This is a genomic window from Armatimonadota bacterium (genome assembly GCA_031459855.1).
Taxonomy (GTDB): domain Bacteria; phylum Sysuimicrobiota; class Sysuimicrobiia; order Sysuimicrobiales; family Humicultoraceae; genus Fervidifonticultor; species Fervidifonticultor primus.
Window position 1 is genome coordinate 403,073 of record JAVKHP010000001.1, and the last position, 115,343, is coordinate 518,415.

The 115,343-nt window shown below is 72.5% G+C and carries 105 protein-coding genes, 2 tRNA genes, 1 pseudogene and 1 riboswitch; of the genes and pseudogenes, 22 read left to right on the top strand and 86 right to left on the bottom strand.

Features of this window, described 5'->3' with window-relative positions; genetic code table 11:
- Positions 1-96: 96 nt before the first annotated feature.
- From QN157_01790 to QN157_01865, 16 genes are all read right to left on the bottom strand, one after another.
- Positions 97-951: an ATP-dependent Clp protease proteolytic subunit gene (locus QN157_01790; GenBank protein ID MDR7554318.1), complete on the bottom strand. Its 855-nt coding sequence runs from the start codon at positions 949-951 to the stop codon at positions 97-99.
- A 27-nt stretch (positions 952-978) separates the two neighbouring features.
- Positions 979-2,184 carry an aminotransferase class I/II-fold pyridoxal phosphate-dependent enzyme gene (locus QN157_01795; protein MDR7554319.1) on the bottom strand — a complete coding sequence of 402 codons (1,206 nt, stop codon included), beginning with the start codon at positions 2,182-2,184 and terminating at the stop codon, positions 979-981.
- Positions 2,185-2,260: 76 nt separating this feature from the next.
- The gene (locus QN157_01800) at positions 2,261-3,544 is read right to left on the bottom strand and encodes an extracellular solute-binding protein (GenBank protein ID MDR7554320.1); all 1,284 of its coding nucleotides are present in this window, start codon (positions 3,542-3,544) and stop codon (positions 2,261-2,263) included.
- A 149-nt stretch (positions 3,545-3,693) separates the two neighbouring features.
- The gene (locus QN157_01805; GenBank protein ID MDR7554321.1) at positions 3,694-5,160 is read right to left on the bottom strand and encodes a dihydroorotase family protein; all 1,467 of its coding nucleotides are present in this window, start codon (positions 5,158-5,160) and stop codon (positions 3,694-3,696) included.
- 146 nt (positions 5,161-5,306) lie between these two features.
- Positions 5,307-6,698, bottom strand: coding sequence for an MmgE/PrpD family protein (locus QN157_01810; GenBank protein MDR7554322.1), 1,392 nt, complete (start codon positions 6,696-6,698; stop codon positions 5,307-5,309).
- Positions 6,685-8,052, bottom strand: a complete 1,368-nt coding sequence (locus QN157_01815) for an MmgE/PrpD family protein (protein MDR7554323.1) — start codon at positions 8,050-8,052, stop codon at positions 6,685-6,687. The genes QN157_01810 and QN157_01815 overlap by 14 nt, the downstream gene beginning before the upstream one ends.
- The gene (locus QN157_01820) at positions 8,049-9,419 is read right to left on the bottom strand and encodes an FAD-dependent oxidoreductase (protein ID MDR7554324.1); all 1,371 of its coding nucleotides are present in this window, start codon (positions 9,417-9,419) and stop codon (positions 8,049-8,051) included. Before QN157_01820 ends, QN157_01815 begins: the two co-directional genes overlap by 4 nt.
- An 8-nt stretch (positions 9,420-9,427) precedes the next feature.
- The gene (locus QN157_01825; GenBank protein MDR7554325.1) at positions 9,428-10,132 is read right to left on the bottom strand and encodes an ABC transporter ATP-binding protein; all 705 of its coding nucleotides are present in this window, start codon (positions 10,130-10,132) and stop codon (positions 9,428-9,430) included.
- Entirely contained in the window at positions 10,125-10,850 is a 726-nt protein-coding gene (locus tag QN157_01830) for an ABC transporter ATP-binding protein (GenBank protein ID MDR7554326.1), read from the bottom strand. Before QN157_01830 ends, QN157_01825 begins: the two co-directional genes overlap by 8 nt.
- A gap of 172 nt (positions 10,851-11,022) precedes the next feature.
- Positions 11,023-12,012 carry a branched-chain amino acid ABC transporter permease gene (locus QN157_01835; GenBank protein MDR7554327.1) on the bottom strand — a complete coding sequence of 330 codons (990 nt, stop codon included), beginning with the start codon at positions 12,010-12,012 and terminating at the stop codon, positions 11,023-11,025.
- On the bottom strand, positions 12,005-12,877 hold the full coding sequence (locus QN157_01840; GenBank protein MDR7554328.1) for a branched-chain amino acid ABC transporter permease: 873 nt from the start codon (positions 12,875-12,877) through the stop codon (positions 12,005-12,007). The genes QN157_01835 and QN157_01840 overlap by 8 nt, the downstream gene beginning before the upstream one ends.
- A 7-nt stretch (positions 12,878-12,884) precedes the next feature.
- Positions 12,885-14,120 (bottom strand): ABC transporter substrate-binding protein, encoded by a 1,236-nt coding sequence (locus QN157_01845; protein MDR7554329.1) that lies wholly within the window; start codon positions 14,118-14,120, stop codon positions 12,885-12,887.
- Complete coding sequence (locus QN157_01850) at positions 14,117-14,962, bottom strand: IclR family transcriptional regulator (protein MDR7554330.1); 846 nt, start codon at positions 14,960-14,962, stop codon at positions 14,117-14,119. Before QN157_01850 ends, QN157_01845 begins: the two co-directional genes overlap by 4 nt.
- Positions 14,959-15,828 carry an oxaloacetate decarboxylase gene (locus tag QN157_01855; GenBank protein ID MDR7554331.1) on the bottom strand — a complete coding sequence of 290 codons (870 nt, stop codon included), beginning with the start codon at positions 15,826-15,828 and terminating at the stop codon, positions 14,959-14,961. Before QN157_01855 ends, QN157_01850 begins: the two co-directional genes overlap by 4 nt.
- Positions 15,825-16,331 carry a 3-isopropylmalate dehydratase gene (locus QN157_01860; protein MDR7554332.1) on the bottom strand — a complete coding sequence of 169 codons (507 nt, stop codon included), beginning with the start codon at positions 16,329-16,331 and terminating at the stop codon, positions 15,825-15,827. The genes QN157_01855 and QN157_01860 overlap by 4 nt, the downstream gene beginning before the upstream one ends.
- Before the next feature lie 70 nt (positions 16,332-16,401).
- On the bottom strand, positions 16,402-17,676 hold the full coding sequence (locus QN157_01865) for an aconitase/3-isopropylmalate dehydratase large subunit family protein (protein ID MDR7554333.1): 1,275 nt from the start codon (positions 17,674-17,676) through the stop codon (positions 16,402-16,404).
- Positions 17,677-18,193: 517 nt separating this feature from the next.
- Here QN157_01865 and QN157_01870 point away from each other — a divergent pair.
- A complete protein-coding gene (locus QN157_01870) occupies positions 18,194-18,682 on the top strand; it encodes a CHRD domain-containing protein (GenBank protein MDR7554334.1) in 489 nt (162 codons plus the stop codon).
- A 254-nt stretch (positions 18,683-18,936) separates the two neighbouring features.
- Here QN157_01870 and QN157_01875 read toward each other — a convergent pair whose 3' ends face one another.
- Positions 18,937-20,523, bottom strand: coding sequence for an ATP-dependent DNA ligase (locus QN157_01875; GenBank protein ID MDR7554335.1), 1,587 nt, complete (start codon positions 20,521-20,523; stop codon positions 18,937-18,939).
- A 195-nt stretch (positions 20,524-20,718) separates the two neighbouring features.
- Between QN157_01875 and QN157_01880 the strand changes: the two genes are divergently transcribed.
- Complete coding sequence (locus QN157_01880) at positions 20,719-21,279, top strand: metallophosphoesterase (protein ID MDR7554336.1); 561 nt, start codon at positions 20,719-20,721, stop codon at positions 21,277-21,279.
- Between the two features lie 20 nt (positions 21,280-21,299).
- Here the strand turns inward: QN157_01880 and QN157_01885 are convergent, their stop codons facing one another.
- From QN157_01885 to pcaC, 6 genes are all read right to left on the bottom strand, one after another.
- Positions 21,300-22,640 (bottom strand): adenylosuccinate lyase family protein, encoded by a 1,341-nt coding sequence (locus QN157_01885; GenBank protein MDR7554337.1) that lies wholly within the window; start codon positions 22,638-22,640, stop codon positions 21,300-21,302.
- Entirely contained in the window at positions 22,637-23,383 is a 747-nt protein-coding gene (locus QN157_01890; protein ID MDR7554338.1) for a CoA-transferase subunit beta, read from the bottom strand. Before QN157_01890 ends, QN157_01885 begins: the two co-directional genes overlap by 4 nt.
- A gap of 138 nt (positions 23,384-23,521) precedes the next feature.
- The gene (locus tag QN157_01895) at positions 23,522-24,388 is read right to left on the bottom strand and encodes a CoA-transferase (GenBank protein ID MDR7554339.1); all 867 of its coding nucleotides are present in this window, start codon (positions 24,386-24,388) and stop codon (positions 23,522-23,524) included.
- Between the two features lie 73 nt (positions 24,389-24,461).
- Positions 24,462-25,040: a protocatechuate 3,4-dioxygenase subunit alpha gene (pcaG, locus tag QN157_01900; GenBank protein ID MDR7554340.1), complete on the bottom strand. Its 579-nt coding sequence runs from the start codon at positions 25,038-25,040 to the stop codon at positions 24,462-24,464.
- 88 nt (positions 25,041-25,128) lie between these two features.
- Entirely contained in the window at positions 25,129-25,851 is a 723-nt protein-coding gene (gene pcaH / locus QN157_01905; protein ID MDR7554341.1) for a protocatechuate 3,4-dioxygenase subunit beta, read from the bottom strand.
- Positions 25,848-26,363, bottom strand: a complete 516-nt coding sequence (gene pcaC / locus QN157_01910; GenBank protein MDR7554342.1) for a 4-carboxymuconolactone decarboxylase — start codon at positions 26,361-26,363, stop codon at positions 25,848-25,850. Before pcaC ends, pcaH begins: the two co-directional genes overlap by 4 nt.
- A gap of 351 nt (positions 26,364-26,714) precedes the next feature.
- Here pcaC and QN157_01915 point away from each other — a divergent pair, with 351 nt between their 5' ends.
- The gene (locus QN157_01915) at positions 26,715-27,266 is read left to right on the top strand and encodes a Spy/CpxP family protein refolding chaperone (GenBank protein MDR7554343.1); all 552 of its coding nucleotides are present in this window, start codon (positions 26,715-26,717) and stop codon (positions 27,264-27,266) included.
- A 30-nt stretch (positions 27,267-27,296) separates the two neighbouring features.
- On the opposite strand, the gene QN157_01920 is transcribed toward QN157_01915, so the two are convergent.
- The 9 genes from QN157_01920 to QN157_01960 form a co-directional block, all read right to left on the bottom strand.
- A complete protein-coding gene (locus tag QN157_01920) occupies positions 27,297-28,040 on the bottom strand; it encodes an SDR family oxidoreductase (protein ID MDR7554344.1) in 744 nt (247 codons plus the stop codon).
- A 21-nt stretch (positions 28,041-28,061) separates the two neighbouring features.
- Positions 28,062-28,922, bottom strand: a complete 861-nt coding sequence (locus tag QN157_01925; protein MDR7554345.1) for a fumarylacetoacetate hydrolase family protein — start codon at positions 28,920-28,922, stop codon at positions 28,062-28,064.
- Between the two features lie 6 nt (positions 28,923-28,928).
- The gene (locus QN157_01930; GenBank protein MDR7554346.1) at positions 28,929-31,181 is read right to left on the bottom strand and encodes a hydantoinase B/oxoprolinase family protein; all 2,253 of its coding nucleotides are present in this window, start codon (positions 31,179-31,181) and stop codon (positions 28,929-28,931) included.
- Positions 31,174-33,273, bottom strand: a complete 2,100-nt coding sequence (locus QN157_01935) for a hydantoinase/oxoprolinase family protein (GenBank protein ID MDR7554347.1) — start codon at positions 33,271-33,273, stop codon at positions 31,174-31,176. Before QN157_01935 ends, QN157_01930 begins: the two co-directional genes overlap by 8 nt.
- Complete coding sequence (locus QN157_01940) at positions 33,273-34,229, bottom strand: dihydrodipicolinate synthase family protein (protein MDR7554348.1); 957 nt, start codon at positions 34,227-34,229, stop codon at positions 33,273-33,275. Before QN157_01940 ends, QN157_01935 begins: the two co-directional genes overlap by 1 nt.
- A 47-nt stretch (positions 34,230-34,276) precedes the next feature.
- The gene (locus tag QN157_01945; GenBank protein MDR7554349.1) at positions 34,277-35,563 is read right to left on the bottom strand and encodes a TRAP transporter large permease; all 1,287 of its coding nucleotides are present in this window, start codon (positions 35,561-35,563) and stop codon (positions 34,277-34,279) included.
- A 25-nt stretch (positions 35,564-35,588) separates the two neighbouring features.
- Positions 35,589-36,131, bottom strand: a complete 543-nt coding sequence (locus QN157_01950; GenBank protein ID MDR7554350.1) for a TRAP transporter small permease — start codon at positions 36,129-36,131, stop codon at positions 35,589-35,591.
- Between the two features lie 136 nt (positions 36,132-36,267).
- Entirely contained in the window at positions 36,268-37,287 is a 1,020-nt protein-coding gene (locus QN157_01955; GenBank protein ID MDR7554351.1) for a TRAP transporter substrate-binding protein, read from the bottom strand.
- A gap of 4 nt (positions 37,288-37,291) precedes the next feature.
- Positions 37,292-38,044: a GntR family transcriptional regulator gene (locus QN157_01960; GenBank protein ID MDR7554352.1), complete on the bottom strand. Its 753-nt coding sequence runs from the start codon at positions 38,042-38,044 to the stop codon at positions 37,292-37,294.
- A gap of 392 nt (positions 38,045-38,436) precedes the next feature.
- Here QN157_01960 and QN157_01965 point away from each other — a divergent pair, with 392 nt between their 5' ends.
- The 5 genes from QN157_01965 to QN157_01985 are packed head-to-tail and all read left to right on the top strand — an operon-like array spanning position 38,437 to position 44,794.
- A complete protein-coding gene (locus QN157_01965) occupies positions 38,437-40,026 on the top strand; it encodes a hypothetical protein (protein ID MDR7554353.1) in 1,590 nt (529 codons plus the stop codon).
- 19 nt (positions 40,027-40,045) lie between these two features.
- Positions 40,046-41,602, top strand: coding sequence for a lipopolysaccharide biosynthesis protein (locus tag QN157_01970; protein MDR7554354.1), 1,557 nt, complete (start codon positions 40,046-40,048; stop codon positions 41,600-41,602).
- Positions 41,602-42,417 (top strand): CDP-alcohol phosphatidyltransferase family protein, encoded by an 816-nt coding sequence (locus tag QN157_01975; protein ID MDR7554355.1) that lies wholly within the window; start codon positions 41,602-41,604, stop codon positions 42,415-42,417. Before QN157_01970 ends, QN157_01975 begins: the two co-directional genes overlap by 1 nt.
- Complete coding sequence (locus tag QN157_01980; protein MDR7554356.1) at positions 42,417-43,166, top strand: phosphocholine cytidylyltransferase family protein; 750 nt, start codon at positions 42,417-42,419, stop codon at positions 43,164-43,166. The genes QN157_01975 and QN157_01980 overlap by 1 nt, the downstream gene beginning before the upstream one ends.
- A complete protein-coding gene (locus QN157_01985) occupies positions 43,163-44,794 on the top strand; it encodes a hypothetical protein (protein ID MDR7554357.1) in 1,632 nt (543 codons plus the stop codon). Before QN157_01980 ends, QN157_01985 begins: the two co-directional genes overlap by 4 nt.
- Before the next feature lie 180 nt (positions 44,795-44,974).
- Here QN157_01985 and QN157_01990 read toward each other — a convergent pair.
- The 34 genes from QN157_01990 to icd form a co-directional block, all read right to left on the bottom strand.
- Positions 44,975-45,060 (bottom strand) — tRNA-Leu (locus QN157_01990).
- A 96-nt stretch (positions 45,061-45,156) separates the two neighbouring features.
- Complete coding sequence (gene secG, locus QN157_01995) at positions 45,157-45,384, bottom strand: preprotein translocase subunit SecG (protein ID MDR7554358.1); 228 nt, start codon at positions 45,382-45,384, stop codon at positions 45,157-45,159.
- Between the two features lie 397 nt (positions 45,385-45,781).
- Entirely contained in the window at positions 45,782-46,552 is a 771-nt protein-coding gene (gene tpiA, locus QN157_02000; GenBank protein MDR7554359.1) for a triose-phosphate isomerase, read from the bottom strand.
- 167 nt (positions 46,553-46,719) lie between these two features.
- Positions 46,720-47,928, bottom strand: a complete 1,209-nt coding sequence (locus QN157_02005; protein MDR7554360.1) for a phosphoglycerate kinase — start codon at positions 47,926-47,928, stop codon at positions 46,720-46,722.
- 4 nt (positions 47,929-47,932) lie between these two features.
- Positions 47,933-48,946, bottom strand: coding sequence for a type I glyceraldehyde-3-phosphate dehydrogenase (gene gap / locus QN157_02010; GenBank protein MDR7554361.1), 1,014 nt, complete (start codon positions 48,944-48,946; stop codon positions 47,933-47,935).
- 203 nt (positions 48,947-49,149) lie between these two features.
- On the bottom strand, positions 49,150-49,515 hold the full coding sequence (locus QN157_02015) for a small basic family protein (GenBank protein ID MDR7554362.1): 366 nt from the start codon (positions 49,513-49,515) through the stop codon (positions 49,150-49,152).
- 13 nt (positions 49,516-49,528) lie between these two features.
- Positions 49,529-50,254 carry a DUF881 domain-containing protein gene (locus QN157_02020; protein MDR7554363.1) on the bottom strand — a complete coding sequence of 242 codons (726 nt, stop codon included), beginning with the start codon at positions 50,252-50,254 and terminating at the stop codon, positions 49,529-49,531.
- 90 nt (positions 50,255-50,344) lie between these two features.
- Positions 50,345-50,986: a V-type ATP synthase subunit D gene (locus QN157_02025; GenBank protein ID MDR7554364.1), complete on the bottom strand. Its 642-nt coding sequence runs from the start codon at positions 50,984-50,986 to the stop codon at positions 50,345-50,347.
- 63 nt (positions 50,987-51,049) lie between these two features.
- Positions 51,050-52,465, bottom strand: coding sequence for a V-type ATP synthase subunit B (locus QN157_02030; protein MDR7554365.1), 1,416 nt, complete (start codon positions 52,463-52,465; stop codon positions 51,050-51,052).
- A gap of 6 nt (positions 52,466-52,471) precedes the next feature.
- On the bottom strand, positions 52,472-54,229 hold the full coding sequence (locus QN157_02035; GenBank protein MDR7554366.1) for a V-type ATP synthase subunit A: 1,758 nt from the start codon (positions 54,227-54,229) through the stop codon (positions 52,472-52,474).
- A gap of 10 nt (positions 54,230-54,239) precedes the next feature.
- On the bottom strand, positions 54,240-54,557 hold the full coding sequence (locus QN157_02040; protein ID MDR7554367.1) for a V-type ATP synthase subunit F: 318 nt from the start codon (positions 54,555-54,557) through the stop codon (positions 54,240-54,242).
- Complete coding sequence (locus QN157_02045; protein MDR7554368.1) at positions 54,550-55,581, bottom strand: V-type ATPase subunit; 1,032 nt, start codon at positions 55,579-55,581, stop codon at positions 54,550-54,552. The genes QN157_02040 and QN157_02045 overlap by 8 nt, the downstream gene beginning before the upstream one ends.
- An 11-nt stretch (positions 55,582-55,592) precedes the next feature.
- The gene (locus tag QN157_02050) at positions 55,593-56,171 is read right to left on the bottom strand and encodes a V-type ATP synthase subunit E family protein (GenBank protein MDR7554369.1); all 579 of its coding nucleotides are present in this window, start codon (positions 56,169-56,171) and stop codon (positions 55,593-55,595) included.
- A gap of 17 nt (positions 56,172-56,188) precedes the next feature.
- A complete protein-coding gene (locus tag QN157_02055; protein ID MDR7554370.1) occupies positions 56,189-56,509 on the bottom strand; it encodes a V-type ATP synthase subunit K in 321 nt (106 codons plus the stop codon).
- A 1-nt stretch (position 56,510) separates the two neighbouring features.
- The gene (locus QN157_02060; GenBank protein ID MDR7554371.1) at positions 56,511-58,463 is read right to left on the bottom strand and encodes a V-type ATPase 116kDa subunit family protein; all 1,953 of its coding nucleotides are present in this window, start codon (positions 58,461-58,463) and stop codon (positions 56,511-56,513) included.
- Complete coding sequence (locus QN157_02065) at positions 58,460-58,822, bottom strand: V-type ATPase subunit subunit G family protein (GenBank protein MDR7554372.1); 363 nt, start codon at positions 58,820-58,822, stop codon at positions 58,460-58,462. The genes QN157_02060 and QN157_02065 overlap by 4 nt, the downstream gene beginning before the upstream one ends.
- Before the next feature lie 216 nt (positions 58,823-59,038).
- Positions 59,039-60,481, bottom strand: a complete 1,443-nt coding sequence (locus QN157_02070) for an NADH-quinone oxidoreductase subunit N (protein MDR7554373.1) — start codon at positions 60,479-60,481, stop codon at positions 59,039-59,041.
- A gap of 9 nt (positions 60,482-60,490) precedes the next feature.
- Positions 60,491-61,996, bottom strand: coding sequence for an NADH-quinone oxidoreductase subunit M (locus tag QN157_02075; GenBank protein ID MDR7554374.1), 1,506 nt, complete (start codon positions 61,994-61,996; stop codon positions 60,491-60,493).
- Positions 61,997-62,033: 37 nt separating this feature from the next.
- A complete protein-coding gene (gene nuoL, locus QN157_02080; GenBank protein ID MDR7554375.1) occupies positions 62,034-63,980 on the bottom strand; it encodes an NADH-quinone oxidoreductase subunit L in 1,947 nt (648 codons plus the stop codon).
- Positions 63,981-63,983: 3 nt separating this feature from the next.
- Positions 63,984-64,295 carry an NADH-quinone oxidoreductase subunit NuoK gene (gene nuoK / locus QN157_02085; protein ID MDR7554376.1) on the bottom strand — a complete coding sequence of 104 codons (312 nt, stop codon included), beginning with the start codon at positions 64,293-64,295 and terminating at the stop codon, positions 63,984-63,986.
- 15 nt (positions 64,296-64,310) lie between these two features.
- Positions 64,311-64,802, bottom strand: a complete 492-nt coding sequence (locus QN157_02090; protein ID MDR7554377.1) for an NADH-quinone oxidoreductase subunit J — start codon at positions 64,800-64,802, stop codon at positions 64,311-64,313.
- Between the two features lie 2 nt (positions 64,803-64,804).
- Positions 64,805-65,776: an NADH-quinone oxidoreductase subunit NuoH gene (nuoH, locus tag QN157_02095; GenBank protein MDR7554378.1), complete on the bottom strand. Its 972-nt coding sequence runs from the start codon at positions 65,774-65,776 to the stop codon at positions 64,805-64,807.
- Positions 65,777-65,795: 19 nt separating this feature from the next.
- The gene (locus QN157_02100) at positions 65,796-66,155 is read right to left on the bottom strand and encodes an NADH-quinone oxidoreductase subunit A (protein MDR7554379.1); all 360 of its coding nucleotides are present in this window, start codon (positions 66,153-66,155) and stop codon (positions 65,796-65,798) included.
- Positions 66,156-66,374: 219 nt separating this feature from the next.
- Entirely contained in the window at positions 66,375-67,742 is a 1,368-nt protein-coding gene (locus QN157_02105; protein ID MDR7554380.1) for a YvcK family protein, read from the bottom strand.
- Positions 67,739-68,614 (bottom strand): RNase adapter RapZ, encoded by an 876-nt coding sequence (gene rapZ, locus QN157_02110; protein MDR7554381.1) that lies wholly within the window; start codon positions 68,612-68,614, stop codon positions 67,739-67,741. The genes QN157_02105 and rapZ overlap by 4 nt, the downstream gene beginning before the upstream one ends.
- Before the next feature lie 215 nt (positions 68,615-68,829).
- Positions 68,830-71,490 (bottom strand): glutamate synthase, encoded by a 2,661-nt coding sequence (locus QN157_02115; protein MDR7554382.1) that lies wholly within the window; start codon positions 71,488-71,490, stop codon positions 68,830-68,832.
- On the bottom strand, positions 71,487-74,021 hold the full coding sequence (locus tag QN157_02120) for a glutamate synthase-related protein (GenBank protein ID MDR7554383.1): 2,535 nt from the start codon (positions 74,019-74,021) through the stop codon (positions 71,487-71,489). Before QN157_02120 ends, QN157_02115 begins: the two co-directional genes overlap by 4 nt.
- Positions 74,022-74,221: 200 nt before the next feature.
- A complete protein-coding gene (locus tag QN157_02125) occupies positions 74,222-75,427 on the bottom strand; it encodes a urate hydroxylase PuuD (protein ID MDR7554384.1) in 1,206 nt (401 codons plus the stop codon).
- Between the two features lie 12 nt (positions 75,428-75,439).
- Positions 75,440-76,312 (bottom strand): succinate--CoA ligase subunit alpha, encoded by an 873-nt coding sequence (gene sucD / locus QN157_02130; GenBank protein ID MDR7554385.1) that lies wholly within the window; start codon positions 76,310-76,312, stop codon positions 75,440-75,442.
- Positions 76,313-76,337: 25 nt separating this feature from the next.
- Positions 76,338-77,216, bottom strand: a complete 879-nt coding sequence (locus QN157_02135) for an alkaline phosphatase family protein (GenBank protein MDR7554386.1) — start codon at positions 77,214-77,216, stop codon at positions 76,338-76,340.
- 9 nt (positions 77,217-77,225) lie between these two features.
- Entirely contained in the window at positions 77,226-78,332 is a 1,107-nt protein-coding gene (gene sucC / locus QN157_02140; GenBank protein MDR7554387.1) for an ADP-forming succinate--CoA ligase subunit beta, read from the bottom strand.
- 148 nt (positions 78,333-78,480) lie between these two features.
- On the bottom strand, positions 78,481-78,702 hold the full coding sequence (locus tag QN157_02145; GenBank protein ID MDR7554388.1) for a zinc ribbon domain-containing protein: 222 nt from the start codon (positions 78,700-78,702) through the stop codon (positions 78,481-78,483).
- 106 nt (positions 78,703-78,808) lie between these two features.
- Positions 78,809-79,741 carry a malate dehydrogenase gene (gene mdh / locus QN157_02150; protein MDR7554389.1) on the bottom strand — a complete coding sequence of 311 codons (933 nt, stop codon included), beginning with the start codon at positions 79,739-79,741 and terminating at the stop codon, positions 78,809-78,811.
- A 12-nt stretch (positions 79,742-79,753) separates the two neighbouring features.
- Positions 79,754-81,001, bottom strand: a complete 1,248-nt coding sequence (gene icd / locus QN157_02155) for an isocitrate dehydrogenase (NADP(+)) (GenBank protein ID MDR7554390.1) — start codon at positions 80,999-81,001, stop codon at positions 79,754-79,756.
- Positions 81,002-81,187: 186 nt separating this feature from the next.
- Here icd and sdhC point away from each other — a divergent pair, with 186 nt between their 5' ends.
- The 11 genes and pseudogenes from sdhC to QN157_02210 all read left to right on the top strand — a co-directional run bounded on the left by sdhC (position 81,188) and on the right by QN157_02210 (position 90,057).
- Positions 81,188-81,544 carry a succinate dehydrogenase, cytochrome b556 subunit gene (gene sdhC, locus QN157_02160; GenBank protein MDR7554391.1) on the top strand — a complete coding sequence of 119 codons (357 nt, stop codon included), beginning with the start codon at positions 81,188-81,190 and terminating at the stop codon, positions 81,542-81,544.
- The gene (gene sdhD / locus QN157_02165) at positions 81,541-81,930 is read left to right on the top strand and encodes a succinate dehydrogenase, hydrophobic membrane anchor protein (GenBank protein ID MDR7554392.1); all 390 of its coding nucleotides are present in this window, start codon (positions 81,541-81,543) and stop codon (positions 81,928-81,930) included. Before sdhC ends, sdhD begins: the two co-directional genes overlap by 4 nt.
- Before the next feature lie 42 nt (positions 81,931-81,972).
- Positions 81,973-83,394 carry a class II fumarate hydratase gene (locus QN157_02170; GenBank protein MDR7554393.1) on the top strand — a complete coding sequence of 474 codons (1,422 nt, stop codon included), beginning with the start codon at positions 81,973-81,975 and terminating at the stop codon, positions 83,392-83,394.
- A 93-nt stretch (positions 83,395-83,487) separates the two neighbouring features.
- Positions 83,488-85,227 (top strand): fumarate reductase (quinol) flavoprotein subunit, encoded by a 1,740-nt coding sequence (gene frdA, locus QN157_02175; GenBank protein MDR7554394.1) that lies wholly within the window; start codon positions 83,488-83,490, stop codon positions 85,225-85,227.
- Positions 85,228-85,230: 3 nt separating this feature from the next.
- Complete coding sequence (locus tag QN157_02180) at positions 85,231-85,974, top strand: succinate dehydrogenase/fumarate reductase iron-sulfur subunit (protein MDR7554395.1); 744 nt, start codon at positions 85,231-85,233, stop codon at positions 85,972-85,974.
- A gap of 75 nt (positions 85,975-86,049) precedes the next feature.
- A complete protein-coding gene (locus QN157_02185) occupies positions 86,050-86,370 on the top strand; it encodes a fumarate reductase subunit C (GenBank protein ID MDR7554396.1) in 321 nt (106 codons plus the stop codon).
- Complete coding sequence (locus tag QN157_02190; GenBank protein MDR7554397.1) at positions 86,370-86,765, top strand: fumarate reductase subunit D; 396 nt, start codon at positions 86,370-86,372, stop codon at positions 86,763-86,765. Before QN157_02185 ends, QN157_02190 begins: the two co-directional genes overlap by 1 nt.
- 277 nt (positions 86,766-87,042) lie before the next feature.
- Positions 87,043-87,399: a hypothetical protein gene (locus QN157_02195; protein MDR7554398.1), complete on the top strand. Its 357-nt coding sequence runs from the start codon at positions 87,043-87,045 to the stop codon at positions 87,397-87,399.
- The gene (gene sdhA, locus QN157_02200) at positions 87,395-89,119 is read left to right on the top strand and encodes a succinate dehydrogenase flavoprotein subunit (protein ID MDR7554399.1); all 1,725 of its coding nucleotides are present in this window, start codon (positions 87,395-87,397) and stop codon (positions 89,117-89,119) included. Before QN157_02195 ends, sdhA begins: the two co-directional genes overlap by 5 nt.
- A gap of 2 nt (positions 89,120-89,121) precedes the next feature.
- Complete coding sequence (locus tag QN157_02205) at positions 89,122-89,820, top strand: succinate dehydrogenase iron-sulfur subunit (GenBank protein MDR7554400.1); 699 nt, start codon at positions 89,122-89,124, stop codon at positions 89,818-89,820.
- A gap of 3 nt (positions 89,821-89,823) precedes the next feature.
- Positions 89,824-90,057: pseudogene (locus QN157_02210) on the top strand (MGMT family protein).
- Positions 90,058-90,115: 58 nt separating this feature from the next.
- Here the strand turns inward: QN157_02210 and QN157_02215 are convergent.
- The 5 genes from QN157_02215 to QN157_02235 all read right to left on the bottom strand — a co-directional run bounded on the left by QN157_02215 (position 90,116) and on the right by QN157_02235 (position 93,926).
- On the bottom strand, positions 90,116-91,420 hold the full coding sequence (locus QN157_02215) for an MFS transporter (protein MDR7554401.1): 1,305 nt from the start codon (positions 91,418-91,420) through the stop codon (positions 90,116-90,118).
- A complete protein-coding gene (locus tag QN157_02220) occupies positions 91,417-91,692 on the bottom strand; it encodes a helix-turn-helix domain-containing protein (protein MDR7554402.1) in 276 nt (91 codons plus the stop codon). The genes QN157_02215 and QN157_02220 overlap by 4 nt, the downstream gene beginning before the upstream one ends.
- Entirely contained in the window at positions 91,679-92,764 is a 1,086-nt protein-coding gene (locus QN157_02225) for a metalloregulator ArsR/SmtB family transcription factor (protein MDR7554403.1), read from the bottom strand. The genes QN157_02220 and QN157_02225 overlap by 14 nt, the downstream gene beginning before the upstream one ends.
- Positions 92,765-93,089: 325 nt before the next feature.
- On the bottom strand, positions 93,090-93,398 hold the full coding sequence (locus tag QN157_02230) for a ribbon-helix-helix protein, CopG family (GenBank protein MDR7554404.1): 309 nt from the start codon (positions 93,396-93,398) through the stop codon (positions 93,090-93,092).
- An 18-nt stretch (positions 93,399-93,416) separates the two neighbouring features.
- On the bottom strand, positions 93,417-93,926 hold the full coding sequence (locus QN157_02235) for a hypothetical protein (GenBank protein ID MDR7554405.1): 510 nt from the start codon (positions 93,924-93,926) through the stop codon (positions 93,417-93,419).
- Positions 93,927-94,218: 292 nt separating this feature from the next.
- Positions 94,219-94,379: riboswitch (cyclic di-AMP (ydaO/yuaA leader) on the top strand.
- Between the two features lie 91 nt (positions 94,380-94,470).
- On the opposite strand from QN157_02235, the gene QN157_02240 reads away from it, so the two are divergent.
- A complete protein-coding gene (locus QN157_02240) occupies positions 94,471-96,873 on the top strand; it encodes a bifunctional alpha,alpha-trehalose-phosphate synthase (UDP-forming)/trehalose-phosphatase (protein MDR7554406.1) in 2,403 nt (800 codons plus the stop codon).
- 142 nt (positions 96,874-97,015) lie between these two features.
- A complete protein-coding gene (locus QN157_02245) occupies positions 97,016-98,095 on the top strand; it encodes a D-TA family PLP-dependent enzyme (protein MDR7554407.1) in 1,080 nt (359 codons plus the stop codon).
- Positions 98,096-98,173: 78 nt separating this feature from the next.
- On the opposite strand, the gene QN157_02250 is transcribed toward QN157_02245, so the two are convergent.
- From QN157_02250 to QN157_02285, 8 genes are all read right to left on the bottom strand, one after another.
- Positions 98,174-98,884, bottom strand: coding sequence for a cob(I)yrinic acid a,c-diamide adenosyltransferase (locus QN157_02250; protein ID MDR7554408.1), 711 nt, complete (start codon positions 98,882-98,884; stop codon positions 98,174-98,176).
- Positions 98,885-98,932: 48 nt separating this feature from the next.
- A complete protein-coding gene (locus QN157_02255; protein ID MDR7554409.1) occupies positions 98,933-101,116 on the bottom strand; it encodes a S9 family peptidase in 2,184 nt (727 codons plus the stop codon).
- A 132-nt stretch (positions 101,117-101,248) separates the two neighbouring features.
- Complete coding sequence (locus QN157_02260) at positions 101,249-101,989, bottom strand: metallophosphoesterase family protein (GenBank protein ID MDR7554410.1); 741 nt, start codon at positions 101,987-101,989, stop codon at positions 101,249-101,251.
- A gap of 7 nt (positions 101,990-101,996) precedes the next feature.
- A complete protein-coding gene (locus QN157_02265) occupies positions 101,997-102,581 on the bottom strand; it encodes a cytochrome c-type biogenesis protein CcmH (protein ID MDR7554411.1) in 585 nt (194 codons plus the stop codon).
- Complete coding sequence (locus QN157_02270) at positions 102,578-103,408, bottom strand: hypothetical protein (protein MDR7554412.1); 831 nt, start codon at positions 103,406-103,408, stop codon at positions 102,578-102,580. Before QN157_02270 ends, QN157_02265 begins: the two co-directional genes overlap by 4 nt.
- Before the next feature lie 9 nt (positions 103,409-103,417).
- Positions 103,418-104,110, bottom strand: coding sequence for a hypothetical protein (locus QN157_02275; protein MDR7554413.1), 693 nt, complete (start codon positions 104,108-104,110; stop codon positions 103,418-103,420).
- A gap of 4 nt (positions 104,111-104,114) precedes the next feature.
- Positions 104,115-104,501, bottom strand: coding sequence for a hypothetical protein (locus QN157_02280; protein ID MDR7554414.1), 387 nt, complete (start codon positions 104,499-104,501; stop codon positions 104,115-104,117).
- A 98-nt stretch (positions 104,502-104,599) separates the two neighbouring features.
- Complete coding sequence (locus QN157_02285; protein ID MDR7554415.1) at positions 104,600-105,001, bottom strand: hypothetical protein; 402 nt, start codon at positions 104,999-105,001, stop codon at positions 104,600-104,602.
- 216 nt (positions 105,002-105,217) lie between these two features.
- On the opposite strand from QN157_02285, the gene QN157_02290 reads away from it, so the two are divergent.
- A complete protein-coding gene (locus tag QN157_02290; protein ID MDR7554416.1) occupies positions 105,218-106,621 on the top strand; it encodes an FAD-dependent oxidoreductase in 1,404 nt (467 codons plus the stop codon).
- 10 nt (positions 106,622-106,631) lie between these two features.
- Here the strand turns inward: QN157_02290 and QN157_02295 are convergent, their stop codons facing one another.
- From QN157_02295 to QN157_02325, 7 genes are all read right to left on the bottom strand, one after another.
- Positions 106,632-107,780: an iron-containing alcohol dehydrogenase gene (locus tag QN157_02295; GenBank protein MDR7554417.1), complete on the bottom strand. Its 1,149-nt coding sequence runs from the start codon at positions 107,778-107,780 to the stop codon at positions 106,632-106,634.
- A gap of 304 nt (positions 107,781-108,084) precedes the next feature.
- Positions 108,085-108,834 (bottom strand): sigma-70 family RNA polymerase sigma factor, encoded by a 750-nt coding sequence (locus QN157_02300; protein MDR7554418.1) that lies wholly within the window; start codon positions 108,832-108,834, stop codon positions 108,085-108,087.
- A 303-nt stretch (positions 108,835-109,137) separates the two neighbouring features.
- Positions 109,138-109,485 carry an SPW repeat protein gene (locus QN157_02305; GenBank protein MDR7554419.1) on the bottom strand — a complete coding sequence of 116 codons (348 nt, stop codon included), beginning with the start codon at positions 109,483-109,485 and terminating at the stop codon, positions 109,138-109,140.
- A gap of 245 nt (positions 109,486-109,730) precedes the next feature.
- Positions 109,731-109,806: transfer RNA gene (locus QN157_02310), tRNA-Arg, on the bottom strand.
- Between the two features lie 78 nt (positions 109,807-109,884).
- Entirely contained in the window at positions 109,885-113,028 is a 3,144-nt protein-coding gene (locus QN157_02315) for an efflux RND transporter permease subunit (protein MDR7554420.1), read from the bottom strand.
- A 24-nt stretch (positions 113,029-113,052) separates the two neighbouring features.
- Entirely contained in the window at positions 113,053-114,390 is a 1,338-nt protein-coding gene (locus tag QN157_02320; protein MDR7554421.1) for an efflux RND transporter periplasmic adaptor subunit, read from the bottom strand.
- A gap of 145 nt (positions 114,391-114,535) precedes the next feature.
- Positions 114,536-115,189 carry a TetR/AcrR family transcriptional regulator gene (locus QN157_02325; protein MDR7554422.1) on the bottom strand — a complete coding sequence of 218 codons (654 nt, stop codon included), beginning with the start codon at positions 115,187-115,189 and terminating at the stop codon, positions 114,536-114,538.
- Positions 115,190-115,343 lie beyond the last annotated feature (154 nt).

Genomic DNA, 115,343 nt, shown 5'->3' on the forward strand with positions numbered 1-115,343 from the left:
GGGCGCCGGGGAGCACCACCGCCTTTCCAGGGGCGCCGCGGCAGGCGCACCGCGGCGCCGACCGCCCCCCACACCGCGGCCTCGCGCCGCGTGCGCTCAGTCGCCCTTGCCCGGGCTTGGCGCCGGCGGCCGGTAGGGCGCCGGGATGAACTCCACCCCGGGCCGGCGCTGCCGGGTCTGCGGGTAGAGTTCCATCAGCTCGTAGATCTCCCGCGGCATCTCGTCGCTCACCCGCAGCCCGAGCTGCCGGGCCTCGTCGAAGTTGATGGGGTAGTCGTGGGTCCACCGCCCGTCGCTGAGCGCCCGGGCGATCTCGTCGGCCTGCGCCGGCGCGTGGTGCTCCAGCAGGAGCTGGTAGACCGTCTGGTGCACCTGCTGAAGCGCCTTGCGGGCGATGTCGCCCAGGATCAGGGTCTGGTCGTCGCGGTTGGGGTTGGGCGTCTCCAGGGCCTTGAGCACCGAGGCCGCGGGCACGTATCCCGTCTGCGGCCCGCCCAGCTGCGGGTCGACCGGCCCCAGCACGGCATCGGGGTCCATGACGATCTGGTCCGCGGCCAGCGCCACCAGGGTGCCGCCCGACATGGCGTAGTGCGGGATGAAGACCGTCACGGTCCCCTTGTGCCGCTTCAGCGCCCACGCGATCTGCTCCGCGGCCAGCACCAGCCCACCGGGGGTGTGGATGATCAGGTCGATGGGCATCTCGGGCGGAGTCAGCCGGATGGCGCGCAGCACCTGCTCGGAGTCCTCGATGTCGATGTAGCGCGCGATCGGCAGCCCCAGCAGGCTCATGGTCTCCTGCCGGTGGATCATGGTGATGACCCGCGACCGCCGCCGGGTCTCGATGGCCCGGATCGCCATCAGGCGTCGGGCGGCCTGCATCCGCTGCTGGAGGAGTGGGATGAAGATCTGCAGCAGGACCAGGATCCAGATCAGGTTCAGCAGGTCACTCATCGGCCGTCGTCGCGATGGGCCGGTGCCCTACGGATCGGTCGTCGTCAACGCGGGGGCCACCGCGTGCCAGGCGGCGGCCACCGCGTCCGCGATGGCGTCCACCTCGGCCTCGGCGTGCGCCGCGGTCACGGTGATGCGCAGCCGGCTGGTCCGCGGCGGGACCGCCGGCGAGAGGATCGGCAGCGCGAAGATGTCGCGGTCGAAGAGGAAGCGGGCCATGCGTACGGTCCGCTCGTCGTCGCCGGCGATCACGGGGACGATCGGCGTGGGGTCGTCGCGGACCGGCAACCCCGCGGCGCGCAGCCGGGCCCGCAGGCGGCCCGCGTTGGCCTGCAGCCGCGCCACGCGCTCGGGTTCCGCCTGCATCACGTCCAGCGCCGCGATCGTCGCGGCGGCGCTGGCCGGCGGCATGGCCGCCGAGAAGACGAACGCCCGCGAGGCGTGCTTGAGGTAGAGCACCAGGTCTTCCGACCCGGCGATGACGCCGCCGGCGGAGGGCACGCTCTTGGACAGCGAGCTCATCTTGACGTCGACGACGCCGCACAGCCCGAAGTGCTCCTCGATGCCGGCGCCGGTCGGGCCCAGCACGCCCAGCGAGTGCGACTCGTCCACCATCAGCCAGGCCCCGTGCCGGCGGCAGACCTCGACGAGCGCCGGCAGATCGTAGACGTCGCCGTCCATGCTGAACACGGCGTCCACCACCACGAGGGCGCCGGCCCCCGCGGCCACCCGGCCCAGCTCCCGGTCGATGGCGGCCACGTCACGGTGCGGCACGCGCACGAAGCGCGCGCCCGACAGCAGGCACCCGTCCACGATGCTGGCGTGGTTGAGCTTGTCACAGATCACGACGTCGCCCCGGCCCACCAGCGCCGAGATCGCCGCGAAGTTGGCCAGGTAGCCGCTGGAGTAGGCTACGGCGCCCGCCGCGCCGAGGAAGGCGGCGAGCCGGTCCTCGAGGCGGTCGTGGAGGTCGGTGTTCCCCGCCAGCAGGCGCACGCCGTGGGTCCCGGTGCCGTAGCGGTCGAGCGCGGCCGCCGCCGCCGCCTGGATCGCGGGGTGCCCCAGCAGGCCCAGGTACGAGTAGGACGACGCCAGTAGCATCCGTCGCCCGCGGATCGTCACGTAGGCGCCGTCGATGGCCGCCACCGGCTCCAGGTAGAAGTAGAGCCGCCGGTCCCGGTAGGCCCGGACCCGGTCGGCGATCTCGCGGACGCGCCGCTCGATGGCGCTCACCGGTCTCCTCTCCACGTGCAACGGTTGGAGTAAGCAGTTGGCGATGGCGACGGCGGCTTCCTCCCGCCCACGCCGGTCAGGGCCGCAGGGCGCGGAAGGCCGCCGCGGCGTCGTCGAGCGCGCCGCGCAGGCTGCGGCGACCGCGCAGCCCCTCCACGAGCGCCGCGCTCACGGCCGCCTCCACGGATTCGCGCCGGGCCCCCACAAACCGACGCACCGGGTGGCGCAGCGCTTCGCCCGCCGTGGCGAGCAGTGGCCCGACCACCGCGTCCGCCCGCAGCTCGCGGTCGTCGTACAGGCGCGCGGCGGTGGGCAGGTATCCGCGGGTCTTCAGCGCGACGACCTGCACCGGGTCCGATGCGAGATGGTCCAGCAGATCCCAGGCCGCGTCGTCCACGCCCCGCCACACCGCGCGTGTGGTGAGGGCGTAGCCGTCGGCCTCGTAGACCGTGGCCGTGCGCGGCGTGCCGGGGCCAAAGCCCGGGAGCACGGCGATCCCCACCTGGCCGCCCAGCGCGCCGCCGCGGCGCGCTCCCACGGCGTCCACCCACACCGACGTCGTCGCCGCCATCATGGCCGCGCGGCCGGCCAGGAACAGCTGCCGGGCCCCGGTCGGCGACAGGGCCAGTGCGCCCGGGTCCAGGCAGCGGTGCTCGGAGAGCAGGGCGGCCATCGCCTCCAGCGCCCGTACCCCGCGCGCGTCGTTGAAGGCGGGCTCGCCCCGGGCGTCCACGATCGCACCGCCAGCACGGTAGAGCCACCGCTCGAACGCGGTGAACAGCGGCGCGCCGGGCGCCAGGCTCTCGACGTACCCCCACTGGTCGATGTACCCGTCGCCGTCGCGGTCGCGGGTCAGGCGCCGACACGCTGCCCCCAACTCGGCCACGGTGCGCGGTGGCTGCAGCGGGTCCAGGCCCGCCTCGGCAAAGAGACGCACGTTCCACAGCAGCACCCAGAGGGTGAAGCGGCGCGGGAGCCCGTACGGCTGACCGCCGGCCGTCACCGGCGCGCGCGCTGCCGGCAGCATGCGCGCGCGCGCCGCAGGCGGCCACCGGTCGGCGACGGAGGCGAACAGCGTCGGAAACTCCGCCACCCACGCACCGGTCACCCGTACCAGATCGGCGTCCAGCGCGCCGCCTGCCACGGCGGCCGCCAGGCGCGCGCGGGTGGCGGCGCGCGACGCGGGCACCCACTCCACCTGCACCTCTCCGGCGCGCGCGCGGGCATACGCCACCGCTGCCTGGTACCACGGGTTCCCTGCCGGCCCCTCATCGAGCACGCGGAGCACGACGGGCCCTGCCGCGCCGGGAAAGGCACCCGCCAGCACCAGCGCGCAGGCCGCGACGATCCCCCACCGCACGATCGTCGTCGCCCACGGACGCGCCCCGCGCGTGCCCCGCCCCGGCACCGCACTGCGCCGTCCTCGCCCGGACTCGGGGTGTCCCGCAGCCCCCATCCCTGCCGGCAGTGCGGCGCAGCGGACGGCGCGTCCTGGCGCGGCGGTCCTGCTCAGCGGCTCGAGACCGGCGCCGGCTCGTGCAGCCCCACCGGACGCCGCAGGTACCGCCCGCTCGGTGGCGCGCACACGGTGCCGTGGGCGTAGACGAGCCGCCCGCCCAGGATCGTGTGCGTCGGCCAGCCGCGCAGCCGCAGGCCCGCAAACGGGGTGAAGTCCTGCGCCGAGAGCAGCACGTCTGGCGCCACCACCTGCTCGCGCGCCGGGTCGACCACGGTGAGGTCGGCGTCGCTGCCCGGCGCCAGCGTCCCCTTGCGCGGGAACAGTCCGAACGCCCGCGCCGGGTTGGCGCTCACCAGCTCGGCCACGCGGACCACCGACAGCCCGCGGCGGTGCACGCCCTCCGAGAGCAGGTAGGGGTAGAGCAACGCCGTCCCGCCGAAGCCCGGGAGCGCCTTCCACAGGTCCTCACCCTTCTGCTCCTCGAAGCAGCAGGCGTGGTCGCTGACGACGGTGTCCATCGTGCCGTCCAGCACCGCCTGCCACAGCGCGTCCCGGTCGTCCTCGGTGCGGATCGGCGGGTTCACTTTGCCCGCGATCCCGCCGGCGGTCGCGTGGGTGAGCGCCAGGTGGTGCACCGTCGTCTCCAGGCGAATGTCCAGGTGCGGGTAGGCGCGCTTCGCTGCGGCGCCGTCGGTCACGGCATCGCGGCTGGAGAGGTGCAGCAGGTTGATCGGGCACCGGGTCACGTCCGCCAGCAGCACCGCTTCCGCCATGGAGAGCCGCTCGGTGAGCGGGGGCCGGGCCTCGTGGTAGGCCGCGAGCCCTTCGCGCCCCGCCTGCTTCACCCGCTCGATGAACACGCGGATCAGCTCGGCGTGCTCGCAGTGCAGGCTGAGCGAGACGCGGCCGAACCGCCCGTAGCGCTGGGCGGCGGCGGTCACCTGCTCCATGAGCAGGAAGAGGTGGCCGAGGTCGTAGGTCTCGGCCATGGTGTAGTCGCTGCCCCGCGTGGAGTCGGCGGTGAGGTTCAGGCCCTTGTAGAACATGTAGTACTTGAACGACCCGACACCCTGCTCGCGGACCAGCCAGTCCACCTCGTCCAGCTGGTCGGCCGTCATGATGGCGATGTGGAAGCCGTAGTCGGTGTGCGCGCGGCCGTTGGTCAGGTGCAGCACCTCGGGGAAGATCTGGCGGTAGGGCCCGCTCTTGTTCAGGTAGTGCTGGCCAGTCCGGAAGTAGCTGAGCACCGTGGTCACGCCTCCGACCAGCGCCGAGCGGGTCTCCGACGTCGTGTCGTCCGCCAGCGACCGGTAGATGCCGAGGTGGAAGTGTGAGTCCACGGCGCCGGGCAGCACCAGCCGGTCCCGGGCATCGATCACCTCGGCCGCCTGCGACGCATCCAGTCCCTCGACCAGGGCCGCGATGCGCCCGTCGCGGATCGCCACGTCGCAGCGGACGGTCCCCGTGTAGGGGAGCACCACGGTCCCGTTCACGATCGCCAGGTCCCACCGCGCCATCTCCTCGTCCTCCTTTCAGTCCGCGCAGGTGTTCGACTGCTCCGCGCAGCGGCCCGAGGCTCCGGGCCCACGCGCCACCGGCATCGACGGCGCGCCCGCCAGGGTCCTGCCGCCCCGGTCCTGCCGCCATGGTCCTGTCGTCACGATCACGGACAGCCCTCCCCACGCAGCCGCGCACCCAGCGGGCGCACCGACGCCAGCGCGTCCAGGTGGGTCAGGGCGTCGAGGATCGCCGCGGCCTCCGGCGCGGGGAGGCGCTGGCAAAGCGCCGCCAGGTGCAGCGCGCGCACGGCGTCTGCGGCCAGCGGGACGGCAGGTCCACCCACCGGATCGCAGCACTCGCCGACCAGGACGCGTCCATCGCGCAGGACGACCGACACCCGCGCGCCCCACCGCTGGGGAAAGGCGGCCTCGAGCCCATCGTCGGCGTACACGGTGATGCGCCGGGCCAGGGCGTCGATGCGCGGATCGTGCAACCGGTCGGTGAAGCTCTCGAACCCGATGCGCCCGTCGACCAGGTAGGCCGCCAGCACGAAGGGGATGCTGAACTTGGCGCTCGTCGGCGTGGGGGCGTGCTGGTGGGCGAACAGCGTCGCGATCCCGAAGGTGTGGACCTCGATGCGGTCCACGGCGTCGGCGCTGACGGCGCTTGTGGCCGGCAGCGCGGCCCGCAGCGCGTCGAGGGCCGGATGGGTGTACCGACACGACGGATAGGGCTTCAGGTAGCCCCGGGTGATCTCATAGGTCGTGCCCAGGGAGCCGAACCAGGCGTCGAAGTCCGCATCGCCCATGGCCGCGCGCAGCGGCCCGAAGATCCGCGCCACCGCGTCGGCGGACCCCTGCAGGCCGGCCTGGGCCCACCGCGCCGCGGTCACGCCCGCCTGGGCGCTGAGCCCGGCCGTCAGGTTCCGCGCCAGCGCGCCCTCGGCGTACGGGTCCCACAGGCTCAGCACGGCCAGGTTGACGGCGAGCCGCCACGTGGCGCGCAGCGTCCTGGGGTCGCGCCCCCAGACCAGCGCGGCGGCCAACGCCGGCCCCACCGTGGTCCAGGTGCTGTGCGGGTTGCGCACGACCCAGCCCGTCGCCGCGTTCACGCGCGCGCGCATCGGCATCACCGCCCGCTCGACCCTGGCGCACACCTCGTAGGCGCGCAGGACCGCATCGACCACCGCGGCGCCGGGCGCGTCGCGCTCCTCGGCCGCGGCCAGCGCCGCCATGACCGAGGCGGCGCCCACGTGTCCGGCGGTGTTGTGCCCTTCCTCGACCTCCTGCGCGATGGCCAGCACCGTGTTCGCCATCGCAGCGTGCTCGACGGGCGCGACGCGGCCGCACCCCACCACGGTACAGGGGCCGGCCGGCAGGGCGAGCGCCTCGATCGCCCCGTGCAGCTCGGGGAGCGCGCTCCCCGCCATCGCCGCGCACACCACGTCCTCGATCACCAGCCGGCTGCGGGCCACCGCGTCGGCCGGTGGCGCCACCTCCCCGGCCAGGAACGCCACCACGTGTTCTTCGTCGACGGGCGCGTCAGCCCCGGACACGGTCGACGTCCGCCTCCTCAAGCATCAGGTCTTGCACCAGGGCGCGGACCCGCTGCGCGCCGAGTTGCCGCCACCGCGCCAGCGCCGCCCCGGCCCGCGCGCCCAGGACGGGCGTCACGAGGCGGAGGAACTTCTCCTCCACCTGCTCGGCGGAATACGCCAGGTGGTCCTCACCGCGTGGCAACGCCACCTGCGCCTCCAGCCGACGGCCGTCGCGCAGGACGACCGTCACCCGCGTCGGCCGCTGGGCCGGCGCCAGCGCCGTGAACTCGGGCCGTTCGCGCACGTGCACCCGTTCCGCCAGGGCCAGCGCCCGGGCGGTGAGGGCCTCGGGTTCGAACGCCTCCACCCATGACGACCCGTGCAGCAGGCGCGTGGCGACCGCAAACGGCAGGCTGAACTTCGCGGCCAGCCGGGTGCCGGGGCGCGGGTGCGCAAAGGTGGCGGCGAGCGCGTAGGTCTCGACCTCCACACGCACCACGTCCTCGGGCAGGATCGGCTCGCGGCGGGCGAGCTCGTCGAGGCAGTCGAGGGCACCGTGCAGGTGCCGGCACGCTGCGTGCATCTTGAAGTAGCCGCGGCCGATCTCGTACTCACGTCCCAGGCCGGCCGTCAGCGCCTCGACGTCGGGCTCGGTGGCCGCCAGCGGGCGCAACGCGCGGGCCACCCCGGCGGTGCCCGTCACCCCCGCCGCTGCCAGGCGGGCGGCCACGAGCCCCAGCATGTTCGCCACACCCGCATACGTGTCGCGGACCCCTGCGCCGTCGATGGCGCTGTCGTAGTGGGTCTGCAGCATGTAGTGGGCCGCGATCCGCAACGCTTCCACGACGACGTGGGGACGGCCGTCGAGCAGGAGCGCTGCCGCCGTCGCGCCACCCAGTACGCCCCAGGTGCCGTGCGGGTGCAGCGGCGGCCGCAACGCGCCCAGGGAGCGCCCTGCGCGCGCGGCCACCTCGTAGCCGGCGATCACCGCATCCAGCAGCTGCTCGCCAGTAGCGTCGACGCCCTCCGCGGCGGCCAGGGCGGCGGGCACCACGTGGATCGCCGGATGCCCGCCGGCGAACCGGTGCCCCTCGTCGAGCTCCAGCGCCGTGCCCGCCGTGCCGTGGAGCATGGCCGCGTGGGCGGGCTCGGCGCGCAGGCGTGTTCCCAGCACCGCGGCGGGGCCTGGCGCGCTCGCCGCCAGGGCGGCGACCGACGTCCCCAGCCGGCTCATGCCGCCCACGATGGCACCGAGCGTGTCCACCAGCACCAGGCGCGCGCGCCCGACCACGTCCGCGGGCAGGTCGCGGCTCCGGAGCCCCACAGCGAAGGCGGCCAGGTGCTCCTCCGGGGTGCACGCGGCCTCGCTCATCGTCCGGTGCGCATCTCCGCTGCAGCCGTCAGCCCGGCGATGCGGCCCCACCCCAGCGCCGTGAGCAGCCCGTTGCCGGGCGAATAGCCGGCCGCGCCGTGCCCCGAGATGCCCACCGCGGTGCCGCCGCCGGCGAACAGGTTGGGCACGGGCGTCCCGTCGCCCCGCAGGACGCGCGCGCTGGTATCGATCGCCAGGCCGCCCTGGGTGTGGAAGAGTGCCCCCGTGACCCTGACCCCGCAGTAGGGCGGCGTGAGGGGCCGGCGGACTCCGGGAGCGCGTCCCAGCGGATCGCGCCCTGTGGCCAGCCCCGCATTGAGCGCTGCCACGGTGCGCTCAAGACCGGCGGCATCGACGCCCAGCCGCGCGGCCAGCGCCGACAGGGTGGCCGCGCGGCGGATGCCGCCCAGCGCGTCGAGGTCCCGGTAGTTCTGGTCGTGGGCCAGCATCTCGGCGTCGATGGTCCCGTCGTACACGACGAACGCCACCCCGCCGGGCTGCGCGACGACCCGGGCGCCAAACGGGCTGTAGCCCAGGTCCTCGCAGGCGAAGCGCTCCCCGGCGACGTTGACCACGCACCCGCCGCGCTCCACGACCGCCCAGCTCAGCAGGACGCCATGGGGCACTGCCACGCTCCCGTGCCCCTGGTAGGCGTCCATGCAGCGCGTAGCGGCACCCAGGGCCACGCCCCACTCGATTGCCTCGCCCGTGACCGTCGGGGCGCCAAAGTAGAGCGCCCCGGCGATCTCCGGACAGTGCGTGCGCACCATGGCCGGATTGCCGCCGAACCCGCAGGCCGCCAGGACGACCTTGCGAGCCTTGATCCGTTCGCGGATCCGGCCCGCCTCCACGCCCAGCACCTCGCCGCCAGCGCCGACCACCAGCCCCACGGCGGGCGTCTCGGTGGCGATCGACACGCGGCCGGTTGCAGCCACCGCAGCCAGCAACGGCTCGACCAGGTCACGCCCCTGGCGCGACGGCGGCGCGTGAAACCTTGGCACCGACTGGCCGGTGTACCGGAAGTCGACGACCAGCTCCAACGGCACGCCCGCCGCCTGCAACCACGCGACGAGGGCCGCCGAGTACTCGCACAGCACCCGCACGTGCTCGGGATCGGCGCCCGCGCCCGCCTTTGCCAGGATGTCGGCGGCCATCTGCGCGGGCGTGTCCTCGATGCCGTGGGCGCGCTGCTGGGCGGTGCCGGCGGCCGGGATCATGGCCGTGCTGATGGCCGTGGTGCCGCCGGGCCGCGGCGCCTTCTCCAGCAGCACGACCTCGAACCCCTCCTGCGCCAGGGTGAGAGCCGCGGCCAGGCCGCACCCGCCGCCGCCCACCACCACCGCGTCCGTCTCGGCATCCCAGCCCACGGCGCCCCTCACCCGCCCAGGCACGCCCGGCGCAGTTCGTCGCGCTGCAGCAACGCGCGGCCCTCGCCCTCGGCCACCACCGCACCGTGCTCCAGCACGTAGGCCCGCCGGGCCAGCTGCAGGGCGTGATGCACGTTCTGCTCGACGAGCAGCACGGCGATACCCTCGCGGTTGATGGCCGCCACGACCTCGAAGATGCGCGCCACCATCAGCGGGGCCAGGCCGATCGACGGCTCGTCCAGCAGCAGCAGACGGGGCCGGCCCATCAGCCCGCGCCCGATGGCCAGCATCTGCTGCTCGCCGCCCGACAGCGTACCCGCCAGCTGGCGCTGTCGGTCGCGCAGCACGGGGAACAGCGTGAAGACCAGCTCCAGCGTCTGGCGGCGCGCGGCCTTGGCGTGGCGCGGGTAGGCGCCCATCTCGAGGTTCTCGCGGACCGTCATCTCCGGGAACAGCCGCCGGCCTTCGGGGATGTGGCCCAGGCCGCGCCCGACGATCTCGTGGGCGGGACGACCGTCGATGCGGACGCCGTCGAACCAGACCTCGCCGCCCCACGGTCGGAGCAGGCCGGACAGCACGCGCAGCGTCGTGGTCTTCCCGGCGCCGTTGGCGCCCACCACGGCCACCAGCTCGCCGGCCTCCACGGTCAGGCTCACGTCGCGCACCGCGGCCAGCCGGCCGTACCCTGCGGTCAGGTGCACCGCCCTAAGCAAGGAGGGCCACCTCGCCCAGGTAGGCGTCCACGACGCGCGGGTCCCTGGCGACGTGTGCGGGCGGACCGTCGGCGATCTTCTCGCCGTGGTGCAGCACGATCACGCGGGTGCAGACCCGCATGACCGCCCGCATGACGTGCTCGATCCACAGCACCGTGACTCCCCGGACGGGCAGCTGACGCACCAGCTCGCTCATGACCTCCACTTCCCGCGGGGTCAATCCGGCCATGACCTCGTCGAGCAGCAGCAGGCGCGGGCGCGTGGCCAGTGCCCGGGCGAGCTCCAGCCGCCGCTGGTCGCTGATGGTGAGGTCGCGGGCCGGGACCTGCGCGCGCCCGGCCAGCCCCACGAACGCCAGGCACTCCCGGGCGATGCGCTGCGCCTCGCGCATGCTTGCCCCGCGCGCCAGCGCGCCCACCAGCACGTTGCGCTGGACCGACAGCTCGGCGAAGGGCCGGACGATCTGGAAGGTGCGGACCAGCCCCAGACGACAGATCTCGAACGGCCGCAGGCCCGCTAGATCACGACCGGCGAACACGACCCGTCCGGCATCGGGCCGGAGGAACCCCGAGATGAGGTGGAAGAGCGTGGTCTTTCCGGCGCCGTTGGGGCCGATCAGCCCCACCACCTCGCCGGCCTCCACCTGCAGGCTCACGCGGTCCACGGCCACCAGGCCGCCGAAGCGCCGCGTGACGCCCTCCACCGCCAGCAGGCTCATGGGTGCTCCCTCGCCCGCGGACCCGCGCCAGCCGGGCGCGCCCACCGGATGTCCGCGTCCGTTGCCAGCAGGCTCATCCTCCGTGACGCTGTGGCCGTGGTGGCGTGCGGCACGCCACAGACCTCCGCCAGCAGACGCCCAGGCGTCTCTTCGCTGGACCGGGGAGCTGGCCTCATCGAGGGCGCTCGCGCCAGCGCCGCACGGCCCCGACCAGGCCGTGGGGCAGGGCCATGATGGCCACCACCAGCAGCGCACCGTAGATCATCAGGTGCACGCCGCGGTAGCCGCCCAGGTAGGCGCGCATCCACTCGCCCAGCGGCACCAGGAGCACGCTCCCGGCCAGCGGGCCCAGGGCCGTGCCCGCCCCGCCGATGATGTTGGGCAGGATCGCCGCCACCGACACGTCGATGCCGAACGCCAGGTGAGGATCGATGTAGGAGAAGAACTGCACGTAGAAGGTCCCGGCCAGCGCCGTGGCGGCCGCGCTGGCGCCCATGGCCACCAGGCGGGTGCGCGTCGTGTCCACGCCCAGCGCCTCCGCGGCGTCGACGTCCTCCCGCACCGCCTCCATGAACAGGCCCAGCCGGGAGCGCTCCAGCGCGGCGGCCGCCGCCGTCAGCCCGACGGTCATCACCAGGATCACGTAGTAGTAGGCCCATGGCTCGGGAAACTGGAACGTGGCGAGCGACGGCCGCAGGGGCACCAGCACGCCCATGGCGCCGCCCAGCGCCCGCCAGTTGGTGACGGCGATGCGGCAAACCTCGGCGAAGGCCAGGGTGACCAGCCCGAAGTACGGCCCGCGCAGCCCGTAGCGGAAGCTCAGGGCACCGATGACCCCGCCGGCGGCCGCGGCCAGCACGGCCCCCACCAGCATGCCCAGCCAGGGGGTGAGGCCGCCGCGGGCGAACAGCAGCGCCGTGGTATAGGCGCCGATGCCGAAGAACGTGGCGTGCCCGAACGAGAACTGGCCCGCGTAGCCGCCCACCAGGTTCCAGCACTGGGCCAGGTAGGCGCCGTAGAGGGTCATGATCAGCACGCGCAGCACATACGGACTGGCCACCAGCGGCACCGCGACCGCCGCCGCCAGCACCGCGGCCGCCACCAGGGCGGGCACGGTGCGGGCGCGCCCAGGCGCCTCGACGACCGCCGCGGGCTCAGCCACGCTGCCGCACCCCGAACAGTCCCGTGGGCCGGAACAGGAGCGCCAGGATGAAGATGCCGTAGACGACCAGCTCCTTGAGGGATCCGGGCAGCAGGGCCGCGCCCAACGCTTCCCCGACGCCGATCAGCAGCCCCCCGGCCAGCGCGCCGGTGAAGCTGCCGAGTCCGCCCAGGACCACCACGACGAAGCCATAGAGCAGGAACACGTGCCCCACGTGGGGTGCCGTGTACAGGTAGGGCGTGATCAGGGCGCCCGCCATGCCGGCACAGGCCGCCCCCAGCCCGAAGGTGAAGGTGTTGATCCGGGCGACGTCGACGCCCACCAGCGCGGCGCCCACGGGATCCTGGGCGGTGGCCCGGATCGCGCGTCCGGGTTCGGTGAACGCCAGGAACAGGTAGAGCGCGGCCGTGAGCGTCACCGCGCCGACGCACGCGATGAGCCGCGGCTTGTTGAGCAACAGCGGGCCCAGGGGCACCGCGCCCTCCAGCCACGCGATGCGCAGCGTGCGGAAGTCGGGGCTCCACAGGAACAGCGCGAGGTTCTCCAGGATCAACATCACGCCGAGGGTGAGCAGCAGCTGGGTGTGCTGGGGCGCCCCCGCGATGGGCTGCAGCAGGCCGCGCTGGATGCCCGCGCCCAGCAGGAACAGCAGCACGAAGACCACCGGCAGCGCCAGGTACGGGGGCACGCCCCAGAGCACGAAGAGCCAGTAGGCGGTGTACATGCCCAGCATCAGCAGGGCGCCGTGGGCGAAGTTCACGACGCGCATCACCCCGAAGATCAGGGTGAGGCCCACGGCCACCAGGGCGTACACCGCCCCGGTGAGCAGGCCGGTGACGGCTGCCTGCCCGACCAGCAGCAGCATCGGCCGCTCAGGTGACGGGGAACACGGCCGTCATCTCGCTGTACCGTTCGGGCAGGACCACGCGCGGGGCCCCGCCCCGGACCTGCAGGAGCACCGGCCGGGCGTTGACGTTCTCACCCTTGCCGTCGAACTTGATCTCCGCCTGGGGCAGGATGTGGTCCCGCAGGGTGGTGGCCGCCAGCGCCGCGCGGATCCGCGTGGGGTCGGTCGAGCCCGCGCGCTCCACGGCGTCCAGCAGTACCCGCGTGGCCGCGTAGGCGTAGACCGCGTGGGTGGACATGTCCCGGTTGAAGCGCTCGCGGTAGGCGCGGAAGACGCCGCGGGTGCGCGGGTTCACCGGGTTGTAGTAGTAGTTGGAGTCCATGACGTGCTCGCTGGCCAGCGGGCCCGCCTCCGCGGCGAACCGCGGATGGCTGAACGCGCCGTTGGCCACGCCCACCACCGCCTTGGTGCGCAGGCCCACCTCACGGATGGTGCGCGCCACCAGCACGCCGTCACGGAAGTAGCCGGTGAACAGGGCCACGTCGGGGCTGGCGGCCCGCACCTTGGTGCACTCCGTGGTGACGTCGGCGGTGGCGGTGGGGTAGACGATCCGCTCCAGCACCCGCAGCCCGGCCTGACCGGCGAACCGGACCAGGCGGTCGCCGATGGAGACGCCGAAGATGCTCGACTCGTGCATGATGGTCACGGTGTTCACGGCGGTCTTTGCCTGCCGGCCCAGCGTCACGATGTACTCGATGGCGTACTGGGCCATGGCCGTGGAGTTGGGCTGGACCCGGAACGCGTACTGGAAGCCGCGCTCCAGGATCTCGTCGGCCACGGCCACCGTGATGACGTAGGGGATCCGACGCCGCTCGGCCACCTGGGTGGTGACGAACGCCACGGCGCTCTGGTAGGCGCCCAGCAACCCGACGACGCCCTCCCCGATCAGCCGCTCGGCCTCGGCGGCACCCTTGTCGGGCGAGCCCTCGGTGTTGCCGTGCAGGACCGTCACCCGGGCACCGCCCAGCGACCGGATCCCGCCGGCCCGGTTGACGTCGTCGGCGGCCAGCAGGATGGCGTCGCGCATCTCCCCGCCCTCCAGCGCCAGCCCGCCCGAGAGCGGGTGCAGGTGACCGATCTTCACGTCGGCCGGCGCGGCCCCGGCCACGTGCAGCGCCCAGGGCGGCAGGTGCGTCAACGCCGCCGCCCCACCCAACGCTCCCGCGCGCTTGATGAAGGCGCGCCGTGTGAGCCTGCTCATCGTCTCGTCCTCCTTTGCGGCGCTCGCCGCCGTGTCGTCGTCTGTCGGTCCCTTGACGGGCGGCGATGGGCGGGGGCCAGGTGGCCCATCGCCGCGGAGAGCTCGCCGGCGGCCGCACGCACCATGCGGCCAAACCGCGCGAGGTCGCCGGGCCGGAGCCGCAGCACCGGTCCGGAGATCGTCAGCCCCGCGATCACCGCGCCCGTGTGATCGCGCACCGGAGCGCTGACCGAGAAGGCCCCCTGCACCCGTTCGCTGGCGCCGGCGGCGTACCCGCGCCGCCGGATCGCCGCCAGCTGCTGGGGCAGCGCGGCCAGGTAGGCGTTGTCCACGCGGCCTTCCCGCCGGGCCTCCTGCAGCACCGCCGCAACCTCGGCCGGCGGCAGGTGCGCCAGCAGCACCTTCCCCGACGCCCCCACGTAGAGGGGCAGGGGCTTGCCCAGTTCGACGAAGTGGCGCACGTCGTGCCGGCTCTCGACCTTCTCGATGCACACCCGCGCCCGGCCCACGACGATGTTCAGGTTGACCGTCTCGCCGCAGGCCAGCTGCAGCCGTCGCATGATCGGCAGGGCCTGGGCGCGGAGCTCCATGCCGTTCTGGACCACCCGGCCCAGGCGGAACAGCTCCAGCCCCGGCTGGTAGGTGCCCGTGGCCGCATCCTGCCGCACGAAGCCCCGGCGCTCCAGGGTGGTCAGCAGGCGGTGCACCGTGCTCTTGGCCAGGTGGAGCCGCCGGGCGATCTGGCTCACGCCCAGCGTGGGCGCGTCGAAGTCGAAGCAGCGCAGCACGTCCAGCGCGCGCTCGACGCTGCGGACGGCGGCCGACGCCCGTGCGTCGCTCACAGGCGTCCCTCGACGCGCGCCTCCAGGTCGCGCCACGCCGGCAGGCCCAGCAACGCGTTGAGCTCGCCGAACGACAGCATGGCGTCCAGCACGCCTGCCGTCGTGCCGTGACGCTTGAGGGCGTCCATGACCTTCACCACGGCCGCTGCCGCTGCCCGCACGGCCGCTCCCGGGAAGATGACGAGGCGGTAGCCCATGGCCTCCAGCTCGTGGGCCGCACACAGCGGCGTGCGGCCGCCTTCCACCATGTTGGCCACGACCGGCGGCGGAAGTGATGAAGCGATGCGCGCCAGCTCGTCGCGCGAGGCTGGCGCCTCGACGAACAGCACGTCCGCCCCCGCGTCCCGGTAGCGGTGCGCCCGCTCCAGCGCCGCCTCCAGGCCGAGCGGCGCACGGGCGTCGGTGCGCGCGATGAGGAGCGTATCCGGGTCGCGGCGCGCGTCCAGCGCGGCCCGGATCTTGCCCACCATCTCCTCGACGGGCACCACGCGCTTCCCGTCCAGGTGCCCGCAGCGCTTGGGGAACACCTGGTCCTCGAGCTGGATCGCCGCGGCGCCGGCCCGCTCGAACTCCCGCACCGTGCGGCGGACGTTCAGCGCGCCGCCGTACCCGGTATCGGCGTCGGCGATCACCGGCAGCCGGGTGGCTTCCACCACGGCGGCCAGGCGCATGGTCATCTCCGTCAGGCTCACCAGCCCCAGGTCGGGCGCGCCCAGGTGCGTGTACGCCACGCCCGCGCCGGTGAAGTAGACGGCCTCGAAGCCGGCGCGCTCGACGATGCGCGCCGTCAGCGCGTCGGGCGCGCCCGGGGCGACCACGATCGGCCCGTGTGCCAGCCGCTGGCGCAGCGTGCGCGCCGTGCTCACCGCTGCGCCCTCCGCTGCAGGCGGGCCAGCGTGAAGGGCACGATGCCGCCGTGCTCCAGGATCTCCCGGGAGGTCCCGGTGAGGTTCAGCACGGGCAGCACGGCGCCGGTGCGGAGGTTGGTCACCGCCCGGGCCACAAGGTCGACGCGCAGCAGGTCGCCGGCGATGATACCGTCGACGGCGGGGACGATGACCGCCGGCAGGCCGTTGTTGATGGCGTTGCGGAAGAAGATCCGCGCGAACGAGCGGGCCACCACTGCGGCGACGCCTGCCTGCAGGAGGGCCAGCACCGCGGCCTCGCGGCTGGAGCCGCAGCCGAAGTTGACGCCGGCGACGACCACGTCGCCGGGCGCCGGAGCGCGGGCGCCCTCTGGGTCGAGGCCCGCGAACACGTACTGGCCCACTTCCTCCACCGGCCGGTCGAGGTAGCGCCCGGGCAGGATCTGGTCGGTGTTGACGTGGTCGCCGACCACCCACGCGCGGCCTTCGAGGACCGGGCGCATCACAGCGTCTCCCAGGATCCCCACGCAAGGCGCAATGCCGGCACCGGGGTCGGGTGGCGGCTCCAACGCATCACAGCAGCTCCCGGGGATCGGTCAGCCGGCCGGTGACGGCGGAGGCTGCCACGGTTAGCGGGGAGGCCAGGTAGATCTCGGCCGAGGGCGCGCCCATGCGCCCGGGGAAGTTGCGGGTGACCGAGGCGACGCACCGCTCGCCCGGGCCGAGCAACCCGCCGTGGAGGCCGGCGCACGCCCCGCAGCCGGGCGCCGCGATGACCGCGCCAGCGGCCACCAGGGCGCCCAGCGTGCCGTCCTCCAGCGTCTCCTCGACGACCCGCTGTGTCGCCGGCGTCACCTGCAACGGAATGCGGACGCGCCGGCCCCGCAGCACCCGCGCAGCCGCCCGCAGATCGTGAGCCTTGCCGCCGACGCACGAGCCGAGGTAGGCGCGGTCCAGTGGCAGCCCCCCGAGATCGGCCACCGGGTGGACGTTGTCGACGTTTGGCGGCGCCGCCACCAACGGCGGGAGCGCCGCCGCATCGAACGCGTGGACCGCCTCGTACGCGCACCCCGGATCTCCGGCCAGCGGGCGTCCGGCGGCAGCCGCCGCGGCCCCGTAGCGGGCCAGCACCGGCCCGCTGGGTGGCACGATCCCGTTCTTCGCGCCCATCTCGATCGCCTGGTTGGTCAGGACCGCCCGCTCGTCGAGCGCCATGCTCTCGACCGTCGGCCCGGCGAACTCCACGGCCCGGTAGATGGCGAAGTCGGCCCGCAGGTCGCGCAGCACCGCCATGGCTAGGTCGCGCGCGGTGAGGTACGGCGGCAGCGCGCCCTCGAACCGGACCAGCACCGTGGGCGGCACCCGCAGCCAGATCTCGCCCGTGACCAGCACGGTGGCGAGCTCCGTGGCCCCCACGCCCACGGCCAGGGCCCCGACGGCGCCCGCCGTCACGGTGTGCGAGTCGGCGCCCACGATCAACGTGCCGGGCAGCGCCAGGCCTTCCTCCAGCAGCACGTTGTGCATGATGCCGACACCGTCGAAGAAGTGGCGCAGCGCGGCCTCCCGCGCCCACCGCCGGGTGGTGGCCAGGATCTCGGCGTGGCGCACCGTCGCCGCGGGCGTGAAGTGGTCGACGGCCAGCACGACGCGATCGCGATCCCACAGCCGGCCGCCCAGGCGCTCGAGGGTGCCGGCGATGCGCCGCGGGCCCGACGAGTCGTGCATGGCCGCCAGGTCCACGGCCGCCCACACCTCGTCACCGGGGGCGACCGCGGCCTGGCCGGCGGCGCGGGCGATGATCTTCTCGGTCAGCGTCATGGGGCGGGCCGCACCTGTCTGGCTGCTCATCTGCCGCTCTCCACTGTCCGTGCCCCGTAGCCGTGACCCGTGCCGTCGCCCGTGTACCCCATTCGTTCCGCGCTGTGGAACATCGTTTCTTTCGTACCGCGATTCGGCGATTCGACGCCTGGCGGCGATCTCCTCCGGCGGAAGACGACCTCCCGCAAGGCGGTGGGGCTCTCTGCCGTTGGCTGCCGTTCTACCGTTGGCCGCCGTTCGCTGCCGTTGGCTACCGTTCGTTGCCGCTCGCTGCCGTTGGCTGCCCTCGCTGCCATTAGCCGCCGCTACCTGCCGTTCTCTGCCGTCGCGCCCCCCGGCGCGCCGCAGCCGCCGCAGATGGTGGGCGGTGACCTCACGCCCGGTAAAGCGCCTCCCGGCATCCGCCTCCGCGTGCCGCAGCACGCGGCCGGCGGTGCCCGCGCTGCCGTTACCGTCCGGTGACAGTGCCCGTGCTAGGATGGGCTGCGCACACTATGCATCCGGCGTGGGGCAGGACACGCCGGAACCACGGCACGAGGAGGTCGAGATGAAGCGAACTGCGCTGCTGGTCGTGATGCTGGTGCTGGTGGTCGTCCCCATCAGCCTGGTCAGGGCACAGGCGCCGCGGACGCACTACGGCGCCATCCTCACCGGCGACGAGCAGGTGCCCCGGGTCGCGACCCGCGCCTACGGGACGGCGGTCTTCGAGGTGCAGCCCGGGGGCAACGCCATCCGGTACTGGCTTACGGTCGTCGACATCGCCAACGTGCAGATGGCCCACATTCACATCGGCGCCCCGGGCCAGGCGGGACCGGTCGCCGTCTGGCTCTACCCCGCTGCCCCGCCGCCCCGCCCGATTCCGGGCGTGACCAGCGACCAGCTGGCCGAGGGCACGTTCACCGCAGCCAACTTCGTGGGCCCGCTGGCCCGGCAGCCCATGAGCGCGTTGCTGACAGCCATCGCCCAGGGCAACGCCTACGTGAACGTGCACACGGCCGCCAACCCCGGCGGGGAGATCCGCGGGCAGATCAGGTAGCCGCGCGCCGTCCTGGGTGCACCCGGGCGAGCACCCAGCGCACGCTGCGTGTTGGGGGGAGCGGGCGCGACCCTGTTGGGGTCGCGCCCGCTCCTGCGTCGCAGTCCAGCTTTCGACCTGAGGGTACCCGCAGGCACGCGGCCTGCGGACACCCTGGGCGACCACGCCCGCAGGCCCGCGGCCTGAGGATACCCGGGTGACGACGCCCGCACCCTGCGGGCCGACAGCCGCGCTCCAGGCGCCCCCCGCTCCATTCACCGGCTCCCGGCGCGGCGGCCTTTGGCCTGGAACTGTCGCTCGTACAGCGCGCGCACCTGGGCCAGCGACGTGGCGTCCTCGGGGCGCTTGTCGTCGCGCACACGGGTGATGCGCGCAAAGCGCAGGGCGAACCCCGACGCGTACTGCGGGCTGCGCTGGATCTCGTTGTAGGCCACCTCGACCACGACCTCGGGCCGCACGGTCACGGTGACGCCGTCGTCGGCGGTCGCCAGCGCCAGCAACCGGGCGGTCATGGCCCGGAACTCGTCGTCGGTCAGCCCCTTGAACGTCTTGCCCACGGGCGCCCAGCCGCCGTCATCGGCGCGCACCGCCAGATGGTAGTTCGACAGCCACCCGCGCCGGCGTCCCGACCCCCAGTCGGCCGCGAGCACGACACAGTCCACGGTCTCGACCGGCTTCACCTTGAACCAGCGCTTACCACGGCTGCCCGGGGTGTAGGGACTGTCCAGTGCCTTGGCCACGACCCCCTCGTGTCCCGCAGCCAGCGCCTCGGCGAGGAACGCACGGGCGTCGTCGAGGTTCGCAGGCACGATCCGACGCGCCAGGTGCGCACCGCCCGTGACTGCCGCGAGCGCCTCCCAGCGCGCCGCGTAGGGCTCGTCGATCAGCGTCCGGCCATCCAGCCACAGCAGGTCGAACAGGTGCAGGACCAGCGGGACCTCGTGGGCGGCCGCGTCGATCGCCCGCACGCGCCCGAACCGCCGCATGAGGTCCTGGAAGGGCAGCGGCCGGCCGTCGGCGTCTGTGGCGACCACCTCGCCGTCGGCAATGAGCTCGGTCGCCCGCAGATCGCGTTGCACCAGGGCCACGATGTCGGGCAGGCTCGCCGTGACCTCGCTGAGCCGCCGGCTCCAGATGCGCACCACGTCACCGCGCTTGTGGATCTGCACCCGCGCGCCATCGTACTTGTACTCGAGCGCGGTGCGCCCCCCGTGGACCGCGAAGACCTCCGCCAGCTCGGTGGCCATCTCGGCCAGCATGGGCGCCAGCGGCACGAAGAGCGTCACCCCGGTGTCCGCCAGCCCCGCAGCACCGCAGGTGAGCGCGATGCGGGCCACCTCGCCGAGGTCGGCGCGGACCAGGGCCGCCCGGCGCACCAGCGCCGGGGGCACCCCCGCCGCCTGCGCCAGCGCCTCTTGCAGGAGCCCCTCGTCGAACCCGATGCGCATCTCGCCCAGCACGATCCGCTGCAGCACGGCCCGTTCGTCCTCGGTGGCCTGCGCCAGCAGCGCACCCAGGCGTGCGATGCGCGCGCGCCGCGCACCCGGGCCCGACAGATCGGCGACCGCGGAGAAGGCTGCGGCGACGTCCAGGAGCTCCAGCACAGAGGCGGTCGGCGGGGGGCCCGCAGCGGCGCGCGCCTCGGCCAGCGCGGCCCAGCTGACGTCCAGCGCGCGGGGATCTGTGGCCGGGAGCGCCCGGCCTGCCAGGAACGCCGCAGCGGGAACGATCTCCTCCGGCGCCAGACGGCGCAGGAACGCGGCCGCCTGGGCGATCTTGACGCGCCGGCTGCGGGTGGCCTCCAGCTCACGGCACAGGCGGCAGAACTCGTCGAAGCGCATCTGTGTCCAGGGTACCCGGCCACAGACGCCGTGCGAAGGCCCGCCCGCAGGTGCGGGACGATCCCCGCTCACCGCGCCGCGCGAGACGCCGCTCCTCGAGGGCTGGAGCGCGTCCCGGGAGACGAGCAGACCGCATGCGCGCGGCTGGCGCGCCGCGCAGGGATCGGCGCCCCCCGCGCCCAACTGTGAGCGCGTATGCGTCTGCTCGCCTGCGCCGACCTCCACGGTCGCCCGGAACGCATCGCGCGGGTGCGGGCGCTCGTCGCCGAGCACGCACCCGAGGTCGTCGTGCTCCCCGGCGATCTCACGCACCTGGAAGTTGGCGAGGACGCCCTAGCCTTGCTGCAGGACCTGTCCGTGCCGGTGCTGGCCGTGCCCGGCAACATGGACGGGCCCACGGCGGTCACGGCCATCGGCCTGCACGGCCGCCTCGGTGGCGCGCAGCCCGTGGTCATCGGCGGGGTGGCCTTCGGCGGACCGCAGGTGCGCGCGCCCTGCGACGTGTTGGTGACCCACGAGCCTCCCTACGGCACCCTCGACGAGCCCGCCCCGGGCCGGCATGTGGGGTCGCGGGCCGTGCTGGACCTGCTGCGCCGCTACCGCCCCAAGGTGCTCACCTGCGGGCACATCCACGAGTCGCCCGGCATCGCCCGGGTCGAGACGACACTGGTGGTCAACTGCACCATGGGCGACGGGCGGACCGGGGGCGCGCTGATCGAACTGACCGAGCACGGCGCGACCGCGCGGCTGCTATGAGCCACACCGGGTAGGCGGTCTCACCCCAGCTCCCTGAACCCCTCCACCGCCCGGTCGATGAACAGGTCGGCGCTCCCCAGGTAGCGCTCCACCTCGAGGGCCCGTGCGAGGGCCTCTGCGGGAAGGGCGGCGCGAATCTCCGCGTCGGCGGCCGCTGCCTGCTCCAGCGACAGGCCTGCGCGCGCCGCCGCGTCGCACACGCGCTGCACGGCGCGATAGGCACCCTCCCGCCCGAGCGTCGCCGCCAGCGCCACCGCGAGCGCTTCCGCCATCACCTGCCCGCCGCCAGCGGCCAGGTTGGCACGCATCCGCGCGGCGTCGACGGCCACCCCTTCCAGGGCCCGGCGCACCCACGTGACCGCCGCTGCCGTGCGCTCGAACAGCTCGGGCAGCGCCGCCCACTCGGCCTGCCATCCGCCCGCGGCCCGTTCGTGCTCCTGCACCGGCCAGGCGGCCAGCAGCGTGCACGCCGCCCCCACAGCCAGGCGAGCGCTGGCCAGGGCGAGTGCGGCGTCCGCCGGGTTGCGCTTGTGGGGCATGGCGGACGAGCGCCCGGCCCCGGCCTGCGCGGCCGTCGAGACCTCGCCGACCTCGGTCTGGCCCAGCAGTGCCAGGTCGCCCGCGATCTTCGCCATGCCGCCTGCTGTCAGGCCCAGCAGCGCCGCGATCTCGCCCATGCGGTCGCGTTCGGCGTGCCAGGGGAGGTCGGGCACGCCCAGGCCCAGTTCGCGCGCCACCAGCTCCACCACCCGGGGCCCCGCCGGTCCCAGCGCGGCCAGCGTGCCCGCCGCCCCACCGAGCTGCACGACGAGCACGCGCGGGGCCACCTCCCGCATCCGCTGCACCAGCCGCGTCACGAGCGCCAGCCACCGCGCCGCCTTCAGCCCGAAGGTGATGGGCACGGCGTGCTGCAGCAGGGTGCGGCCCGCCATCACGGTACGCCGGTGGTCCTGCGCGAGCCGCAGGCAGGCCTCGCCCACGGCGCGCAGGTCCCGCTCGAGGAGTGCCAGCCCCTCGCGCACCTGGAGGACCATGGCGGTGTCCAGGACGTCCTGGCTGGTGGCGCCCCAGTGCACGGCCTGACGCGCCGGCGGGTCCACGAGCCCCGTAAGCGCGCGCACCAGCGGCACCACCAGGGTGCCGGCTGCGGCCGCTTCCTCGACGAGGGCCGGCACGTCGAAGAACTCGACACGACACCGCGCGGCGATGGCGTCCGCGGCGGACGGGGCGATCACGCCCGCGGCGGCCTCGGCACGGGCCAGCGCCGCCTCGACGTCGAGCGCGCGCTGGACGAGCGCGCGCGCCGAGAACACCGCCGCTACTGCCGGGACGCGGAAGTACGCCAGGTCGTGGGCGGTCATGGCGCGGGCGCCGCAGGTGCCGACCGCGCCACGAGGTCGCGCAACGCGGCCAGCTCGTGGGCCTGCGGGGGCGGCGTCTCTGCCACCTCCGCGGCGAACCGCACGGGCCACCCGGTGCGTGCCGCGATCTCCTCCCGGCGCACGCCGGGATGGATCCCCGTCACCACGAGCTCGCGGGTCTCCGGGTCCGGCCGCAACAGGCAGAGGTCGGTCACCACCAGCGTCGGGCCCCTGGTGTGCAGCCCCAGGCGGGCCCGCGCGTCGCCGCCGGTGGCGTGGCCGACCGAGGTCACGAAGTCCACCCGGGGCACGAACGCGCGCCGCGTGTGGGGGACGATCACCAGCACCTCCTGGCAGTGACTGGCGATCTCCGGCGCCCCGCCGGCGCCGGGCAGGCGTGCGTGCGGGTGTGCGTAGGGGCCGATGACGGTGGTGTTGATGTTGCCGAAACGGTCGACCTGCGCGGCACCCAGGAACCCCACGGTGATGCGGCCGCCCTGCAGCCAGTAAGCGAACAGCTCGGGCACCGAGACCGTCGTGAGCGCGGTCTCGCACAGCTCGGGATCGCCGATCGACAGCGGCAGCGCGCTGGGCCTGGCGCCGATCGTGCCCGACTCGTAGATGAGGACGATGTTGGGGGCGTGGGTCACGCGCGCCAGGTTACAGGCGGCCGACGGGAGTCCGATGCCCACGAAGCAGACGTCGTCGTCGGTCAACGCCCGGGCCGCCGCCACGGTCATCATCTCGGTGGGGGTGTAGTCCACGGACTCCTCCTGTGCCGTTGGTGCACCGCCTCCCGCCTGTGCGGGCCCTGCGTCGGGATCCGCCCCGCGCGCAGTGCTGATCGAACCGCCTCCCGCCTGCGCGGGTCGTGCGCACCGCTACGCCGTCCCCGTCTGCCCGGTTACCTGCGGCGGGCGCGCCTCCAGCACGTGCGCCCGCATCCAGGCCAGGAACGTCTCGCGGTCGCGGGCGATGGCATCCCAGGCGGCGTAGAAGGCGTTGTCCCGGCGGTAGTAGCCGTGGGCGTAGGACGGCCGCGCACCGCCCGGCACCACCGCGATCGCGTCGATCGTCCACGCGGGGAGCACGACGGCGTTGGGCCCGCCGGGCCGCAGGTCGTCGACGACTTCCTCGACGGTGACCACCGCGCGTGCGGCGGCCAGGACCACTTCCTTCTGCACGCCCACGATGCCCTCCAGCAGCACGTTGCCCGCGCGGTCGGCGCGCTGGGCGTGGACGATGGCCACGTCGGGCCGGATCGCGGGGACGGCGGCCAGCTGCTCGCCCGTAAAGGGGCAGGTGAGGAACCTGATCCGCGGGTTGACGCGCGGCAGGTCGGTGCCGGTGTAGGCGCGCAGCACCGCGCAGGGCAGGCCCGCGGCGCCGGCCGCGTAGGCCGCCGCCATGCCCGCGTGGCTGTGCTCCTCCAGCTCCAGAGGCCGCGGCCAGCCGTGCTCCACCGCGTCGCGGAACCGGTGCAGCGACCCGACGCCCGGATTCCCGCCCCAGGAGAAGACCAGCCGGCGCACGCAGCCCATCCCGATGAGCTGGTCGTAGAGCAGGTCGGGCGTCATCCGGTACAGGGTGAGGTCGCGCCGGCCCTGCCGGATCACCTCGTGCCCGGCGGCGAAGGGAATCAGGTGCGTGAACCCCTCCATGGCCACCGCGTCGCCGTCGTGCACGTGCGCAGCGATCGCGTCGGGGAGCGAAAGGAAGCGCGGCCGGCGCCGCCGGGGACGGTCCATCAGCCCCTGCGGGCGACGCGCGGGGCGGCCCGCGGCTGCTCGTGCCGTCTCCACGCCGGCCGGGCGCGCGCCATCAGAACTCGAACACGAAGAAGGCGGTCTCGCCGTCTCCCTGCAGCACGATGTCGAAGCGGTACACCGGGGGCACCGTCCCGGGCTGCCGGCGGGCGAGCAGCGTCCCCCGCCGTGCCTCGGGCACCAGGCGTAGCACCGGATCCGTCGCCGTGGCCGGGTCGTCGTCGAAGTACAGGCGCGTCCACAGGCAGTCCAGCAGGCCACGCGCCGAGACCGCCACGTTGATGTGGGGCGCCTGCATCACCCCGCCCCGGAACGGCACGGGGCCGGGCTTGATCGTCTCGAACCAGAAGAAGCCGGCATCGTCGGTCCCCGCGCGTCCGAAGCCGACGAACCCGGGGTCGAGGGGTACCGGACGCTGGTCCAGGGGGTGACGGTACCGCCCGAAGGCGTTGGCCTGCCAGATCTCCACCATGGCGTCGGCCACGGGCGCGCGGTCGCCGTCGTACACGTAGCCCTCCAGGCGGATACGCTGCCCCTCGGTGTCTTGGCGCACCAGGACGTTCATCCCCTCGCGCAGCAGGCCGCCGTGGAAGAACGGCCCGACGGTCTGCGATGGGGTCAGCCCCCGACGCATGGTCGATCGCCTCCGGCACTTGCGCTGCGACCGTCACGCGGGAGGGCCGCCGCCTGGCGAGCTGCCCCCGGCCTCAGCCGCGCAGCCCTCATGACCGTCCCTCCGCGGCCTCGAACGGCTCGAAAGGCGTCACCAGCGGCCCCCGCAGCACGATGTCGAAGCGGTAGCCCAGCGCGTACTCGGGCTCGGTGACGTCGTGGGCGTAGCGCGCGATCAGCCGCTCGCGCGCGCCGGGCGGCACCGCGTTGAAGATGGGGTCGTACTCCAGCAACGGGTCGCCGGGGAAGAACATCTGGGTGATGAGCCGCGACGTCCACGTCGGTCCCAGGAGCGAGAAGTGGATGTGGGGTGGTCGCCAGGCGTTGGGGTGGTTCTGCCACGGGTACGCGCCCGGCCGCACCGTCACGAAGCGGTAGACGCCGTCGGCGCCCGTCAGGCACCGCCCCCACCCCAGGAAGTTCGGGTCCAGCGGCGCGTGGTGCTGGTCGGCGCGGTGGCGGTAACGGCCCGCGGCGTTCGCCTGCCAGACCTCCACCAGCGTGCCCGCGATGGGCGCGCCACGCTCGTCCAGCACCCGCCCGGTCACGAGGATGCGCTCGCCGATGGCCTCCTGGCCGGTGCCCATGTTGCGGGTGAGGTCCGCGTCGTCGGCGTGGAGTGCGGCCAGCTCGGGGCCAGGGCCGGTGAGCTCGGAGAGCGTGGGCGGCAGCGGCACCAGCGGCTGGCGCGGCGAGCGCTTGATCGTCGCGCGGTAGGCCTCGTAGTAGTACGGCGGGAACACGTCGGGGTCTCGTGGCGCCACCGTCGTCATCCTCCGCTCCCTCCTCCCGCGTCGCCGCCGGCCGCCGGCATGCCGGTGGGGCCGCCGGGGTGCGCCACGTCTCCCGCGCCGGTCGGCGGCGAACTCCCCGACGGGGCTCCCGGCTGCAAGGCTGCCGGTCCGTCGTTCCCCGACGGTCCGCCCTCGACGAGCTCAGCCCTGGCCAGCCCGAAGGCCCAGTTGGCGGCCGGGACGCCCGCGTAGACCGCCACGTGCAGCAACACCTCGGCGATCTCCGCGGGGTCGACGCCGAGGTTGCGGCTGGCCCGCAGGTGCAGCGCCAGCTCCTCGCGGCCCAGGGCCGCCAGGATCGCGATGGTCACCAGGCTGCGCGTCCGCCGGTCGAGCCCGGGCCGTGCCCACACGCTACCCCAGGCCACCTCGGTGATGAAGCGCTGGAAGTCGGCGTCCAACGGCGTCTGCCGGGCCTCGGCGCGGGCCACGTGCTCGGCGCCCAGGACCTCGGCGCGGACCCTGCGCCCCACCTCGAACCGGGAGTCCATGCCGGCACCTCGCAGACGGCCTCCGGACGCGACATGCTTCGCGGTCCCCCCGCGCGCCTCCTCGCCGCGGTGAGCCCAGCACCACCCCCACCACCCGATGGCCCCCGAGCCCACAGCACCAGAGCGAGCCCACTACACGCGCCTCCCCTGCCTCCCCGCGCTGCGGCACGGACGGGGGTTGGCTTCCCAAAGACCGGTCCGCGCGTACGCATACGGCCTAGCGTCACCCAGGACCGGTTTCGGCCCCAGGGAGCGCGGGCGCGGCGCCCTGCACAGGCAGGGCACTAAACGTTGCGGCGCGCCACGGCGTCTAGGCGTACGGGGAGAGTTCTCGCACCGGAGGGGACCGCTATGCGACCACATGCACGCTGGATCATCGGCGCAGCACTGGGTGTCATCGTCACCGGTCTGCTCGTGGCGGCCGCCCCCATGCGGGCGTCCACGCTGCCCGACGACGAGCACCGCACGGACGAGGTGACCATGGCCCTGGCCGAGGTCTCTGGCGCCGCCGGGCCGGCCGACCCGGCGGTCGTGGCGCGGGGGCACGACGTCCTCGCGCAGGCGCCTGCGGCGCCAGCGGCCGACCTGCGTCGGCGGCTCAACCTGACCGAGGAGCAGGCCCAGCGGGTCGAGCAGATCCTGACGGCCTACCGCGCGCGCACTGCGCGCCTGCGCATCGATCTGGCCCGCGCGCGGCTGGACGCCCGCGAGGCGCTGTTGGAAGCCACGCCCGACCGGGCCCGGCTCGAGGCGATCGCGCGGCGCATCGGCGACCTCCAGGGCCAGCTGACCCGCGCGCGCTTCGAGATGCTGGTGGACCTCAAGGGCGTGCTCACGCCCGAGCAGTGGATGCGCCTGCAGACGCTGCGACCGGGGCGGTGGTTCCGCGCGCCCGGACGCTGAATCCGTCCGGCACCAGGAAGCAGCGCCGGCTCATCCGTAGTACTGACGACCACCGGTCAGGTGAATGCACTCCCCTGTCAAGAACCGGTTTCCTGGACGGCAGAGGAAGACGATCACCTCGGCCACGTCTTCTGCTCGCCCCAACTGAGGTGCCTGCTCGCCACCATACGGTTCGGGCACGAGGCCCAGACGCCGCGGCATGTCGGTGTCGGTGAGATCGGGCGCCACGCAGTTCACCCGGATGCCCTCGTTCCGCAGATGGAGGGCGAGGTACTTCGTGAGGGCGATCAGGCCGCCCTTGGACGCCGCGTAGTGCGGCCCGACGCGCCCGCCGATGCGTCCGGCGATGGACGCCACGTTGACCACCGCCGGATCGTGTCCCTGTCGCAAGAGCGGCAGGCAGGCGCGGACTACGAGGAAGGGCCCGGTGAGGTTGACCGCGAGGGTTTCCTGCCACTCAGCCAGCGACACCTCCGTCAGCCCGCGCTGGCTGGCGATTCCGGCGTTGTTCACCAGGGCATCGAGCCGACCGTGCTCCCGCTCCACGTGCCCCGCGATCCGCTCGACATCCACCGGCAGGCTGACGTCCGCCAGCACGGTCGTGGCCCGCACGCCGCAGGCACGCGCCTGCTCGGCTGTCGCGTGCAGCCCGTCCGCGTCACGCCGTGCGACGAGCACCAGATCCATGCCCTGCGCAGCGGCGGCCAGGGCCGTGGCCCGGCCGATGCCCCGGCTGGCACCGGTGACGAGGAGGATGCGTCGCTCCTGGGCCATCGTGTCTCGACGCCGCAGGGCTTAGTCGATCCGTTGGACGGCGTTGCGCAGCCGGCCCACGCGCTCGATGGCGATCTCCACCACGTCACCTTCCCGCAGAAACCGCCCGGCGAAGCCACCGACCCCCCGAGGCGTGCCCGTGGCAATGAGGTCTCCCGGGTAGAGCGCTGCGCGCGCGGAGGCATAGGCCACCAGGGCGGCCACCGAGTGGACCATCAGCGCCGTGCTTCCATCCTGGCGGAGCTCGCCGTTCACCCACGAGCGAATACGCAGGTCCTGCGGGTTGGGAACCTCTTCCCGCGTAACGATCCAGGGCCCGACGGGTGTAGAGGCCTCAAGACACTTGGCCGAGTACCAATCGACGATCCGGTGCTGCCCGAGCTGCGTCCACTGCAGGTCCCGGGCGGTGACATCGTTCATGATGGTGTATCCCGCCACGCAGTCCATCGCCTGCTCCGGCGCCACCCGCCGTACCGGCCGACCGATCACGACCGCCAGCTCCGCCTCGTAGTCCAGCTGCTGGGTAAGCGGGCTGATCCTGATCGGATCGTCGGGTCCGGTGAGCGCGGGCCAGAGCTTCGCGAACACCACCGGCTGGGCGGGTGCCGCGCCCAGGCCGGCTTCCTCCGCGTGTTCCCGGTAGTTGGCAGCCACGCAGAGGATCTGGGCCGTGCGCTCCACGGGCGCGAGCAACCGCACGTGGGCGCGCGGGAGGCCTTGGGCCCGCGCGGCGGCAGCTGCCACCGCTGCAGGGTCCGTGCCCAGCGCCGCCAGCAAGGCCGAGAGCGACGCATAGTGCGGTCCGAGGTCCCGAATCGTGCCATCGTCCTCCACGACGCCCGGACGAGGCCCCCGACCGTCGTCGAACAGCACCACCCGCATGTCCATTCACCTCTCCGCGTCAACGGGCAGTAGCCGGCCGGGAGGCGACGCCGCACCGACCGTCAGGAGGCGAAACGCCCGCGGCACCCCGCCGCGTAACTGCACGTGGACCTCCACCTGCGTCCAGCAGCCAGGACAGTAGAGGGCACGGAGCGCAAACCGCCCGCGGTCGTAGCTCTCACCGCGCACGGGTCCGGCCGCCGTCAACGGCAGCAGCTGTTCCGCCAGCAGGTCATAGAGGCTTGCGTCAGCCGGTCCGAGCAGGTGCCCGCAGACTCCACACTCGTACTGCCGGCGCCCGCGGTCGATGCGCAGGTACTCGCCAACACGCTGGCTGTCGTCTTCCGCGCCAACGCGGCCGACGCCTCCGCCTGCGACCGCGTGCGAACCCGCGGTCGGCAGCCGCGCGCCCCGGCGTCGGTCCGCGCGAATCGCGTGCCGGCGTTGGGCCGTGGCATCGTCGTCGACGTTGCCGTGGTCGTCGAGGACCACCCCGTAGACCGTCCGCGCCACCTCCGGCGAGACCAAGCCCCGGCGTACGTCCCATGCCACGCGATGCGGGGCACGTTCCAGTGGATCACCGTACCCCCCAGCGCCCTGCCAGTTGTGGTACCAGACGTCATCGGATCGAAAGGGAGTCCGCGGATGCTTGGGCGGGAGGATCTCTAACCTCCCCGTGCACTCCGCGAGCGTCGCCGGCAGCGGCACTGGCGTTCCCTTGCGCTGGGGGATGTCGGTTTCCCGCACCCGTATCACCCGCACAGCCGCACCCGGGAGCCCGCCCCACAGACCCATGGCGTTGGGCTGCTCGGCTCCGGTGGCTGCCATGACGCACTCGAGGTCGTCACGCGGCGCACCGTGGGGCACGTACGCCAGCTCGCCCGAGACCCCGCCGCGCCAGCGACCCGGACCGCCGGAGTCCTGAAGATGGCGGCGGAACAGGTACAGGACGGGGAAGTCGGCCTCGATGTCCTCCACGTTGGAGATGTTGGGCGTGGTATTGAAGATGATGCCACCGGTATCCACCCCGTCGGCGTAGGAGCGGGCACCGGTCCCACCCGCGAAGTGACTCATCTCCGTGGTGGCGAACGGAAACCCATGCTGGCTCGTGCCCGCGATCACGGGCCCCATCGACGTACCGGTCCATGTCCCGGTCGCCTCCACAGCGTACGCAGGGCTGCACGAGAGGATCTTGGCCAGCGCGGCGAACACGCAGTCGATGACGATAATGACTGCGGAGATGGTGGCCATGGAGCAGGGGCGCGGGTAGCTGGCGTTGACGAGGCAGCCGTCCGGGGCCGTGATCTCGACGCAGCGACGAATACCCCAGTTCCAGGGCAGGTCATAGCCCAGCTGCACGTACACCGCTGTCAGGACGCCGGCCAGGAGACCCGACGCCGTACAGTTGATCAGGCTGGCCGGCGCAGGGTCAGTTCCCGTGAAATCCACGTGCAGCCGGTCGTCGCGCTTCGTGACCGTGCAGACGACCTGGTAGACGTTGGGCGCATGGCCGTCATGGTCGATGTACTGCACCTCGCGGACCACAGCGTCGGGCAGTTCCCGCAAGCGGAGTCGTAGCCGCCGTTCCGCGTAGTCCAGCATCCCCCGCATGACGGCCTCCACCGTCTCGAGGCCGTAACGGTCGATGAGCTCCGCCAGCCGTCGGCGTCCAGCCGTGAGCGCGGCCAACTGTGCCTTGATGTCCAACCCTACCAGCGGATCGCGCACCGCGTTGAGGATCCACCGCACGATGTCCTCGCGCAGTCGCCCTTCCTCGACGAGCTTCACTGGCGGCATCCGCAGGCCTTCCTGGTGGACGTCGACGACCCCCACCGAGAAGCCGCCCGGGTCCGTTCCGCCATTGTCCAGCTGGTGCCCGGAGGCCCCAACCCACGCCACCAGGCGTCCCGCAGCGAACACCGGAGCCACGGTGGCGATGTCGGGCTGGTGGATGGCGCCGAGGTACGGGTCGTTGCAGATGAACACGTCCCCGTCGTGGATGCCCGGGTTCTCCGCGCACAGCCGTTGTGTGCTGGCGATGACCAGCGGAAATACGTTGGCTTGCGTGGTGATGTACGGGCCAGCGATGACGAGCGCGCCGTCGGGAAGCGCGATCCCCGTGGCGGCGTCGTTGCCCGTGACGAGCACATGCGACCCGGAGGTGCGCATGTAGATGATGCCCATCTCTTCGGCGATCAGGCCCAGGCGATGCGCCACGACCTCGAAGGTCACCGGGTCCACAACCGGCGGTCTACTCACGGGCTCCCTCCAGCACGGTCATCACGATGTTTCCGAAGCCGTCGACCTCGGCCCGCGCGCCATAGTCCACGACCACGGTCGTATGGGGATACTCGACCAGGGCCAGTCCGGTGATGGCGTTGCCGGCGCGCAGCTGCGGTCCGTCGTAGACCGGCGTCTCCACCCACTGGTGTCGGCGCATGCAGTACACCGGCCGATGCCCCTTGCGCGCGGCCGAGGGGTCTGGTCCCCCGGCAGGCACCGCGGGGAACGGTGGTGGGTCCACGAGCCCCCAGGCATCGAGCCCTATGGCCACGATCTCGATGCCAGCCTCCCGGTACGCGGCCGTGGCCCCGTAGAGGGCCGCGTACTGGTCCTCGAAGGCACGGGCCACCTGGTCGAGACTCACCGCCGCAAGGGCATCGGGAGACAGCTCCACGCGCACGGCGTGGAGTTGCCGTCGGTAGCGCATCTCGACCCACCGGGCGAAGACCCGTCGCTCGAGCGGTAGACCGTCGGCGTCGAGCATGGCAGCGGCTTCCGCTTCCATCCGCTGGTAGTGCCGCCGCAACCGCTCGGGGTCCGCCGGCAGCAACATCAAGTCGGAGACCGCCAACGAGTGCAGGATATCGGATCGGGCCGCGCCCACCGCGGAGAGCACCGACGCGCCACCTGGTACCAGCACACAGCCGATTCCGGCAGCGCGCGCGTAGGTGGCGCCGTGGACGGGGCCCATGCCGCCGTAGGCGAAGAGCACGAAGTCACGGGGGTCGTAGCCGCGTTCGATGACCACCTTCCGAATGAGGTCGGCCATCTGCTGGTCGACAACCTCACGAATCCCGGCGGCGGCGCGGACCACGTCGTTCTGGAACAGCCGGGTAGCGACGTGCGTCCCGATGGCCCGGGCAGCAGCATCGGCGTCCAGCCGCATGCGTCCGCCCCAGAACGTCTCGGGGTTGATGTACCCCAGCACCACGTCGGCATCGGTCACCGTAGGTTCTGTTCCCCCGCGGCCATAGCAGGCCGGCCCGGGCACAGCACCGACGCTACGCGGCCCCACCCGCAGACGCGTATCGTCCACCCAGGCCACCGAGCCACCCCCGGCACCGATCGAGACCACGTCGACCATGGGCAACCACAAACTGTACTGCGCAATGACCGTCTCGCGGGTCGTCGCCCACTTCCCCTCCGTGAGCAGGCTCACCTTGAACGTCGTCCCGCCGACGTCGGTGGCGATCACCTGCCGGCGGCCGGTGGCCTGGGCCACGGCGCGGGCCGCCGCTACGCCCACGGCCGGTCCTGACTCGATCGTCTGCACGGGCACCACGCGGGCGGCAGCGGTGACACCGCCATTGGCCTGCACCACCAGCACGGGCACCCGCAGGCCGGCTTCCCGTAGCTGCGCGGCCAGCCGCGTGAGGTAGCGTTCCAGCGTCGGCGCCACGTAGGCGTTCACGACCGTGGTGGCCGTACGCTCGTACTCGCCGCGAAAGGGCGCGATCTCATGGGACAGGCTCACGTGCGCCTCGGGGGCCATCTGACGGATCAGCGCCGCCACGGCGCGCTCGTGCGTCGGGTTTACGAACGCCCACAGCAGACAGACCGCGAACGCTTCGACGCCCTGCTGCAGGAGGTCGGCAATTTGTGCGCGCGCGTGCTCCACGTCCAGCGGCGTCACAACGTGCCCCTGGGCATCGATGCGCTCGCGCAGGCCCCGAATGCGTGTCTCGTCGACGATCAGCGGCGGCTTGCTCGTCGCCCGTGGGTGCCGGCGTTCCAGGAGGCTGAGGCCTGCGACGCGCCCAATACCGCGCATGATGAGCAGTTGATCCTCGAAGCCGCGCGTCGTCAGGAGCCCCACCCGAGCACCGGAGAACGTCAGCAACGCGTTGGACGTCTGGGTCGTCGCGTGGGCCAACCGTACGGTGCCCGCCAGCAGCTGTCCCACCGTGGTCTGCGCTTCGTGCGCCGCGAGCCCCAGCGCATCCCATACGCCCGCGGTGAGATCGTCGGGCGTGGTCAAACTCTTGGCCGTGACCGTTCGATGCGTGGCAAGGTCCAGGACGGCGACGTCCGTGAACGTGCCGCCGACGTCGATGCCGACGACGTACATCAGGACACGGGGGCAGCAGTCTCGAGCAGCCCAGCCGCGCGCAGGGCGTGGCGAATGGCGCGCCGTTCCTCCTCGCCTATGGGCACCTCCGGTGGCCGCACCGCCGCACACTCCAGCCGCCCCAGCATCACCAGCGCTTCCTTGACCTTGCTGACGAACGAGGTAGGGGTTCGGCCAAGGTCCGCCGCCAGGGCCTGCATCAGGGGCAGCAGGCGCGTGTTGGTCAGCTCCACCGCGCGGTGCAGCTCCCGGCGCTCCACCGCCTCGAACAGCGCCACGAAGAGCTCCAGCCCGACGTTGGAGATCCCCACCATGGTGCCGTCCGCCCCCAGGAGGAGCATCGGCAGCAACGTGTAGCCGTTGTGGTCGGCAAAGAGCGCCACCTTCCCGTGCACCGCCTGGTAGTCGAGCACGTAGGTCTCGAGGTCTACCGCCTCCTTCACCGCCACCACGTACTCGATCTCCGCGAGACGGGCCAGCACCTCCGGTGGGTACGTGAGCCCGCTCCATGTGGGGTACTGGAAGATCAACATCGGGATACCGACCTCGTCGTTCAGCGCCGTAAAGAACCGCACGGGCGCTTCGACCGTGCGCGGGAAGCCGCGCCGCAGCAGGTGCTCGAACGGCGAATTGACCTGGATCACGTCGGCGCCAGCCCGCTTCGCATCCCGTGCCAACGCGATGGCTTCGGCTGTGGCGCGCGCATCGATCCCGGCGATCACGGGCACCCGGCCGCCAGCCTCCGCCGCGCACACCTCGATGCATCGCAGCCGTTCCTCGGGCGTGAGTGCACCACCCTCCCCGGTGTATCCGTTGCACAGCACACCGGCGACGCCCGGAGTGGCCAGCACTGTGCGTACATACCGCCGCAGGGCGGCTTCGTCCACCTGCAGATCTTCTCGAAACGGCGTGACAATGGCAGGGATCACCCCGCGCAACCACACGGCCTTCTTCATCGTGTCCCTCCCTCCGTGCGCCTCATGCGCCTGTCCTCGAGGTACGGTCACCGTCCCAACAGTACTCGCGGCAGCCAGACGGAGAGCCCCGGTACGAAGGTCAGCACCACGGCCACCCCCAACAGCACCGCCACGAAGGGCAGTACCGCCACGCTGAGCCGCTCCAGGGAAATCTGAGACACCGCGCTCCCCACGAACAGGCTGGCGCCCACCGGCGGCGTCAGCAACCCGATGACCAGGGTGAAGACCATCACCATCCCGAAGTGGAGGAGATCGATACCATAGCTCTTGGCCGCCGGGAGGAGCACGGGCGTCAGGATGATCAGGGCCGGCACCGGATCCAGCGGCATGCCGACCACCAGCAACAAGACCAAGACGAGCAGCAGAAACAGATGGGGGTTGTCCGTCATCCGAAGCATCCACTGCGCGACCGCCGTGGGCACCTGCGCGTAGGCCAGCACCCAGTTCAACACCGCCGAGGCGGTCACGATGATCATGACGACTCCGCTGGTGATCCCGGCTTCCACGAAGATTCTCGGCAGCGCGTGAAGGCGTAGCGTGCGAAACACCAGGAGGCCGACGACCAGCGCATAGGCCACGGCAATGCCCGCCGACTCCGTGGGCGTGAACACGCCGGCCACGATGCCCCCCACGACGACCACCGGCATGACGACGGCCAGCAGCGCTTCCGCCACCACTCGCCACGCCCGGTCCTCATGAAGCCCCGCCGCGTGGCGAAGCCGGCTGCGAAAGCCCTGGCGGCGCAGCAACACGAAGTTGAGCCCCAAGAGCACCAGGCCGATCAGAACCCCCGGGATCACGCCCGCCAGGAAGAGTTTGCCGATGGAGACCTCCGCCTGAATGCCGTAGATCAGCAGGGGCACGCTCGGGGGGATGATGGGGCCCATGAGCGAGCCAGCCAGCGTCAGCGCCGTAGCGTACTCGCGGTCGTGCCCGTCTTCCTCCATCGCGGGAATCAGCACCGTACCGACCGCTGCCACCTCCGCGGCGGCCACCCCGGTAATCCCCCCAAACACCATGCATACCAGCACGTTGGCGTAGGACAGCCCGGCGTTGATGCGCCCCAGCAGCAGCACCGCAAACCGCACCAGCCGCTGCGTGATGCCCGCCTCGTTCATCAGGTACCCTGCCAGGATGAAGAGCGGGATGGCCATCAGCGTGAAGTCGTCTGCGGCGACGAACATCCGCTGTGGGGCCACGGTCAGCGGGGTGCCACTGAGCACGAGGTAGGCCAGCCCGGCACCGACCAAGACCAGCGCCACCGGAACACCCAGCAGGAGCAACGCCAGGAAGACAATGGCGAGAGTCAGCACGGGCGGCATCGCAGGCTAGCCGTGACTAGGCGTCCCCAGACGGCAGCGGGCGGACCGCCGGCCTGCCGTCTGCGGCTGTACCGTCTGCCACCAGATGCACGGCCCGCACGAGGGCGTGGAGCAGCGTCAACGCGAGACCGACTGGGACAGCCAGATACACCCATCCGATCGGAATCTGCAGCGCGGGCGACAGCTGCCCACGCTGCAGATTGTTGGAGGCCAGTACCCATCCGTACCACGCCAGAAGCGCCATCAGCACAACCTCGGTCACGGTCGCCAGCAGCTGAACCCGCCACCGCGCGCGGGCCGACAGCTGCACCAGGAAGGTGCTGATCCGCACGTGTCCCCCGGCACGGTAGGCGACGCTGGTGGAGAGGAAGATCACCCAGACCGTCAGATACCGCGCGGCTTCTTCCCCCCAGAACAGCGACGCATTGAGCACGTACCGAAAGAACACGGCCAGCAGCACCACGGACAGAATGGCCGCCATCAAAAACCCGACAAGACCCCGGACCGCTCCGTCGACGGTTGCGGTGACCTTCTCTAGCCCGTCCGCATATCGCACCACCTGCAACCTCCTCCCGTGCCCAAGGCCGGCACGCAATCACGCGTCTCCCCTCTGGCGCACCATGGCGCCGCGGTCACCCAGGCGCAGCCATCGCTCCGAGACTGCCGCTCCGGACCGCCCCGGGAGCGCACGGAGGCTAGCGGCGAAGCCTCACGATCTCCTCCAGGATGTCCTCAGCCTTGAGATCCGCCGCCCACTGCCGCCAGATGGGCCGCACACGCGTCACGAACGCCTCGGCGTCCACCTGGGTGATCTGCATCCCCTTCTCGACCAGTGTCCGTCGGATAGTCTTCATACGTTCACGAAACACGCGCCGTTCGTGGGCAGCGGCCTCCAGCATGGCGTCCTGGATCAGCTTTCGGTCCGCGTCCGGCAGGCCGTCCACGAACCTTGCGTTCATGATGACAGGACGCGGCTCGGCCAGGAAGGCGATCTGCTCCCAGTCGGTGATGTACTTGGCGATCTCGTAGATCTTCAGGGCGTCGACGGAGACCACGTCGAGATGTGCACCCTCGATGACGCCCTGCCGCAGTCCGGTGTAGATCTCGGTGTAGGGCATCGGGGTCGGGTTGGCCGCGAACGCCAGGAACGTCACGCGCAAGATGGGGTTCTCGATGATGCGGATCTTCACGCCCCGAAGGTCGTTGGGGTGTCGCACCGGCTGCTTCACAGTCTCGATGGCACTGTCCCCGGTGCTAAACCACGCCAGGACCCGAAACCGCGCCTGTTCCTCGATACGGCGGGCGATCTTGGCACCCGTCGGCCCCAGGGCGATCCGTTCCATGTGGTCTTGTCCCTGGATCAGGAACGGCACCTGCACCAGGTTGTAGATGGGTGCCAGATTGGCCATCGCGCCAGCTCCCACCCCGATGTGGATGGCGCCTTCGAGAATCGCCTCGTTGATATCCCGCTCCGCGCCGAGCTGGCCGCCGGGGAAGATCTCCACGCGGATTCGGTTCCCCGACCGCTGCTCGATCAGTTCCTTGAACTTCCTAGCACCATCCATGTAGGGAAACGTTTCGGGCGTAATGAGCGCCCATTTCAGCGTCAACGCCTGCGGCTGAGCGACTGCCGCCCCGAGGTAGACTGGCAGCCCTATCGCCGCGGCCGCCACCACCGCAATGAGCCACCTGACCACTCGCCGATCGTCCCGCATCACGTCACCTCCTCGACTTCCGGCTCTTGGTGTCTTGTCGCTCACTCCTCGGCACCCTCCGCCCGTCGAGCCGCGCCGACCGACCCCTTCCCACACCTCCCGCCTGGGGCCCGTCTCCTGGCTCCTGCAACTTCCGCTCCGGCGCAGCCAGGAACGTCGCGATCATGTCCCGCACCTGTCGCAAGTGCACGCCCGCCCGCACTGCAGCCTGGTCTGCGTCGCGTCGGCGGTAGGCATCGAGGATCTGCTCGTGCTCCCGCTGGGCGATGTCGAACCGGCTCAGCAGCGCCAGGCTCACCCGCAGGTAGCGGTCCGAGGCGACGCGCAGCTCATCGTGCAACCGCAACAGCCGCGGCCGCCGGCTGGGGCGGCAGAGCGTGCTGTGGAACTCACGGTTCAACGCCAGCCAGCGCGCGGGGTCCCGCTCGTCCGCCATCTGCCCCAGCAGCGCCTCGGCGTGCTCCAGGTCGTCGGCGGTGCAGTTGGGCACGGCGTAGCGGGTCAGAAGCTCTTCCAGGAAGATACGCACGTCGTACAGTTCATAGAGATCGTCGACGCTCAGCAGGCTGACTCGGGCGCCCCGCCGTGGCAGGATCTCCACCAGCCCCTCCGCTTCCAGCCTGCGGAGCGCCTCGCGAATGACGCCCTCGCTCACACCGTACCTGGTGGCGAGCGCACGCTGCCGGAGCGAGTCGCCCTGCGGTATCCGGCCGGCCAGGATGGCTTCGCGCAACTCCGCGGCAACCACCTCGCCCACGGTATTGAACGGCAACCCCGCTCGTGGCGCTGTGTGCGTCGTTTGCACCAAGACAACTCCGAAGGCAATCGTTAATCGATTATCGCCGTTGTACATTCGTTGCTGGTGCCCTGAGTTCCTTCTGCTGTTTGGGATGACAGCATTGGCCCCGATGCCGTCGTGTCATGGGGCCCGAAAGGGAAATCGAATCCCAGGCGGCGCCGTAGGGGGCCATAAGGAGCTACACGTAAGCGACTATAGGGGGCACTGGGCGTAACGGACGTCGCGGATAGTAGCGCCCGCAGGGGCCGTTCGCCTATGATCGTAGCAATGGACGTGCACCCTTCCGCCGCAACCGCATACCGTTCACCGCCACGCCACCCGGGGGCCCGCCGACCCTGCCGACGGCGCCCATGACGCGCACCATCCCCCGCGCGCTCCGCGCCGGTCTGCGGGACGTCCGCCGGGGGCTGCAACTGGCGGCACTGTTGCGGCGGTCTCCGGTGTCTGCCGCACGGTTCGAGGACGACGTGCGCGCGCAGCTGGCACGGCGTGTGGAGAACTTCCTCTGGTCGATCGAGCACTTGATCTTCGCCCACCGCGACAGTCCCTACCGGCCACTCCTGGACGCCGCCGGGTACGACCTGCCCCGGATCCGGGAGCTGGTGCTGCGCCTGGGCCTGGAGGCCGCCCTGGACCGCCTGTGGCAGGACGGCGTGTACGTGCGGGTCCAGGAGTTCAAGGGCCGTGAGGCGGCCGTACGCCATGGACGCACCTTCCGCTTCCGGGAGCGCGACTTCGCCAATCCCCGAGCGCCCGGCGTGCTCTGGGGGCAGAGCAGTGGATCTCGCAGCGGTGGCACGCAGACCGAGGTCTCGGTCGACGATCTCCTGTACCACACCCGTCTGCTCGCGTGGATGCTCGAGCGATACGGCCTGCAGGACCGCGACGTGGTGGTCTGGCTGACCCCCGGGGCCGGTCTCGAGCGTGTCGTCAGGTTCTCGCTGGCCGGCCGCCGCCCGCTGCGCTGGTTCTCCCCGGTAGGCTTCAGCAGCCCGTCGGTACCTCTCATGCTGGCGATCGCGCGCGCAGCGGGTGCCGGCCCCCTGCCGCGCCTGCACATCGTGCCGCCCGAGCGTGTGCTGGAGATCGCCCGGGACATCCAGCGGGTGAACACGCGGCGTGGCCTCCTGGTGGCCGCGTTCGTGAACTCCGCGCTGCGCCTCGTGCTGGCCGCCGAGGAGGCGGGCATCGCCCTGGGCGACGTAGCCTTTCTGTTGATGGGCGAGCCGGTGACGCCCGTCAAGCGCCGGCAGCTCGAGGAACGCGGGTTCCAGGTGTTCTCGCGGTTCGGGTTCTTCGAACTGGGGGAACCGGCGTGGGCGTGTCTCGCGCCTCGGACGTCCGATGACCTGCACGTGATGACGGACATGGTGGCGGTGCGGCAGTACCCCCGCGTCGTGGACGGCGACGGCACCACGGTCTTTGCCTACCTCTTCACCAGCCTGCTGCCCCATGCGCGCCACGTGCTGCTGAACATGGAAACGGGCGACTACGGCGGGCTGGAGGAGCGGTCGTGCGGCTGTTTCCTCGACCGCATCGGGTTGCGGCTGCACATGCACACGATCCGGAGCTTCGAGAAGCTCACCGCCGAGGGCATCACCTTCCTGGGCCCGACCCTGATCGAGCTCCTGGAGGACGTCCTGCCCAGGAGGTTTGGCGGCGACAGCCGGCACTACCAGCTGGTGGAGGGCGAGGACGCCCGCGGGTTCACGAAGCTCTACCTGCTGGTCAGCCCCCACCTGGGGCCGCTGGACGAGGCGGCCCTGCGCCGGACGTTGCTCGCGGAACTCGGAGTGCGCCACCTGGATCCGGTTTACGGTCGCAGCGTGGCCACCGTCTGGAGCCAGGCTGACACCATCCAGATCGTCCGCCGGGACCCCCTGCCCACCACTGCGGGGAAAGTGTTGCACCTCCATCGCGTCCGCGGGGCGCTCCTGTGAGGCGCAGGGGGCCGGTGGCGTGAGCCACGCGCACGACGCCAGCCCATCCCCTGGCGGCGTCGATGGCCTGGCGGCCCTGGCGCGGCGGGGGACGCTGTGGACGCTCCTTTCCCAGGCGTACACGTGGGCTATCGGGTTTGGTAGCCGCGTGGTGCTGGCGCGCCTGCTCACGCCCCATGACTTCGGCCTGGTGGCGGTGGTCACGCTCGTGCAGGGGGCGGTACTGCTGTTTGGCCTGCGCGGGGTCTCCACGGCCCTGATCCAGCGTGCCGACGACCTGGAGGCGCACGCCAACGCCAGCTTCTGGTTGCACCCGCTGGTCGGGAGCGCCATCGGGGTGGTGGTGCTGGCCGCGGCTCCCCAGGTGGCGCTCGCGTTTCGTGAGCCCCTCCTGGTGCCGCTGCTCCGGGTGGCGGCCCTCAGCTTCTTCGTGGTGCCCTGGGGCGCCACCCACGCCGCGCTCCTGACCAAGACGCTGGACCTCCCGCGGCTGACGGTGGCCCATGCCCTCGTGGGCACGGTCATGGCCCTCGGCACGGTGCTCATGGCGTTCCAGGGCTACGGGGTGTGGAGTGTCGTCGTCCCGGTGGTCCTCGCCGATCCGATCCGGGTCTACGTGCACTGGCGGCTGTGCCCCTGGCGTCCCCGTGTCGCGGTGGCGCTGAGCCGGTGGCGCGAGCTCTTGCGCTACGCGCGGCACGTCTGGATCGCCGACGTGCTGCGGTACTGTGTGGACAACACCGACTACGTCGTGGTGGGTCGGCTGCTGGGGGCGAGCCCGCTGGGGCTGTACTCCTTCGCCTTCCGGCAGGCCATGTTCGCGGTGCAGAACGCCACGCCCATCGCGGCCCGAGTGGCGTTCCCGACGTTCGCGTCGCTGCAAGGGCACAGGGACGCGCTGCAGCGTCACGCGGGCAAGAGCCTGCTGTTGCTGGCCAGCGTCACGCTCCCGCTGCAGGTGGGACAGCTGGCCCTGGCGCCGGAGTACATCGCCGTCGTCTACGGGCCCAGGTGGCTTCCCGCGGTCGACGCCTTCCGGATCCTGCTGCTCTACGGCATTCCTCTGGCGGTCGCACTGCTGGTGCGGCACGTGCTCGCCGCGGTAGGATCTCCCCAGACCGTCTGGAAGTTCTACGCCCTGATCTGGCCTGCGCTGGCTGCGGGCGCGCTGCTGGGCGCGCGGGCCGGCGTCCTGGGCGTCGCGCTGGCCGTGGGCCTGATCCTGGGGCTGGGGTCCTGGCTCTTCGTCGTCGTCGGCCTGCGCCTGCTGGCCTGGCCGGCGCGACGGCTGCTCGCGCCGCTTACCGCCCCGGCCATGGCGTCCGTGGCCCTGTACGTCACCGTGGTGCTGCTGCGGCAGGTCCTGCTGACCGTCGGCGCCACGCCGGCCGTGGTGCTGGCCCTGGGCGTCCCGACCGGCGCAGCGGCCTACGCCCTGGTCCTGGCGCGATGCTTCCCGCGGGCGTGGGCGGACGTGGTGGGCTTCGCCGCGCGCGCGGCCACCGAGGTGCGCAGGGACGCCGGTCAGGTCGTCCGCCACCTTCGACGCAGGCTCTCGTTTGGAGGCGCGATGTGATGTCGTCGACCGACACGCTCGCCCCCGGCGTCCGGAAGGATGCGCCGGGACCCTCGTCCCGACCGAGCAGCGGGTGGGAACTGGGCTACTGGCTCTGGGTCGCGTACCGGCTCGCGGCCTTCTGCGTGCCCGTGTGCACGCGCCTGGGCGTACGCCCCAACCTGGTGACCGTCGTGGCCAGTGTGACGATGCTGGCCGGCCTCGGGCTCCTGGCGAGTGGCACAGCCGCCGGGGCCCTGGGCGGCGCCCTGTTGATGCACGTCTACTACGTGCTGGACGCCCTCGACGGCGATCTCGCGCGGGCGACGGGCCGGTCCTCGGTGTACGGGACGTACCTCGACGACCTGAACGGCCATCTGATGCCGCCGCTGCTGTTCGCGGCACTCGGCGTCCACGTCTACCTGGCCCCGCAGCCCCCCCTGTGGGCCCTCGGGCCCGATGGCGGACGCACGGCGTGCTTGCTGCTCGGCGGCGTCGCTGCCCTGGCCACAGCGCAGCACGCGCTGGCCGAGATGCGGATGCGCGAGGCCCTACGGGCGCTCGCCCCCAAGACGTCGCCTGCCCCCGTGGCCAGCGTTCCCCCACCACCGAGCGGGGCGCTGGGGCGGCGCGAAGCCTTCCTGCGCCACCTCATCGGTCGTCACCTCGTCGGCATGGACGGCACGCTGCTCCCAGCACTGGTGGTGGCCGCCCTGTGGAGGCGGCTGGACGTGGTGCTGCTGGTCATGGCGCCGGTCTCCCTGGGAAGTCTCCTCTGGCACCTGACGCGCGCGGTGGTCCTGCTGCGGCGGGCCGACCGGGACGGGGGCCGCTGATGCGGGCCGTCGTCCTGGCGGCAGGACGCGGGACCCGGCTGCGCGCCGTCTGGCCGCACCCCAAGTGCCTGCTCCCGGTGGGCGGCCGGCCGCTGCTGGTCCGCTACATCGACGCCCTGCGCCGCCTTGGGGTCGACGAGCTGGTGGTCGTCACGGGCTTCGAACACGAGCGCGTGGACGCGCTGGCCGCCGCCACGACCTCCGTGGCGTTTCCGGTCCGCACTGTCCACAATCCCCGCGTGGGGGGCAGCGTGTGCTCACTGGACGCGGCCCGGGCCTGCATGGAGGGTGAGGTCCTGCTGATGGACGGCGACGTGTACTGCGAGGACGCCGTGCTGGCCCGGGCATGCGACGGCGGTCAGGAGGCCCTGGTGGTCGACCCATCCCGACCCTACGACCGCGAAAAGTACCGGGCCGCCATCGCGGGCGGACGCGCGACCGGGCTGGCGCGGGGATTGCGGAGTGCGCCTGGGGCAGAGTGGGTGGGGTTCGCGCGGCTCTCCCCGGACCGTGCCGCGCGCCTTGCGGCGCTGGCCCGCGCGTGTGTGCACCGCGGCGCCACCGACGTCGCCTACGAGGACCTCCTGGGGGCCACGGTCGCGGAAGCCCCCATGCCATGGGTCTCGGTCGCGGGACTGCGGTGGGCCGAGATCGACACGCCCGACGACTACGCCCGCGCCGAGGCGCTGGCGCGGCAGGGCACCGTCCCACACCGCGCAGCTTCCGACCACAACGGGGGGACGCGATGACCACAGGCCGCCGGCTGCGCCGCGCCCCTGCGACCATTGCCGCAGCCATCCGGGCCGGAGTGCAGATCGGACGCCTCCTGCGCCACCAGATAAGCGACGTCCGCGACTTCGCCGAGGAGCTGCGCGCCGCAGTGGCCCGCCGCGACGAGACGTTCCTCGCCAGCGCCGAGCGGGTCATCTTCGCGTACCCGAACAGCCCCTATCGGCCGCTGCTGGAGGCAGGGGGCTACGACTTCCAACGGCTCACTCACCTCGTGCGCACGCGAGGGCTCGATGGCGCCCTGGACCAGCTCCGGGCCGACGGCGTCTTCGTGACGATCCAGGAGTTCAAGGGCCTCGTGCCAGCGGTGCGCGGAAAGACGACCTTGCGTTTTCAGCCCAGGGACTTCGCCACCCCTGACACCACCCGGGCGTTTCAGGCGACCAGCAGCGGATCCCGGGGGGCGCCCACGCCCAGCACCGTGCCGCTCGAAGAGCTGGTCGCCCGCGCCCGCCTGCGACGCTGGCTCAACCTCCACTACGGTCTGGCGGGACGCGACGTGCTGGTGTGGCTCAGCGCCAGCACGGGCCTCGTCTGGCTGCTGGTGGGGGCCCTGACCGGAGAGCGCCCCGTGCGCTGGTGCTCGCAGGTGTTCGAGGCCGCACCCCACACGCGGCTCCTGCTGACGACCGTCCGCGCCGTCAGCGGCAGACCGTTGCCGCCCATGGAGGTCGTGCCCGCCGATCGCGCGACCGAGCTCGCTCGATACATCAGCCGGGTGAACACCGCCCGCGGCATGGTGGTCGAGACGTTCGCCAGCTCCGCCCTACGGTTGGTGCTCGCCGCCGACGACGCAGGTCTCGCCTTGGGCGACGTCGTCTTCATCGTTGCGGGCGAGCCGCTGACACCTGCGAAGCGCCGTGCCATCGAGGCGCGCGGCTTCCGCGTGCTGTCCCGCTTCTCGTTCACCGAACTGGGCAACTGCGCCTGGCAATGCCCGGTCGGGCACGAGGCCGACGACCTGCACGTCCTCACCGACCGTGTCGCCGTACGCGAGCACCTGCGGCCGATCTCACCCCACGGCGCCCAGGTACGTGCGCTGCTGTTCACCACGCTGCTGCCGCATGCCCGCAACGTGCTGCTCAACGTGGAGAGCGGTGACGAGGCACGCCTGGAAGAGCGCTCCTGTGGTTGTTTCCTCGACCGCGCCGGGCTGCGACTCCACATGCATACCATCCGCAGCTTCGAGAAACTCACAGCCGAGGGTCTGACGTACCTCGGCCCTGCGGTCGCGGAGCTCCTGGAGGAAGAGCTCCCGCGCCGGTTCGGCGGCGACGGCCGGCACTACCAGCTCGTCGAAGGGGAGGACGAGAGCGGCTTCACGCGGCTCTTCCTGCTCGTGAGCCCTGCCGTAGGCCCCGTGGACGAGGACGCTGTGCGACGGACGGTTCTGCGCGAAATGGCTCGCCGGCACCTGGTGCCAGCGTACGGACGCATCGTGCAGCGCGCCTGGGAGGCCGCGGGCACGCTCCAGGTGCTCCGCCGCGAGCCCCTGCCCACCCCTTCGGGGAAGATCCTCCACCTGCACCGCGGCGTACTGGAACAGGCGGACGCGAGGAGCGCTCCCCGCCCGCCGTCTGCGCCCTGAGCACCGGGAGGCGCAGTCCGGCAAGACGCAGCCTGCAGGCGGCCTGCGCGCGCGCCCAACGAGCCACGACACGTCGCGTGACGGCGGGCCCGCCGGACGCTAGCGCGCACGACGGCCTGCGCACCGTTGTCAGCTGGTACCTCTGCTGCGAGACACCGGCCGGTGACGTGTCCACGTGTCTGGTGCCGGGAGGGGGATTTGAACCCCCACGGGAAACCCCACACGCCCCTCAAGCGTGCGCGTCTGCCAAGTTCCGCCATCCCGGCGCGGGCTTCCCGAACGGTGCACTCAGGGGAAGCAGCGTCATTATAGAAACGCCCGCGCAGGGGTGTCAAACCGCGGTGGGGATACCAGCAGGCGTGTTAGCGCCAGAAGGCCAGCACGCTGGCCGTCAGCACGAACGCGATCGAGAACCCCGTGGTGATCCTGGTGAGCAGTGTCTCGCGTGGCCGCGGCCCGTGGAAGAGCCGCGCGCTGCCGCCGATGGCCCCCAGGCCCTCGCCCTTGGGCCCCTGCAGCAGGATGATGCCGATGAGCGCCAGCGCGATCACCAGGTGCACGATGTAGAGCGCAAGGGGAATGTCCGTCACCTGACACGTCCTCCCCAGAGCCGGTTCCGCGAGCGTACTGCCCCGCCCGGAGCGTCCTTCATGCTAGCACCCGTGGCCCCGGACCGCAAGAATGGGCACGCCCCTTGCGCCCCGCGCCAAGCAGCTCCAGAGCCGCTCGCCGTCGCGACGCCGAATACACGCCCCCGCGCCGGGCCGCAAGAACACGCGCGCCTCCTGCGCCCCAGCGCCGTCTGCACCCGGTTGCCTCGGCGCCCCTGCGCCCGCTGGCCCCACGCCTCTGCGTCCCTGCGTCTGCGCGCGCCCCGGTACCCCCGACATCCCGGCGAGCGCTGCTCGCGCCCCGCGCCGCATCTGCCCCCTTCCGGGTTCCACCCGCGTCGGCAGCCGCCGTCGTCCGCGCACGTCCGTCGCGCGCTCACGGGGCCACACGCGCGCCCAGGACGGCCCGCACGATGCCCACGAAGGCATCGGCCTGCAGGCTGGCGCCCCCGACCAGGGCGCCATCGACCTCGGGTTGCCCGGCGAACTCACCGACCGTCTGGGGGGTGACGCTGCCGCCGTAGAGCACGCGGACCGCCGCCGCGCCAGCGCTGAACCGGTCGCGCAGCCAGGCGCGTAGCAGGCCGGCGATACGGTTCGCTTCTGCGCCGGTCGCAGGCCGGCCGGTGCCGATGGCCCAGACGGGCTCGTACGCCACGACGAGCCGCGCGGCGTCCGCCGCGCCGGCATCGGCGACCCCGGCGCGCAGTTGCGCGGCCAGCACGTCCTCGGTGCGCCCCGCCTCCCGTTCCTCCAACGTCTCGCCCACGCACAGGATGGGCACCAGCCCGTGCGCCAGGGCGGTGACCACCTTGCGCGCCACCATGGCATCCGTCTCGCCCAGACCGTGGCGGCGTTCGGAGTGTCCGATGATCACGTGGGTGCACCCCACGTCGCGCAGCATCGGCGCGGCGATCTCCCCGGTGAACGGCCCCTGGGGTGCCCAGTGCACGTTCTGGGCGCCCAGGCCGATCGTCGAGCCGGCCAGGGCGCGGCCGACGTCGGCCAGCGCCGTGAACGGCGGGCAGACCACGACCTCGATCCCGGCCAGGCCGTCCAGGGCCTGCCGCAGCGCGCCGACCAGGTCCAGGGCCTCGCGGATGCGCAGGTGCATCTTCCAGTTGCCGGCCACCAGCGGTGTGCGCATGATCGCCTCCTGAAAAGGTCCGAGCAGGCGCGTTGCGTCCGGAGCCTGCGGCGCTCAGGGTCTCCGGTTCTCAACCCGTCCCCGGGCTGTGACTGCCACTGCTCGATTGTCGGGCCCGCGAGCTGCGATGTGCGCCTACCGGACCCGGTCGGGCCGACAGGGCGCCGTCAGGCCGACCGGGCACCTGGCGCCTGTGCATCCTGCAGGACCGCGACACCGGGCAGCTCGCGCCCCTCCAGGAACTCCAGCGACGCCCCACCGCCGGTAGAGACGTGCGTCATGCGGTCGGCCAGGCCGAACGCGTCGACCGCCGCCGCGGTGTCGCCGCCGCCCACGATGGTCACGGCGGACGCACGGGCCATCGCCTCGGCCACCGCGCGGGTGCCGGCGGCGAACGCCGGGATCTCGAAGACCCCCATCGGCCCGTTCCACAGCACGGTGCCGGCCTGGGCGATGACGCCCGCGAAGTGCGCCGCGGTCTCGGGCCCGATGTCCACGCCGGCCCACCCCGGTGGGATGGCCGAGGCGGGCACGACGCGCGTGGGGGCGTCGGCCCGCACGGCCTCGGCCACCACCACGTCCACCGGCAGGTGGACCGCCACCCCGCGGCGGGCGGCCTCGGCGAGGAGGTCGGCCGCCAGCGCGAGGCGGTCGGGCTCACACAGTGACGCCCCGATCTCGTACCCGCGCGCCCGCAGGAACGTGTACGCCATGCCGCCGCCCAGCAGCAGGGTGTCGGCGCGGGTCAGCAGGTGGCGGATCACGGCGATCTTGTCCGATACCTTCTTGCCGCCCAGGATGGCCACGAACGGCCGGACCGGGTCCTCGAGCGCCTGGCCCAGGTGCCGCAACTCCTTCTCCATCAGGAAGCCCGCGACGGCCGGCAGCAGCGTGGCGACACCCACCGTAGACGCGTGCGCGCGATGGGCCGTCCCGAAGGCGTCGTTGACGTACAGGTCGGCCAGCGCCGCCAGCTGCGCGGCGAACGCCGGATCGTTGGCTTCCTCGCCCGGATGGAAGCGCAGGTTCTCCAGCAGCACCACCTGGCCGGGCTGCAGGGCCGCCACCGCCGCGGCGACCTCCGGGCCGACGCAGTCGGGTAGCACCGGCACCGGCTGCCCCAGCAGCGCGCTCAGCCGCTCGCCCACCGGTGCCAGGCGAAAGCGCGGGTCGGGGACCCCGCCCGGCCGCCCCAGGTGCGAGGCGAGGATCACGCGCGCCCCCCGCTCGACCAGGTAGCGGATCGTGGGGAGGGCCTCGCGGATGCGCCGGTCGTCGGTGACGACCCCACCCTCCATGGGCACGTTGAAGTCGACGCGCACCAGGACCCGCCGGCCCGCGACGTCCACGTCGCGGACGGTCTTCTTCGCGGCCATGGGGCTACAGCCCGCGCTCGTACATGTACGCCACGAGGTCGGCCACGCGGCACGCGTAGCCCCACTCGTTGTCGTACCAGGTCATGACTTTCACGAAGGTCTCGCCGAGCACTGTCGTCAGCGGCCCGTCCACGATGCCCGAGCGCGGGTCGCCTTTGAAGTCCATGGAGACGAGCTCCTCCTCAGTGTACCCCAGGACCTTCCGCATCTCGCCCTCGGCGTACCGCTTGAAGGCGGCGTTGACCTCCTGGGCCGAGGCGGGCCGCTCGAGCTCGCACACGAGGTCGACGATGGACACGGTCGGCGTGGGGACCCGCAGGGCGATGCCGTGCATGCGGCCCTTCAGCTCGGGGAGCACCAGGAAGATGGCCTTGGCGGCTCCGGTCGTGGCCGGGATGATGTTCAGCGCCGCCGCCCGGGCCTCGCGCAGGTTTTCGCCGACCACGTCCAGGATGCGCTGCGTGTTGGTGTAGGAGTGGACGGTGGTCATGAAGCCGCGCTTGATGCCGAACTCCCGGCTGAGCACCTTGGCTGTCACGGCCAGGGCGTTGGTGGTGCACGACCCGTTGCTCACGATGGTGTGCCGGGCCGGATCGTAGAGCTCGTGGTTGACGCCCATGTTCACCGTGAGGTCCTCACCCTTCCCCGGCGCGCTGATGACGACCTTCCGGACACCGTGGGCGAGGTGGCCGCGGGCCTGCTCGGCCGCGGTGAACCGCCCCGTGGACTCCACCACGATCTGTGCGCCCACCTCGTCCCAGGGGATCTGGGCCGGCTCGCGCTGGGAGAACACGCGGATCGCCTGGCCGTCGATCACGAGCGTCCCGTCCCGGGCGGCCACGGTGCCCGGGTACGTGCCGTAGTTGGAGTCGTACTTGAACAGGTGGGCGTTGGTCTGCAGGTCGGCGATGTCGTTGATGGCGACGACCTGGATGTCGTCGGGGTACCGCTCGCGCATGGCCCGCAGGGACTGGCGGCCGATGCGCCCAAAGCCGTTGATTCCCACCCGCACTGGCATGCCTCCACCTCCTCAGCACACGTCCCCTCGCACTTCAGGCTAGCGCACGCCCACCGGGGCTGTCATCGGGCCGGGGCCCGATCCGTCGCCGGGCGCTGCACGGCTCCACACGGGTGCGGCGTGCCGTCCGGCGGCGCCGCCCGGCGCCCTCGACGCCCGCCGGGCGTGCTCACCCCGGGCCGTCGTCGGACCGTGGCCGACCCCTAGCCGCGGCGTGCCTCGGATCGGTCGACCTTCAGGTAGGCGGCCAGCACGTCGCGCCGGATGAACCCGATGTTGTCGAAGATGCGGATGCTGAAGGCGATGACGGCGCCCAGGTAGATGTCCAGGCCCAGCAGGTCGCCGATGGCGGTGAGCAGGGCGGCGAAGCCGGCGTTCACGATGAACCCCGACAGGAAGATGAGCAGGTCGAACCGGTCCTCCAGCTGCGCCCGGAGGCCACCGAGCACCGTGTCGATCGCCGCCAGGATGGCGATGGCCGTGTACTTCACGTACCCCAGGGGGATCTCCACCGAGACCAGGAACCCCAGCACGATGCCCACGATCAGGCCGAGCAGTGGCAGCCACACGGGCGGATCCCTCCTACTGCGGTGCGCGCACGTGCTCGAACCGGTAGATGCCACGGTACCCCGGCACGTGGAGCCGGGTCTGCCGCGCCAGGCGCACGGGGAAGCCGAAGGCCACCAGCATCTCCACCGCCCCGGCTGGCCGCCGCAGGGCGGCCAGCAGCGCGTCGGGGTCGCCGATGGCCGTGATGACGTACGGCGGGGCCAGCCGCTTGGCGTTGCAGAGGATGGTGGTGCCGACGCAGTTGATCCCGGTGCTGGAGACGACCCGCTCGCCGTTGACGGCCACGGCCTCTGCCCCGGCTGCCCACAGTTCGGCCACCACGGCGTAGAGGTCCGAGTAGTGCAGGATCGTCTTGTTGGGGTCCTCGCCGGGGCGTGGTGGCCGCGGGTTGTCGGCGAGCTCGACCACCACGCCCGGCCCCTCCACGGGCGTCACCCCGGCCCGGGCCCGCAGCTCCTGCAGCGTCCGGCTCAGGCGCGCCGCCGCGGTGCGCCCCTCGGCGGCGGCCTTCTCGTAGTCCTGCAGGCGCGCCCGCAGCTCGGCGACCTCGGCTTCCAGACTCGCCCGGCGCCGCTCGTGGTCGCGCAGGATCAGGGCCAGCTGCTCCAGCTCGGTCGGGGGGATCTGCAGCGTGCGGCGCACCTGCCAGACCGTGCGCACCTGGAGGACCACGACGAAGCCCACCAGCGCCAGCAGCCCGGCCAGGGGCGCCTGCCACCGCACCGCGTGTCGCGCCACGACGGGAAGGACCGTGCGACCTGACCGACGATGCGCCACCGATGCGCTCCGCGGCGACGGGCCCCCGCCCGGGGCCTGCCCGGGCCGGGGTCAGCGCCCGGCCTCCTTGGCCTCCAGCTTCTTCTTGATGCGCTTCAGGCGGAAGACGTCCTCCCGGGCCCGCTGCTCCAGCACGGAGGCGATGTACCGGGTCTCCATGCGCAGCCGCGGGATCACCACCTGCTCCAGGGCGTTGACGCGGCGGGTCGTCTTCTTGATCTCCTCGCCGATCTTGCGCAGCTTGATCTCGGTGGCGGCCACCGCCAGGATCGCGCTCACCACGTCCTCGAACTGGCTCGTGCTGGCCATGGTGCGGGCGCTGGTGGCCACGGGGTTCTGGCCCCGCTCGAGCACGGAGCGCCGCACGTCGGTGATGGCCACCTCGGGGATCTTGGTCCCCCACACGTTGCGGATGGCGATGTCCAGCAGCACGTCCCGCCGGGCCGGGATGGCGGCGGCCTCGAGCGCCTCGCGGCCCTCGAAGGCCTTGGCCAGGGTCAGCATGACGTACGCCTCGCGGCAGGCGGCGGTGAGGCGCTCGCGGGCCTGGAGCGACTCGCGCACGACCTTGAAGAAGTCGGCCACCAGCGCATCGCGCTTCCGCTTGAGCAGGTCGACGCCCTGCTGCGCCACGCGCAGCTGGTTGCGCCGCTGCAGCAGGTTCATGCGGGTGGGGCTGATGACCTCGGCCATTGCGCGCTCCCCGTCTCTGTCAGCGCCCCGGGCGCGCCGTCGGCGCGGCGCCCGCGTCCGGCGTCACAGCCGGATCTTCTCCTCCCAGAGCTGCTCCATCTGCTCGCCGAAGTAGTACTTGTCCACGTGGTCCTGCTTGATGCGCTTGAGTTCACCCTTGGGGAACATCGACAGGAGCTTCCAGCCGATGGTGAGGGTCTCCTCGATGGACCGATCGGTCTGCCCCTGGCCCAGGAACTCGCGCTCGAACGCCTCGGCGAACTTCAGGTAGAGGCGGTCGCGGTCGGTCAGCGCTTCCTCGCCGATGATGGCCACGAGGCGGCGCAGGTCCACGCCGTTGGCGTACGACGCGAACAGCTGGTCCTTGACGTTGGCGTGGTCGGCGCGGGTGCGCCCGGGCCCGATGCCGTCGTTCATCAGGCGCGACAGGCTCGGCAGGGGGTTGATGGGCGGGTAGATCCCGTTGCGGTGCAGCGCCCGGCTCAGCACGATCTGCCCTTCGGTGATGTAGCCCGTGAGGTCGGGGATCGGGTGGGTGATGTCGTCGTCGGGCATGGTCAGGATCGGCAGCTGGGTGATGGAGCCCTTGCGGCCGTGGATGCGGCCCGCGCGCTCGTAGATGGTGGCCAGGTCGGTGTACATGTAGCCGGGGTAGCCGCGCCGGCCCGGGATCTCCTCGCGCGCCGCGCCGATCTCGCGCAGCGCCTCGCAGTAGTTGGTCATGTCCGTCAGGATGACCAGCACCTGCATGTCCAGCTCGAACGCCAGGTACTCGGCGGTGGTCAGCGCCACCCGGGGGGTCATCAGCCGCTCGATGGCCGGGTCGTCGGCCAGGTTGAGGAAGACCACGCTGCGCGCCAGCGCGCCGGTGGACTCGAACTGCTCGATGAAGTACGCCGCCTCGCGCTGGGTGATGCCCATGGCGCCGAAGACCACCGAGAACGCCTCGCCCTCGCCGCGCACCCTGGCCTGGCGGGCGATCTGGGCCGCCAGCTCGTTGTGGGGCAGCCCCGCGCCCGAGAAGATCGGCAGCTTCTGGCCGCGCACCAGCGTGTTGAGGCCGTCGATGGCCGAGATGCCGGTCTGGATGAACTCCTGCGGCCGTTGCCGCGCCACCGGGTTGATGGGCGCGCCCACCACCGGCAGGCGCTTCTCGGGGATGATGGGCGGCAGCCCGTCGATGGGATCGCCCAGGCCGTTGAACCGTCGGCCGATCATCTCGCGGGAGACGCCGATGCGGGCCACGTCCTCGCGCAGGCTGACCGAGGTGTGGGCCAGGTCCAGTCCGGCGGTCTCCTCGAAGACCTGGATCACCGCCACCCGCTCGGACGCCTCGATGACCTGGCCGCCCCGGATGCTGCCGTCGGGCAGGTGGATGTTGACGATGGCGCCATACGGCAGGTCCCGGGCGCCCTCGACGAACAGCAGCGGCCCGGAGATGTACGAGATCGACTGGTACTGCTTGGTCGCCAGCTCCATGGCCTGCTACCCTCCCGCCGCGGCCTTGGCCCCGAACGCCTCGGGGAGCCGCGCGAACCACGCCGCGATGTACGCGCCGAACTGGTCGTTGGGCACTTCCTTCATGCGGGCGATCTCCTCCATCTGCTTGAGGTTCAGGATCTCGTCCATGGCCATCCCGCGCCGCAGCGCCGCGCTGGCCTCGTCGTAGAAGGTGATGATGGCCCGCAGCATCCCGTAGGCCTTCTCCAGGGAGCAGTAGGCGTCCACCTCCGAGAACGACGACTGCTGGAGGAAGTCCTCGCGCAGCATCTTGCCCGCCTCGATCACCAGCCGCTGGTCGTCCTGGAGGGCGTCGGGCCCCACGAGCTGCACGATCTCCTGCAGCTCGGCCTCGCGCTGCAGCAGCGCCGAGGCGCGGTCGCGCAGGGTCTCGAAGTCCTCGGGCATGTGCTCCCGGTACCAGTCGCGGAACAGCGGCGTGTAGAGGCTGTAGGAGCGCAGCCAGTGGATGGCCGGGAAGTGGCGCCGGTGGGCCAGGCTGGCGTCCAGCGACCAGAAGGTGCCGACGATGCGCAGGGTGGCCTGGGTAACCGGTTCGGACAGGTCGCCGCCGGGTGGCGAGACCGCCCCGACCACGGTGACCGACCCGTGGCGCTCCGGCTGCCCCAGGCAGACGGCGCGCCCGGCGCGCTCGTAGAACGCCGCCAGACGGCTGGAGAGGTAGGGCGGGTAGCCCTCCTCGGCGGGCATCTCCTCCAGCCGGGACGAGATCTCGCGCATCGCCTCGGCCCACCGGCTGGTGGAGTCGGCCATCAGCGCCACCTTGTAGCCCTGGTCACGCCAGTACTCGGCCATGGTGATGCCGGTGTAGACCGACGCCTCCCGGGCCGCCACGGGCATGTTGGACGTGTTGGCGATGATGATCGTCCGCTCCATGAGCGGCCGGCCAGTGCGCGGGTCCTCCAGCTCGGGGAACTCGTCGAGCACGTGGGTCATCTCGTTGCCGCGCTCGCCGCACCCCACGTAGATGATCACGTCGGCGTTGGACCACTTGGCCAGCGTCTGCTGCATGACGGTCTTCCCCGAGCCGAACGGCCCGGGGATGGCCGCCGCACCGCCCATCGCCACCGGGAAGAGGACGTCGATGATGCGCTGGCCCGAGATGAACGGCTCCCGCGGGTCGAGCTTGCGCGCCACGGGCCGGGGCACGCGCACCGGCCAGCGGTGCGCGAGCCGCAGCTCGGTGCCGTCGTCCAGACGGCCGATGACGTCGTCGACGGTGAACTCCCCGGAGCGCAGCTCCGCGAGCCGCCCGCCCCGCAGCCCCGGCGGCACCATGATCCGGTGCTGGAAGCCGAACTCCTGCACCCAGCCCAGCACGTCGCCGGGGCCGACCTGCTGCCCGGGGGCCGCCGTGGCGACGAACGCCCACCGCTTCGTACGGTCGAGGGCCTCGGTCACCGCGCCGCGGGCGATGAAGTCGCCCTTCTGGCGCCGCACGCTCTCCAGGGGCCGCTGAATGCCGTCGAAGATCGAGGTCAGCAGCCCCGGCCCCAGCTCCAGCGACAGGGGCGCGCCCGTGGTGTGCACGGGCTCCCCCACCTGCAACCCCGAGGTGTCCTCGTAGACCTGGATGAAGGCCGTGGCCCCGTCCAGCCGGATGATCTCGCCCAGCAGGCCCTCGCGGCCCACGCGGACCAGGTCGTACATCCGCGCGCCGGGAATCCCCCGGGCGATGACCGCTGGCCCGGCGATCTTGATGATCTCGCCCTGCGTCGCCATCGCCTGCCTCCTACCGCAGCTTCACGTAGAACCCGATGTGCTCCTTGACCAGCCGCGCCACGTACTGCTCGGCGCTCTCGGCCTGCGCCTCCGGGGCCGGGAACGGCACGAGGATCGGCAGGTCGCGGCCGCGCAGCAGCCGCGCGCGCTCCTCGGCGGCCCCCTCCAGCAGCGCCTCGTTGACGGCCACCAGGCCGTAGTCCAGCGCGACGAGCTGCCGGAGCTGCTCCAGGGCCTCCCGGGGCGTGGTGGCCTCGCGCACCTCCACGCCCGCCAGGCGAAAGCCCGTGGCGGTCTCGGGGTCGGTGATCACGGCGAACCTATACAAGGAGCATCTCCCGGCGCACCTGCTCGCGCGGCAGCCCGTACACCTTGCCGCGCGCAATGAGCCGCAGGTTCGCCACCTCCGCGGTCTTCATGGCCAGGAAGCCCACGACGATGTCGATGCCCAACGGATCGCCCAGGTAGTAGCGGACCAGGGTCCTGACCACATGATAGTCGAGCTCCCGTTCGAACGCCACGAGATCGCCGGGCAGTTCTTTCACCGGAAAGCCGTGGACGCGCAGCCGCTCCCACGCCGCCGCCTGGGCCTGGGCATCCGACAGCCCCAGGAACAGCTTGTCGGTGACGATGGCGCCGCCGGGGATGTAGAACTGCAGCCGCCGGGCCTCGGGCAGCGTCCCGGCCAGGGCCAGCTTGAGCGCGGTCTTGACGTTGGCGACGTCGATCTCGGTGCGGAAGACCTCGCGCAGCACCGCGGCGTCGTGCCCCCGACCGCTCGCCCGCGCCAGCCCCCAGCCAGCATAGGCGCGCTCCAGCCCCAACTCCAACGCCAGCAGGTCCTGGGTGCGGGCGTACGCGGCGACGCCCTCGGCCAGCGGCCCCGCCAGCGGGTGGTTCACCGCCTCCAGCGTGCCGGCCAGCGCTGCCATGTCGGGGTAGCCCGCCAGCTCCTTCAGGAGGGTCTCGCTGAGGTTGCCGGCCGGCACCAGGGCAGCGACGATCTCGTCCGCGGGGCGGCCGGCATGTTTGCCGCGCACGATGACCCGCAGGTTGTGCAGGTCCCAGCGCAGCAGCAGCGTCTCCAGCAGCGCGCGGGCCTGGCCGTCGGCGAAGCTCAGAATCGCCCGCGTGGTGCGCTGGAGGTTGCGCGCCAGCGCCTCGTCCACCGCCCGCACACCCTGCGCGCGGACCAGCGCTTCCTGGAGGTCGTCGCCGTAGGGCGTGGCCGCCAGCGCCTGCAGGAACGCCTCGAACGTCGGCGCCCCGAGCAGCTCCTCCAGCCGCCCCGGCGACAGCAGCCGGCTGCGCATGGCGCGGACCCTGGCGTTGACGTAGGGGAAGTCCGGCATGCGGCCGACGGTTACCCCCAGAGCACGCGCGCCACCTCGCCGGCCAGCATCGGACGCGCGCGCTCCAGGCGCGAGGCCAGCGTGTTGGTGACGACGAACCGCCCATCGGCCGAGGTCACGCGCGCGCCGCCGGTCACGGCCGGGTCGGTGTGCACCTGCACCTGCCAGCCCTGGCGGCGGACCACCTCGCGTGCCAGCGGCGCGTCGTCGGGGTGCACCGTGACCACGGCGGCATCGCCGAGGCTGCGCACCGCCTCCAGGAGAAACGCCTCCAGCGCCGCCGGGTACGCCTGGGGGTCGCGCGCCAGCCGCGCCAGTTCGGCCTCGGCCTCGGCGAAGACCTTGCCGATCTCCTCCTCTTTGGCCTGGAGCACCAGGGACGTCGCGCGCAGCTGCGCGGTGCTCTGCGCCCGGGTCACCGCGGCACGGTAGGCGGCCTCCAGCCGCTCGTGGTGGCGCGCCACCAGCTCGGCCGCCTGCTGCCGGGCCTCGGCGACGATCGCCTCGGCCTGGGCCCGGGCGTCGGCCAGGAGCTTCTCGCGCTCGGCCGCAGCCTCGCGCTCGAGGAGGGCGATCAGCTCCGACGTCATGGTCTGCGCCCGCCGGACTACAGCCGGCCGACGATGAAGAAGGCCACCAGGAAGCCGAAGATGATCAGCGTCTCGGGCAGCACCAGGAAGATCAGCATCTGCCCGCCGATCTCGGGCCGCTCGGCCATGGCGCCCGCGGCCGCGGACCCGATGCGCGACTGCGCCCAGGCGGTGCCGATGGCGCCGCCGAAGACCGCCAGCGCTGCGGCCAGGGCCATCAGTCCGTGGGCCAGGGTGATCTGCCGGGCGCCCTCGGCCGGCGTCTCCGCGGCCAGCCCGGGGCCGGCCGCGAGCAGCACCGCCACCGCCAGCGTCAGCATCCGTAGAACCGTCTTCACGCTAGTCACCTCCCGTTTTGTGGAGCGGCTGGTACGAGTTGCCGGTTTCGTCGTGGTACTTCACCTTGGTGAGGAACTCGACCCAGTTGAGACGCGCCGGCTGGATGATGTGCCCGGCGATCGTGAACAGGAAGAACACCAGCTGGAAGGCGATACCGGCCAGCACCCCGACCCACACCGGCCCCAGCTGGCCGCCCAGCTCGTTGGCGACGTTGGCCAGCACGGCCGCGGCCAGCCCGACGCCGAACAACCGGGCATAGGACAGGACGTTGCCCATGCCCGAGATCGCCTCCAGCAACCACATCAGGGCGAACCGGCTGACCACGACGCCCAGCGCCACGAACACCACGAACGCCCCCAGCAGCAGCATCCCGGGGCGCTGGACCGCCGCCGGGAGCTGCCCGCCCATGGCACCCAGCACGGCCACCAGCCCCAGCACCCCCGAGAGCATCGCCAGCGACTCGAGCACGCCGAAGGTGTGCCGGTGCCGGAGGGCCACCACCAGGTGCAGCACGTAGCCCAGCACGATCTGCACCAGGCCCAGCGCCACGGTGAACTTGAAGAACGCGATGGTCAGCTCCACGCGGTTGAAGAGCGGGTGCAGGCCGAGGTGGTGCTCGAGCAGGTTGCCGAACACCTCGAGGTACAGCGCGCCGAAGAGCATCGACCAGGCGGCCATGACGCGGATGATCCACGAGGCGTCGGCCAGCGCCGCCGGGCCCAGCTTCATGCCGAGCTGGATCGGCCCGACCCCCACCTCCCACGTCTCGCCGCGCCGGGCCTTGCTCCGCAGCCACCACCCGAACGCGAAGAGCAGCGCGCCGTAGGCCACGTCGCCGATGACGATACCGACGAACAGCGGGAAGAAGACCGCCAGGAAGATCGTCGGGTCCAGGGTGCCGTACCGTGGCGGCTTGAACAGCGCCAGCATGCGCTGGAACGGCCGGATCGGCGCGGGGTTGTCCAGCAGCACCGGCACGTGCTCCGCCTCGTGGGGATCGGCGGGCGCGTCGTAGACCACCACGTCGCCGGCGAAGCGCGTGCGCAACACGCCGCGCACCTCGCCCACGCGCGGGGCCGGCACCCAGCCGTGCAGGATGAACGTGTAGCGCGACTGCCCCAGCTGGGGCAGCGTGCGCAGCTGGGCCAGCCGGTCGGCGACCAGGGCCCGCATGGCGGTCAAGCGCGGCCGGTGCCGACGGGCCGCCTCGGCCAGCTGCTGGCCGATCGCCTCGAGCTCGGCCGGCAGCTCGGCGCGGCGGCGCTCCATGTGTCGCACGGCCTCCAGGGGCGGGTACTGGGCGTAGCGCGCCGGGAGCCGCAACTCCGAGATGCCCGCCTGCGTGAGGAAGCTGCGCACCGTGTCGGCGTCGCGGTGCAGGTAGGCCACCACCACGCCGATCTTGCCTTCCTCGACGATCCGGCTCACGACCTCCACGCGCCCGCCGGTGCGCGCGGCCAGCTGCTGGCGCAGCGCCTGCACCACCGACAGGTCCTTGCCGCGCACGATGAAGCCCACCGACTCGAGGTGCCGGCTGCCCTCCAGCGCGGCCAGCAGCGGCGAGAGCACGCGCACCGCGCCCTCGTAGGTCCGGATCAGCTCCAGTTCCTCTTCGGCCTCGAGCCGGCGCCGCACCAACGCCTGCACGTCGGCCTCGATCTCGCCCACCGCCGCGTCCAGGGCCGCGTCGTCGGCGTCGGCGAGGGCAGCGGCCTGGGCGGCACCGCCGACCGACGGCAGGAGCTTCAGCAGCCCGTCGATCCGGGCCAGGAGCCGCTCCAGCGCCTGCACCCGGGCGGCCGTGGCCTCGTCGACCTCCACGGTGCCGACGGGCGCTTCCTCCGCCTCGATCCGGTCGACGTGGACGACGCCCAGGCGCTGGACCTCGTCCAGCACCGGGCCCAGCAGGCGCTTGGGCCCGACCACCAGGACACGGTGCATCGGGACGATCACGCGGACGCTCCTCGCACCACGCGGTCCACCACCAGCCGGACCGCCTGCGCCCGGTGGGCCGCCGCCTGGCGCCGCAGCGCTTCGACCTCCTGCTGCGCCCGCGTCTCGTGCTCCGCGGTGATGCGCGCCACCTCGGCCGCGACGCGCTCCTCGTGCGCCCGCGAGGCCGCCGCGACCTCGTCGCGCGCCTGCTGGAGGATGCGCTCCGCCTCGGCGCGCGCCCGCGCCACCAGTGCCGCCGCCTCCTGGCGGGCCGCGGCCAGCGCCGCCTCGAGTTCCCGTTCCTTGTGGGCGATCAGCTGCAGGAGGTTCTCGTCCTTGCGGTCGTCGTGCCCATGACCAGCCCGCTGCGCGCTCATTCGGCCTGCCCCTTGGGAATCCGTCGCAAGAAACCCCCAGGTCGCGTCACCCTGGGGGCGCACACACCGTTGGCAGGATAGCAAACGCCCCAGGGGGCGTCAAGCCGCGACAGATGCGGGGAAATGTATCGCGCGCGTGGGATCGCCGACGCGTCTGCGGACACCCGATGTCACGCGACGCCGCCGCCACGGCGTCCTGCTCGCGCGGCCGCCCCCTCAGAACCGCGCCAGGAGCCCTGCCATGCGCACCAGCTCGATGAAGGGCTGGGGGAAGACGCCCACCAGCAGCGTGCCCACCGCCGCCACGCCCAGCGCCACGCGCAGCGGCGCCGGCTCGTGCAGGGGTGCCGGCTGGACGGGCGGCAGCAGGTACATCACGCGGATGACGTTGACGTAGTAGTATAGCGACACCACGCTGTTGACCACCCCCACCGCGGCCAGCCACAGCAACCCGTTGTTGACGGCGGCGCCGAACAGGTAGAACTTGCCCAGGAAGCCCGCGGTGGGTGGAATGCCCGTCAGGGACAGCATGAACAGCGCCATGAGCGCGGCCAGCGCGGGCGCGCGCTGGGCCAGCCCCGCGTAGTCCGGGATCGCATCGGACCCCAGCCGCTGCCCGACGACGATGGCCACGAAGAACGCGCCCAGGTTGGTGAAGGTGTAGGCCAGCACGTACAGCAGCAGGCCAGGCGTCCCGAAGTCGCCGCGGTAGGCCGCCACGCCGATGAGCAGGAAGCCCGCGTGGGAGATGCTGGAGTAGGCCAGCATCCGCTTGATGTTGCGCTGGGGCAGGGCCAGCAGGTTCCCCAGCGTCATGCTGAGCGCCGAGAGCCCGGCGATCAGGGTGATCCAGTCCACGGCGGTGGGCGCCAGGGCCACCACCAGCAGGCGCACCAGCGCCGCGAAGCCGGCGGCCTTGGACGCCACCGACAGGTACGCCGCGATGGGCGTGGGCGCGCCCTCGTAGACGTCGGGCGTCCACTGGTGGAACGGGACCATGGAGATCTTGAACCCGAACCCGGCCAGGGCCAGCACCAGCGCCGCCACCACCGCCGGCGTCGGCGCCGTCCGCAGCTTGCTGGCGATGGCGTACAGGCCCGTCTCGCCCGTCAGGCCGTAGAGGACCGAGAAGCCGTAGAGCATCACCGCCGAGGCGCCCGCGCCGAACAGGAAGTACTTGATGCCCGCCTCGGTGCTGCGGACGTCGGCCTTGATATAGCCCGCCAGCACGTACGACGTGAGGCTGACGAACTCGATGGCCAGGGCCAGCAGGATCAGGTCGGCGCTGCCGGCCATGAGCACCAGGCCCAGGGCCGTGAACACCAGCAGCGCGTACAGCTCGCCCTCGTGGGCCGTCTGGCCGCGGAAGTAGTCCATGGCCGACAGCACCACCAGCGCCGTGGCGCCTACCACCACCAGCTTGAAGAACGTCGCGAAGCCGTCGACCACGTAGGTCCCGAAGAAGACCGTGCGCGACGGTTCCCCCAGCATGCTGGCGATCGGCCCCAGGCCCAGCAGGAGGCCGACCACCGCCGCCCAGCCCACGGCGGTCTTGCGCCCCTGGGGCAGCAGGAGGTCGGCCACCAGCAGGACCAGGCCCAGGGCCGCCAGCCAGTACTCGGGCCGCAGGGCCCACAGCTCTTCGCGCGGGACGGGCATGACGGCCCCCTACCGCAGCGCCGTGACCAGGACGGTCATGGCGCCGTTGATCACGTCCAGCAGCGGCCGCGGGTAGACGCCGAACAGCAGCATCAGCGCCGCCAGCGGGGCCAGCGCCAGGGCCTCACGGCGATCCAGGTCGGGCAGCGTCGCCCACTTCGGGTTCAGCGGCCCGAGGAAGATGCGCTGGATCGTCCACAGGAACATCGCCGCCGAGAAGATCACCCCGGTCACCGCCACGACCGTGAGCTCGGGGAAGATCCCGAATGCGCCCACGAAGATGAGGAACTCCGCCACGAACCCCATCAACCCCGGCAGGCCCAGGGACGCCAGCATGGCCATGGTGGTGATCCCGGTGTAGACCGGCAGCACCGCCCCCAACCCGCCGAAGTCGTCGACCCCGCGGGTGTGGGTCCGGTAGTCGTAGATCACCCCCACGATGAGGAACAGCGCGCCGGTGATGATGCCGTGGGCGACCATCTCGAAGACGGCACCGTTGAGGGCCATGGTGGCGGCCGCCGCCTTCTCGGGCACCCCCACGGCGGCGGCCGCCGCCGCGGTGCCCAGCATCACGTAGCCCATGTGGTTGACGCTGGAGTAGGCCACGAGCTTCTTCAGGTCGGGCTGGGCCATGGCCACCAGGGCACCGTAGACGATGCCGATCAACGCCAGCACCGCCACCAGGGGCGCGTAGGCTTTGAACGCCTCGGGGAGCATGGGCAGGCTGACGCGGACGAAGCCGTAGGTGCCCATCTTCAGCAGGATGCCCGCCAGGATCACGCTGCCCGCCGTGGGCGCCTCGACGTGGGCGTCGGGCAGCCACGTGTGGAACGGCCACATGGGCACCTTGATGGCGAAGGAGAGGAAGAAGCCCCAGAACGCCAGGGCCGCCAGCAGCGGCGTCTGCGCCAGCGGCTGCTGCCTGATCAGCTCCAGGATGGCGAACGTCCGCGGCTCGCTGTGGAAGTACAGCAGCAGGATCGCCAGCAGCATGGCCAGCGAGCCCACCAGGGTGTACAGGAAGAACTTGATGGCGGCGTACTCCCGGCGGGGCCCGCCCCAGATGCCGATGAGGAAGTACATGGGCACCAGGGTGATCTCCCAGAAGACGTAGAAGAGGAAGAAGTCCAGCGCCACGAAGACGCCGTTCATGCCGGTCTCCAGCAGCAGGAACAGGAACAGGTACTCCTTCACCCGGTGGTCGACCCGCCACGAGTAGACGATCGAGAGCAGCGTGAGCAGCGTGGTCAGGATCAGCAACGGCAGGCTCAGGCCGTCGACCCCCAGGTGGTAGTTGATCCCCGCGGCGGGGATCCACGGCACCACCGTCTCCAGCTGCATCCCTGCCCGCCCGACCTCGAAGGGCACCAGGAGGTAGACCGAGACCAGGAACGTCAGCAGCGCGGTGACCAGCGCCACCCAGCGCATCGACTCCTCGCCGCCCTTGGGGATCAGCAGGAGCACCAGCCCCCCGAGCAGCGGCAGGAAGACCGTCGTCGTCAGCAGCCAGTCCATCCCGATGCGATCCTCCTCGTTCCGGTGCGGCGGCCCGTCAGCGCACCAGCCCCGCCGCCAGCAGGACGATCACGCCCAGGGCGATGGCCAGCAGGTAGTTCTGGGCCCGCCCCGTCTGCACCACCCGCAACAGCGCGCCCGCCGCGCCCACCACGTAGCCCAGCAGGTTGACCAGCCCGTCGACCACGTGCAGGTCGACGATCCGGTACAGCCGCGCCAGCCCCACGATGCCCAGCCCGGCGAGGTTCACCGCGGTGTCCACCACGTAGACGTCGAAGACGCGCAGGGCGCGGGCGGCCCACAGCGTCGTCCGGACGAACACCCAACCGTACAGCTCGTCGAAGAAGTACTTCCGGCTCACCAGCACGTACAGCGGTCCCGCGGCGCGCCGCAACGTCTGGGAGGGCACGATCCGCCAGTGGTAGACCACCGCCGCGGCCAGGATGCCGGCCCCCGCAATGCCCAGCGACACCAGGGCCAGCCGCGGGTCGAACGCCGCGGCCTCCGCGGCCTCGCCCGCCAGGAAGTGCTGGAACGGGTGGCCCAGGAACGGCGCGCCGAGGAAGCCCACGAGCGCGGCGAAGGCCGCCAGCACCCACAGCGGCACGGTCATGACCCGCGGGCTCTCGTGGGGGTGGACGCCCTGCGGCCAGCGCGGCGTGCCCGTGAAGATGTAGAAGATCACCCGGAAGACGTAGAACGCCGTCACGAACGAGGTGAGGGCGCCGAGGGCGAAGAACGCGGGGCCCCGGTGGAGGGCTTCCAGCAGGATCTCGTCCTTGCTCCAGAACCCCGAGAACGGGAAGACCCCGGCCAGCGCCAGGCCCCCGACCACGAAGGTCCAGTAGGTCGCGGGCATGACCCTGGCCAGCCCGCCCATGACCTTGATGTCGTTGGTGTGCATGGCGTGCAGCACGCTGCCGGCCGCCAGGAACAGCAGGGCCTTGAAGAAGGCGTGGGTCACCAGGTGGAACATCCCCGCCGCGTACCCGCCCACCCCCAGGCCGAGCATCATCAGGCCCAGCTGGCTGATGGTCGAGTAGGCCAGCACCCGCTTCATGTCGTCCTGCGTGACGCCGATGGTGGCGGCCATGAGGGCGGTGAGGCCCCCGATCCAGGCGACCACCTCCAGCGCTTCCCGGCCCGGCGACGCCAGGAACAGCGTGAGGGTCCGCGCCACCAGGTAGACGCCCGCCGCCACCATGGTGGCGGCGTGGATCAGCGCCGAGACCGGGGAGGGGCCCTCCATGGCGTCGGGCAGCCAGGTGTGGAGGGGCACCTGCGCGGACTTGCCCACCGCGCCGCCGAACAGCAGCACCGCCGCCAGGGTCAGCAGCGGCACCCCGCCGACGGTGCGCCCCTGCAGCGCGCCGTCGCGGATCCTGGCGAAGAGCTCCTCGAAGCGGAACGTCCCCAGGGTGGCGAAGAGCAGCAGGATCCCCAGGAACATGAAGAAGTCGCCCACGCGGGTGGTGACGAACGCCTTCAGCGACGCCCGGGCGGCCGACGGGCGCTCGAAGTAGAACCCGATGAGCAGGTACGAGCACAACCCCACCAGCTCCCACCCGGCGTAGAGGAACAGCAGGTTGTTGGCCAGGACCAGCAGGAGCATGGCGAAGCCGAACAACGACACGTAGGCGAAGAACCGGGGGAACCGCGGGTGGCCGTGCATGTAGCCGATGGAGTAGACGAAGATCAGCGTGCCGACCACCGTGACGACCAGCAGCATGACGGTGCTGAGCGGGTCCACCCGCAGCCCCAGGTCCAGGGGCACGTCACCCAGGACCATCCACCGGACGTTCAGCTCCAGGGGCTCCGGCGTGCGCACCACCTCCGCCGCCACGCCCAGCGCCAGCAGCCCCGCCAGGGCCATGGCCGCCACGGCCACGTAGGCGCCGTGCCCGGGCAGCCGCCGGCCGAACGCCACGATGAGGCCGAAGGCGGCCAGCGGGAAGAGCGGGATCAGCCAGGCCAGCTCACGCATCGGCTACCACTTGAGTAGGTTGATCTGGTCCACGTGCACCGTCTCCAGGTTGCGGTAGGCCGCCATGACCAGCGCCAGCCCCACGCCCGCCTCGCACGCCGCCAGGGTGATCACCACCAGGGCGAAGACCTGGCCGGAGACCGCCGCCGGAGCCACGTACTTGTTGAACGCCACGAGGTTGATGTTGGTGGCGTTCAGCATGAGCTCGATACCCATCAGGATCGCCACGGCGTTCCGCCGGGAGAGCACCGCGTACAGCCCCAGGCAGAACAGCAGGACGCTCACCACCAGGTAGTGCGCCAGCCCGACCTGCACGCCGCGCCTCCTCGCCTACCGCTCCCGTTTGGCGATGATGATGGCACCCACCAGCGAGACCAGCAGCACCAGGCTCGTGACCTCGAAGACGAGCACCGCGTTGGTCAGGAACGTCGTCCCGATGTGCCGGGCGGTGTACTGGGGCAGGGCGCCGCCGGGCCGCGGCCACGCGGTGGTGACCAGCACCCAGATCAGCAGGCCCGCCAGCACCGCGGCGGCCAGCAGCCCCAGGGGCTGCTGCTCGTGGGCCTGGCGCACCCGGACGCCGGTGCCGCCCTCGGTGAGCATGATGACGAACAGGATCAGCACCGTGATGGCGCCGGCGTAGATCAGCACCTGGATCCCGGCGACGAACTCGGCCTGCAGGAGGATGTACAGGCCGGTGACCCCCAGGAACGTGGGCACCAGCGCCAGCGCGGCACGGACGACGTTGCTGGAGGTCACCACCACCACCGCCGGCACCAGCGTCACCAGCGCGAGGACGATGAACGCGGCCAGCTCGCCCATGGTCAGAAGCTGATCCGGTACCCGGTGACCAGGATCCAGAGCAACCCGGCCGGGAGCAGCAGCTTCCACGACAGCGCCAGCAGCTGGTCCAGGCGCAGCCGCGGGTAGGTCCAGCGCATCCACATCAGGAAGAACACCACGGCGTACATCTTGAGCAGGAACCAGACCACCGGCGGCAGCAGGGGCCCCTTCCACCCACCGAGGAACAGTGTGGTGGCCAGGGCCGCCATGGCGAACATCTCGGCGTACTCGCCGAGCTGGAAAAGCGCGAACCGCATGCCGGTGTACTCCGAGAAGTACCCGGCCACCAGCTCGGACTCGGCCTCGGGCAGGTCGAAGGGCACCCGGTTGACCTCGGCCGTGGCCGCCACCAGGAAGATCACGAAGGCGGGGAACTGGCGGATCGCGAACGCGCCCAGCCAGCCCTGCTGGGCCTCGACGATCCCCACGGTGGACAGCGTGCCCGCCTCCATGGCGACCGCGATGAGGGCCATCCCCATGGGCAGCTCGTAGCTGATCATCTGCGAGGCCGACCGCAGGCCGCCCAGCAGCGCGTACTTGTTGTTGGAGGCGAAGCCGCCGGCGAGGATGCCGATCACCGTCAGGGACGCCATGGCGGCGAAGAACAGCACGCCGATGTTGAGGTCGCGCACGATGAGCCCCGGGCCGAAGGGGATGACGATCCAGTCCAGGAGCCCGGCCACCGCCACGATCAAGGGCGCGGTGTTGAAGACCACCACGTCGGCCGCGCGGGGGGTGATGTGCTCCTTCTGCAGGAGCTTGATGGTGTCCGCCACGGTCTGCAGCAGGCCCTGGGGGCCCACGTGCTTGGGTCCCAGGCGGGACTGGATCCACCCGCTGATCTTGCGCTCCAGCAGCACCCCCAGCATGGCGGCCACCACCGCCAGGAACGTGAACACCACCACGGCGAGGCCTGCGGCCCGGGCGACCTCCAGCGGCCACTGCACCGTCATCGCGCCGTCGCCCTCACGCCTACATCCACTCCAGGGCGCCCTTCCGCCACGCGTAGGCGAGGCCCGCCAGCAGGATCGTCAGGAAGATGAGCATCTCCACGAAGGCGAACTTCCCCAGCTCCTGGAAGACGATCGCCCAGGGGTACAGGTAGATGACCTCGACGTCGAAGATCACGAAGACCAGCCCGAACAGGTAGTAGCGCACGTGGAACTGCGCCCAGGCCTGGCCGAAGGGCACGACGCCCGACTCGTAGGTCAGCGTCTTCTGCGGATAGGGCATGCGGGGCGCCAGCGCCCACACCACCGCCAGCGGCAGCGCGGCCATCAGCAGCCCGACCAGCGCGAACACCCCGACGTACAGCCAGTCCAGTACCAGCATTCAGGTCCCCCGCGCGCACGTGCCCGCGCGCCAGCGCGCCCGTGGCCGGGACGCGCACGCCGTCGCGCGGCGGTGCGGACTCCGCGTCGGCCGCGGCGTCTGTGAGATCTGCGTCAGAAGAGCGGGCGAGCCCGTTCTGTCAGGACACCATGGGTCAGGACCCACGCCAGGGTATCGGGTTTCGTCGCCAGGCGTCAAGAATCCTACACGGCGGTGCCCCTAGCGGCGCACGGCCGCCGCGCGGCGGGCCCGCCTGGGCCGCCGGCGGGGGCGCGGCGGGCGCCCGGTGGCGGCCACCCAGAGGTCCAGCACCGCCCGGGCCAGGCGCACGGGGTCGTGGCGTACCACCTCGTCCTCGCTCACCATCGGCGCGCCCACGGCCACGAGCCCCATGGCCTCGATCTCGGCCAGCGCCGGGGCCACCGGGTGGCTGCCCTCGGCGGCGTAGCGCGCCAGCAGCGCGCGGTTCTGCGGCGCCTGCGTGTTCACCAGCACGTGGGTGACGAGTCCCGGGCCCGCGTGGGCCTCGAGGGCACGCACGTGGTCGGCGGCGGTGAAGCCGTCGGTCTCCCCGGGCTGGGTCATGACGTTGCAGACGTAGACGCGCAGGCCCCGGGCGGCGCGGATCGCGTCGGCCACGCCCCGGACCAGGAGGTTGGGGATCACGCTGGTGTACAGGCTGCCAGGCCCCAGCAAGATCAGGTCGGCCTCGGCGATGGCCGTCAGCACGTCGGGGAGCGGCGCGATCTCGGGCGGGCGCAGCCGCACGCGCCGGATGCGCCCGCGGGCCGCAGGGATCTGCGACTCGCCCTCCACCACCCGTCCATCGTCGAGTTCAGCCACCAGCACCACGTCGCGCACCGTGGTGGGCAGGACGCGACCGCGGATGTTCAGCACCTTGCTGGTCTCCTTCACGGCCTGCTCCAGGTCGCCGGTGACGCCCACCAGGGAGGCGATGAAGAGGTTGCCGAAGGCGTGGCCGTCCAGCGCACCGCCGCGGAAGCGGTGCTCGAACAGCCGGGTCATGAGCGGTTCGGCCTCGGCGAGAGCGACCAGGCAGTCCCGGATGTCGCCGGGTGGGAGCACGCCGAGTTCCCGCCGCAAGCGCCCCGACGAGCCGCCGTCGTCGAACACGGTAACCACCGCCGTGAGGTTCGACGAGTACCGCTTGAGCCCCCGGAGCAACGTGCTGAGCCCGGTGCCGCCACCCAGGGCGACGACGTGCAGCCCGCGCTGCCGGCGCCGGTGGTCGCGGAGCACCTCCACCAGCGTGGGACTGCCGCTGGGGAACAGCACCCGATCGATGGACCGCAGCGTGCCCCGCAGGCCCAGGAAGGCGACGAGCGCACCGCCTACTACCCCCGCCGCCCCCACCAGCGCCGGGGAGACCCTGCCGCCGGTCACCCGCCCCAGCCAGTCGGCCAGCCAGAAGACCGCGGCGTCGACCTCGGCCAGGAACTTCACGTTCACCAGCAAGGAGACGCCGGCGCTGAAGACGAGCCCGCCCAGCGCGATCACCAGCACCCAGCGCTTGATGCCCAACCCCGGGGCGAGCCAGCGGCGCCAGCGCTGCCACTGGGTGCTCACGCGCCGTCCTCCATCGCCCGCTCGTCCCGGCGCAGGTCGCGGTGGCGCACGTGCACCCGGCAGCCGCGGGCGCGGAGGTGGCGGGCGAGCTCGTCGCCCAGCACCACCGACCGGTGCCGGCCGCCGGTGCACCCGACCCCAATGGTGAGGTGGGTCTTCCCCTCGGCCAGGAACTGGGGCAGCAGGAAGTCGGTAAACTCGAACAGCCGGGTCAGGAACTCGCGGGTCTGCGGCTGGCCCAGGACGTAGGCGCGCACCCGGCGGTCCCGCCCGGGCAGGGGCCGCAGCGCTGGCTGGTAGTGCGGGTTGGGCAGGAAGCGGACGTCGAAGACCAGATCGGCGTCCAGCGGCACGCCGTACTTGTAGCCGAAGGACACCACGCTGACCTCCAGGGCACGTTCCGGCCGCCGGTCGCGCAGGTAGGCCGAGGCGATCTCCTCGCGCAGCTCCTTCCCGGTGAGGGTCGAGGTGTCGATGATCTTGTGGGCCCGCTCCTTCACCGCCTCGAGCCGGCGGCGCTCGGCGCGGATGCCCTCCAGCACGCTGCCGGCCTGCGCCAGCGGGTGCTTGCGGCGCGTCTCCTTGAAGCGGCGGACCAGGACGTCGTCGGCGGCGTCCAGGAACAGGATGTCGTAGCGCAACCCCAGCCGGCTGACCTCGGCCAGCGCCTCGAACAGCTCGTCGAAGAACTCGCCGCCGCGGATGTCGATGACGATCGCGACCCGGCGCACCTTGCCGCCCGAGTGCACCACCAGGTCGGCGAACTTGGGCAGCAGCGCCGGCGGCAGGTTGTCCACGCAGAAGAAGCCCAGGTCTTCGAAGACGCGGATGGCCGTGGACTTCCCTGCGCCCGACAGGCCGGTGATGATCACGAAGGAGACGTCGGCTGCCCGGCCCGCGCGTGCGGCGGGACGGCGGCCGGGGGCGCGCCTGCCGGCCGACGAGGTCGCTGCACGCTGTGCTGACGACGGCAACGAGGAGCGCTCCCGGAACGCCGCCAGAACGAGTCGATCTATCAAGTCATTATACCCGATTCCTGTACCCGTGTACTTGAGATCCCCGACGATACCCGACTCCCATACCCGACCTACTTGAGCACCGCGAGTTCCACCGGTTCGACCTTCCGGTACACCTGCCGGGGCGGGCGGCGGCGGCCGTCGACGGTCAGCAGCGCCTCGAGAGTGATGCCGAAGAGGCGCGCGTTCTCCTCCAAGTAGGGCCGGATGGTGGCCCAGTCGTCGTCGGTGAGGTCCGCGAAGCGGCCGCCGTTGAGCTGCCGCTCGTCCAGGCGCCCGTGGGGATCGCGGATGTAGATGGCCCCGCCCGAGGCCAGCGAGAACAGGTTGCCGCCCGGGTAGGGCGTCTCGAGCTCGACAAGACGTCCGTGGGCGTCGAACCGCACGCCGTTCACCACGACGAAGCCACCGCCGGCGGTGGGGGTGCCCGCCATGAACGACTCTGCCAGGTAGTCCAGCGCCGTGCCGTTGATCACGACCCGCGGGCGGCCCACGGCGTTGATGAGGGGCCGGCCCGCGGCGTTCCCCAGCACGAAGACGTCGCCGCCCTTGGCGCCGTACATGAACGTCTGCCCGACGTCGCCACAGATCACCAGCCGTCCGCGTTTGAGGATCTGCGCGCACTGGTCCTGGGCGTCGCCGTGGACGACGACCGTCATGCCGTCGAGGCCCGAGCCCAGGTAGTCGCCCGGCGTCCCGTAGACGTCGAGCCGCACGCCGTCGCTGCGCGGCCCGAAGCCGCAGCCCACGAACCGCTGCCCGCGCACGTCGAAGACGATCATCTCGCGCCAGCCGCGGCGGCCGGCCTCGACCAGGACGCGGGCCAGACTGTCTGGTCCCTCAGACGGGAAGCCCACGGCGTCCACGAGCAACAGGACGTCCGGACGGCCCTCGGGCAGCGTCCCGCGCGTAGCCCAGCCGACCCGCTGGACGCTGTGCGGGTCGAGGGCGACCTGCCGGCACAGCGCGTACAGGCGCTCCTGCACCAGCGCCAGCACCGACGCCCGCCGCTTGCGCCCCGTGGGGACGCGCCGGTCGAGCAGCACCGTCAGCACGTCGACCGCCTGGCGAAACGCCTGGGGCCCGGCGCCGGCAGCACGCTCCACCGCGTCCAGCCATCCGACGAGGTCGTCGTACGTCCAGTCCGCCAGGGCGTGACAGGCGCGCTCGGCGTCCAGCACGGTGCCGGCAGCGGCGCGGGCACCGGGCGCGCCGCCGGCCACCGGCCGCGGTGCGCGCCCCGACGGCCGCACGTAGTGCACCTGATCGCGGGGGGCGTGCACGGGCTGCCCGAACTTGTTGGTGCAGGTCAGGCGGCCGCCGGCGGGCCCGTCGGCCTCCACGGTGTACACGAACGCCCCGCCGTCGGTGTACGACCCGCCGCGGGCGTTCCAGTACAGGTCGGCGATGGGGCAGATGCGCGGGTCGTCGTGGGCAAGGCTGCGCAGCGCGGCGTCGATGGCCTGTTTCTCCGACGCGATGATCCCCAGCTGCACCGGCCCCTCCTGCAGGGCGAACACCTGAGGGCGCAGCATCGACGTGTCCGTGATCCCCAACAGCTGCCAGGCCGCCCCGCCGCGCAGCGTGCGGGCCACGATGAAGAACCAGGGGCCGTCGGGCGAGCCGTGGATGTGGGCGGCCTGGATGGCCCGGTAGAGGCGCTGCTTGTCCGGCGGAAGCATGAGGAAGTCGCGCTCGGTGGTCGGTGCCATCGCCTCCAGCAGGTACTCCAGCGGGTACCGGTACGTCCGGGCCCACAGGTCGAACAGGAGCACGGCCACTTCGGTGTCGGTCAGGAAGAGCGGAGCGAGACCGCGCTGGGCCAGGTACTCGCACACGGCGTGGTAGTTGGCGAAGTCGCCGTTGTGCACCAGCGCCACGTCCAGGGCCGCAAAGGGATGGGCGCCGCCGGGGTGCCAGACGCGGCCCTTGGTCGGGTAGCGTTGATGCCCGATCCAGACACGAGCGGCCAGGTCCTCCATGCGGTAGTACTGGAACACCTGCTCGGCGTACCCCACGAGCTTCAGCACGAGCATGTCCCGTCCGCACGACATCACGAAGGCCCGCATGCGGCCGCCGCCGTACAGGGCGCGGTTGAGCCGCGTCGCCCACTGGCTGACGTACTCGTCTTCCACGTCTTGGGGCGGGAGCCGCTCGAGCCCGTGGGCGTGCGCGAACCGCGCCAGCACCTCGGGCCGCACCCGGGCGAAGTACCGCCAGACGTCGGGCGGCCGTACCTCCAGGCCCACCGCGCGGTGGTCGCCGACGGTCGGCACGGGTGCCGCGTGGTGGACCACGAGGTCGGGCAGGAAGGTCGCTTCCACCTCGTAGCGGGCAGTGGGGTCCAGCAGCGCCACCTGGATCAGGTAGTCGCTGGCCAGCGTGGGGCCGTCGACCCCCAGCTGCTCGGGCACGAGCCCGCAGGCTGCCAGGCCGCCGCCCTTGCCGTTGCCGCGGTTGTGCATCTGCAGGCACGAGACGAGGACGTGTCGGCCCGGCACCGGCACGGAAGCGGCCAGCCCGATCACCCCGCAGCCGCCCTCGGCCTCTGCGCGTCGCACCGCTGGTCGCGGGCGCGGACCCTCGCCGGGCTCCTGCTCCGCTCCGCCCGCAGGCCCCGGGGGTCCAGAGGGCGTCTGATACCAGCCCGTCGCCGCGAGGGCCCGCCGCGCCCGCACCAGGGCCGCGATGCGCGCCCGCGCATCGTGCGCCCACGCCGCGGTTCCGCTCATGCCGCGCCTCCGCCCGCAGCCGTCAGGGCGGACCGCCCGTCCTCGCGGCTGCCCGCGAGGTAGCGCAGCAGGTCCGTACGCCCGCGCAGGTCCCGCACGGCGCGCAGGCCCAGGCGGCTTGTCACGTCGCGCAGGACGGTCATCCAGGCCCGGTAGAGGTTGGCGATCCGCCGCGCCCCCCACGCGGGATCGATGAGCCGGCTGAGCTCGGGGTCGGTGGTGGTGATGCCAAACGGGCACCCACGGCCCTTCTCGCAGTCGGCCAGGCGGGTGCAGCCCAGCGCCACGAGCTCGGCCATGCCCAGCACCACGCCGTCGGCGCCCAGCGCGATGGCCTTGGCCGCGTCGTAGGGCGTGCGGATTCCCCCGCTGGCCACGAGCACGATCTCGTCGCGGATCCCCTCCTGCACCAGGAACTGGTGGACCTTGGGGATCGCGTACTCGATGGGCATGGCGATGTTCTTCTTGGCGATCTCGGGCGCCGCGCCGGTCCCGCCGTAGCCGCCGTCCAGGTGCACGATGTGGGCCCCCGCGTGGTAGATGCCCACTGCCACCATGTCCACATCGGTGGGCGTGGAGACCTTGACCGAGACCAGCGCCCGGGGGTTGACGGTACGGATCCAGTCCACGTGCTTCTTGTGGTCTTCCACCGAGTAGACGCTATGGAAGGGGAACGGCGAGTAGAGGCTGACCCAGGCCACCGACTCGCGCATGGCGGCCACGGCCTCGGTCACCTTGCCGCCCAGCAGGTGGCCGCCCAGCCCGGGCTTGGCCCCCTGGGCGTACTTGAGCTCGACGATGCGGGCGAGCTGGATCGTCTCCTCGCGGACGCCAAACAGCCCGGTGGCCACCTGCGTGATGATCCACGGGGCCCACGGCAGCAGGTCCTCAGGATACCCCCCTTCCCCGGTCGAGGTGAACGTGCCGATCGCCGCCGCAGCCTGCGCCCGGGCGAGCATCGTCTGCAGGCTGACCGAGCCGAAGGACATGCCGCCCCCGTAGACCGGCAGGGGCAGGACGATCTGCGGCCCGTCGCCGCGACGGTTGAGCGCCAGGGAAAGGTCGACGTCGTCCGGGTCCACCGCAGCGGGCGGGCGCCAGTCGGGGTCGGTCTCGAACGCGAACCGCACCAGGTCGAACCCGCCGCCCGAGCGGCCGACCCACGCGCCGCGGGCCGGCGGGCGTCCGGTCTCGGCCATGGTCCAGGTCGTCTGCAGCACCTCGGGGGTCCATCGGAGGTCGCCCATGAGCGGCGGCTGGCCGTCCGCGGCCTCGCCGCCGGCGTCGTGCACGGGGACGAGCGCGCGGAACGCCGCCTCCTCCACCGCGTGGAAGATCACGCGCCCGACCTCGCCGCGCAGCCGGCGCACCTCGCGCATGCCCATGGCACCCAGGCATTCGAGCAGCTGGTCGCGCCAGGCCGCCAGCAGGTTGACCAGCCGTTGCGCACCCCAGGCAGGCTCGAACGCGCCCGCCTCGGCATGGCACCGGGTCCGGTCGGCCCACAGCGCGCAGCCGAAGGCCACCGGCACGACGACGTCCAGCGCCACCAGGTCGGCCCCGCAGGCGATGGCCTTTGGGACGTGCTCGGCGGCCGCGATCCCTCCGCTTACGATCAACGTCACGGCATCGCGCAGCGCCTCGGCCACCAGGTGGCCGTGCACCGCGCGCAGCGCGTCCACGACGAAGCCGACGGGCGTCTGGCCGTATTCGTCGGCGGAGAGGTGGATGACGGCGACTCCGTGCGCCACCAGGTCTGCCGCGGCCTGGGGCGCGTGCGCGTCCAGCGGCAGGCGCACCGCGACCATCGCCTGGGGATGCGCGGCCGTCACGTGGCCCACCGCGTCCAGTATGCGCCGGACGTCCTGGCGCCAGTCTGCGGCCGCCGCGGCTGGCGCCAGCTCCACGTAGCGCATGCGGGACCACAGGGCCCGCAGCGCCTCGAGGCGATCGAGCGGCACCCGGAGGCCCACCACGTCCAGGAAGGGTTCCAGGTCCGCTCCCCACTGGTCGGGCTCGACCACCGCCAGCGTGCCCAGGCGCTGCGCGGCCAGCGCCACGGCGCGCAGGGGAGTCCGGGTGGGTGCCGGGAAGGGGTAGGGGTTGAAGATCATCGGCACCGGGAGCTCGATGAACCCCGACGGGTCGACCGGGCCCTCCAGCGGCACGGGGTCCGGCGCCCGGCCGAGGTCGACCGCGGTGGAGATGTACTCGCGGCCGTGAATGCCGTCCCGCGTGGGCCGGACGATCTCGGACATGTCGAGCCACAGCCCGTCGAAGCCGGGGCCGGCGAAGGGGCCGCCGTAGCCTGCGCCCGAGATGGGGATCTTCCCCCGCTCGGCCATGTACCACGTTTGGGTGATGATCTCGGGCGTCCAGTAGGGATCGACTGCCGCCGGGGTCTCGAACGGCGCGTGGCCGTACTTGACGTACTCGTCCTGCTCGGCGAGGCGGAACCTGGCGGGGGGTGCGTAGGGCAGTGGCGCGGGACGGGTCTCGATGTGGTACCGCGCGCTGGCGAGGACCGTCACGATCGACGTCTGCACCCTTCGGTCGGCATGCAGCCGGCCGCTCCCTCGTGGGGTGGCCGTTCGTCCTTGAGCATAGGCCTGCGACGGCGGCGCAGCAAGCCAGGTGGGACCTGCGTGGCCTGGCAGCGCCCGCGGATGGTGGTCGGCACGCGCCGGTGGTGGCGACGTCGGCGCACCGCCTGGATGAGGCTGGTGAGGGCCTACCGCAACGGCGCTCCCGCGTCGATCCACCGCTGGAGCAACGCGCGCTCCTCCTCGGTCATCCCCGTCCGATTACCCGGCGGCATCGTGCGCTGCTGCACCGCGCGCACCCGGATGCGCGTCGCCATGGTCCGGATCTGCCGTGGGGTCTCGAGGCGCAGGCCGCCGGCGGGGGCGAGGAACTCGGGATCGGTGGGCGTCTCGGAGTGACAGACGGCGCACCGCCGGGCTATCACCGCGCGCACCTCCGCGAACGCCGGTGCCGCGCCGGCGGGGGGTGCGGCCGCGGGGCGATCGCCCGCACGGGGTGCGCGCGCCGGCAGGGTGAGCCACAGCAGGGCCAGGGCCGCGGCCGTGGCCACCGCGGCCGTGGCCGCGCGCTCCCGCCCCGCCGTCAACATCACGTGGCGGGCCGCCGCCCCCAGCGCGACGAGCAGGGCCAGCACGAGCCAGTTGTGCGGTCCGGCGTAGAGCCCGGGGAAGTGGTTGCTCAGCATCAGGAAGATGGCGGGAAACGTCATGTAGGTGTTGTGGGTCGAGCGGGCCTTGGCGTGGGCGCCGAGCGCGTGATCGACGGGCTCGCCGCGCCGCGCCGCCTGGAGCATCTTCCACTGGGGCGGGAGGATGTGCACCCACACGTTGGCCGCCATGAGCGTGCCCAGCAGGGCCCCCACGTGGAGGAACGCGGCCCGCGCGCTGAACAGCCGAACGGCCGCGTACGCTGCCAGGGCCAGCAGGGCCCACGAGAGCACGGCGCCGGCCAGCGGGCGGCGCCCCAGCGCGCTGCGCCACAGGCCGTCGTAGACGACCCACCCCACCACCAGCAGGCCGACGCCGGCGGCCACCGCCTGCTGGGGACGCAACAGCGAAACGCCCGGTTCGACCATCAATGCCTCGGCGCTCGCGTAGTACACGACGACGAGAAGGAGGGCGCCCGACAGCCACGTCGTCGTGGCCTCGAGCCAGAACCACCGCAAGCGCGGGGGCAGGCGCCCGGGGACCAGCAGGCGCTTCTCGAGCTGGTAGTACCCGCCCCCGTGCAGCAACCACGTCACACCGGTGACGTCGCGCCGGCCCTGGGGGTCGGGCGCCAGGTGGCTGTCGATCCACATGAACAACAGCGAGTCGCCGATCCACATGATGCCCGCGATCACGTGGATCCAGCGCAGGACCGCGTGCAGCCACTCCTGCCAGTAGGGGTCCACAGGCTGGCGGGGTCAGGCGCGCAGCAACGCCGCCAGCGCCTCGGGCACGCGGCCCGGCAGGTCCACGACCCGCACGCCGGCCGCCTCGAGCGCGGCCACCTTCGCCCCGGCCGTGCCCTCGCTGCCGGAGATGACGGCGCCGGCGTGACCCATGCGTTTGCCCGGCGGCGCCGTGCGCCCGGCGACGTAGCCGACCACCGGCTTGCGCACCCGCGCCCGGATGTACGCCGCCGCTTCCTCCTCGGCCGACCCGCCGATCTCGCCCACCAGCACGATCGCCTCGGTCTCGGGGTCCTCGTTGAACAGGGCCACGGCCTCCTGGAAGGAGAGGCCGACCACCGGGTCGCCGCCCAGGCCGAGCGCCGTGCTCTGGCCGATGCCGGCGCGGGTCAGCCCCGCCACGATCTCGTAGGTGAGCGTGCCGCTGCGGGACACCAGGCCCACCCCGCCCGGCCGGAACAGGTGGTTGGGCATGATGCCGATCTTGCAGCGGCCGGGCGACGTCACCCCGGGGCCGTTGGGCCCGATCACCCGCACGCCCTGCGCGCGCGCCGCGGCGACGATCTGGATCGTGTCGTGCACCGGGATGTGCTCGGTGATGATCACCACGGGGTCCAGGCGTGCGGCGATCGCTTCCAGCGCGGCGTCCTTGGCCGCCCGCGCCGGTACGAAGATGCACGACGCCGTGGCGCCGGTGTGCTCCACGGCCTCGGCCACCGTGTCGAAGACCGGCACGCCCGCCACCGTGGTCCCGCCCTTGCCCGGCGTCACGCCGGCGGTGACCCGCGTACCGAACTCCAGCATCCGCCGGGTGTGGAACTCGCCCTGGTAGCCCGTGATGCCCTGGACCACCACCCGGGTCTGCTCGTTCACCAGGATCGCCATTTGGGGCCTCCGTGTCGTCCTGGCGCTAGCGCGCCAGGGCTTCGCGGACGGGTCGGCCGTGCCAGTCCGCGGGGATCGGCAGTCCCAGCGCCGCCAGCACCGTCGCCGCCGTGTCGTAGGTGACGACCTCGCGCGCGATCGTCACGCCACCGCGCGCTGCGCCGCCGAACGCCAGCCAGGGAATGGTGACGTCCTCGGGCCGATCGGTCCCGTGGGTCCGGCCGTGCCCGCCGTGATCGGCCGTGACCAGGAGCAGGCCGGTCTCCCCAGCCCCGGCGTCGTCCAGCGCGCGCAGCAGGCGCTCGATCAACGCGGGGATCCCCGCGACCACCTGGAGGTAGGCCGGGCTCATCCAGCCCGCGCGGTGCCCCGCGTCATCCGGATCGGCCACGTGCACGAACACCAGCGCGGGGCGCTGCTCGGCGACCACCGCCGCGGCCGAGGCCACGACGTCGGCCTGGCGGTACCGCGGGTAGACCAGGTGGCGTGCCACGGCCACGCTGCCCGGGGGTGTGAGCATCAGGAGCTTGGCCTTGGCGACCAGGGCCACCGCGCGTCGGCCCGCGCGCGTCACCTCGGTGAAGACCGTGGCGCGCTCGAAGGAGGGCTGCCCGACCTGCCAGTCGTTGACCAGCACGCCGTGCACGCGCGGGGGAACCCCGGCGAGCATGGAGGCGTGCGCGGGCAACGTCAGGCTGGGCAGCGTCGTCTTCGCGGTCCACGAGATCGCACCCCGCGCGGCCAGCGCCGCGGGCATCGCCGCGCGCAGCGCGTCGGCCCGGGCACCGTCGAGGCTCAGCACCACCACGTGCCGCGCGGGCGCGGCCACCTGACCCCGGCCCGCGGGGGCCAGCGCCAGTGTCGCCAGCGCGACGAGGACGACGACACGCGACGTCCGGGGCACCCGGACCACCTACGGCTGCGCTGCCAGCCGCACGGCCTCGCGGGCTGCCGCCTCGGGGTCGACGTGCGCGTGCACGCCGGCGGCCTGCAGGATCCTGCGCCCCTCGTCCTCGTTGGTGCCCGTCAGGCGCACGCTCATGGGCACGGCCGGGGGGCGTGCTGCGATGGCGCGGGCGATGTCGTCGCACCGCGTGATCCCGCCGAAGATGTTGACCAGCAACGCCCGGACCCCGGGCTTGCGCAGCGCGATGTCCATGGCCGCCGCCATGTTCTCGGTGGTGGCGCCGCCGCCGACGTCCAGGAAGTTGGCGGGCCGACCGCCGAAGTGGGCCAGCATGTCCAGCGTGGCCATCACGAGGCCCGCGCCGTTCCCGATGACCGCGATGTCGCCGTCAAGTTCGACGTAGGCCAGGTCCTGGGCCCGGGCGGCCGCTTCCAGCGCGGTGAGCTCCTCGTTGCGCGGCAGGTCGGGGTGCCGGTCGACGGCGTTGTCGTCGATGACGACCTTGGCGTCGATCGCCAGCAGCCCCTCGCCCACCACGGCCAGCGGGTTGATCTCCGCGAGCTCCGCGTCCATCTCGTGGCACAGGCGCCACAGGGCGGTGGCGATGCCGGCGAACTGCAGCAGCACCCTGCCGCGCAGGTCCAGCCGCCGTCCCAGCTCGCGGGCCGCGAAGGGCGGAAAGCCCATCCAGGGGTCGACGTGGCGCTTGACGATCCGGTCGGGCGCCGTGCGGGCGACTTCTTCGATGTCCACCCCGCCGGCCGCCGACCCGATGGCCACCATCTGCCGGGCGCTGCGGTCCACGGTGAAGGCCAGGTAGTACTCGGCGGCGATGTCGACCGCTTCGGCTACCAGGAGCCGACGCACCCGCTCGCCCTTGATCTCCATCCCGAGGATCTGCTCGGCCCGCTGGCGCGCCTCGGCGGGGGTCGCGGCCAGCTGGATGCCCCCGGCCTTGCCGCGGCCGCCCACCAGCACCTGGGCCTTCACCACCACGGGGTAGGTCAGCGCCACCTCGTCCACCTGCTCGGGCCGCTCGATGACGACTCCGCGCTGCACCGGGATCCCGTAGGCACGGAAGAGCTCCTTCGCCTGATACTCGTGGAGTTTCATGCACGCCCTCTGTGCACGCCCGCCCGATTGCGGCCCCTGGGACGCGCCCTCTCGCGTCCCGGTCGCGTGAGCGGACCCTCAGGACGCGCACACACGCTCAGCCCCATCCCGGCGACCGGACGCCGCCAGCGGACAGCCCGTGGGCAGGTTAGTGGACGTGCGCCCCCTGGAGCCGGCAGCAGCCCGGCCCGCAGGGCTCGACGGTCCCGGCGCGCGCGGTGGCAGCGGTCCGTCCCACCGCGAACGTGGAGACCAGCCGACGCGTCGGCGCGCCGCACGCCGCGCACGCCTGCGCGTCGGCCTCGCTGACGCCCACCAGGCGCTCGAACCGGTGGCCGCACTGCGGGCAGTGGTATTCGTAGATCGGCATCGCGTTCCCCCCTGTCTTCCACATCGGTACATACCCGGCCCGTCCCGCTGCGCCCGCGCCCCGGCGTCGCGCCAGGCGTCCACGCGGAGGAGCCGCGGGTGACGCCCTAGACCCTCAATGCCGCCAGCATCTCGCGCACGGCCGCCACCGAGGCCCGAAACGCCTTCCACTCGGCGTCGTCCAGGGGGATCTCGACGATGCGCTCGACCCCCCGGGCCCCCAGGATCACCGGCACGCCCACGCAGACGTCACGCTCCCTGTACTCCCCGTCGAGGTAGACGCAACAGGGGATGAGCCGGCGGGCGTCGCGCAGAATGGCCTCGACCATCTCGCAGATGGCCGCGCCCGGCGCGGTGAAGGCGCTGGCCTTCATCAGCTCGGTGATCTCGGCGCCGCCCCGTCGGGTCCGGGCCACCACCGCCTCGAGGTCGGCCGGGGACAGGAAGTGCGAGACCGGAATGCCCCGCACCGTGGCGTACCGCGGCAGCGGCACCATGTCCTTGTCGGTGTGCGCGCCGATGACCAGGGCGTGGACGTCGTCGGGCGCCACGCCCACCGCCTGCGCCAGGAACGTGCGAAACCGGGTCGAGTCCAGGGCGCCCGACTCGCCGATCACCCGGTGGCGCGGCAGCCCCGCGGCCTTGTAGGTCAGGTAGGTGATGGCGTCCAGCGGGTTGGTGACGACCAGCAGGATCGCGTCGGGCGAGGTGCGCGTGACCTGCTCCACGACGCCGCGCACGATACCGGCGTTGGTGTCGATCAGCTGCTCGCGGGTCATCCCGGGCTTGCGCGCCACCCCGGCGGTGATCACCACCACCGCCGAGCCCGCTGTGGCCGCGTAGTCGTTGGTGCCCGTCACCTGGACGTTGAAGCCGGCGATGGGCCCCGCCTGCTGCAGGTCCAGGGCCTTCCCCTGGGGCAGGCCCTCGATGATGTCCACCAGCACCACGTCGGCCAGCTGCCGGCTGGCGATCCAGTGCGCCGCCGCGGTCCCGACCGTGCCGGCGCCGATGATGGAGACTTTCGGTCGCGCGGGCATCGTCAGCCCCCTCTACGGCATGTTGTCGATCACGGCAGTGGCGAACTCGCTGGTCTTCACTTCCCGGGCCCCGTCCATCAGCCGGGCCAGGTCGTACGTGACGATCTTCTGCCGGAACGTCCGCTCCATCCCCCGGACGATCAGGTCGGCGGCCTCCTGCCAGCCCAGGTACTCCAGCATCATGACCCCCGACAGCGTCAGCGACCCGGGGTTCACCTTGTCCAGGTTGGCGTACTTCGGCGCGGTCCCGTGGGTGGCCTCGAAGATGGCGTGGGCGTCCCCCACGTTGGCGCCGGGCGCCATGCCGATGCCGCCGACCTGCGCGGCCACCGCGTCGGAGAGGTAGTCACCGTTCAGGTTGCCCGTGGCGATGACGTCGAGGTCCTGGGGCCGCGTCAGCACGTGCTGGAACGTGACGTCGGCGATGTAGTCCTGGAGCAGGATCTTGCCCGCCGGCACCCGCCCGCCGTGCACCTGCTGGACCTCGTCCCAGGTGACGGTGACGTCACCGAACTCCTCCTTGGCCACTTCGTACCCCCACTTGGCGAAGGCCCCTTCGGTGTACTTCTGGATGTTCCCCTTGTGGACGAAGGTGACGCTGCGGCGCTTGCGCGTCACCGCGTACTGGAGCGCCTTGCGCACCAGGCGCTTGGTTCCGAACGGGCTCATGGGCTTGAGGCCGACGCCGGAGTCCGGCCGCACCTTCCACCCGAACTCCCTGGCGACGAAGTCGATGAGCTTGCGGGCTTCGGGCGATCCTGAGGGCCACTCGTACCCGACGTAGATGTCCTCGGAGTTCTCGCGGAAGATCACCATGTCCACCAGGTCGGGCCGCTTGACCGGACTGGGCACCCCCTCGAACCACCGGACCGGCCGAATGCAGCAGTACAGGTCCAGCAGCTGGCGCAGGGCCACGTTCAGGCTGCGGAAGCCGCCCCCGATGGGTGTGGTGAGCGGTCCCTTGATCCCCACGACGTAGTACTGGAACGCCCGCAGGGTGTCCTCGGGCAGCCAGGTCTTGAAGGTCGCGAACGCCTTCTCCCCGGCGAAGACCTCGAACCAGACGATCCGGCGTCGGCCGCCGTAGGCCTTGCGCACCGCGGCCTCGAAGATCCGGCTGGCCGCCCGCCAGATGTCCGGCCCCGTACCGTCCCCCTCGATGTACGGGATGATCGGCTGGTCGGGCACCACGAGGCGCCCGTCGATGACCTCGATACGTTGTCCCTCCGCGGGAGGCGTGAACAGTTCCAGCTGGAGCATACGTCACCGTCCTCTGGCGCCGTGCCGGCGTGGGCGATCTCGGTGGGAACGTCCCGCTTCACTGTACCCCAACGGTCCGGGGCGTTCAAGGCGCGCGCCTGTGGCGGCGTCGCGCCCGCATGACAGGAGCGGTGCGCGCCGATCCCGAATGTTCACCTCGCACACTCTGGACGACGGGAGGGTCCTGTGTACCGTGGGTCGCCAGGCATGCTCGCCTGGATCCTGCACCGCATCACCGGCGTCGCCGTGCTCCTCTTCCTCTTCGCCCACATCGTGGAGACGTCGATGCTCGGGCTCGGGCCCGAGGCCTACAACAGGACGCTGGAGCTCTACCGGCAGCCGTGGTTCAAGCCCCTGGAGTTCCTGCTGGTGGCCGCGGTGCTCTACCACGCCGGGAACGGCATCGTGGTCATGATCCTCGACTTCTGGCCGGCCGCGGCCCGCGCCTACCGCCGCATCTTCTGGATCGGCGCGGGAGCCTACGTCCTGGTGCTGCTCCCGGTCGCCTACCTGATGCTCGGCAAGGTGGTGGGGCTCCGGTGAACGCGCGCCCGCTTGCCCGTGGCGTCCGGCCCGCCGGTGGCCTGCCGCTGGTCCTGTGGTTCTACATGCGCCTCTCGGCCGTGGCGATGCTGGGGCTGGTCGTCGGCCACCTGTACATCATGCACGTCGTCAACTCCACCGACGTCATCGACTTCGCGTTCGTGGCCCAGCGCTTCCGCGGCCCGTTCTGGCGGGCCTACGACCTGCTCATCCTCGTCTTCGCCCTCTCCCACGGGTTGATCGGCCTGCGGGGGATCCTCGACGACTACGTGCACCACCGCGGGTGGCGCGTGGCGGCCGAGATCGCGCTGTGGATCGTGGGCGCGGCCTTCGCCGGACTGGGCGCGCTGGTGCTCTTTACGGTGCAGTTCCCGCCCGGCACCTGAGCCCGCACCCTGTCGGTCGGGAGATCGGGGAGGAGAGTTACCATGGAGACCACCGAGACACGCACGCGCGTGGAGCGGGACTCGCTGGGGCCCATGGAGGTGCCCGCCGACGCGTACTACGGGGCCTCCACCGCCCGTGCCATCCAGAACTTCCCCATCAGCGGCCTGCGCTTCCCGCGGCCGTTCCTGCGGGCCCTGGGCCTGATCAAGCGGGCTGCGGCCGAGGTGAACGCGACCCTGGGGCTGCTGGAGCCCCGCCTGGCGGAGGCGATCGCCCGTGCCGCCCAGGAGGTCGCCGACGGCGCGCTGGACGCCCACTTCCCGCTGGACATCTACCAGACCGGGTCGGGGACGTCCACCAACATGAACGCCAACGAGGTGATCGCCAACCGGGCCGCCGAGCTGCTGGGCGCGCCGCGCGGGGCGCGGGTGGTCCACCCCAACGACCACGTCAACCTCTGCCAGTCCAGCAACGACGTGATCCCCACGGCCATCCACCTGGCGGCCCTACTGGTGATCCGGGACGACCTGCGCCCGGCCCTCGACGAGCTGGAGCGGGCGCTGCGCGCCAAGGCTGTGGCGTTCGCCGACATCATCAAGACCGGCCGCACGCACCTGATGGACGCGACGCCCGTGCGCCTGGGGCAGGAGTTCGAGGGGTACGCCGACCAGGTGGCCGGGGCCCGGCGGCGGCTGGGCTACGCCGAAGAGGAGCTGCGCGAGGTGGCGCTGGGCGGCACGGCGGTCGGCACGGGCGTCAACGCGCACCCGGAGTTCGCCTCACGCACCTGCGCCCGGCTCACCGAGCTCACCGGCATCGCCCTGCGGGAGACCCCCGCACACTTCCAGGCCCAGGCCTGTCTGGACGCCGTGACGTTCACCTCGGGCGTCCTGCGCACCTACGCCACGGCTTTGATGAAGATCGCCAACGACATCCGCTGGATGGGCTCGGGCCCCCGCGCTGGTCTCGCCGAACTGCAGCTGCCCGCGGTGCAGCCGGGCTCCTCCATCATGCCGGGGAAGGTCAACCCGGTGATCGCCGAATCGGTGCTGCAGGCGTGTGCCCAGGTCGTGGGCAACGACGTGGTCGTGGCCCTGGGCAATCAGTGGGGCAACTTCGAGCTGAACACGATGATGCCGGTGATGGCCCACAACCTGCTGCAGGCGGTGCAGCTGCTGGCGGCGTCGTCCCGCAACTTCGCCCGGCAGTGCGTCGCCGGGCTCGAGGCCACCGGGCGCGGCCCGGAGATGGTGGAGCGCGGCCTGATGCTGGCCACAGCGCTTGCGCCCGTGATCGGCTACGACGCCGCCGCCGAGATCGCCAAGGAGGCCGCGCGCACGGGGCGCACGGTGCGGGAGGTGGCCCTCGACCGCACGCAGCTGCGCGCCGAGGAGCTGGACCGCATCCTCGATCCGGCCGCTATGACCGCGCCTGGCCTGCGGGGGCTGCCCGGCGGCGGCTGACCGCGGACCGGCAGGGCGGGCCGCGCCGGGCGCCGAACCCCGGCCGGCAGACAGACGCACGCGCGGGACGGACCGTGGGGGGCCCGGGGCGTGATCGAACGCGAGCACGACGTGCTCATCGTCGGCGGCGGGGGCGCCGGGCTGCGGGCGGCCATCGCCGTGGCCGAACGCGACCCGCGGCTCGACGTGGCCATCGTCTCCAAGGTCTACCCCATGCGCAGCCACACCGTCGCGGCCGAGGGCGGCGCCGCGGCGGTGATCAAGCCCAACGACTCCCTCGACGCCCACATCGAGGACACCATCGCGGGCGCCGACTGGCTGGCCGACCAGGATGCCGTCGAGGTCTTCGTGCGAGAGGCGCCCCGCGAGATGGTGCAGCTGGAGCACTGGGGCTGCCCGTGGAGCCGGGCGCCCGACGGGACGGTCGCGGTACGCCCCTTCGGCGGGATGCGGATCGCGCGGACGTGGTTCGCGGCCGACAAGACCGGCTTCCATATGTTGCACACCCTCTTCCAGACCGCCCTCAAGTACGCGTCGATCACCTGGTACCACGAGTGGTTCGTCACCCGCCTGCTGGTGGAGGACGGCCGCTGCCAGGGCGTCACCGCCCTCGAGCTGCGGACGGGGCGGCTCCACCTGATCGCCGCCCGCGCGGTGATCCTCTGCACCGGCGGGGCGGGGCGTATCTACCCGTTCACCACCAACGGGGCCATCTGCACCGGCGACGGCATGGCGCTGGCCTACCGGGCGGGCGTCCCGCTCAAGGACATGGAGTTCGTCCAGTACCACCCCACCGGGCTGCCGCCCACGGGCATTCTCATCACCGAGGCTGCCCGTGCGGAAGGGGGCGTGCTGATCAACAAGGACGGCTACCGGTACCTGCAGGACTACGGCCTGGGGCCGGCTGAGCCGTGGCCGCGGCTGCGGGCCATGGAGATGGGGCCCCGGGACCGCCTCTCGCAGGCGTTCGTACACGAGGTGCGCAAGGGCCGCACGGTGCGCGGCCCCTACGGCGACGTGGTGCACCTCGACCTGCGCCATCTCGGCGAGGCCACGATCCGCGAGCGGCTCCCCTTCGTGCGCGAGCTGTGCCTCCACTACGCCGGGCTCGACCCCGCCCGCGAGCTGATCCCGGTGCGACCCGTGGTGCACTACATGATGGGCGGCGTGGACACCGACGTCTCCGGGGCCACGCCCCTGCCGGGGTTGTTCGCCGCCGGCGAGTGCGCCTGCGTCAGCATCAACGGCGCCAACCGCCTGGGGTCGAACTCGCTGCCCGAGCTGCTGGTGTTCGGCGCCCGCGCCGGTGCTGCTGCCGCTGCCTTCGCGCTGGAGCACCGCGACCTGCGGCTGTCGGCGCTGGCGGCGCAGGCGCGCGACGAGGAGGAACGCCTGGCCCGCCGGTTCCGGCGTGCCGCCGCGGGCAGCGAACGGCTGAGCCGGCTGCGGGCTGTGCTCACCCAGACCATGGAGGAGGGCTGCGGCATCTACCGCGACGCCGCAGGCCTGCGGGCAGCCTGCGCGACGCTGGCCGACCTGCGGGCGCGCTGCACGCGCGTCGCCCTCGACGACCCCTCGCACGTGTACAACACCGAGCTCGTGGCGGCCCTGGAGTTCAACTTCATGCTGGACGTGGCCGAGGCCGTGGCGCACTCGGCACTGGCCCGGGAGGAGTCCCGGGGCTCGCACCAGCGCACCGACTTCCCCCGGCGCGACGATGCGCGGTTCCTCAAGCACACCCTGGCCTTTGCCACCGACGGCCCCCCGCGGATCGCCTACCGCGACGTGGTGATCACGCGCTGGCCGCCGGCCGAGCGGGTCTACGGCGGGTAACCCATGGCCGAGCCCACGATCACCCTGGAGGTCTGGCGCTACCACCCGGAGCAGGAGGCGGCGCCGCGGTTCCAGCCCTACCAGGTCCCCTACCGGCCCGACTGGGTCGTGCTGGACGCCCTGAACTACATCAAGGACCACCTGGACGGCAGCGTGGCGTACCGCTGGTCGTGCCGCATGGGCGTCTGCGGCTCGTGCGGCATGACCATCAACGGGGTCCCGCGGCTGTCGTGCGCCGCCTTCCTGAAGGAGTACTACCCCCGTCCCGTCCGGGTCGAGCCGCTGGCCAACTTCCCCGTCGAGCGCGACCTGATCGTGGACCTCACCGACTTCCTGGAGAAGCTGCCAGCGGTGCGGCCCTGGATCATCCGGCGCGACGCGGGGCCTCCCGACGCCGAGTTCCGCCAGACGCCCGAGGAACTCGAGACCTACCGGCAGTTCAGCATGTGCATCAACTGCCTGCTGTGCTACGCGGCGTGCCCGGTCTACGCCCTGGAACCGCGCTTCCTCGGGCCCGCAGCGCTGGCCCTGGCGGCCCGCTACACCCTCGATTCGCGCGACCAGGGCCGCGCCGAGCGCCACCCGGTGGTGGCGGGCCCCGATGGGGTCTGGGACTGCACCTTGGTGGGCGAGTGCACCACGGTCTGTCCCAAGGACGTGGACCCCGCCGGCGCCATCCAGCGCCTGAAGCTGGCCAGCGCGCTGGCCTGGCTGCGCGACGTCGTGCTGCCGTGGGGACGCCGGTGAGCGCCGGGGACCCGCGGCCCTATCGGCGTCCGCCGCACTTCGCCTGGTGGTGGGGCCACCGCGCACACCCTCTTCGTGGCGCGCGAACTGACGAGCATCTTCGTGGCGGCCACGGCCCTGGTGCTGCTGGGGTTCGCCTGGACCGCGATGCAGGGGCCCGACGCGTACGCGGCCTACGTCGCCCTCATGACCCGGCCGGCCGCCACGGTCCTCCACGCCGTTGCGCTGGTGGCCGTGGTCTACCATGCCCTCACCTGGTGGATGCTCGCGCCGCGGGCAGCGGTGGTGCGGGTCGGCGGGCGACGGCTCTCGCCCCGGGTAGTGCTGGGTGGAGCGTACGCCGCGTGGGCCGTGGCGTCGGCCATCGTCGCCTGGTTCGTGCTGCGAGGGCCGTGATGGCCCGCGCGCCGATCCGGCCCACGCCACCGCCGCACGCCGGCGAGGTCGAGCGCTCCGCCGAGCCGCTGTGGTGGCTGCTCTTCGCGACGGGCGGCACCGTGGCGGCCCTGGTGCTTCCCATCCACGCGCTGCTGCACCTGACGCTGGCGCTGGGGCTCGCGGGCGAGGCGTTCGCGTACGCGCGGGTGGCGGGGCTGCTCGCACACCCGCTGGCGCGGCTGTACGTGACGGTGGTGGTGGGGCTGGCGCTGCTGCACTGGGCGCACCGCTTCCGCTACACGCTGGCCGAGGGCCTCCGGTTGAAGGCGTCGTGGGTGCCCATCCCGCTGGCGTGCTACGGCGCCGCCCTGCTTGGGGTCACGCTGACCGTCGTCCGGCTCTTCTTCCTCTAGGCCTCCGGTCCTCTGCACCATCCGGGTGCACCATGGGCGCGCGCAGGAGCGACGCGCCGCACGGCTGGCGGGCGCGCCGCGCATCCGGTGCGGCGACTGCCCCGGCGCCTGGCCTCCCCGGCGGTGTCCACCGCCTCGCAGGCGTTGGCGGCCCCGGGGTGGAATCCCTAACAGGAGCCCGCGTGCGAGAGTGCGAAGCCGGACGCAAGGCTCCCGAGAGCCGGGCGCCGCGGGTTCCGCTGCCGCGGCGTCGGTGCGGGACGAACGGGAGGAGGCCATGCTGCGGGTGATTCATGCGTACAACGTGAAGCCGGGCGTTGACGAGCGGGCCTTCGTCGAGTGGCTCGACAGCCAGCTCGACGAGATCACGCGCCGCTTCGGGTGTATCGGCCGCAAGACGTGGGTGTTCCTGGACGGCTTCGAAGGGCGCTACGAGCAGCCGCGCCCGGTGCGGCGTCCACGGTACCTCAACGAGGCGTTCTGGGTCGGCGAGGACGCCGCCAACAACTTCCGCACGTGGCTGCTCTCGCCCGAGGGCGCCGCGCTGCGCCAGCGCTGGTTCGACTCCATCACAGATCACACGGTGCTGCGCTACGTCGACTACGCACCGTCGCCGGTGGTGACCGATGATTGAGCACACCTTCGATGCGGTCATCGTGGGAGCGGGGGGCGCGGGCCTGCGCGCGGCCGTCGAGTTGGGCGGCGCGCGGGTGGCCGTGATCAGCAAGCTGTACCCGCCCCGCTCGCACACCGGGGCGGCCCAGGGCGGCATCGGCGCGGCCCTGGGCAACATGGAGGAAGACCACCCGGAGTGGCACACCTTCGACACCATCAAGGGAGGCGACTACCTGGTCGACCAGGACGCGGCCGCGCTGATGTGCGAGGAGGCCGTGGAGACCGTCTACGAGCTGGAGCACTGGGGGTTGCCCTTCGACCGGACCCCGGATGGCCGCATCGCGCAGCGCCGGTTCGGCGGCCACACCCGCAACTTCGGCGAGGCGCCGGTGCGCCGGGCCTGCCACGCCGCCGACCGGACCGGGCACATGATCCTGCAGACGCTCTACCAGCAGAGCCTGCGGCTGGGCGTGCAGTTCTTCGACGAGTTCCAGATGCTGGACCTGGTGGTGGCCGACGGGCGCTGCGGCGGCCTGGTGGCCTACGAGATCGCCCGCGGTGAGCTCCACCTCTTCCGGGCCAAGGCGGTGCTGCTGGCCACGGGCGGCTTCGGTCGGATCTACAAGGTCACCAGCAATGCGCACGCTCTCACCGGCGACGGCGTGGCCATCGCGTGGCGGTGCGGGGTCCCTCTGGAGGACATGGAGTTCTTCCAGTTCCACCCCACCGGCATCTACAAGCTCGGCATCCTGCTGTCGGAGGCGGCGCGGGGTGAGGGCGCGGTGCTGCTCAACGACCGCGGCGAGCGCTTCATGGAGCGCTACGCGCCCACGCTGAAAGACCTGGCCCCCCGCGACCTGATCTCACGCTGCATGTACCTCGAGATCCGGGAAGGGCGGGGCATCGGCGGCAAGGACTACCTCCACCTGGACTTTCGCCACCTGGGCAAGGAGGTCATCGATCAGAAGCTCCCCGACATCACCGAGTTCGTCCGGGTGTACATGGGGCTGGACCCCACGCGGGAGCCGGTGCCGATCCAGCCCACCGCCCACTACGCCATGGGCGGCATCCCCACCAACACCGACGGCCAGGTGATCGTCAACGAGCGCGGCGATCCCCTCTGGGGCCTGTACGCCGCCGGTGAGTGCGCCTGCGTCTCGGTGCACGGCGCGAACCGCCTGGGCACCAACTCGCTGGTGGACATCCTGGTGTTCGGCCGGCGGGCGGGCCGCCACATGGCCCGCTACCTCCGCGACGCCGAGCTGCCGCCCGTCCACGGCGACCCCGCCGGGCGCGCCCGCCGTGAGATCGACGCGCTGCTGGCCCGCGACCAGGGCGAGCCCGTGGCCCGCCTGCGGGACGAGCTGCAGCAGGAGATGATGGACAACGTCGGCGTCTTCCGCACCGCCGCCGGGCTCCAGCACGCGCTGGCGAAGATCCACGAGCTGCGGGAGCGCTACGGCCGCGCGCGCATCAACGACCACGGCCGGCGGTTCAACACCGACCTGCTGGAGGCGCTGGAGCTGGGCTTCCTCCTGGACCTGGCCGAGGCGACCGCCGCCAGCGCCCTGCACCGCACCGAGAGCCGCGGGGGCCACTTCCGGGAGGACTTCCCCCGCCGCGACGACGCCGCCTGGCTCAAGCACACGCTGCTCTACCGCGGGCCCGACGGCCGGCACGAGTTCCGGTACAAGCCGGTCGTGATCACCCGATTCCAGCCGAAGGAGCGGACGTACTGACCATGACCGTACGCTTTCGCATCAAGCGGTTCGACCCCGAGCGCGATCGCGCGCCGCACTGGGAGGAGTACGACGTGCCGGCCGAGCCCACCGACCGGGTCCTGGACGGCCTGCACTACATCAAGTGGTACCTGGACGGCACCCTGACCCTGCGCCGGTCGTGCGCCCACGGCATCTGCGGCTCCGACGCCATGATGATCAACGGCCGCAACCAGCTGGCGTGCAAGCTCCTCATCAGGGATGCGGGGCCGCGCATCACGGTGGAGCCGCTGCGCGGCCTGCCGGTGATCAAGGACCTGGTGGTGGACATGGAGCCGTTCTTCGCCAAATACCGGGCCGTGATGCCCTGGCTGGTGGCCCACGATCCGCCGCCGGACCGCGAGCGCCTCCAGAGCCCGGCGGAGCGCGCCCGCTTCGAGGACACCACCAAGTGCATCCTGTGCGCGGCGTGCACCACCTCGTGTCCGATCTTCTGGGCCGACGGCGCCTACCTGGGCCCGGCGGCCATCGTCAACGCCCACCGGTTCATCTTCGACAGCCGCGACCAGGCCGCCGACGACCGGCTGGCGATCCTCGCCGAGCGCGCGGGCGTCTTCAAGTGCCGGACCACGTTCAACTGCACCGACGCCTGTCCCCGCGGCATCGAGGTGACCCGCGCGATCCAGGAGGTCAAGCAGGCGATCCTGTTCCGCCGCGTCTAGGCCGTGGCCGGGGTCTTCGCGCGCATCTACGCGGCCGTGCGGGCCATCCCGCGCGGCCGCGTCGCCTCCTACGGCGAGGTCGCCCGGCGCGCCGGGCTGGGGCACGGCGCCCGCACCGTGGGCTGGGCGCTGGCCGCGCTACCGCCCGAGGCGGCGGTCCCCTGGTGGCGCGTCGTCCGCGCCGACGGCACCATCGCCCCCCGGGAGGGCGCGGCCCACCAGGGGGCACGGCTGGCCCGTGAGGGCGTGCAGGTGCGCGGGGGCCGCGTGGCGCTGCGGCGCGACGGCCGGACGGCTACGCGCCCCCGCCGGCGCGCGGTGTCGGCGACGGGCCCGGCGCGTCCGTCACGCCCGCGCGCGGGTCGGGCGGGCGCACGCGCGCGCGCTGCCGGCTCCGCACCGCGAGCCAGGCCGCCCCGCAGACGGCCGCGCCCGCGGCGACGGCGACGCGGGCGCCCGCGGCCTGCGCCAGCGCACCCATGACCAGGCCGCCCAGCGGCGCCGTGCCGAAGAACGCCAGGATGTAGAGGCTCATCACGCGGCCGCGCAGCGCGTCGGGCACGAGGGCCTGGATCGTGGTGTTGGTCGCCGAGAGGTACGCGGTCATGGTGGCGCCCACCCCGACGATGAGGGCCAGCGAGACGGGAAACGCCGGGCTGGCGGCGAAGGCGGCCAGCAGCACCGTGAACGCACCGTGGAGCGCCAGGATCACGGGCTCCAGGCGCTGCGGGCGGGCCGTGGCCAGGGCTAGCACGCCGGCGGTGGCCCCCAGCCCGCTGGCGGTCAGCAGCAGCCCGTAGCCGCGCGCCGCGACGTGCAGCACGTCGCGGGCGAAGACCGGCAGCAGCACGGTGTACGACAGCCCGAACACACCCGTGACGGCCATCAGGCCCAGCAGGGTGCGCAGCACCGGCTGCCCCAGCGCGAAGGTCAGCCCCTCCCGCACCGCGCGGACCAGGTGCTGGCGCTCGTCGGCCGGCGGACGCGAGTTCACCGGGATCGTGGCCAGCGCCGCCAGGACGGCGAGGTAGGAGACGGTGTTGAGGGCGAAGCTCAGTCCGGGCCCGGTGCGGTCGCCGAACCGGTCGATGATGACGCCGGCGATGACCGGGCCGACGATCCGTGAGCCGTTGAAGACCGCCGAGTTCAGCGCGATGGCGTTCATCAGGTCGTCGCGGTCCACCAGGTAGGCCAGCAACGACTGGCGCGCCGGCATGTCCAGGGCCGCCGCCACACCGCTGGCAGCGCTCAGCGCCAGGATGTGCCAGACGGCGATGCGGCCGGTGAGGGTGAGCGCCGCCAGGATCGCCGAGACCAGCATGAATGTGCCCTGGGTGGCCAGCAGCAGGTGGCGTTTCTCGGAGCGGTCGGCCACGGCACCGCCCACCACCCCCAGCAGCATGGTGGGCACGGTGTTGACCATGGTCACCGTGCCCAGCATGAACGGCGATCCCGTCAGGTCGTAGACCAGCCATCCCTGGGCCGTGATCTGGATCCACGACCCGATCAACGACACGAGCCCGCCCCACCAGAACCGTCGGTAGTGCGGGTGGCGCAGCGCCCGGAACGTCTGCGCCGGGGCCAGGGTCCGAACGGTCACGCCCTTTCCCTGCCGGCGTCGGGTGGATCGACGGCTCGTGCCCTGTCGGCGTCCCGTGCTCCGCCGGCGCGCCGGGCCGCATCGGTGCGTCGCCCGTCGAGAAACGCGTCCACGTCACGGCGGAACAGCCGATAGACCTTCCCCAGCTGGGCGGCCGGCAACTGGCCCTCGCCGATGTAGCGGTAGACCGTGTGGCGATGCACCTGGAGGTAGGCCGCCGCCTGATCCACCGTGAGCACCTCGGGCCAGAGGGTGTCGTCAGCGCATGCCATGGGTCTCCTCCCCCGACGTGGCCCCTGCCGCGGTGAGGAACGCCAGCGCCTGGTCTGCGGCCTCGCGCAGGCGGTCGGGCCGCAGCCGGTAGTACTTGAGCGCGCCGCGGTCGACGACCCGCACCAGGTGCGCTGCCCGCAGCAGCGCCAGGTGGTGCAGCGCGGTCACGTGCGAGACGCGCAGGGCCCGGGCCAGTTCCTGCAGGTACATCTCGCGCTGCGCCAGCAGGCGCAGGATGCGCAGCCGCGTCTCGTCCCCCAGCGCCTTGTAGACCCGCACCAGGTCCGGCGGCGGCCCCTCGGCCGCGGCGGGGAGCTCGATGGGGTAGATGAAGACCCGCACCTGGCGGTAGGCCGTGATCAGGTTGTAGGGGCGGAAGTAGTACGTGGGGGCCAGCACCACGCCGTCCAGAGCGGCATCGGGGCCGATGACGAACCCGCCGGTGGCCCGCTCCACTAGCGCCGCGGGTGCCAGCGCTGTCGCCTGCCGTGCCAGCCTGGCGGCGTTGCGCGCCAGCAACGGGACGACCGCGGGGGCCTCGGGCGCGTAGACGCGCGCGTGGCCCTCCCGCAGCAGGCGGACCAGCCGCGCCTGTACCTCGTCGGGCGGCAGCGCCAGCAGCCGGCGCACCCGCCGGCGGTCGACGTCCGGATGGACGGCATCCAGCAGCGCCTCGACGGCCCGGCGATCGCCACCGATGGCTGCACGCAGCCGCGGCAGGTCGTGGGGCGTGGCCAGCGTCTGGGCCAGCATCAGCTCCAGCAGCGCAGCGGGCGGGGTCGCCGCCACACGGTCGATGAACGCCTCGACCGGGGCCCCGGTCGTCCCGTCGAGGACGCCCACCATCCCCAGCGTGCGGCCCCGGGGCGGGAGGAGCAGCGCGAGCTCGGCCCGCAGGTCGCGCCCCAGGCGCTGGCGCGCCCGTTCCACCCACGCCGCCGGCACCTCGTACCCAAACCGGGGATCGTACGCCCCCACCAGGTACAGGCAGGCGAGGAAATCGTAGGCAGGCGACGGGTCGATACGCACCCGCAACGCCTGCCGGGGAGCGGTGAGGTCGATGGCCTTCATGGGTGTAGAACTCTATCTACAGTCTAGTAAATCGACCATTACACGTCCAGCGCACGTCCAGCTCCATGTCCAGCACCGGGACGCACGACAGCCGCGGCCCACCTGTGGGGCGCGGGCTCGTCGGCGATGGCTGTGCTACCGACAGCGGCTGCGGCTGGGGACGGTAGGACCAGGACCGGCAGGCTGAGACGCGAGCGAAGCGCGCGGGCAGGAGCATCTCCCTGCGCAGGCCGATCCGCGCTCAGGCCGAGGAGGATGGGTCCAACACCAGCGGGTGGGCCACGTGGTACCTGCGCCTGCTCGGAACTCCCCCGGGCTCGCAGCGCTAGACCCGCGGCTTGGCGGCGCGCGGTGTACGCGGGGGCAGCTCAAGCGCCTCCAGCGCCGCACGGGCGTCCTCCCAGGTGACGTTGCCCAACGCGCCCGCGTCGGCCAGCCGGTCCATGGCGACGCGCACCGGGACGCCGAGCCAGTCCGCGGCCTCGCGGAGCGAGATCCTGCCGGCGGCGTAAAGCTCCGCCACGTAGCGGTCGAGCCCGGCGGCGACGATCCGCCGCAGGATCGCCGAGCGGTCCAGGTTATCGCGCCGCGCTGCCCGGTCGATGGCCCTGACCAGCGCCTTAGGCAGGCGCACGGGAACCACTTCCACCCGTCATCCCTCCCTCTTGTGCACTGCCGCAAGCGCGGCTCTGCACACCTCGTATTCCGCCGTGCTGATGGTTCGCCGCAACGCGTCCAGCCATCCGAGAGCCTCCCGGGCGGTGGCGAGGCCCTCGCGGGCAAGGAGCACGAGCACGGCGCCCGGCGTGATAGGGCGCGTGCCGAGCAGCCGAAGCCGGTGCAGCAGCCGCCGGTCGTCGGAGACGATGAAGACCCGAGCGCCGCCCGACGCGCTCACCCTGCGGAACAGGCGGTAAACCTCACGCTCCCCACCCGCCGGGAGCACGTCCTCGGCATCCGCGGGCTCGTCTCCCGCGTGTGCCACCTGGACCCGTCGAGCCTGCACGTTCCTCTCCAGCACGAGGGCATCGTCGTAACCATGCGCCTTGCCCTCCACCACGGCCTCGCGGTAGACCGCCTCTGGTATCAGGACCTGGAAGGCTCCGACCACGGCCTCTTTGGCCCCGGCCAGCGTGAGCTTTAGCAGCGCGTCCGTGTCCATGACGAGACGCATCGTATACGAATTATATCATTCGTATACAGATATGTCACGAGGTCCGCCCGCAGCCTGTCGTCCTCCGCTCCGGTGACCCACGCTGGCGGCTCCCTCAGCCGGTCCGCTCCCAAACCTCCCGCACGTGCTGGCCCTGCCGGCTGGGAGTCTCGAGTCGCCCGTCCCCGCTTTGCCGGGGCCTGGGCGAGGGTTGCCTCCGCAAGTTTTAACAGACACAGAGGTGCCCGCTGGCAACGTGTGGCGTCGTGCCCTATACTTGAAAACGCACCACCAACTCCATAGCCGCCCGACGCCGAATCCCTGCCCAGGCAGGGAGCGGGGGAACCACCCCGGGGTTCTATGGCCCCGGGCGCGTTCGTGGGGCGAAGGTCGCAGCCGCGACCGGGGGCGCTCTCGACCCCAGCCCGTCAGCTAACCTCGCAGGCGACCGAGAGAGGGCTCCCTGGCATCACGCGACGGCCCGGAGACCTTCTCCGGGCCGTCGCGCATCGTTTCCCGCCGGCGCGGGTGTGCTCAGCGGAGCCGTGATCCCATGGCGGACATCGGACCTGCAACGGGGACTTCGGAGACGGCGGGCGCACGCCCCCGCGAGGAGATCCGCCAGGCGCTGCGCGGCCGACCGCTCGTGGTCGTCAGCAACCGCGAGCCCTACGTTCACCGACGCACCGCACGGGGGCTGGACGTCGAACGCCCGGCCGGGGGGTTGGTGGCTGCCCTGGACCCCGTGCTGCGGCAGGTCGGCGGCGCGTGGGTCGCGTGGGGCAGCGGCGACGGCGACTTCGACGTCACCGACACGCAGGGCCGGGTGGCGGTGCCCCCCGAGGCGCCCGGGTACGTGCTGCACCGCGTGCGCCTCTCGGGTACCGAGGTCGAACGCTTCTATCACGGCTACGCGAACCAGGCGCTGTGGCCGCTGTGCCACATGGCCACCGACAAGGCCCGGTTCTCCCGTCGCTTCTGGCGCGCCTATTGCGCGGTGAACGAGCGCTTTGCCGACGCCACGCTGCAGGCAGCCGACGCCGACGCCGTGGTCTGGGTGCACGACTACCACCTGGCGCTGCTGCCCCGGGTGCTGCGGGAGCGACGCCCCGATGCGTTCCTGATGCACTTCTGGCACATCCCGTGGCCCGCGTGGGACGTGCTGCGCATCTGCCCCCAGCGCGGCGACCTGCTGGACGGCCTGCTGGGGAGTAACCTCGTGGGCTTCCACCTGCCGCGTCACGTCGAGAACTTCCTCGACTGTGTCGAGCGCGAGCTCGGTGCCGCCGTCGATGCGGCCGCCGGCACGGTCACCTACCGCGGCCGGCAGACCCTGGTCGCCGCCCTCCCCATCAGCATCGACGTGGCGGCGTGGCAGGCGCTGGCCACCTCGCGCGCGTGCGAGCGGTGGATGGCCCATCTCCGCCGCCGGTTCCGGCTGGCCGACCGCCAGGTGATCGTCGGCGTCGACCGGCTCGACTACACCAAGGGCCTGCCCGAGCGCTTGCGGGCGCTGGACCTGTTCTTCCGCCGCCATCCGACGTTCCAGGGGCGCGTCGTCTTCGTGCAAAAGGCGGCGCCCAGCCGGACGCGCATCCGGGCCTACCGCGAGCTCCAGGAGCACGTGGAGGCCGAGATCGCGCGCATCAACCGGCAGTACGGCACCCCCGACTGGCAACCCATCGTCTACGTGCCGCGCCCGCTGCCCGCCGCGGGCATGGCCGCCCTCTACCGGCTGGCCGACGTGTGCCTGGTCACCTCGCTGCTGGACGGCATGAACCTGGTCGCCAAGGAGTTCGTGGCATGCCAGCACGACCTGCGGGGCGTGCTGCTGTTGAGCGAGCTGGCCGGCGCCATCGAGCAGGCGCCGTGGTCGGTGGCGATCAACCCCTACGACCCCGAGGGCATGGCGGACGCACTGGCCGACGCCCTGGCGATGCCGCCGGGGGATCGCGCACGGCGCATGGAGCAACTGCGGGCGCAGGTGGCCCGCCACGACGTGTACCACTGGATGGCGCAGCACGTCCGGACGGCGGCGCGGCTGCTGGAGGCCCGCACCCAGACCGGGTGGCTCTTCGCCCACCTGGATACTGTCAGGGCGCACGTGCAGGCCCGGGCCCACCTGGTGGTCGTGCTCGACTTCGATGGGACGCTGGCGCCCATCGTCGACCGCCCCGAGGAGGCGGCAATGGTCGATGGCGTGCGCGAGCTGCTGGTGGCACTGCACGCCCCACCGCGGTCGCGCGTGGCGGTCATCAGCGGACGCGCCCTGGCCGACCTGTGCGCACGCGTGGGCCTCGACGGCGTGCACTACGCCGGCAACCACGGGCTCGAGCTGTCCGACCCGGCATGGGGCACCGCCCCGCCGGCAGACGGCGCGACGGGTGCTCTCCTCGCGCGCTGCGCGAGGAGGCTGCGCGAGCGGCTGGCCCCCGTGCCCGGGGTGCTCGTCGAGGACAAGGGCGTGAGCGTCGCGGTGCACCTGCGGCTGGTGCCGCGGGAGGCCGTCGGCCCGGTGGTCAACGAGGTGCTGGACGCGGTGGGCGCGTGTCCGCCCGGTCAGCTCGAGGTGCGCCGGGGGAAGATGGTCGTGGAGATCCGTCCCGCCGTCGACTGGGACAAGGGCCGTGCGGTGCGCTCGCTGCTGGAGACCGTGGTCGGAGCCGACTGGCCGGCACAGGCCGCGGTGATCTACGTGGGCGACGACCAGACCGACGAGGACGCGTTTGCGGCCCTGGGCCCCGGCGGCATCACCGTCCGCGTCGGGACGGACGCCGTGCCCACCGCGGCGCGGTATCGCCTGCGCGATCCGCACGAGGTGGGTCGGTTCCTGACGATGCTGGTGCACTGGCAGGCCCCACGGACGCCGACACCGGACCCCGACCACGTCGGCACGCCCCCGTACGGGCGCACGGGCGCGGCGACCTTGACGGTCCCCCGCGCGCCGGTAAGGTAGCAGGTGCAGCAGGCGAGCGCGCAGCAGGGCGCGGCGACCTTGACGGTCCCCCGCGCGCCGGTAAGGTAGCAGGTGCAGCAGGCGAGCGCGCAGCAGGGCGCGGCGGCCTTGACGGCCCCCCGCACGCCGGTAAGGTAGAGGTATGACGGCGCTCACCGCAACCCGCCCGACCGTCGACCTCGCCGACACGCCCGTCGTCACCATCGACCTCGACCGCATGGAGCGCAACATCCAGCGCCTGCAGGCCTACTGCGACGCGCACGGCATCGCCAACCGCCCGCACATCAAGACCCACAAGATCCCGGCCATTGCGCACCGGCAGCTCGCGGCCGGCGCGCGGGGCATCACCTGCCAGAAGCTGGGCGAAGCGCAGGTGATGCTGGACGCGGGCATCACCGACATCTTCCTGACCTTCAACGTGCTGGGCGAGGCCAAGCTGGCCCGCCTGCGCGCGCTGGCCGACCGCCCCGGCGCCCGCATCACCGTGGCGTGCGACAACCTGCCCGTGGCGCAGGCGCTGTCGGGAGCCTTCGCCGACGCCGCCGCGCCGCTGGGGGTGATCGTCGAGTGCGACACGGGCATGGGCCGCACCGGCGTGCAGACGCCCGCCGAGGCCGTGGCGCTGGCCCAGGCCATCGCCCGTCTGCCCGGGCTGCGGTTCGCCGGCATCATGACCTACCCGATCATGCCCGACACGCGGCCGTTCTTCGAGGCGACGCTGGCCATGCTCGAGCGCGCGGGCCTGCCGGCGACGGTGGTCTCCACCGGAGGCACGCCGGTCTACCGGCAGGCCCACGAGGTGCCCGGCGTCACCGAGCACCGCGCCGGCACCTACGTCTTCAACGACCGCGCCACCGTCGCCGCGGGGGCTGCCACCTGGGACGACTGCGCCATGCGGATCCTGACCACGGTCGTGAGCCGGCCCACGCCCACCCGCGCCATCCTCGACGCCGGCTCCAAGACGCTCTCCTCCGACCTGCTGACCCTCCAGGGCTACGGCCACATCGTCGAGTACCCCGAGGCGGTGATCGTCCGCCTAAGCGAGGAGCACGGCCACGTGGACCTCAGCGCCTGCGCCCGGCAGCCCGAGGTGGGCGAGATCGTCACCGTGATCCCCAACCACACGTGCGTGGTGACCAACCTGCATGCCCAACTCGTGGGCGTGCGCGGCGGCCGCGTCGAGGAGGTCTGGGACGTGGCCGCGCGGGGACTGGTGCGGTAGAAGGTACGGTACCGCCAGCACCGTGCGGGACGCGGCAATCGCGTTGGTGGTCGCTCGCCGCGCGCCGCGCCGGGCGCGTCAGCCCCGTCGGCCTTCCCAGAGCACGTCGCCCCGGCCCTCGCGGTGGTTCAGCCAGCGCGCGAGCACGAACAGGGCGTCGGACAGGCGGTTCAGGTAGCGCAGGATCTCCGGGTTGACGGGCGTCGTGCGCGCCAGGGTCACCACCCGGCGCTCGGCGCGCCGCACCACGGCCCGCGCCAGGTGGCAGGCGGCCGCTGCCGGGCTGCCGCCGGGTAGCACGAACTGGCGCAGCGGCGGCAACGCGGCGTCCCAGGCGTCGATCAGCGCCTCGAGAGCTGCCACGTGCTCGGGCCCCACGACGGGGCGGGAGCCAGGCGCAGACGCTGGGCCCGGGCCGGCATTGGTCGTGCCGCCGGAGGCCGAGCCCTGGCCGGCGCCGGTCGCATCACCGGAGGCCGAGCCCGGGCCGGAACCAAGCGCATCGCCAGGCGAGGGTCCCGCGTCGGGGACGGAGCCGGCCGCGGAGCCGGGGCCAGCGCCAGGAGCGGGCGTCGCGAGTTCCGCGCCGATCACAAACAACGTGCGCTGCATCGCCCGCACCGCGTCGGCCACGTCGCCGTCGAGGTGGGCAGCGAGCAGGCCGAGCGCGCTGTTGGCCTCGTCCACCGTCCCGTAGGCTTCGACCCGCGGATCGTCCTTGGGCACGCGGCCACCACCCAGCAGGCCGGTGTCGCCGGCGTCGCCCGTGCGGGTGTAGATGCGCGGCATCGCCGATCAGTCGGGGGACCTGGCCCAGACGAGGGGCGCGCTCACCACCTAGGGCCCCTCCGTTCCCTCGGCCGGCGTGCCCGCAAGCGCGCGATCCGGCGCGACCGCGGGCGCGGCCGCGGCCAGGTGCCGGTCGAACCAGTCCAGGATTAGGTGCAGGCGCTCTACCCGGTGGGCGGGCTGCCCGCTGCGCGAGAGATCGTGGCTCTCGTTGGGGAAGCGCACGAAGACGACCTCCCGGCCCAGCTTCTTCAGCGCGGTGAAGAGCTGCTCGGCCTCGCCGATGGGGCAGCGCAGGTCCTGCTCGCTGTGCAGGATCAGCAGGGGCGTCGTGATGCGCTGCACGTACGCTAGGGGGGAGCGCTCCCAGTAGAACGTGGGGTGCTCCCAGGGATCGCCGGGAAACTCCCAGTAGCCCTTGAAGTACGCCAGGTCGCTGGTACCCCACTGGCTCAGGCAGTTGGCGATGGACCGCATCGTCACCGCCGCCTTGAACCGGTCCGTGTGCCCGATGATCCAGTTGGTCATGAACCCCCCGTAGGAGCCGCCCTGCACCCCGAGGCGCTCGGGGTCGAGGAACGGAAAGCGGGCGAGCGCCGCGTCCAGGCCTGCCAGGATGTCCTCGCAGTCCTTCCCACCCCAGTCGTGGTGCGTGGCGGCGGTGAAGGCCTGCCCGTACCCCTGGCTGCCACGCGGGTTGGTGAACACCAGGGCATAGCCCTTCCCGGCCAGCACCTGGAACTCATGGAAGAACGTCTCGCCGTAGGCGGCGTGCGGCCCGCCGTGGATGCACAGAATGGTCGGCACCCGCGCAGCGGGCGTCGCGCCTGCGGGCGCCATCACCCACCCTTCGATCGTCCAGTCGTCGGCGCCGCGATAGGCGAAGCGCTGCGGCACGCTCAGGATGACGCCTGCCAGCAGGTCCTGGTTGACGGCGGTCAGCCGGCGCAGGCGCCCCGCCGCCGGCTGCCCACTGGCCAGCCCGTGCACGTCGGCGAGCCAGACGTCTCCCGGCTCCGTGGGCGTCGCCACCGCCACGGCCACCTGCGCGCAGCGGGCGTCGTAGGCGACCGCGTAGATGTCGTGCCGCCCCGTGGTCATCAGGCGCACGGTCCCCGTGGCGACCTCCACCGCGGCCAGCTGCGTGGTCCCGCCGTCGGCGACCAGCACGAACACGAACCGCCCGTCCGGCGACCATACCGGCGTGCCCACGTGCGGGTGCGCCCGCATGTCCGACAGCAGGTGGTGCGCCAGCGACCGGTCGTAGTGCCGGGTCAGACACCGGGGCGCGTCCGACCCATCAGCCGGCACGACCCACAGCATGACGTTCGAGGCGCCCATGCAGACATTCTCGTGCCCGAGGTAGGCGATGAGCGTGCCGTCAGGCGACCACGCCGGGGCGAAGACCGGCCCCACGCTGCGGGTGAGCCGCCGCGGCTCACCACCTGCCGCGTCCACCACCCAGAGGTCGGTGACGTTGGTCGTATCGGCGTCGTCTGAGCGGTTGGCGACGAACGCGAGATGCCGCCCGTCCGGGCTCCACGCGGGCTCGTGGTGATCGTAGGGTCCGTCGGTGAGCTGTCGGGCCGGCCCACCCGTGGCCGGCACCACGAAGATCTGCCGGTAGCGGCCGTCCCAGAACCCCTCGCCGTCGGTCTTGTGCCGCAGGCGCGTGATGACCTTCACGTCACTGGCGGGCGGGGCGGTCACCGGCGGCTTGCCCGAGAACGCGATCTGCCCGCCGTCGGGCGCCCACGCGGGCTCGGCGGGGCTGTGCTCGGCCTGGGTGACCCGTCGTGCCTCCCCGCCGGTCGCGGGAATGAGCCACAGGTGCACTGGCGGCTTGGACGCGGTCCCCGCCCCGCGGCCGCGGTCCGACAGGAACAGCACCGCCCTACCGTCGGGTGCCCAGACCGGATGGCGATCGCGGTGGTCGCCGACCGTGAACTGCCTGGCCTCGCCTCCGGCGGCGTCGACGATCCACAGGTGCGACCGGTACTCCGGCCGCCCGCTGAGGGCCTCGGACCCCGATGCCTCGGGCCCCGACGCCGTCGTCGCCGGTGCTGCGCCCGTTGTCCGAACGTCTGGTCGGTACCCGCTCGCGGCCTCGGACGGTGGGGCCACGTGCTCCAGCGTGTAGACCACGGTGCGGCCGTCGGGCGCGATCGCCACGTCCCGCACCCATCGCAACGCCAGCAGGTCCTCAGGGATCATCGGACGACGGCCGGTCATGGCATGGCTCCCTGCCCTCCCGGGCAATCCACGAATGGCACGTGTGCCTCCTTCCGATGTATGCCGATGCTGAACATCGCTTCGCGCATCCTGCCGGACCTCCTGCCGCGTCGGGAGGGGTGCGCGTGATGTCTACAGCCCCAGGGCCAGCCGTTCGATGAGCGGCGTGGGCAGGCCAGCAGCCTCCATCTTGCGCTGCACCTCGCCGATGGGGTAGACCACGCGGAAGAGCGTGACCTCCCAGCGGTCGGTGTCCAGCAGCACGTACGCCGCGCGCGGATCGCCGTCCCGCGGCTGCCCGACGCTGCCGACGTTGATGATGTACCGGCGCTCCGCATCCAGCCGCAGCGGCACCTCCGGCAGGAAGCCCATCGCACCCACCCGGTGCCGCGCCCACGTGAAGACGGCGGGCTGGTGGGTGTGGCCCACCATGGCCAGGCGAAACCCCGCGGCGGCGAAGCTGGCGCGCGCCGTGCGCACGTCGAGGATGTACTCGTCGGCTGGCGCGCGCGGGCTCCCGTGCACGAACAGCACGTCCGCCAGGTCCGCCAGTTCCGCGCGTTCGGGAAGCGCCGCCAGGTAGGCGCGGGTGCTCGCGGTCAGCACGCGCTGCGTCCAGACGATGGCCTCCTGCGCGAACAGGTTGAAGTCGGTGATCGGGCGTGCCCCGAGCGCCGCCAGGTCATGGTTGCCCACCACGGCTGCACGCACGCGGCCGGCCAGCAGGTCCACGCAGGCGTTGGGATCGGGACCGTAGCCGACGAAGTCACCCAGGCAGACGAGGACGTCGGGGGCCTGCGTGCCCGCGTGGTCGAGCACCGCGCGCAGCGCCTCCAGGTTGGCATGGACGTCGGAGAGGACCGCCAGCCGCACCGCGCGCTCACTCCCGCGCCTGCCGCCCCGCAGGGCCCTCGGACGCCGACCGACCAGGGGGCGCGTCGCCGGCGTGGTGTGCTACGGCGCGCCGGATGCCGGCGCTGCCCGGCGGCGCGCCGCGAGCCGGCGGCAGGTGCGCCCGGAGGAACGCCCACACGACCGCTGCGCCCGCGGCGAGGGCCAGCCCCGGGAAGACCCACAGGAACAACCCCAGCCCCCGCGCCGGCGGCGCAGCCAGCACCCCGTCGCCGAACTGCGCGACAAAGTACGCGATGATCTCCTCGCGTGACTGCCCCCGGGCCAGCCGCGCGCGGATCTCCGCGCGCATCTGCCGCGCGAGCTCGGCGTCGGACTCGGCCACCGTCTGCGCCTCGCACACGGGACAGCGCAGTTCGCGCGCGATGGCGTAGACCTGATCGTCGAGCGTGGGCGCGGCCCAGGCCGGCCTCGCCTCCCACGTCAGCGCGCCTGCAACGCCCAGGCCCACCGCCACTGCTGCCACCACCGCGACGGGCAGTCCAAGTGGCAGCACCCGCCCCAGGCACGCGCCGGCCCGCCCGCGCACCCGCGCGCCCATCGCCGCCGTCACCGCAGCACCTGGGCGCGCCGCTGCTCCCACCGGCACCCCAGCCGGCGGTACAGCTCCACGGCCGCCGCCTGCTCGTCGAACGCCTCCGACCGGTCGAGTGCGTACAGCGCCCGCGCCAGGGCCAGGCGCGCCGCGGCCTCGTGGTAGCGATCCCCCTGCCCCGCCAGCACGGTGACCGCCTCGCGGGCGACGAGCTCGGCCCTGGCAGCGTCTCCGGCTCCCACCAGCGCCTCCGCGTACCCGATCGCGGCCTGGGCGCGTCCGGCGCGATCCTCCGCCGGCCAACGGGCCCTGGCGTCTTTGTGCAGCGCCACGGCCCGCAGCCGCTCGCGACGGTCGGCCGCCCTGCGGCGGAGCAGCTCGGCGCGACTGGCCTGGGCGAGGGCGAGCCATACGTCGCGCCCCGCGGCACGGGCGAGCCGCAGCGTGCGCTCGGAGTAGGCCAGGCCCTGGTCCAGGTACCGTGCGGCGTCCTGCGGGACCACGTCGGCCAGCTCGGCGCACAGGGCCTCCACGAGCGTGCGGTGGGGCACGGCCGCCTCCTCGGACTGCGCTCGCGCGGTGACGTTCACCAGCTCGCGGGCGCGGATCAGCCCGGTCTCCATCGCCTCCGGCTGGCGCGTGTAGCGCAGCGCCGTGGCCAGCCCCAGCAGCCAGGCCTCCAGCCGGGCGGGGTCGTGGGCGGCACGCACGGCAGCCTCGGCGGCCCGGAAGGCCGCAAGTGCCCGCGCCAGCGCATCGACGCCCTCGGCGAAGAACGCGCGCAGCGCCGTCCAGCCTTCCACCAGCGGATCGGCGGGCGGTCCTGGCGACGGCTGCACGGCCATCCGCGGGCGTCAGTCGACGGCGACCGCAGGGCGTTCCGCGCGCAGGCGCACCCGCCACAGGACGGTGACGAGGGCGACGGCCAGCGCCGCGCCCAGCGCGCGCCCGACCGGAATCCCGCCGACCAGCGGCAGGCGGGCCGCCAGGCCCGAGGCCACCTGTAATGCCCAGGCCAGCAGGAACGCCGCGCCCAGCCCGCCCCGCACGCCGGCGCGCGCCACGTACGCGGTCGTACCGGTGTGCAGGAGCACCGGAAACAGGTAGCCCGTCACGGCCAGCACCGTCGTCAGCGGCGTGGTGATCGGCGACCCGACGAGCCGCAGGGCCCCGGCGAGCCCCTGCTCCAGGTGCGTGATCACCACCGCGAACCCCGCGCCCGCCCCGGCGCCGTAGGCCATCGCCGCCACACCGTCGGACGGCACGACGCCGACCAGGGCGAGGGGGACGGTGGCTTTCACGAGCTCGCCGATGGCCGCGGCCAGCATCGTCTGCGCGGGTGTGGCTGCTACGCTGCGGTAGAGCGCGCCCACCGGGCTCACCCACTCCCACGCGAGATGCGCGCCCTCCCGCGCGATCACCCCGCCGATCGCGCCGGCCGCCACGCACACCCACAGGACGGCACGCGCCACCATCCGTCGCCCCGCGAGGACGCCCATCCCGACGAGGGCGAAGACGACGGCGATCGCGACGGCAACGCCATCCATCGCCTCAGGACTCCTGCACCAGGGGACGGGGAATCGGTGGCCGCGGCACCGGCGCACCCACGCGCGCGGCCCACAGGCCGGACAGTAGCTCGCGCAACTCCCGCTGCCCCCGCTGCGTGTGCTGCAGCACGCGGCGGCCCAGGCGTACCCGACGGGGCGCCTCCACGTAGAACCGCGTCCAGAAGGTCGCTGCAGATTCGTCGAGGAGCACGACGATGCGCCAGCCCACCCGCACCTCCAACCGGCAGCGGTTGCCGGCGTGCACGATCCACGCGTCGTCGGCACCGAACTCGCGACGGAGGAGCTCGCGTAGTCGGGCGGCGAGTTTCGCGCGGCCTGGCCAGGGGCGCCGCGCCGGCACGGCGCGCGGCGGGCGGATCGACTCAGTCATGCGGCAGCCGGTGCTCGCGTACTCGGGCCGGCCTTCACGCTGCCGCCACCTCCCTGGCGTGTCACAACAGGTTGCGCGGGTGTCGCAGGCGGCGGCGTTCAGCGCCCGAGCCCCGTCATCCACGCCCTGGCCAGCAGGCCGAGCTCGGTGAGGCAGACCAGCGCCAGGACCCGGGCTTCCCGACCGGCCAGCGCGCCTGCATAGCGCCGACGCAAGCCCCCGCCAGGGCGCAGGGCCACCTGCACCACCGCGCCGGCGCCTGCGAGCGGCCCGTAGAGCAGGTGGAGGCCCCTGCCCGGCTGACCGCCGTCCAGATACGCCCCGAGCCCCGCGACGGCCTGCACGACGACCAGCACCGCCACCAGGTGCACCGTGCCCCAGAACCACCCGCCCAGCGGGCGATTGCCCGGAATGGCGAGCGCCGCGGCCACGACGAGCACCAGATTGCCCGCCAGGGCGCCATAGAGCAGGAGAGGACTGGCGTGGATCGCTCCCAACATGCACGCGCTCCGGGAACCCTGACTGCCGGGGCCCGGGTGTTCGTTCCACGTCACACCAGTACGCCCCTGCCACTGCAGCGCCCCGGCGCCCCGCCGGCCCGTGAGGAGCCCCGACTACCCTGACTACTCGACTGAAAGCGTGAAGCAGCGTCCCCGGCGCCCCGCCGGCCCGTGAGGAGGGCACCGACCGGCACCGGCGAACACCCGTGGAGGCCGATGCGCGGGCTTGTCCTCGTCGTCACCGTCAGCTTCGTCGTGGTCCTCGTCGTCGCGGGCGCAACAGCGCCCACCACGCCCGCGATGCTGCCCGTCGAGCGCGTGGACGTGCTGGTCGTCGGCGGCACGCCGGGCGGGGTGGCTGCCGCGGTGGCGGCTGCCCGTGCGGGCGCGTCGGTGCTGCTGGTGGAGCCGGCCGACCGTCTGGGCGGCATCCTCACGTACGCGTGGCTCACCACCTTCGATCTGAGCCTGGGACCCAATGGCGAGCCCCTCGTCCGCGGCATCTTCCTGGAGGTGCTGGATGCGCTCGGGATCTCCTTCGACCCCGAGGCGGCCCCGCGCGTGCTCGGGCGCTTGCTGGCGCGCCATCCCGGGGCGCGCGCCAGCCTCGCAACGTCCGTGGCGGGCGTCCACGTGGTGCAGGGCCGGATCACCGCCGTGGACCTCGTGGCACGCCCGTGGCGCCGCGCCACACGTATCCTCCCGCGCCACGTCGTGGACGCGACCGACGACGGCGACGTCGCGGCCGCGGCGGGCGTGCCGTTCGAGGTCGGGCGCGCCGGCTACCAGGGCGGCGAACGCTGGATGCAGGCCGCCACGCTGATCTTCCGCGTGGCGGGCGTCGACTGGGAGCGCCTGCGGACGGACATCGCCGCCCGTACCGATGACGGCGACAGCGTGACCTGGGGCGTGGCCGAGCGGACCGCCTGGGGCTACCCCGACGTCGCGGCGGACTACCGGCCCGGCCACCCGCGGGTGGTGCTGTACCCGCTGAACCTGGCCCGGCACAGCGACGGCACGGTCCTGATCAACGCCCTGAACGTCACCGAGGTCGACGGCCTCGACCCCGCGTCGGTGGCCGCGGGGCTACAGATCGCGCGCGACGAACTGCCGCGCCTGGTGGCATACCTGCGGGCGAGCGTACCCGGATTCGAAGCCGCGCGCCTGGTGGACCACGCGCCGGCGCTCTACGTGCGCGAGACGCGGCACGTGGCCGGCCTGTACACGCTCACCGCGGACGATATCCGCACCGAACGCGTCTTCGACGACCGCATCGCCGTGGCGTCCTATCCGATCGACCTGCATCCCTACCACGCCAACTGGCGCAACCCGTTTCTGCCGGTGGCCCGCGTCTACACGATCCCCTTCCGGGCCATCGTCCCCCTGGGCGTCGAGAACCTGCTGGTTGCCTCGCGGGCGTTCTCCGCCACCAGCGAGGCGCACGGCTCGGCGCGCGTGGTGCCGACGGTCATGGCCCTGGGACAGGCGGCCGGCGTGGCCGCGGCCCTGTGCGCGCAGCACGCGTGCACACCCCACGCCGTGGCCGCGACCCCGGCCCTGATGCGGCAGGTGCAGCTCTCCCTGGTTGCCCAGGGCGCCTACCTGGCCGGACGCCCGTAGGCAGCAGGCGTCAGTCCAGCAGCGCGCCCGCCCAGGCGCGCTCGTACAGACGCAGCAGCGCTTCACGTTCCAGCGGCCGCGGGTTGTTCGGCCGCGGGTACCGCGTCAGGCACTCGTCGACCATGGCAGGGAGGTCGGCGGTCCGCACGCCCACGTCGCGCCATGCCGTCGGAATCCCCACGTCGGCCTCGAGCCGGAGCACGTCGCGGAGCACCGCGGCAGGGTCGTCGGGGACGCCCAGGGCACGGGCGACCCCGTGCAGCCCCGCCGCCGCTGCGTTGTAGGCGATGCACGCCGGCAGCGCCAGCGCGCACGACAACCCGTGGGCCAGGTGCAGACGGTTGGCCAGCGTGTAGGCGATCGAGTGCCCCAGCACCATGCCGGCGTTCAGGCTCAACCCGCCGAGGAACGCGGCCACCAGCATCCGCGCCCGCGCCGCCATGTCGGCACCGTCGGCGTACGCGCGGGGCAGGAAGGTGCGGACGAGCTGCAGGCCCTGGGCAGCCACGGCATCGGTCAGCGGGGTGGCGTTGGTGGAGAGCATCGCCTCCAAGCAGTGGCTCATGGCGTCCATCCCGGTCCACGCCGTGACCGCGGGCGGGAGGCTCACCGTCAGGTCGGGGTCGAGGATCGCCGCGCGCGCGACCAGCTGCGGGCCGCCGGTGAACACCTTCACCCCGCCGCGGGTGACGACGGCGTTGCGGCTGGCCTCGGCGCCCGTGCCGGCGGTGGTCGGGACGAGCACGAGGGGCACCGGGGGCGCGCCGAACGCGCGGCCGGTGAAGTACTCCACCATCGCGCCGGGGTTCGTCGGCGCGACCGCGGCCAGCTTGGCCACGTCCAGCGCGCTGCCCCCGCCGACGCCGATCACCGCCACCGGGTGGACCTGCCGCGCACGGGCGGCTGCGGCCTCCGCGACCTCGTCGGTGGGCTCGCCGGTGATGTCGCTGAAGACGCTGCCCTCGAAGCCTGCCGCGGTGAGCAGGTCCATCACGCGCGTGGGCAGACCCAGCCGGGCGAGCGTCGCGTCGGTGACCACCAGCACGCGTCCCGGCGCGATCCCCAGCCCGCGGAGGACATCGGCCAGGCGCTCGAGCGCCCCGCGGCCCATGGTGACCCACGAAGGGCCGTAGAGCACCTGGGGCGGAGGCACGTCCATGCGATCAGTCGCCGCAGGTGCCCATGATCCGCCGGCACCGCCGGCACAGCAGCCTGCACGACCCGAGGGGCTCGGCGGGATGGCCGCAGAAAGGGCAGCGAATGGGTTCCGGCATCGGCCAAAGGCTTCGCCGGGAGCGTGCCCCTCCCTGCCCTGTCCCCGGCCGCCCCGCGGCCCACGCGCCCGGCGTGGGCCCGCCGTCACGCCCGCACGTTGGAGCGGTCGTCGTCCCAAACCGATGGATGGGGCACGGACACCCGCGCGTGGAGGGAGCCCGGACCCGCCTGCCACGATGTGGCTCGACTCAGGGTGGCGCGAGGTGCTGGCGCAGCCGCCTCAGGGCCGCTGCCAGCGCCCGCGACACGTGCTTCTGCGAGATGCCCAGGCGCGCCGCCGCCACCGTCTGGGTGAGGTCGTGGAAGAACAGGTAGTAGATCACGCGGCGCTGCAACGCGCTCAGCCGGTCGATGGCGTCGTACAGCGCGATACGGTCCTCGATGGGCAGCTGGAACGACGCGTACGCCCGGTGGCGGATCAGCCGGCGGTCGATGTCGGGCTCGTCCTCGTCTTCCTCCTCCGCGTCCAGCGAGGTGGTCCGGACGGCGGCGCGGGCGCGCAGGATCTCCAGCAGACCCGCCTCCGTGACGTTGAGGGCCGCGGCCAGCTCCTCCAGACTCGGGTAGCGGCGATGGGTGGCCACGAAGCGCTCCACGTGCGCGGCCAGATCCCGCTCGATGGCCCGCAGCCAGCGCGGCTTTCGGATGGTGCCGGTCATGTCGCGCAGGTAGTGACTGAGGTGTCCGCGGATGATCGGGCGGGCGTACGTGGCGAAGTGCACCCCGCGGGTGGGATCGTAGGTCTCCAGGGCCTGCAGCAGTCCCAGGTAGCCCACCTGGCGCAAGTCCTCGGCCTCGCTCGGTATCCGCCGGAACCGCGCGGTCAGGGCCTCCACCAGCGGAACGCAGGCGTCCACCAGGTGCGCCCGCACATCGGGCGCGCGCGTGCGAGCGTACAGGGCGGCCAGTTCGTCGATTGACGGCAGCGACGCGGTCATCGATACCCCTTGGGAGGCGTTCCCCGCCGGACAGCCGGCTAGACACCCGCGGTGACGCCTCTACGGTGGCGGCCAGGGCCACACCCCAGTGGCGATCGCCCCGAGACAGCGCAAGAAGCGCCTCAACGATGGATGCGGTCGCGCAAGAACACTGCGTGCCCCAGCGACCAACGTCGCCGGTGCCGTAATTGATGTCCAGTGCCACTAAGAATTTCGCAAGCGCAGCCGGCGATCCTGCACGGAACGGCGTCCCAGAAGACGCCAGGGGCATCGGAGGAAGCCGGGGGCCGCCGGGGACGGCCTTTACGCGTGGACCTCTTTCGGCAAGACGCTGAACGCCAGCCAGGCGCTGAGCACCAGCGCGATCAGCCCGCCCACCACGGAGGTCCAGGTGACGTTCGGCCGCGCGGTCAGGGCAAGGACGTAGGGGAAGATGATGAACCAGATCCCCACGAGGCCGTTGACGTACTGGATCCACCGCTGTTTGCGGGCCGCCTCGTTGACGACAGCCCACCCGGCCAGCACCAGGAGGATCGCACCGCCCAGCACGCTGAGCCAGAGTGCGGCGCGCTGGTCGCTGTACGCGAGGACGAACGGTGCGATGATGAACCAGATCCCGACCAACGCGTTGACCACGTTAGCCCAGACCATCCCTCATCACCTCCCGTGCGTCCCGGCGACCCTCGCGGCCTCCCCCGTCCATTGGAAGCACACCGCGCGGCGTTCTGCAAGCCCACCGCCCTCATGGGTCGTCGATCAGGCAATGCCTCCCGCCGCTGGCCCGGATTCCGGTGAAGCCCGGGCCCCACGGCCTCACGTCCTGGCCGCAGCCCGGCCGCTACTCGTTGGGACACACGGGGAACATGCGGTAGCGCCCTGCACGCGGTGCAGGATACTGGCGCGCCCGGAGGGACTTGAACCCCCGACCTACGGCTCCGGAGGCCGCCGCTCTATCCGCTGAGCTACGGGCGCATCACTGGTCATTATAGCACCCGCCACTTCTGGAAGACACGTGCACGCACGCACGCCCGCCCGCGGCAGGTGCGCGCCTCACGTACCCTCGTCGCCGCCCGCCACCGGGACCGGCGGCCGCTCGTGCTCGTCTGGCACCGGCTCCCGTCGGCGGCGCACGCGGCCGACCAGATCGTCGACGAGCGCGTATACCGCGGGGATCACGAACAACGTCAGAAACGTCGAGGTGGTCAGCCCGCCCAGCACGGCCATCCCCAGCGGCCGGCGCCACTCGGCCCCGCTCGTGCCCAGCCCCAGCGCCACGGGCAGCCCGCCCAGGATCGTCGTGACCGAGGTCATGAGGATCGGCCGCAGGCGCGTCGCGCCGGCCTCCAGCAGGGCATCGCGCCGGGGCAGGCCGCGCGCCCGCAGCCGGTTGGTGTAGTCCACCAGGATGATGGCGTTGTTGACCACGATGCCGGTGAGCATGATGATGCCCAGCAGCGACATGATGCTCACCCGGATGCCGGTAGCCGCCAGCAGCGGGAAGACCCCCACCGCGGCCAGCGGCAGCGTGAACAGGATCACGAAGGGGTGCAGCAACGACTCGAACTGCGCCGCCATCACCATGTAGACGAAGACGATCGCCAGCGCCAGCGAGAGCAGCAGGTCGCGGAACGACTCGGCCTGGAACTGCGCCTCGCCGGCGAAGTTGACGGCGAAGCCCGGGGGCAGCGCCAGGGCCGCGGTCTGGCGGGCGATATCGTTCACCACCGCGCCCAGCGGGCGGCCGGTCAGGTCGGCGGTGACGAGCGCCATGCGCACCCGGTTCTTGCGCATGATCGACGCCGGCCCCCGCGCCTCGCGCACGGCGGCCACGTCGCGCAGGCGGATCGGCGTGCCGTCGGGCGCCACGCCCACGGCCAGTTCGCCCAGGCGCGCGGCGGCGGCGCGGTCCTCCGGGCGGGCGCGCACGGTGATGTCCACCTCGTCGCCGCCCACCCGGTAGCGCGTGACCGCGGCGCCCTCGACGGCGGTGCGGATCGCGCTGCCCACCAGCGCCGCGTTCAGCCCCAGCCGCGCGGCGCGCTCGCGGTCGAGGACCACCTGGAGCTCGCCTTTGCCAGGAGCCAGGGTGTTGTCCACGTTGATGGTGCCGGGCGTGGCACGCACGATCTGCTCGACGCGCGCGGCCAGTGCCGCCAGCTGCGTCCCATCGGGCCCCACCACCTCGACCTGGATCGGGGCCTGGCCGCCCATCTCGCCGCCCGGTGACACCTTGACCTTGGCCGCGGGCAGATCCCGCAGCCGGCTGCGGACGTCGTCCATGACCTCCTGCAGCGAGCGCTGACGCCGGCTGCGGTCGACGAGGCTCACGAACACCTCGCCGATCTGGGCGCCGGGCGTCTGGAACCCGAAGCCCGCCTGCTGCCCGCCCACCAGCGTGAAGAAGGTCTCGACCTCGGGCACCGTGGCCAGCACGGCCTCGACGCGCCGCACGGCGCGGTCGGCCAGGGCCAGCGACGAGCCCATCGGCATCTCGATCCGCACCCGGAACTCGCCGGTGTCAGCGGTCGGGAAGAACTCCTTGCCCACCAGTGGCGATGCCAGGAGCGCCAGGCTCGCCACGAAGGCGGCTGCCGCCGCGCCCAGGGTCAGCCCGCGGTGGCGCAGCACCCAGGCGAGCCCGCCGCGGTAGCGGGTCGCCAGGTTTGCGTAGGCCGCATCCCACCGGTCGAAGAGCCGCGCCGGGCGGCCGCGGGACCGCGCGGGGGGCCGCAACCACCGGGCCGAGAGCATCGGGGTCAGCGTGAACGCCATGAACAGCGACAGGAGGTTGGCAAAGACCACCGTTAGCCCGAACTGCCGGAAGAACTGCCCGACGATGCCCCGCGTGAACGCGATGGGCACGAAGACCGCCACGTTGGTCATGGCGCTGGCCATGACTGCCGCCTCGATCTCCCCGGCGCCGACCCGCGCCGCCTCGGTCGGCGTCGGCGCCAGCGCCAGGTGCCGGTTGATGTTCTCGGTCACGACGATGGCGTTGTCCACCAGCACGCCCACCGAGACCGCCAGCCCCAGCAGCGACATGATGTTGAGCGTGAACCCCGAGAAGAACATGGGCAGGTACGTGGCCACCACGGCGGTGGGCATGGCCAGGGCGATGATCAGGGTGCTGCGGGCGTTGTGGAGGAACAGGAAGACCACCACGGCCACCAGCACGGCGCCCAGGGCCAGGTTGCTCTGCACATCGGCGACCGACGAGCGGACGAACTGCGACTGGTCCTGCGCCACCCCGAAGGTCACGTCGCCGGGCAGCCCGCGGCGCAGCTCGGCCAGCGCCTTGCGCACGCCATCGGCCACCGCCACGGTGTTGGCCCCCGCCTGCTTCTGGATGCTGATCCCGACGCTGTCGCGGCCGTTCAGGCGGGTGAACTGCTCCGGATCCTTGGTCACGTCGCGCACGGTGGCCACCTCCCCCAGCCGCACCGTGGTGCCGTCGCGACGCAGGATGCGCAGGGCGGCGATCTCGTCGAGGCTGGCCACCTGCCCGGTGAGGCGCACCAGGACCTCCCGGGGCCCTTCGGTGATCTTGCCGCCGGGCACGTTGAGGTTCTCGGCCCGCAGGGTGTCCTCGACCTGGGCCAGGGTCAGCCCGTAGGCCCGCAGGCGGTCCAGGTCCACCTCGACCCGGACCTCGCGCACCAGCCCGCCGGTCACGCTCACGGCCGCCACGCCCGGGACGCGCTCCAGGCGCGGCTTCACCACCTCGTCGGCCAGCCGGCGCAGCTCACGGGACGAGCGCGCACCGCCCATGCCCAGGTTCATCACCGGTTGCGCGCCGATGTCGAGCTTCTGGACGATGGGTTGCTGGACGTCGCGGGGGAAGCGGGCCCGGGCGATCTCGACGCGCTGCCGCACGTCGGCGGTGGCCGCGTCGAGGTCGGTGCCGAGTTCGAACTGCACGCCGACGATGGTGGTGCCTTCGCTGGCCAGCGTGCGCACCTCGCGCACGTTGGCCAGGCTCGACAGCTGCTCCTCCAGTGGCTTGGCGACCAGCTGCTCGATCTCCTCGGGGCCCGCGCCGGGGTAGACGACCGTCACCGTGACGTAGGGGAACTGCACGTTGGGGAACAGCTCCACGGGCAGGCGCGTGTAGGACACCAGCCCCAGGACCATCAGGGCGCTGGTGAGCATCAGCGTGAAGACCGGCCGGCGGACGGCAAGTGCCGACAGCGACATGGCCTGCTGCTCCTCTCCCCGTGGCTACCGCTGCACCACGCGCACGCGGGTGCCGTCGGGCAACGCCTCGGGCCCCAGCACGACCACTTGCTCGCCGGGTGCCACCCCGTCGCGGACCTCGATCCGGTCGGCCTGCACGAGCCCCAGCACCACCGGACGCACCTCGACCCGGTCGCCCGCGACCACGCGCACCACGGGCCGCCCGTCGACGACCACGGCGGTCCTGGGCACCAGTACCGCGCGCTCCCGCCGCTCGACCACGATCTCACCCCTGGCGAACGTCCCCGGGGGCGCGTCCACGGCTCCGTGCAGCCGCAGTCGGACCGTCGCCGTGCGCGTCGTCGGGTCGGCGGCCGGAGAGATCACGCGGACCACCGCTGGCACCGGCGTTCCCCGGGCGGCCTCCAGACGCAGCACCGCCGGCTGGCCCGGGGCCAGCAGCGGCAGGTCGCGTTCCCCGACCTTCACCTCCACCTCCAGCTGCCGGTCGTCGTAGACGATGGCCACGAAGCCCGCCCGGCCGGCGAAGTCGCCCGACACCAGGTAGTCGCCGACACTCGCGGTGAGCTGCGACACCCGGCCGGGAAACGGCGCCCGGATGACCATGTTGGCCAGCCGCTGCCGGGCGAAGGCCAGCGCGGCCTGCGCCTGCGCCACCTGGGCGCGCGCCGCGCGGATCTCCTCCTCGCGTGGCCCCTCCTCGACGATCGCCCGCTGCTGGCGCGCGGAGTCGAGGGCAGTGCGCGCGGCGTCGAGCTGGGCCTGCGCGGTGCGCACCCGCGCCCGCGCCTCCTCGGCCTGCAGCCGCGCCTGGTCCACCTGCACCTGGGCCACGGCACCGTCCCGGTAGAGTTGCTCCTGGCGGCGCAGGGTGTCTTCGGCAAGGCGCGCGGCGGCCTGGGCCAGGGCGAGTTGGGTCTCGGCCATACGCACCTGTTCCTCCGCCTGGGTGACGGCGTTGCTGGCGACCTGCTTCTCCTGCGGCCGCGGCCCCGCCAGGAGGGCAGCCAGCCGGGCCTGGGCTGCGGCGACCGCGGCCTCCGCCTGGGCGACCTCGGCTCGCTGATCGGCGGCGTCCAGCGCGACCAGCGGCTGCCCGGCGGCCACCCGCGCACCATCCTGCACGTACACCCGGACCACGCGACCGCTGGCCTTGGGGAAGACTTCGGCCAGCCGCGCGGACGTAACCGTCCCCGTGACCTCGACGGTCCGGGCCACAGGGCCCACCGCCGCGGGGGCCACCTCCACCGGCACCGCAGCCGGCTCGGCCACGACGGGCGCGACTGCCGGCTGGCGGCCCCGCAGCGCGATCAGCCCGACGACAGCACCCACGAGCACCACCACGATCCACCAGCGACGCATCGACGTCGTCCCTCCTCACCTCGCTTGAGGCCGACCGGCGAGACCGCGCGGTACTTGAGCGCGCTCACGCATCGCCGTCCCGCCTCCTCGCCTCCCCTGGACGCCCTGCCCGCAACGGCCGGCGCGCCGGCGGGAACCCGCCGGGCTAACCGCGGGGCAGCAGCCCGTGCAGCAGCAGGTCGACGATGTGCGCCCGTCGCGCTGCCAGGAACGACGGCGTCCGCGGATCGAGTCCCAGGGAGCGTGCCAGCGCATCCGCGTGAGCGTAGGGGAACCAGCACATGCCCATCACGCTCAGCAGCAGGTGTACCGGATCTGCCGGACGAAGCGCACCGCGCGCGAGTTCCTCCTGGGTCAGGGCCAGCGCGTCCCGCAGGCCACCGATGTGCGCGGGCGAGGTGCCGAGGAACCGGGCCCCAGACAGCGTCTCCCATTCGATCAGGCGCACGAACGTCGGCCGGGCTGCCAGGAACTCCAGGTAGCTGGCGATGCCCTCCCCCAGCAGCGCCTCGGGCCCGCCACCTGCAGCCGCTGCCCGCGCCCGCGCCCGGGTCAGGACCTCGCGGGCGGCGCCGAGCGCGCGTTCCAGCACCGCGCGGTAGAGCCGTTCCTTGGAGCCGAAGAAGTAGCCCGGCGTCCCGCGCGAAACCCCGGCGGCACGCCCGATCTCGCCCAGGCTGGTCGCTTCGTACCCCTTCTGTGCGAACAGGCGCTCCGCCGCGTTGAGGATGGCCTCGCGCGTGGCTGCCGGATTCCGCCTGCGCCCCGTTGGCCGAGACCCCGTATGGACGACCGACATCGTTTGCTCCTGGGAGGCTCTGCACCAGAGGGCCTGCACGGCACGCCCGCACAGAGCCCTCGCGGTTTCCACAGCGTCATAACTTGCTAAACGTCTAGTAAGTTACATCCTCAAGGCGCGAGCGTCAAGGGCCACGCGCTCGGCACGCACGCTC

What these genes read in the sequence shown, in the direction of transcription:
- nuoH (MDR7554378.1), bottom strand. Translation starts at nt 65,776, where the DNA reads ATGACGGTGCAGTGGCCGCTGGAGGTCGCCCGGGCCGCAGGCCTCGCC.
- tpiA (MDR7554359.1), bottom strand. Translation starts at nt 46,552, where the DNA reads ATGCGCACACCGCTGGTGGCCGGCAACTGGAAGATGCACCTGCGCATC.
- nuoL (MDR7554375.1), bottom strand. Translation starts at nt 63,980, where the DNA reads ATGCGTGAGCTGGCCTGGCTGATCCCGCTCTTCCCGCTGGCCGCCTTC.
- QN157_02045 (MDR7554368.1), bottom strand. Translation starts at nt 55,581, where the DNA reads ATGCCGGACTTCCCCTACGTCAACGCCAGGGTCCGCGCCATGCGCAGC.
- QN157_01920 (MDR7554344.1), bottom strand. Translation starts at nt 28,040, where the DNA reads ATGGCCCAGGAGCGACGCATCCTCCTCGTCACCGGTGCCAGCCGGGGC.
- QN157_01890 (MDR7554338.1), bottom strand. Translation starts at nt 23,383, where the DNA reads ATGATGACCGTGGCGGCGGCCCGGGCGTTGACCGACGACGACGTCTGC.
- QN157_02115 (MDR7554382.1), bottom strand. Translation starts at nt 71,490, where the DNA reads ATGAGCGGAACCGCGGCGTGGGCGCACGATGCGCGGGCGCGCATCGCG.
- QN157_02295 (MDR7554417.1), bottom strand. Translation starts at nt 107,780, where the DNA reads ATGGACGTGCCTCCGCCCCAGGTGCTCTACGGCCCTTCGTGGGTCACC.
- icd (MDR7554390.1), bottom strand. Translation starts at nt 81,001, where the DNA reads ATGCTCCAGCTGGAACTGTTCACGCCTCCCGCGGAGGGACAACGTATC.
- QN157_02305 (MDR7554419.1), bottom strand. Translation starts at nt 109,485, where the DNA reads ATGGTCTGGGCTAACGTGGTCAACGCGTTGGTCGGGATCTGGTTCATC.
- QN157_01815 (MDR7554323.1), bottom strand. Translation starts at nt 8,052, where the DNA reads ATGAGCGAGGCCGCGTGCACCCCGGAGGAGCACCTGGCCGCCTTCGCT.
- QN157_01885 (MDR7554337.1), bottom strand. Translation starts at nt 22,640, where the DNA reads ATGACCGCCCACGACCTGGCGTACTTCCGCGTCCCGGCAGTAGCGGCG.
- pcaC (MDR7554342.1), bottom strand. Translation starts at nt 26,363, where the DNA reads ATGGACTCCCGGTTCGAGGTGGGGCGCAGGGTCCGCGCCGAGGTCCTG.
- QN157_01830 (MDR7554326.1), bottom strand. Translation starts at nt 10,850, where the DNA reads ATGAGCCTGCTGGCGGTGGAGGGCGTCACGCGGCGCTTCGGCGGCCTG.
- QN157_02240 (MDR7554406.1), top strand. Translation starts at nt 94,471, where the DNA reads ATGGCGGACATCGGACCTGCAACGGGGACTTCGGAGACGGCGGGCGCA.
- gap (MDR7554361.1), bottom strand. Translation starts at nt 48,946, where the DNA reads ATGCCAGTGCGGGTGGGAATCAACGGCTTTGGGCGCATCGGCCGCCAG.
- QN157_01925 (MDR7554345.1), bottom strand. Translation starts at nt 28,922, where the DNA reads ATGCGGGTGGTGCTGTTCGACGACGGTCGGGGGCCTCGTCCGGGCGTC.
- QN157_02245 (MDR7554407.1), top strand. Translation starts at nt 97,016, where the DNA reads ATGACGGCGCTCACCGCAACCCGCCCGACCGTCGACCTCGCCGACACG.
- QN157_01955 (MDR7554351.1), bottom strand. Translation starts at nt 37,287, where the DNA reads ATGCGGGACGATCGGCGAGTGGTCAGGTGGCTCATTGCGGTGGTGGCG.
- QN157_02100 (MDR7554379.1), bottom strand. Translation starts at nt 66,155, where the DNA reads ATGCTGGTACTGGACTGGCTGTACGTCGGGGTGTTCGCGCTGGTCGGG.
- QN157_02220 (MDR7554402.1), bottom strand. Translation starts at nt 91,692, where the DNA reads ATGGCATGCGCTGACGACACCCTCTGGCCCGAGGTGCTCACGGTGGAT.
- QN157_01880 (MDR7554336.1), top strand. Translation starts at nt 20,719, where the DNA reads ATGCGTCTGCTCGCCTGCGCCGACCTCCACGGTCGCCCGGAACGCATC.
- QN157_01860 (MDR7554332.1), bottom strand. Translation starts at nt 16,331, where the DNA reads ATGCGCCCGGTCCTCGAAGGCCGCGCGTGGGTGGTCGGCGACCACGTC.
- sucD (MDR7554385.1), bottom strand. Translation starts at nt 76,312, where the DNA reads ATGGCGATCCTGGTGAACGAGCAGACCCGGGTGGTGGTCCAGGGCATC.
- QN157_02180 (MDR7554395.1), top strand. Translation starts at nt 85,231, where the DNA reads ATGGCCGAGCCCACGATCACCCTGGAGGTCTGGCGCTACCACCCGGAG.
- QN157_02050 (MDR7554369.1), bottom strand. Translation starts at nt 56,171, where the DNA reads ATGACGTCGGAGCTGATCGCCCTCCTCGAGCGCGAGGCTGCGGCCGAG.
- QN157_01940 (MDR7554348.1), bottom strand. Translation starts at nt 34,229, where the DNA reads ATGAAGAAGGCCGTGTGGTTGCGCGGGGTGATCCCTGCCATTGTCACG.
- pcaG (MDR7554340.1), bottom strand. Translation starts at nt 25,040, where the DNA reads ATGCGTCGGGGGCTGACCCCATCGCAGACCGTCGGGCCGTTCTTCCAC.
- QN157_02025 (MDR7554364.1), bottom strand. Translation starts at nt 50,986, where the DNA reads ATGGCCGAGGTCATCAGCCCCACCCGCATGAACCTGCTGCAGCGGCGC.
- QN157_02145 (MDR7554388.1), bottom strand. Translation starts at nt 78,702, where the DNA reads ATGCCGATCTACGAATACCACTGCCCGCAGTGCGGCCACCGGTTCGAG.
- QN157_02320 (MDR7554421.1), bottom strand. Translation starts at nt 114,390, where the DNA reads ATGCGTCGCTGGTGGATCGTGGTGGTGCTCGTGGGTGCTGTCGTCGGG.
- QN157_02030 (MDR7554365.1), bottom strand. Translation starts at nt 52,465, where the DNA reads ATGGAGCTGGCGACCAAGCAGTACCAGTCGATCTCGTACATCTCCGGG.
- QN157_01870 (MDR7554334.1), top strand. Translation starts at nt 18,194, where the DNA reads ATGAAGCGAACTGCGCTGCTGGTCGTGATGCTGGTGCTGGTGGTCGTC.
- QN157_01840 (MDR7554328.1), bottom strand. Translation starts at nt 12,877, where the DNA reads ATGCTGCTGCTGGTCGGGCAGGCAGCCGTCACCGGCCTGCTCACCGGG.
- QN157_01980 (MDR7554356.1), top strand. Translation starts at nt 42,417, where the DNA reads ATGCGGGCCGTCGTCCTGGCGGCAGGACGCGGGACCCGGCTGCGCGCC.
- QN157_01865 (MDR7554333.1), bottom strand. Translation starts at nt 17,676, where the DNA reads ATGAGCAGCCAGACAGGTGCGGCCCGCCCCATGACGCTGACCGAGAAG.
- QN157_01935 (MDR7554347.1), bottom strand. Translation starts at nt 33,273, where the DNA reads ATGTACGTCGTCGGCATCGACGTCGGCGGCACGTTCACGGACGTCGCC.
- QN157_02280 (MDR7554414.1), bottom strand. Translation starts at nt 104,501, where the DNA reads ATGACTGAGTCGATCCGCCCGCCGCGCGCCGTGCCGGCGCGGCGCCCC.
- QN157_01845 (MDR7554329.1), bottom strand. Translation starts at nt 14,120, where the DNA reads ATGAGCAGGCTCACACGGCGCGCCTTCATCAAGCGCGCGGGAGCGTTG.
- QN157_02285 (MDR7554415.1), bottom strand. Translation starts at nt 105,001, where the DNA reads ATGTTGGGAGCGATCCACGCCAGTCCTCTCCTGCTCTATGGCGCCCTG.
- QN157_02300 (MDR7554418.1), bottom strand. Translation starts at nt 108,834, where the DNA reads ATGACCGCGTCGCTGCCGTCAATCGACGAACTGGCCGCCCTGTACGCT.
- QN157_02195 (MDR7554398.1), top strand. Translation starts at nt 87,043, where the DNA reads ATGCTGCGGGTGATTCATGCGTACAACGTGAAGCCGGGCGTTGACGAG.
- QN157_02205 (MDR7554400.1), top strand. Translation starts at nt 89,122, where the DNA reads ATGACCGTACGCTTTCGCATCAAGCGGTTCGACCCCGAGCGCGATCGC.
- QN157_01965 (MDR7554353.1), top strand. Translation starts at nt 38,437, where the DNA reads ATGACGCGCACCATCCCCCGCGCGCTCCGCGCCGGTCTGCGGGACGTC.
- sucC (MDR7554387.1), bottom strand. Translation starts at nt 78,332, where the DNA reads ATGAAACTCCACGAGTATCAGGCGAAGGAGCTCTTCCGTGCCTACGGG.
- QN157_02250 (MDR7554408.1), bottom strand. Translation starts at nt 98,884, where the DNA reads ATGCCGCGCATCTACACCCGCACGGGCGACGCCGGCGACACCGGCCTG.
- QN157_01790 (MDR7554318.1), bottom strand. Translation starts at nt 951, where the DNA reads ATGAGTGACCTGCTGAACCTGATCTGGATCCTGGTCCTGCTGCAGATC.
- QN157_02270 (MDR7554412.1), bottom strand. Translation starts at nt 103,408, where the DNA reads ATGGCCGTGCAGCCGTCGCCAGGACCGCCCGCCGATCCGCTGGTGGAA.
- QN157_02005 (MDR7554360.1), bottom strand. Translation starts at nt 47,928, where the DNA reads ATGGCCGCGAAGAAGACCGTCCGCGACGTGGACGTCGCGGGCCGGCGG.
- pcaH (MDR7554341.1), bottom strand. Translation starts at nt 25,851, where the DNA reads ATGACGACGGTGGCGCCACGAGACCCCGACGTGTTCCCGCCGTACTAC.
- QN157_01895 (MDR7554339.1), bottom strand. Translation starts at nt 24,388, where the DNA reads ATGGACCGTCCCCGGCGGCGCCGGCCGCGCTTCCTTTCGCTCCCCGAC.
- QN157_02255 (MDR7554409.1), bottom strand. Translation starts at nt 101,116, where the DNA reads ATGACCGGCCGTCGTCCGATGATCCCTGAGGACCTGCTGGCGTTGCGA.
- QN157_02170 (MDR7554393.1), top strand. Translation starts at nt 81,973, where the DNA reads ATGGAGACCACCGAGACACGCACGCGCGTGGAGCGGGACTCGCTGGGG.
- QN157_02275 (MDR7554413.1), bottom strand. Translation starts at nt 104,110, where the DNA reads ATGGATGGCGTTGCCGTCGCGATCGCCGTCGTCTTCGCCCTCGTCGGG.
- QN157_02225 (MDR7554403.1), bottom strand. Translation starts at nt 92,764, where the DNA reads ATGAAGGCCATCGACCTCACCGCTCCCCGGCAGGCGTTGCGGGTGCGT.
- QN157_01915 (MDR7554343.1), top strand. Translation starts at nt 26,715, where the DNA reads ATGCGACCACATGCACGCTGGATCATCGGCGCAGCACTGGGTGTCATC.
- QN157_02235 (MDR7554405.1), bottom strand. Translation starts at nt 93,926, where the DNA reads ATGGACACGGACGCGCTGCTAAAGCTCACGCTGGCCGGGGCCAAAGAG.
- QN157_02090 (MDR7554377.1), bottom strand. Translation starts at nt 64,802, where the DNA reads ATGGGCGAGCTGGCCGCGTTCATCGTCCTCGCGCTGGTGACGCTGGTG.
- mdh (MDR7554389.1), bottom strand. Translation starts at nt 79,741, where the DNA reads ATGCCCGCGCGACCGAAAGTCTCCATCATCGGCGCCGGCACGGTCGGG.
- QN157_01805 (MDR7554321.1), bottom strand. Translation starts at nt 5,160, where the DNA reads ATGGCGCGGTGGGACCTGGCGATCGTGAACGGGACCGTGGTGCTCCCC.
- QN157_02075 (MDR7554374.1), bottom strand. Translation starts at nt 61,996, where the DNA reads ATGGACTGGCTGCTGACGACGACGGTCTTCCTGCCGCTGCTCGGGGGG.
- QN157_01875 (MDR7554335.1), bottom strand. Translation starts at nt 20,523, where the DNA reads ATGCGCTTCGACGAGTTCTGCCGCCTGTGCCGTGAGCTGGAGGCCACC.
- QN157_02065 (MDR7554372.1), bottom strand. Translation starts at nt 58,822, where the DNA reads ATGAGCGCGCAGCGGGCTGGTCATGGGCACGACGACCGCAAGGACGAG.
- QN157_02070 (MDR7554373.1), bottom strand. Translation starts at nt 60,481, where the DNA reads ATGCCCGTCCCGCGCGAAGAGCTGTGGGCCCTGCGGCCCGAGTACTGG.
- QN157_02190 (MDR7554397.1), top strand. Translation starts at nt 86,370, where the DNA reads ATGGCCCGCGCGCCGATCCGGCCCACGCCACCGCCGCACGCCGGCGAG.
- QN157_02325 (MDR7554422.1), bottom strand. Translation starts at nt 115,189, where the DNA reads ATGTCGGTCGTCCATACGGGGTCTCGGCCAACGGGGCGCAGGCGGAAT.
- QN157_01975 (MDR7554355.1), top strand. Translation starts at nt 41,602, where the DNA reads ATGTCGTCGACCGACACGCTCGCCCCCGGCGTCCGGAAGGATGCGCCG.
- QN157_01985 (MDR7554357.1), top strand. Translation starts at nt 43,163, where the DNA reads ATGACCACAGGCCGCCGGCTGCGCCGCGCCCCTGCGACCATTGCCGCA.
- QN157_02290 (MDR7554416.1), top strand. Translation starts at nt 105,218, where the DNA reads ATGCGCGGGCTTGTCCTCGTCGTCACCGTCAGCTTCGTCGTGGTCCTC.
- QN157_02035 (MDR7554366.1), bottom strand. Translation starts at nt 54,229, where the DNA reads ATGGCGACGCAGGGCGAGATCATCAAGATCGCCGGGCCAGCGGTCATC.
- QN157_02315 (MDR7554420.1), bottom strand. Translation starts at nt 113,028, where the DNA reads ATGTCGCTGTCGGCACTTGCCGTCCGCCGGCCGGTCTTCACGCTGATG.